Annotated in this window: 106 protein-coding genes, 2 tRNA genes and 3 pseudogenes (2 of these 111 cut by a window edge); 56 read left to right on the top strand and 55 right to left on the bottom strand. The window is 72.2% G+C overall.

Going from position 1 to position 113,240, the window contains the following annotated elements:
* The 13 genes from OIE12_RS14250 to OIE12_RS14190 form a co-directional block, all read right to left on the bottom strand.
* Positions 1-158: the start of a hypothetical protein gene (locus OIE12_RS14250; protein WP_329135324.1), read on the bottom strand. 202 nt of this gene lie to the left of the window's left edge; the window shows 158 of its 360 coding nt (coding positions 1-158); the start codon lies at positions 156-158; the stop codon falls past the left edge of the window.
* Between the two features lie 178 nt (positions 159-336).
* Positions 337-1,788, bottom strand: a complete 1,452-nt coding sequence (locus OIE12_RS14245) for an FG-GAP and VCBS repeat-containing protein (protein ID WP_329135322.1) — start codon at positions 1,786-1,788, stop codon at positions 337-339.
* Between the two features lie 226 nt (positions 1,789-2,014).
* Positions 2,015-3,367 (bottom strand): diacylglycerol/lipid kinase family protein, encoded by a 1,353-nt coding sequence (locus tag OIE12_RS14240; protein WP_329135320.1) that lies wholly within the window; start codon positions 3,365-3,367, stop codon positions 2,015-2,017.
* A 28-nt stretch (positions 3,368-3,395) separates the two neighbouring features.
* Entirely contained in the window at positions 3,396-3,860 is a 465-nt protein-coding gene (locus tag OIE12_RS14235; RefSeq protein WP_329135318.1) for a DUF7144 family membrane protein, read from the bottom strand.
* Between the two features lie 52 nt (positions 3,861-3,912).
* Positions 3,913-4,377: an SHOCT domain-containing protein gene (locus OIE12_RS14230; protein ID WP_329135315.1), complete on the bottom strand. Its 465-nt coding sequence runs from the start codon at positions 4,375-4,377 to the stop codon at positions 3,913-3,915.
* A 123-nt stretch (positions 4,378-4,500) separates the two neighbouring features.
* Positions 4,501-5,160 (bottom strand): HdeD family acid-resistance protein, encoded by a 660-nt coding sequence (locus OIE12_RS14225; protein WP_329135313.1) that lies wholly within the window; start codon positions 5,158-5,160, stop codon positions 4,501-4,503.
* A gap of 140 nt (positions 5,161-5,300) precedes the next feature.
* A complete protein-coding gene (locus OIE12_RS14220) occupies positions 5,301-5,834 on the bottom strand; it encodes a hypothetical protein (protein WP_443053822.1) in 534 nt (177 codons plus the stop codon).
* A gap of 18 nt (positions 5,835-5,852) precedes the next feature.
* Positions 5,853-7,475 (bottom strand): MFS transporter, encoded by a 1,623-nt coding sequence (locus tag OIE12_RS14215; protein WP_329135311.1) that lies wholly within the window; start codon positions 7,473-7,475, stop codon positions 5,853-5,855.
* Between the two features lie 35 nt (positions 7,476-7,510).
* Positions 7,511-10,231 carry a LuxR C-terminal-related transcriptional regulator gene (locus OIE12_RS14210; protein WP_443054044.1) on the bottom strand — a complete coding sequence of 907 codons (2,721 nt, stop codon included), beginning with the start codon at positions 10,229-10,231 and terminating at the stop codon, positions 7,511-7,513.
* 447 nt (positions 10,232-10,678) lie between these two features.
* Positions 10,679-10,876: a hypothetical protein gene (locus OIE12_RS14205; RefSeq protein WP_443053821.1), complete on the bottom strand. Its 198-nt coding sequence runs from the start codon at positions 10,874-10,876 to the stop codon at positions 10,679-10,681.
* Positions 10,877-10,964: 88 nt separating this feature from the next.
* The gene (locus OIE12_RS14200) at positions 10,965-11,438 is read right to left on the bottom strand and encodes an SHOCT domain-containing protein (protein WP_329135306.1); all 474 of its coding nucleotides are present in this window, start codon (positions 11,436-11,438) and stop codon (positions 10,965-10,967) included.
* A gap of 292 nt (positions 11,439-11,730) precedes the next feature.
* Entirely contained in the window at positions 11,731-11,928 is a 198-nt protein-coding gene (locus OIE12_RS14195; protein WP_329135304.1) for a hypothetical protein, read from the bottom strand.
* Positions 11,929-12,291: 363 nt separating this feature from the next.
* Complete coding sequence (locus tag OIE12_RS14190; protein ID WP_329141946.1) at positions 12,292-13,152, bottom strand: class II glutamine amidotransferase; 861 nt, start codon at positions 13,150-13,152, stop codon at positions 12,292-12,294.
* 258 nt (positions 13,153-13,410) lie between these two features.
* Between OIE12_RS14190 and OIE12_RS14185 the strand changes: the two are divergent.
* Positions 13,411-13,638: pseudogene (locus tag OIE12_RS14185) on the top strand (VapC toxin family PIN domain ribonuclease); the annotation flags it as partial.
* 258 nt (positions 13,639-13,896) lie between these two features.
* On the opposite strand, the gene OIE12_RS14180 reads toward OIE12_RS14185, so the two are convergent.
* Positions 13,897-14,157, bottom strand: coding sequence for a cold shock domain-containing protein (locus OIE12_RS14180; protein ID WP_329135302.1), 261 nt, complete (start codon positions 14,155-14,157; stop codon positions 13,897-13,899).
* A 27-nt stretch (positions 14,158-14,184) separates the two neighbouring features.
* Positions 14,185-14,940: a GntR family transcriptional regulator gene (locus tag OIE12_RS14175; protein WP_329135300.1), complete on the bottom strand. Its 756-nt coding sequence runs from the start codon at positions 14,938-14,940 to the stop codon at positions 14,185-14,187.
* Positions 14,941-15,018: 78 nt separating this feature from the next.
* On the opposite strand from OIE12_RS14175, the gene OIE12_RS14170 reads away from it, so the two are divergent.
* The 4 genes from OIE12_RS14170 to OIE12_RS14155 all read left to right on the top strand — a co-directional run bounded on the left by OIE12_RS14170 (position 15,019) and on the right by OIE12_RS14155 (position 17,090).
* Positions 15,019-15,297 carry a hypothetical protein gene (locus tag OIE12_RS14170; protein ID WP_329141944.1) on the top strand — a complete coding sequence of 93 codons (279 nt, stop codon included), beginning with the start codon at positions 15,019-15,021 and terminating at the stop codon, positions 15,295-15,297.
* Positions 15,298-15,826: 529 nt separating this feature from the next.
* Entirely contained in the window at positions 15,827-16,051 is a 225-nt protein-coding gene (locus tag OIE12_RS14165) for a hypothetical protein (RefSeq protein WP_329141942.1), read from the top strand.
* A gap of 8 nt (positions 16,052-16,059) precedes the next feature.
* Positions 16,060-16,791 (top strand): GntR family transcriptional regulator, encoded by a 732-nt coding sequence (locus OIE12_RS14160; protein ID WP_329141940.1) that lies wholly within the window; start codon positions 16,060-16,062, stop codon positions 16,789-16,791.
* Complete coding sequence (locus OIE12_RS14155; RefSeq protein WP_329135298.1) at positions 16,788-17,090, top strand: hypothetical protein; 303 nt, start codon at positions 16,788-16,790, stop codon at positions 17,088-17,090. Before OIE12_RS14160 ends, OIE12_RS14155 begins: the two co-directional genes overlap by 4 nt.
* Positions 17,091-17,557: 467 nt before the next feature.
* Here OIE12_RS14155 and OIE12_RS33485 read toward each other — a convergent pair.
* The 4 genes from OIE12_RS33485 to OIE12_RS14130 all read right to left on the bottom strand — a co-directional run bounded on the left by OIE12_RS33485 (position 17,558) and on the right by OIE12_RS14130 (position 22,109).
* Positions 17,558-18,624, bottom strand: a protein-coding gene (locus OIE12_RS33485; protein WP_443053820.1) for an IS630 family transposase whose coding sequence is annotated in 2 segments (ribosomal slippage) — positions 17,558-18,178 and positions 18,181-18,624 — 1,065 coding nt in all. Because the reading frame shifts where the segments join, the coding sequence is not laid out codon by codon here.
* Between the two features lie 107 nt (positions 18,625-18,731).
* Positions 18,732-19,913 (bottom strand): hypothetical protein, encoded by a 1,182-nt coding sequence (locus OIE12_RS14140; RefSeq protein ID WP_329135294.1) that lies wholly within the window; start codon positions 19,911-19,913, stop codon positions 18,732-18,734.
* A 46-nt stretch (positions 19,914-19,959) separates the two neighbouring features.
* The gene (locus tag OIE12_RS14135) at positions 19,960-21,246 is read right to left on the bottom strand and encodes a DNA cytosine methyltransferase (protein ID WP_329135292.1); all 1,287 of its coding nucleotides are present in this window, start codon (positions 21,244-21,246) and stop codon (positions 19,960-19,962) included.
* Positions 21,247-21,644: 398 nt separating this feature from the next.
* Positions 21,645-22,109 (bottom strand): NUDIX hydrolase, encoded by a 465-nt coding sequence (locus OIE12_RS14130; RefSeq protein ID WP_191854930.1) that lies wholly within the window; start codon positions 22,107-22,109, stop codon positions 21,645-21,647.
* Positions 22,110-22,169: 60 nt separating this feature from the next.
* Here OIE12_RS14130 and OIE12_RS14125 point away from each other — a divergent pair, with 60 nt between their 5' ends.
* From OIE12_RS14125 to OIE12_RS14070, 12 genes are all read left to right on the top strand, one after another.
* Positions 22,170-22,907 carry a GntR family transcriptional regulator gene (locus tag OIE12_RS14125; protein WP_329135290.1) on the top strand — a complete coding sequence of 246 codons (738 nt, stop codon included), beginning with the start codon at positions 22,170-22,172 and terminating at the stop codon, positions 22,905-22,907.
* 137 nt (positions 22,908-23,044) lie between these two features.
* Complete coding sequence (locus OIE12_RS14120) at positions 23,045-23,401, top strand: SCO3933 family regulatory protein (protein WP_329135288.1); 357 nt, start codon at positions 23,045-23,047, stop codon at positions 23,399-23,401.
* Between the two features lie 2 nt (positions 23,402-23,403).
* Positions 23,404-24,765, top strand: a complete 1,362-nt coding sequence (locus OIE12_RS14115) for an FtsK/SpoIIIE domain-containing protein (protein ID WP_329135286.1) — start codon at positions 23,404-23,406, stop codon at positions 24,763-24,765.
* 84 nt (positions 24,766-24,849) lie between these two features.
* Positions 24,850-25,041: a hypothetical protein gene (locus tag OIE12_RS14110; RefSeq protein ID WP_329135284.1), complete on the top strand. Its 192-nt coding sequence runs from the start codon at positions 24,850-24,852 to the stop codon at positions 25,039-25,041.
* Positions 25,041-25,721 carry a DUF2637 domain-containing protein gene (locus OIE12_RS14105; protein ID WP_329135282.1) on the top strand — a complete coding sequence of 227 codons (681 nt, stop codon included), beginning with the start codon at positions 25,041-25,043 and terminating at the stop codon, positions 25,719-25,721. The genes OIE12_RS14110 and OIE12_RS14105 overlap by 1 nt, the downstream gene beginning before the upstream one ends.
* Before the next feature lie 20 nt (positions 25,722-25,741).
* On the top strand, positions 25,742-25,936 hold the full coding sequence (locus OIE12_RS14100) for a hypothetical protein (protein WP_329135280.1): 195 nt from the start codon (positions 25,742-25,744) through the stop codon (positions 25,934-25,936).
* Position 25,937: 1 nt separating this feature from the next.
* Positions 25,938-26,129, top strand: a complete 192-nt coding sequence (locus OIE12_RS14095) for a mobile element transfer protein (protein WP_329135278.1) — start codon at positions 25,938-25,940, stop codon at positions 26,127-26,129.
* Between the two features lie 12 nt (positions 26,130-26,141).
* Positions 26,142-26,297, top strand: coding sequence for a hypothetical protein (locus OIE12_RS14090; RefSeq protein ID WP_329135276.1), 156 nt, complete (start codon positions 26,142-26,144; stop codon positions 26,295-26,297).
* Positions 26,298-26,321: 24 nt separating this feature from the next.
* Complete coding sequence (locus tag OIE12_RS14085; RefSeq protein WP_329135275.1) at positions 26,322-26,645, top strand: SpdD-like protein; 324 nt, start codon at positions 26,322-26,324, stop codon at positions 26,643-26,645.
* A 90-nt stretch (positions 26,646-26,735) separates the two neighbouring features.
* The gene (gene repSA, locus OIE12_RS14080) at positions 26,736-28,157 is read left to right on the top strand and encodes a replication initiator protein RepSA (RefSeq protein ID WP_329135272.1); all 1,422 of its coding nucleotides are present in this window, start codon (positions 26,736-26,738) and stop codon (positions 28,155-28,157) included.
* Entirely contained in the window at positions 28,154-28,354 is a 201-nt protein-coding gene (locus tag OIE12_RS14075) for a helix-turn-helix domain-containing protein (protein WP_329135270.1), read from the top strand. Before repSA ends, OIE12_RS14075 begins: the two co-directional genes overlap by 4 nt.
* Positions 28,354-29,508 carry a tyrosine-type recombinase/integrase gene (locus tag OIE12_RS14070; RefSeq protein ID WP_329135268.1) on the top strand — a complete coding sequence of 385 codons (1,155 nt, stop codon included), beginning with the start codon at positions 28,354-28,356 and terminating at the stop codon, positions 29,506-29,508. Before OIE12_RS14075 ends, OIE12_RS14070 begins: the two co-directional genes overlap by 1 nt.
* A 68-nt stretch (positions 29,509-29,576) precedes the next feature.
* Here the strand turns inward: OIE12_RS14070 and OIE12_RS14065 are convergent.
* The 3 genes from OIE12_RS14065 to OIE12_RS14055 all read right to left on the bottom strand — a co-directional run bounded on the left by OIE12_RS14065 (position 29,577) and on the right by OIE12_RS14055 (position 32,501).
* Positions 29,577-29,652, bottom strand: a tRNA-Arg gene (locus OIE12_RS14065).
* Positions 29,653-29,836: 184 nt separating this feature from the next.
* The gene (locus OIE12_RS14060; protein ID WP_329135266.1) at positions 29,837-30,877 is read right to left on the bottom strand and encodes an SAM-dependent methyltransferase; all 1,041 of its coding nucleotides are present in this window, start codon (positions 30,875-30,877) and stop codon (positions 29,837-29,839) included.
* A gap of 202 nt (positions 30,878-31,079) precedes the next feature.
* Positions 31,080-32,501, bottom strand: coding sequence for a cellulose binding domain-containing protein (locus OIE12_RS14055; protein ID WP_329135264.1), 1,422 nt, complete (start codon positions 32,499-32,501; stop codon positions 31,080-31,082).
* A gap of 491 nt (positions 32,502-32,992) precedes the next feature.
* Here OIE12_RS14055 and OIE12_RS14050 point away from each other — a divergent pair, with 491 nt between their 5' ends.
* Complete coding sequence (locus OIE12_RS14050) at positions 32,993-34,228, top strand: glycosyltransferase (RefSeq protein WP_329135261.1); 1,236 nt, start codon at positions 32,993-32,995, stop codon at positions 34,226-34,228.
* 108 nt (positions 34,229-34,336) lie between these two features.
* A complete protein-coding gene (locus tag OIE12_RS14045; protein ID WP_329135259.1) occupies positions 34,337-34,546 on the top strand; it encodes a hypothetical protein in 210 nt (69 codons plus the stop codon).
* Between the two features lie 47 nt (positions 34,547-34,593).
* On the opposite strand, the gene OIE12_RS14040 is transcribed toward OIE12_RS14045, so the two are convergent.
* Positions 34,594-36,699, bottom strand: coding sequence for an acyl-CoA dehydrogenase family protein (locus OIE12_RS14040; RefSeq protein WP_329135257.1), 2,106 nt, complete (start codon positions 36,697-36,699; stop codon positions 34,594-34,596).
* Positions 36,700-37,040: 341 nt separating this feature from the next.
* On the opposite strand from OIE12_RS14040, the gene OIE12_RS14035 reads away from it, so the two are divergent.
* The 3 genes from OIE12_RS14035 to OIE12_RS14025 all read left to right on the top strand — a co-directional run bounded on the left by OIE12_RS14035 (position 37,041) and on the right by OIE12_RS14025 (position 40,086).
* Positions 37,041-37,748 (top strand): ScbR family autoregulator-binding transcription factor, encoded by a 708-nt coding sequence (locus tag OIE12_RS14035; protein WP_329135255.1) that lies wholly within the window; start codon positions 37,041-37,043, stop codon positions 37,746-37,748.
* Between the two features lie 204 nt (positions 37,749-37,952).
* The gene (locus OIE12_RS14030) at positions 37,953-39,242 is read left to right on the top strand and encodes a cytochrome P450 family protein (protein WP_329135252.1); all 1,290 of its coding nucleotides are present in this window, start codon (positions 37,953-37,955) and stop codon (positions 39,240-39,242) included.
* A 154-nt stretch (positions 39,243-39,396) separates the two neighbouring features.
* Complete coding sequence (locus OIE12_RS14025; protein WP_329135250.1) at positions 39,397-40,086, top strand: ScbR family autoregulator-binding transcription factor; 690 nt, start codon at positions 39,397-39,399, stop codon at positions 40,084-40,086.
* Positions 40,087-40,195: 109 nt separating this feature from the next.
* On the opposite strand, the gene OIE12_RS14020 is transcribed toward OIE12_RS14025, so the two are convergent.
* Complete coding sequence (locus OIE12_RS14020) at positions 40,196-41,953, bottom strand: IclR family transcriptional regulator domain-containing protein (RefSeq protein ID WP_329135248.1); 1,758 nt, start codon at positions 41,951-41,953, stop codon at positions 40,196-40,198.
* A 148-nt stretch (positions 41,954-42,101) separates the two neighbouring features.
* The gene (locus OIE12_RS14015; protein WP_329141936.1) at positions 42,102-43,385 is read right to left on the bottom strand and encodes a M6 family metalloprotease domain-containing protein; all 1,284 of its coding nucleotides are present in this window, start codon (positions 43,383-43,385) and stop codon (positions 42,102-42,104) included.
* Positions 43,386-43,724: 339 nt separating this feature from the next.
* Between OIE12_RS14015 and OIE12_RS14010 the strand changes: the two genes are divergently transcribed.
* Together OIE12_RS14010 and OIE12_RS14005 are read left to right on the top strand one after the other, a co-directional pair.
* Positions 43,725-44,417 carry a TetR/AcrR family transcriptional regulator gene (locus tag OIE12_RS14010; protein ID WP_329135247.1) on the top strand — a complete coding sequence of 231 codons (693 nt, stop codon included), beginning with the start codon at positions 43,725-43,727 and terminating at the stop codon, positions 44,415-44,417.
* A 215-nt stretch (positions 44,418-44,632) separates the two neighbouring features.
* On the top strand, positions 44,633-46,192 hold the full coding sequence (locus OIE12_RS14005) for an MFS transporter (protein ID WP_329135245.1): 1,560 nt from the start codon (positions 44,633-44,635) through the stop codon (positions 46,190-46,192).
* 20 nt (positions 46,193-46,212) lie between these two features.
* Here OIE12_RS14005 and OIE12_RS14000 read toward each other — a convergent pair whose 3' ends face one another.
* A complete protein-coding gene (locus tag OIE12_RS14000) occupies positions 46,213-46,716 on the bottom strand; it encodes a MarR family winged helix-turn-helix transcriptional regulator (RefSeq protein WP_329135243.1) in 504 nt (167 codons plus the stop codon).
* A gap of 110 nt (positions 46,717-46,826) precedes the next feature.
* On the opposite strand from OIE12_RS14000, the gene OIE12_RS13995 reads away from it, so the two are divergent.
* Together OIE12_RS13995 and OIE12_RS13990 are read left to right on the top strand one after the other, a co-directional pair.
* Positions 46,827-47,594 carry a dioxygenase family protein gene (locus OIE12_RS13995; RefSeq protein WP_329141934.1) on the top strand — a complete coding sequence of 256 codons (768 nt, stop codon included), beginning with the start codon at positions 46,827-46,829 and terminating at the stop codon, positions 47,592-47,594.
* Positions 47,595-47,911: 317 nt separating this feature from the next.
* Complete coding sequence (locus OIE12_RS13990; RefSeq protein ID WP_329135241.1) at positions 47,912-48,910, top strand: sigma-70 family RNA polymerase sigma factor; 999 nt, start codon at positions 47,912-47,914, stop codon at positions 48,908-48,910.
* Between the two features lie 350 nt (positions 48,911-49,260).
* Here the strand turns inward: OIE12_RS13990 and OIE12_RS13985 are convergent, their stop codons facing one another.
* Positions 49,261-50,250 (bottom strand): helix-turn-helix transcriptional regulator, encoded by a 990-nt coding sequence (locus tag OIE12_RS13985; protein WP_329135240.1) that lies wholly within the window; start codon positions 50,248-50,250, stop codon positions 49,261-49,263.
* 237 nt (positions 50,251-50,487) lie between these two features.
* Here OIE12_RS13985 and OIE12_RS13980 point away from each other — a divergent pair, with 237 nt between their 5' ends.
* From OIE12_RS13980 to OIE12_RS13965, 4 genes are all read left to right on the top strand, one after another.
* Positions 50,488-51,249: a DeoR/GlpR family DNA-binding transcription regulator gene (locus OIE12_RS13980; RefSeq protein ID WP_329135238.1), complete on the top strand. Its 762-nt coding sequence runs from the start codon at positions 50,488-50,490 to the stop codon at positions 51,247-51,249.
* Positions 51,246-52,193: a 1-phosphofructokinase gene (gene pfkB, locus OIE12_RS13975; RefSeq protein WP_329135236.1), complete on the top strand. Its 948-nt coding sequence runs from the start codon at positions 51,246-51,248 to the stop codon at positions 52,191-52,193. Before OIE12_RS13980 ends, pfkB begins: the two co-directional genes overlap by 4 nt.
* A 106-nt stretch (positions 52,194-52,299) precedes the next feature.
* Positions 52,300-54,387: a PTS fructose transporter subunit IIABC gene (locus tag OIE12_RS13970; protein WP_329135234.1), complete on the top strand. Its 2,088-nt coding sequence runs from the start codon at positions 52,300-52,302 to the stop codon at positions 54,385-54,387.
* A 223-nt stretch (positions 54,388-54,610) separates the two neighbouring features.
* Positions 54,611-54,862 carry a hypothetical protein gene (locus OIE12_RS13965; RefSeq protein WP_329135232.1) on the top strand — a complete coding sequence of 84 codons (252 nt, stop codon included), beginning with the start codon at positions 54,611-54,613 and terminating at the stop codon, positions 54,860-54,862.
* Positions 54,863-54,901: 39 nt separating this feature from the next.
* On the opposite strand, the gene OIE12_RS13960 is transcribed toward OIE12_RS13965, so the two are convergent.
* From OIE12_RS13960 to OIE12_RS13950, 3 genes are all read right to left on the bottom strand, one after another.
* Complete coding sequence (locus OIE12_RS13960) at positions 54,902-55,681, bottom strand: DUF6227 family protein (RefSeq protein ID WP_329135230.1); 780 nt, start codon at positions 55,679-55,681, stop codon at positions 54,902-54,904.
* A gap of 169 nt (positions 55,682-55,850) precedes the next feature.
* Positions 55,851-57,068, bottom strand: coding sequence for a L,D-transpeptidase (locus OIE12_RS13955; RefSeq protein WP_329135228.1), 1,218 nt, complete (start codon positions 57,066-57,068; stop codon positions 55,851-55,853).
* Positions 57,069-57,269: 201 nt separating this feature from the next.
* Positions 57,270-58,307: a P1 family peptidase gene (locus OIE12_RS13950; RefSeq protein ID WP_329135226.1), complete on the bottom strand. Its 1,038-nt coding sequence runs from the start codon at positions 58,305-58,307 to the stop codon at positions 57,270-57,272.
* A 79-nt stretch (positions 58,308-58,386) separates the two neighbouring features.
* On the opposite strand from OIE12_RS13950, the gene OIE12_RS13945 reads away from it, so the two are divergent.
* Positions 58,387-58,572 (top strand): hypothetical protein, encoded by a 186-nt coding sequence (locus tag OIE12_RS13945; protein WP_329135224.1) that lies wholly within the window; start codon positions 58,387-58,389, stop codon positions 58,570-58,572.
* A gap of 68 nt (positions 58,573-58,640) precedes the next feature.
* Here the strand turns inward: OIE12_RS13945 and mscL are convergent, their stop codons facing one another.
* The 6 genes from mscL to OIE12_RS13915 all read right to left on the bottom strand — a co-directional run bounded on the left by mscL (position 58,641) and on the right by OIE12_RS13915 (position 64,820).
* Complete coding sequence (mscL, locus tag OIE12_RS13940) at positions 58,641-59,132, bottom strand: large conductance mechanosensitive channel protein MscL (protein ID WP_329135222.1); 492 nt, start codon at positions 59,130-59,132, stop codon at positions 58,641-58,643.
* Between the two features lie 119 nt (positions 59,133-59,251).
* Positions 59,252-59,992, bottom strand: a complete 741-nt coding sequence (locus OIE12_RS13935) for an RcpC/CpaB family pilus assembly protein (protein WP_329135220.1) — start codon at positions 59,990-59,992, stop codon at positions 59,252-59,254.
* 264 nt (positions 59,993-60,256) lie between these two features.
* Positions 60,257-61,156 (bottom strand): S-methyl-5'-thioadenosine phosphorylase, encoded by a 900-nt coding sequence (locus tag OIE12_RS13930; RefSeq protein WP_329135218.1) that lies wholly within the window; start codon positions 61,154-61,156, stop codon positions 60,257-60,259.
* 166 nt (positions 61,157-61,322) lie between these two features.
* Positions 61,323-61,655, bottom strand: a complete 333-nt coding sequence (locus tag OIE12_RS13925; protein WP_329135216.1) for an FmdB family zinc ribbon protein — start codon at positions 61,653-61,655, stop codon at positions 61,323-61,325.
* A 69-nt stretch (positions 61,656-61,724) separates the two neighbouring features.
* Positions 61,725-63,035, bottom strand: a complete 1,311-nt coding sequence (locus tag OIE12_RS13920) for an MFS transporter (protein WP_329135214.1) — start codon at positions 63,033-63,035, stop codon at positions 61,725-61,727.
* Positions 63,036-63,227: 192 nt separating this feature from the next.
* Entirely contained in the window at positions 63,228-64,820 is a 1,593-nt protein-coding gene (locus tag OIE12_RS13915; RefSeq protein ID WP_329141932.1) for a potassium/proton antiporter, read from the bottom strand.
* A gap of 284 nt (positions 64,821-65,104) precedes the next feature.
* Here OIE12_RS13915 and OIE12_RS13910 point away from each other — a divergent pair, with 284 nt between their 5' ends.
* Positions 65,105-68,002: a penicillin acylase family protein gene (locus tag OIE12_RS13910; protein WP_329135211.1), complete on the top strand. Its 2,898-nt coding sequence runs from the start codon at positions 65,105-65,107 to the stop codon at positions 68,000-68,002.
* Between the two features lie 129 nt (positions 68,003-68,131).
* Here OIE12_RS13910 and OIE12_RS13905 read toward each other — a convergent pair whose 3' ends face one another.
* Entirely contained in the window at positions 68,132-68,797 is a 666-nt protein-coding gene (locus OIE12_RS13905; protein ID WP_329135209.1) for a 5-formyltetrahydrofolate cyclo-ligase, read from the bottom strand.
* Positions 68,798-68,858: 61 nt separating this feature from the next.
* On the opposite strand from OIE12_RS13905, the gene galU reads away from it, so the two are divergent.
* From galU to OIE12_RS13870, 7 genes are all read left to right on the top strand, one after another.
* On the top strand, positions 68,859-69,770 hold the full coding sequence (galU, locus tag OIE12_RS13900; protein ID WP_329135208.1) for a UTP--glucose-1-phosphate uridylyltransferase GalU: 912 nt from the start codon (positions 68,859-68,861) through the stop codon (positions 69,768-69,770).
* Between the two features lie 4 nt (positions 69,771-69,774).
* Complete coding sequence (gene glp / locus OIE12_RS13895; RefSeq protein WP_329135206.1) at positions 69,775-71,121, top strand: molybdotransferase-like divisome protein Glp; 1,347 nt, start codon at positions 69,775-69,777, stop codon at positions 71,119-71,121.
* Positions 71,122-71,270: 149 nt separating this feature from the next.
* Positions 71,271-71,750, top strand: a complete 480-nt coding sequence (gene moaC / locus OIE12_RS13890; protein WP_329135204.1) for a cyclic pyranopterin monophosphate synthase MoaC — start codon at positions 71,271-71,273, stop codon at positions 71,748-71,750.
* The gene (locus OIE12_RS13885) at positions 71,747-72,274 is read left to right on the top strand and encodes a MogA/MoaB family molybdenum cofactor biosynthesis protein (protein WP_329135202.1); all 528 of its coding nucleotides are present in this window, start codon (positions 71,747-71,749) and stop codon (positions 72,272-72,274) included. The genes moaC and OIE12_RS13885 overlap by 4 nt, the downstream gene beginning before the upstream one ends.
* Positions 72,271-72,906: a GNAT family N-acetyltransferase gene (locus tag OIE12_RS13880; protein ID WP_329141930.1), complete on the top strand. Its 636-nt coding sequence runs from the start codon at positions 72,271-72,273 to the stop codon at positions 72,904-72,906. Before OIE12_RS13885 ends, OIE12_RS13880 begins: the two co-directional genes overlap by 4 nt.
* Before the next feature lie 154 nt (positions 72,907-73,060).
* Positions 73,061-74,362 (top strand): divisome protein SepX/GlpR, encoded by a 1,302-nt coding sequence (sepX, locus tag OIE12_RS13875; RefSeq protein ID WP_329135200.1) that lies wholly within the window; start codon positions 73,061-73,063, stop codon positions 74,360-74,362.
* Positions 74,363-74,445: 83 nt separating this feature from the next.
* Positions 74,446-74,519 (top strand) — tRNA-Ala (locus OIE12_RS13870).
* Between the two features lie 72 nt (positions 74,520-74,591).
* Here OIE12_RS13870 and OIE12_RS13865 read toward each other — a convergent pair.
* Entirely contained in the window at positions 74,592-75,209 is a 618-nt protein-coding gene (locus tag OIE12_RS13865; RefSeq protein WP_329135198.1) for a site-specific integrase, read from the bottom strand.
* 1,082 nt (positions 75,210-76,291) lie between these two features.
* On the opposite strand from OIE12_RS13865, the gene OIE12_RS13860 reads away from it, so the two are divergent.
* Entirely contained in the window at positions 76,292-76,525 is a 234-nt protein-coding gene (locus OIE12_RS13860) for a hypothetical protein (RefSeq protein WP_329135196.1), read from the top strand.
* A 59-nt stretch (positions 76,526-76,584) separates the two neighbouring features.
* Here the strand turns inward: OIE12_RS13860 and OIE12_RS13855 are convergent, their stop codons facing one another.
* Positions 76,585-77,019, bottom strand: coding sequence for a hypothetical protein (locus tag OIE12_RS13855; protein ID WP_443053819.1), 435 nt, complete (start codon positions 77,017-77,019; stop codon positions 76,585-76,587).
* A gap of 124 nt (positions 77,020-77,143) precedes the next feature.
* Between OIE12_RS13855 and OIE12_RS13850 the strand changes: the two are divergent.
* Positions 77,144-77,563: pseudogene (locus OIE12_RS13850) on the top strand (sensor histidine kinase); the annotation flags it as partial.
* Positions 77,554-78,090, top strand: a complete 537-nt coding sequence (locus tag OIE12_RS13845; RefSeq protein WP_329141927.1) for a response regulator — start codon at positions 77,554-77,556, stop codon at positions 78,088-78,090. The pseudogene OIE12_RS13850 and the gene OIE12_RS13845, both read left to right, overlap by 10 nt.
* Here the strand turns inward: OIE12_RS13845 and OIE12_RS13840 are convergent.
* A complete protein-coding gene (locus OIE12_RS13840; protein ID WP_329135194.1) occupies positions 78,072-78,548 on the bottom strand; it encodes a GNAT family N-acetyltransferase in 477 nt (158 codons plus the stop codon). The genes OIE12_RS13845 and OIE12_RS13840 overlap by 19 nt on opposite strands.
* A gap of 112 nt (positions 78,549-78,660) precedes the next feature.
* Here OIE12_RS13840 and OIE12_RS13835 point away from each other — a divergent pair, with 112 nt between their 5' ends.
* Positions 78,661-78,891, top strand: coding sequence for a hypothetical protein (locus OIE12_RS13835; protein WP_329135192.1), 231 nt, complete (start codon positions 78,661-78,663; stop codon positions 78,889-78,891).
* Positions 78,892-78,910: 19 nt separating this feature from the next.
* The gene (locus tag OIE12_RS13830; RefSeq protein ID WP_329135190.1) at positions 78,911-79,714 is read left to right on the top strand and encodes an exodeoxyribonuclease III; all 804 of its coding nucleotides are present in this window, start codon (positions 78,911-78,913) and stop codon (positions 79,712-79,714) included.
* Positions 79,715-79,857: 143 nt separating this feature from the next.
* On the opposite strand, the gene OIE12_RS13825 is transcribed toward OIE12_RS13830, so the two are convergent.
* The 4 genes from OIE12_RS13825 to OIE12_RS13810 form a co-directional block, all read right to left on the bottom strand.
* The gene (locus OIE12_RS13825) at positions 79,858-80,091 is read right to left on the bottom strand and encodes a hypothetical protein (RefSeq protein WP_329135188.1); all 234 of its coding nucleotides are present in this window, start codon (positions 80,089-80,091) and stop codon (positions 79,858-79,860) included.
* A 120-nt stretch (positions 80,092-80,211) separates the two neighbouring features.
* Positions 80,212-81,099, bottom strand: coding sequence for an SDR family oxidoreductase (locus OIE12_RS13820; RefSeq protein ID WP_329135186.1), 888 nt, complete (start codon positions 81,097-81,099; stop codon positions 80,212-80,214).
* Positions 81,096-82,025: an alpha/beta fold hydrolase gene (locus tag OIE12_RS13815; protein WP_329135184.1), complete on the bottom strand. Its 930-nt coding sequence runs from the start codon at positions 82,023-82,025 to the stop codon at positions 81,096-81,098. The genes OIE12_RS13820 and OIE12_RS13815 overlap by 4 nt, the downstream gene beginning before the upstream one ends.
* Positions 82,022-83,542, bottom strand: coding sequence for a flavin-containing monooxygenase (locus OIE12_RS13810; RefSeq protein WP_329135182.1), 1,521 nt, complete (start codon positions 83,540-83,542; stop codon positions 82,022-82,024). The genes OIE12_RS13815 and OIE12_RS13810 overlap by 4 nt, the downstream gene beginning before the upstream one ends.
* 156 nt (positions 83,543-83,698) lie before the next feature.
* Here OIE12_RS13810 and OIE12_RS13805 point away from each other — a divergent pair, with 156 nt between their 5' ends.
* On the top strand, positions 83,699-84,349 hold the full coding sequence (locus OIE12_RS13805; protein ID WP_329135180.1) for a MerR family transcriptional regulator: 651 nt from the start codon (positions 83,699-83,701) through the stop codon (positions 84,347-84,349).
* Positions 84,350-84,358: 9 nt separating this feature from the next.
* Here OIE12_RS13805 and OIE12_RS13800 read toward each other — a convergent pair whose 3' ends face one another.
* Positions 84,359-87,793: a S41 family peptidase gene (locus OIE12_RS13800; protein WP_443053818.1), complete on the bottom strand. Its 3,435-nt coding sequence runs from the start codon at positions 87,791-87,793 to the stop codon at positions 84,359-84,361.
* Positions 87,794-88,147: 354 nt separating this feature from the next.
* On the opposite strand from OIE12_RS13800, the gene OIE12_RS13795 reads away from it, so the two are divergent.
* Together OIE12_RS13795 and OIE12_RS13790 are read left to right on the top strand one after the other, a co-directional pair.
* Complete coding sequence (locus OIE12_RS13795) at positions 88,148-88,741, top strand: TetR/AcrR family transcriptional regulator (protein WP_329135174.1); 594 nt, start codon at positions 88,148-88,150, stop codon at positions 88,739-88,741.
* 184 nt (positions 88,742-88,925) lie between these two features.
* A complete protein-coding gene (locus tag OIE12_RS13790; RefSeq protein ID WP_329135172.1) occupies positions 88,926-91,169 on the top strand; it encodes an MMPL family transporter in 2,244 nt (747 codons plus the stop codon).
* Between the two features lie 75 nt (positions 91,170-91,244).
* On the opposite strand, the gene OIE12_RS13785 is transcribed toward OIE12_RS13790, so the two are convergent.
* The gene (locus OIE12_RS13785; protein WP_329135171.1) at positions 91,245-91,592 is read right to left on the bottom strand and encodes an SsgA family sporulation/cell division regulator; all 348 of its coding nucleotides are present in this window, start codon (positions 91,590-91,592) and stop codon (positions 91,245-91,247) included.
* Between the two features lie 292 nt (positions 91,593-91,884).
* Here OIE12_RS13785 and OIE12_RS13780 point away from each other — a divergent pair, with 292 nt between their 5' ends.
* The 4 genes from OIE12_RS13780 (at position 91,885) to OIE12_RS13765 (ending at position 94,867) form a co-directional block, all read left to right on the top strand.
* Positions 91,885-92,964 carry an energy-coupling factor ABC transporter permease gene (locus OIE12_RS13780; RefSeq protein WP_329135169.1) on the top strand — a complete coding sequence of 360 codons (1,080 nt, stop codon included), beginning with the start codon at positions 91,885-91,887 and terminating at the stop codon, positions 92,962-92,964.
* A gap of 32 nt (positions 92,965-92,996) precedes the next feature.
* Positions 92,997-93,758, top strand: a complete 762-nt coding sequence (gene cbiQ / locus OIE12_RS13775) for a cobalt ECF transporter T component CbiQ (protein WP_329135167.1) — start codon at positions 92,997-92,999, stop codon at positions 93,756-93,758.
* Complete coding sequence (locus OIE12_RS13770; protein WP_329135166.1) at positions 93,746-94,528, top strand: energy-coupling factor ABC transporter ATP-binding protein; 783 nt, start codon at positions 93,746-93,748, stop codon at positions 94,526-94,528. Before cbiQ ends, OIE12_RS13770 begins: the two co-directional genes overlap by 13 nt.
* A gap of 63 nt (positions 94,529-94,591) precedes the next feature.
* A complete protein-coding gene (locus OIE12_RS13765; protein WP_329135163.1) occupies positions 94,592-94,867 on the top strand; it encodes a DUF1876 domain-containing protein in 276 nt (91 codons plus the stop codon).
* 112 nt (positions 94,868-94,979) lie between these two features.
* Here OIE12_RS13765 and OIE12_RS13760 read toward each other — a convergent pair whose 3' ends face one another.
* The 5 genes from OIE12_RS13760 to OIE12_RS13740 all read right to left on the bottom strand — a co-directional run bounded on the left by OIE12_RS13760 (position 94,980) and on the right by OIE12_RS13740 (position 102,284).
* Positions 94,980-96,143: a serine hydrolase domain-containing protein gene (locus OIE12_RS13760; protein WP_329135161.1), complete on the bottom strand. Its 1,164-nt coding sequence runs from the start codon at positions 96,141-96,143 to the stop codon at positions 94,980-94,982.
* A 152-nt stretch (positions 96,144-96,295) separates the two neighbouring features.
* The gene (locus OIE12_RS13755; RefSeq protein WP_329135159.1) at positions 96,296-96,787 is read right to left on the bottom strand and encodes a YbaK/EbsC family protein; all 492 of its coding nucleotides are present in this window, start codon (positions 96,785-96,787) and stop codon (positions 96,296-96,298) included.
* A gap of 113 nt (positions 96,788-96,900) precedes the next feature.
* Positions 96,901-98,610: a penicillin-binding transpeptidase domain-containing protein gene (locus tag OIE12_RS13750; RefSeq protein WP_329135157.1), complete on the bottom strand. Its 1,710-nt coding sequence runs from the start codon at positions 98,608-98,610 to the stop codon at positions 96,901-96,903.
* A gap of 109 nt (positions 98,611-98,719) precedes the next feature.
* On the bottom strand, positions 98,720-100,336 hold the full coding sequence (locus tag OIE12_RS13745; RefSeq protein ID WP_329135155.1) for a penicillin-binding transpeptidase domain-containing protein: 1,617 nt from the start codon (positions 100,334-100,336) through the stop codon (positions 98,720-98,722).
* A gap of 178 nt (positions 100,337-100,514) precedes the next feature.
* Positions 100,515-102,284, bottom strand: a complete 1,770-nt coding sequence (locus tag OIE12_RS13740; RefSeq protein WP_329135153.1) for a dolichyl-phosphate-mannose--protein mannosyltransferase — start codon at positions 102,282-102,284, stop codon at positions 100,515-100,517.
* A 103-nt stretch (positions 102,285-102,387) separates the two neighbouring features.
* Here OIE12_RS13740 and rsmI point away from each other — a divergent pair, with 103 nt between their 5' ends.
* Positions 102,388-103,236: a 16S rRNA (cytidine(1402)-2'-O)-methyltransferase gene (gene rsmI, locus OIE12_RS13735; protein ID WP_329135151.1), complete on the top strand. Its 849-nt coding sequence runs from the start codon at positions 102,388-102,390 to the stop codon at positions 103,234-103,236.
* A gap of 564 nt (positions 103,237-103,800) precedes the next feature.
* On the opposite strand, the gene OIE12_RS13730 is transcribed toward rsmI, so the two are convergent.
* From OIE12_RS13730 to OIE12_RS13720, 3 genes are all read right to left on the bottom strand, one after another.
* Positions 103,801-105,012 carry a ubiquitin-like domain-containing protein gene (locus OIE12_RS13730; protein WP_443053817.1) on the bottom strand — a complete coding sequence of 404 codons (1,212 nt, stop codon included), beginning with the start codon at positions 105,010-105,012 and terminating at the stop codon, positions 103,801-103,803.
* A 145-nt stretch (positions 105,013-105,157) separates the two neighbouring features.
* Entirely contained in the window at positions 105,158-106,036 is an 879-nt protein-coding gene (locus tag OIE12_RS13725) for a TatD family hydrolase (RefSeq protein ID WP_329135147.1), read from the bottom strand.
* Positions 106,037-106,110: 74 nt separating this feature from the next.
* Positions 106,111-106,539, bottom strand: a complete 429-nt coding sequence (locus OIE12_RS13720) for a hypothetical protein (protein ID WP_329135145.1) — start codon at positions 106,537-106,539, stop codon at positions 106,111-106,113.
* 293 nt (positions 106,540-106,832) lie between these two features.
* On the opposite strand from OIE12_RS13720, the gene rsmA reads away from it, so the two are divergent.
* Positions 106,833-107,750, top strand: a complete 918-nt coding sequence (rsmA, locus tag OIE12_RS13715; protein WP_329135143.1) for a 16S rRNA (adenine(1518)-N(6)/adenine(1519)-N(6))-dimethyltransferase RsmA — start codon at positions 106,833-106,835, stop codon at positions 107,748-107,750.
* Complete coding sequence (locus tag OIE12_RS13710; protein ID WP_329135142.1) at positions 107,747-108,643, top strand: 4-(cytidine 5'-diphospho)-2-C-methyl-D-erythritol kinase; 897 nt, start codon at positions 107,747-107,749, stop codon at positions 108,641-108,643. The genes rsmA and OIE12_RS13710 overlap by 4 nt, the downstream gene beginning before the upstream one ends.
* Positions 108,644-108,653: 10 nt before the next feature.
* Here OIE12_RS13710 and OIE12_RS13705 read toward each other — a convergent pair.
* Positions 108,654-109,258: pseudogene (locus OIE12_RS13705) on the bottom strand (Uma2 family endonuclease).
* A 160-nt stretch (positions 109,259-109,418) separates the two neighbouring features.
* Here OIE12_RS13705 and OIE12_RS13700 point away from each other — a divergent pair.
* Entirely contained in the window at positions 109,419-111,242 is a 1,824-nt protein-coding gene (locus OIE12_RS13700) for an ABC-F family ATP-binding cassette domain-containing protein (protein ID WP_329135140.1), read from the top strand.
* Positions 111,243-111,535: 293 nt separating this feature from the next.
* Positions 111,536-113,240, top strand: the 5' portion of a protein-coding gene (locus OIE12_RS13695; protein WP_329135138.1) for an outer membrane protein assembly factor BamB family protein. Its footprint extends 149 nt past the window's final position; 1,705 of the gene's 1,854 nt are visible here — the first part of the coding sequence; its start codon is at positions 111,536-111,538; its stop codon lies beyond the right edge, outside the window.

Here is a 113,240-nt window from a genome sequence, read left to right as displayed (position 1 = left end):
GTCAGCACCTCCGACACCCGTTGTCTCCAGACGGCTTCGGGAGCCAGGCGCCCCGTGAGGACGGCACCGCCGGTGACCACGGTCAGGGACATCTGGCTGCTCTGCCCCGATTCCACGAGGGCGGCGATGCCAGTGATCAGCTCGTCAGGCTTCGGCATGAGACAGCATTCTAAGTACCGGCCCACCCGGAAGGCCCACGAGGTGGCCCCGCCGGCGGGCTCAGCGTGGTGACCGGGCCGCGGTCCCGCGGTGTGCCCGGCCGGTGTGCCGAACGGCCACCGCCTGGGCGGCGGCCATGGCCGCCGGAACGGGCCGGGCACCCGACCCGCCCGCTGCTCAGGCGCCCGACATGGTGTACCCGAACATGGGGTCGGCGCCCGATTCGCCGATGCCCACGGTCGGGGCGCTGAAGCTCACCGAGCCCGTGGCCGTGATGCCGTCGGCGGAGCCGGGCAGGGACCAGACCGCGCCGTCGTCGCTGTTCTCGCCGGCCGCGCCCACGGACAGGTCGGCGCGGTCGTCGTTGTTGTGGTCGGCGAGGTGGACGACGTCGCCGAACAGGTCCGAGGACTCGTTGGCGCCGGGGACGCCGGGGGTGCCCTGGTTGAGGGACACGGCACCGCTCGCCGTCAGCCCGGAGGGGCCGCCGCGCAGCACCCAGACGTTGCCGGCCTCCGCCGCGTCGCCGATGGTCTCGAAGTTCGCGCCCACCGCCAGGTCCGGGTAGTCGTCGCGGTCGACGTCGCCCGCGGCGAGCGCGCCGCCGAACGAGTCGTTGTACTCGTCCGCCCCGGGCACCCCCGGGGTGGCCTGGCTGAAGACGGCGCTGCGGGCGGTGTCGACGCCGGCGTCACCGCCGTAGACCACGGTGACGTAGCCGCCCTTCGCGGGCGCGCCGATCCCGCTCATGTCGTCGCCCACGACCAGGTCGTCGTGGCCGTCGAGGTCGAAGTCGGCCACGGTGAGCGCGGCGGCGAGCCCGGTGGCCGCCTTCGTCTGGAGCGTGGGCCCGGCCGAGCCGCCCAGGTAGACGAAGCTGCCCGCGAAGGACGACACGACCAGGTCGTCCGTCCGGTCGCCGTCGAAGTCGCCGGCGGCGAGCTGGACCGCACCGTCCGGGTACGAGCCGGCCTCGATGTCCGCGTCGAGGCGGAGCTTCCCGGCCGCACCGCCGGACTTGGTGAAGCCGCCCTTGAAGATCCACACGTCCTTGCCGGTGGAGCCGACCGCGAGGTCGTCCTTCCCGTCGCCGGTGAAGTCGCCGACCGTGAGGGACTGACCGAACCGGTCGTGGCCCGACGCGTTCGGGTCACCGATCGTCGTACCGCCGGACAGCCCGGACGAGCTGCCCCACAGGATCGTCACCGAACCGCCGTCGACGTCACCGCTGACGTCCTCCAGCGGGATGCCGACGACGAGGTCGCCGTAGCCGTCGTTGTTGAGGTCACCGTGCGCGAGCTCGGTGCCGAAGCGGTCGTCGGCCTCCGAGGCGCCGGGCACGCCGGAGGAACTCTGCGTGGTGATCTTGCGGTTCGCGGCGGTGATCCCGCGGGAGGAGCCGTAGTTGACGACGACGGCACCCGCCTTCGCCTTCCCGTTGGCGACGGCCCCCGGGGCGGCGGTGGCCAGGTCGTGGTACCCGTCACCGTTGAAGTCGTCACCGAACCCCGACGGCGCGGCACTCGCACTGCCGGGCACGGCGACGAGCAGCCCACCGGCCAGCGCGGCCACGACGGCGGCACCGAGAACGGCGGAACTCCGGGAACGCTTGCGAAGGGGCCGTGACATGGGTTCCTCTCCAGTCGTCCAGAACATGCGTACGAACTGAAGGGATGACCTCCGGTGGGGCGGAAGGGTTGTACGGGGAGAGGGGGCGGCGGGAGGGTGACGTGGAGGTCACGCACACACGGAACTCCGGCCCGGTCGGCAATGGAGCCGGCCCGGGAAGCCGCGGGGTGCCGTCCTCGGCCGGTCCGGCGGGCGTCGCCCGCTTCGCCGCGGCCGCCGGCGCGACTCACGACGGCCGGCCCAGCGCCAGCCGGGTCACGTGGGGCCAGTCGGCCGCCGCCCCACGGGACTTCGGTCTGCCGGGGCGGTGGCGTGGCACGCGGACCCGCAGGGCCCCGGGCGCGGTGCGGCACACCACGGGGCAGGGCAGGACGACGTGCTCCCCGTCGATGCCGGCCGGCATCGTGGCGGTGCCGGCCCCGACGGTGACCTCACCGGCGCTGAGCCGGACGAGGCCGCCGGAGCGCGGTCGGCTCGCCAGGCGTGCCGCTTCGGCAGCGCTGCCGACCCGGACGCACACCACGCCCAGGAGCCCCGTGTCCAGCCGCTCCCTGCGCCCCGGGCGTGCCGCGTCGAGGGTGCGTCCGTAGGGGTTGTTGCTGACGAGCAGGGCCTGGAGGCCGGTGACGTCCCGCCCGTCGGCCGTCATCCGCAGGGTGGGCGCGGTCTCGCCGGTGAGCAGTCCGGGGAGGTTGTGCAGGATCGTGCGGGCCTTCGCGTCGCGGTAGGCGGGGTCGTCGACGACGGACGCGTACGTGCCGAACGAGGCGTTGTTGACGAAGACGCGGTCCGCGGCGTACCCGAGGTCGACGCGGATCTCCACCCCTCCGGTCAGGGCTTCCAGCGCCGCCACCGGATCGTCGCGGTCGAGGCCGAGGTCGAGCGCGAAGTGGTTGCGCGTGCCGGCCGGGATCACCGCGAACGGCACGTCGTGGTGGGCGGCGACGTCGGCGACCAGTGCCTGGGTGCCGTCGCCGCCGGCCACCCCCAGCAGATCCGCTCCGTCGGCGACGGCCTGCCGGGCCAGCGCGGTGACGTCCTGGCCGGGGGCGAGTACATGGACCCGGCAGCCTGCGGCCCGTGCCCTGTCCACCAGGGCGAACCGCTCCACCTTGCCGCCGCCGGACCGGGGGTTCATGAGCACCCAGGGGCGCCGGGGCGCGGGAACGGCCTGTTCGCCGGGAGCGGGAGCGGGGGCGAGGGCCCAGCGTGCCGCGACGACGGCCAGGGCCAGGAGACCCGCCGACAGCAGGGCGGGGCCCAGCAGTCCGGCGGTGGCGCAGAGCGCGAGGACGGCGGCCGGCGCGGCCACCGACAGGACCGCTCCGGCGACGCGGACGGGACCGGTGTGCGCCAGAGCCCACCACACGCCGACGGCCGCGAGCGCGAGTCCCGCGATGCCGGTCAGGGCCCACAGCACACTGCGCAGACCGGCGGCGGTGAGGGGCACCAGGACGGCGCCCAGCAGGAGCAGCAGGGCGAGGCGGGCGCGCGCGGCACCGTGGTCGCCGGGTCCGCCCGACGCGCCCGACGTGCCCGACGCGCGCCGTGCGCGCGGCCCGTCACCTCGTGATCCCATCGGCCGGCCCCGCTCCCCGTCCCCGTCCTCACTCCTGTCGCGACGCGCGTTCCCCGCCCGGGCCGTACAGGGCGTCGCGCCCTCCCACGCACAGCGCCCAGACGATGAAGCCCGAGATGGTGATCATGACGACGGACCACACCGGGTAGTACGGCAGGGAGAGGAAGTTGGCGATGATCACCAGACCGGCGACGGCGACGCCGGTGACACGCGCCCACAGCGCCGCCCTGAACAGCCCCGCACTGATGACCATGGCGACTATGCCCAGGGCGAGATGGATCCAGCCCCAGCCGGTGAGGTCGAACTCGAAGACGTAGTGGGGCGTGGTGACGAAGACGTCGTCCTCGGCGATCGCCATGATGCCCCGGAAGAGACTGAGCAGACCGGCGAGGAAGAGCATCACGGCGGCGAAGACGGTCAGACCGGCCGCCCAGCCCTGCCGCATGGTGTGTGCCGGGCGCGGGGGCGCCGGACGGGAGTGTGTCGCGGTCATTCTCGGACCTCGTTTCCTGGATGCGGGTGATGTCGGCGGGGATGCGGTGATGTCAGCGGGCGGAGCCGCCGAAGCCTGCCGTGCCCGCGCGGTCCGCCGGGCCGTGGCCGGACAGGACCAGTTCCTTGGCGCGGCGGTACTCCTGGTCCGTGAGGGCGCCGCGGTCCCGGATCTCGGAGAGCCGGGCCAGCTCGTCGACGCTGCTGGACCCGCCGGCCGCGGTCTTCCTGATGTAGGAGTCGAACTCCTCCTGCTGCGCGCGGACCCGCGTCGTCTCGCGGCGGCCCATGTTCCTGCCACGGGCGATCACGTAGACGAACACGCCGAGGAAGGGCAGCACGCAGCAGAACACCAGCCAGCCGGCCTTCCCCCAGCCGCTCAGTCCGTCGTCCCGGAAGATGTCGGTGATCACGCGGAAGAGCAGGACGAACCACATGATCCACAGGAAGATCATCAGCATGGTCCAGAAGGCGCCCAGCAGCGGATAGTCGTACGCCAGGTAGGTCTGTGCGTTCATGTCCGTCCTCCGTCCCGGGCGTGGCCCGGCGGTCGTCGTTCACTACTGACGCCAGGGTGGACACGGGCCTCTCCGCCGGGCCTCACCCGATTCGGGTGAACGCGGGCGCCGGGCCCGTCGTGGTCAGGGCCGGGAAAGCGGTGTGTCCCCGGTGCGGGGGCGCGCCCCGCGGAGCGCGGACCGCAGGCCGAGAGCGACCACCGCCTCGCACAGACCGAGCAGGACCAGCCACAGGCCGAGAAGCCGGGTCAGGGCACGGGCCGATTCGGTGGGCAGCGCGAGGACGACGATCCCGGCGACGACGGCGAGCACCGCCAGCCCCATGACGAGGCCGCGGTGCGGCAGGTCCTTGGTGACCAGGGCCGTGTAGAGGGTGAGGACGCCGGACACCAGCCAGACCATGCCGACGATCAGCGAGAGCGCGGCGATGGTCTGGAGCGGGTTGCGCAGGCACAGCACTCCGGCCAGGACGTACAGCACGGCCAGCAGCAGGCCGGGCAGCCTCTCGTGTCCCTCGCGCGCGAAGACGGCCACGAACCGGAACACACCGGCCAGCAGCAGGTAGAGGCCGACGAGGACGGCCAGGACGTGCAGGGTCGCCTCCGGCCACACCAGGACCAGGACACCCGGCACCAGCGAGACGAGGGCCGATCCCATCAGCCAGGTCCAGGAACCACCGAGCCTGGTGAGGAGGTACGCGGGATCGCCCATCGCTCCGGGGACCGCCCCGCCGGGGCCTTCCGCCCGGCCGGTGGGTCCCGCCGCGTCGTGCGGAACGGACATGGCGCCTCCTCGTGGATCGGCCGGCCGCCGCCGGACCGCCCGACGGGCGGCCCGGCGGACGCCGGAGCACACGTGTGTGTCCGCTCCAGGGTCGGGACCGGCACCGCGGGCCGGCCTCACCCGGCAGGGGTGATCCCGGTTCAGTGCGTCAGCGCGATCTTGGCGGCGACGATCACCAGGCCGAGCAGTACGTTGACCGCCGCGGTGGCGGCCACCAGCCGCCGTGACGCACCCGCGCGGCGTGCCGCGGCGACGGACCAGCCCACCTGCCCGGCGACGGCGACGGACAGCGCCAGCCACAGGGCGCCCTGGAAGTCCAGCGGCAGCAGCGGACTGACGGCGACGGCCGCGGCCGGCGGTACGGCGGCCTTGGCGATCGGCCCCTCGTCACGGCACACGTCGAGGATCACCCGGCGGTCCGGGGGATGCCGGGCCAGGCGTGCGCCGAACAGCTCGGCGTGGACGTGGGCGATCCAGAACACCAGGCCGGTGAGCAGCAGCAGAAGGACCAGCTCGGCCCGGGGGAAGGAGCCCAGCGAGCCGGCGCCGACGACGACGGAGGCCGCGAGCATGGAGCCGTAGACCCCGCCGGCGCAGTCCGCGTGCGCCCGGTGGCCGGCCCGGCGCTCCCGCCGGTCCGTGGCCCGCACGACTCTGCTCGCGCCTTTGGACACGTGGTCTTCCCTCCGGGCTCAGCCCGTCCGTCCGGTCGTCCCCGCCGGTGCCCGTCCGGCCGTCCCCGCCGGAGCCCGTGCGGTCGGCAGGTGCGTGGTGACCAGGAAACTGGCCAGCGCGACACCTCCCGCCGCGAGGATCGCCGCCCTCAGCCCGTCCAGCTGGGCGGCGGCGTAGGACTCGACGACGGCGTCGGTCTCGGCCGGTGGCAGTCCGGCCCGCTCGGCCGCGGCACGTACCTGCTCGGTGGAGACGAAGGTGACGCCCGCCTCCAGACGGACCCCGACCTGTTCCCGGGCGGCCGGGGACAGCCGGGGGTCGTCCGCGACATGCGTGGTGAAGGCGCCTGCCAGCGCGCCGACCAGCACCGAGCCGATGAGCGCGGTGCCCAGCGCCGAGCCCAGGTTCTGGGCCGTGAATTGAAGCCCTCCGGTCTCGCCGCGTTCCTCCTCGTCGACGCCGGACTGGACGATGTTGCCGAGCTGCGAGGCGAGGAGGCCGACGCCGACGCCCAGCACGGCCATCGCTCCGGCGAACTGCGCGTCGTCGATGACCGGGTCGACGGTGGCCAGCAGCCACACGACGGCCGCCACCAGAATCGCCAGGGCCAGCCGTACCACCCGGCGCGGCCCCATCGTGCGCCCCAGCGACGAGCCGCAGAGGGAGGTCGCCAGCATGGTGGCCGACACCGGCAGCAGCCGCAGCCCCGTCTCGAAGGCGTCGAAGCCCTGCACCACCTGGAGATACAGCGGGATGGCGAAGAACAGGCCCAGGAGGATGAGGTTCTGGCTCAGGAGCGTCGCCAGCCCGGCCCGGAGCACCGGCCTGCCCAGCAGGGACAGGTGCACGAGGGGGTCGGCTCCCCGGCTCTCGCGGTGCCGCTCCCAGGACCGGAACAGGGCCAGCACGGTCAGCCCGGCGCCGACGACGAACAGGGTCGGGGAGAAGCCGAGGACGGTGAAGGGAGGGTTGCGGGGCTCCAGCCAGCCCCAGGTGCTGCTCTGGAGCACCCCGAGCACGCCCAGCCCCAGTCCGCAGGCGGAGAGCACCACGCCCACCCCGTCCAGCCGGGGTCGGGGCCCGGTCGGGGCGGGCGTCGCGATCACCCGCCGGCACAACAGCACGGCCACGACCACCACGACCTCGCCCGCGAAGACCAGCCGCCAGGTGAGGTACGTGGTCATCCAGCCGCCGAGCAGCGGGCCGACCGCGATCCCGGCTCCGGCCAGGCCGCCGACGACCGCGTAGGCGACGGCGCGGTCCCGGCCGCGGTACGACTCCGCGACCAGGGCGGCCATGGCCGGCAGCACCATGGCCGCCCCGAGCCCCTCGACGACGGACCAGCCCAGCGTCAGCACCCACAGGGTGGGCGCCACGGCGGTCACGGCCGACCCGGCACCGTAGACGGCCAGCCCCGTGAGGAACATGCGCCGGCGCCCCAGGATGTCCCCGAATCTGCCCCCGACGAGCATGAAGGCGGCCATGACCAGGGCGTACAGGGTGATGACGGCCTGGATGGCGGTGACCTCCGTGTCGAAATCCTCGACCAACTGGCTGATCGACACGTTCATGACGGAGGTGTCCAGAACCATCAGGAACTGGGCCGTCCCGAGGACCACGAGGGCCCGCCAGTGCTTCACGTCGTCTCACCTCGCCCAGTCGGCTCGCCGGGTGCTCACAGCTGGCCGAGCTCGCGCGCCCGGTGCACGGCGTCGCCGCGGCGGTTCACCGCCAGCTTCCGGTACGTGCTCTTCAGGTGGGTCTTGACCGTGTTCACCGACACGTACAGATCGGCGGCGATCTCCTCCGTGGTCATCAGACGCGCCAGCCGCCGCAGGACGTCCCGTTCGCGTGCGCTCAGCTCCACCGGCGCCAGGGGCGCGGGCCCGGGTCCGGGGACGGCGCGCGGGGGCCGGCCGTTCCCCCGCGGCCGGCCGTCTTCCCGTGTCCGCCCGTTCCCCCGCGGCCGGCCGGACAGCAGCCAGTCCTCGGCGAGTTCGTGCACCGAGGGCGTGGCCAGCAGCGGTTCGATCCAGTCCCCCGCCCGGAGGAAAGGGCGCCGCAGCCGCTCGCGCCGGGCGTCGAGGAGCGCGTGTGCGACGCATCTGCGGGCGGTGGCCGTGTCTCCCGCGTCCTGGGCCGCGCGGGCCCGCACCAGCGCCGCCCCCACGCTCACGGCGGGGCCGGTGCGTCCCTCGGCGCGGACGGCGTCGAGCAGTTCGGCCGCCGCACGGGAGCGTCCCGCGGCGGCCTGGATCGCCGCCGCTTCCACGGCGCTCACCGGCTGGCTGCCGGAGACGCCGTGGAGAAGCCGCACGGCGTCGTCCGGCCGGTTGTCGGCGAGGCAGACGGCGGAGCGGACGACCGCCGTGTGGCTCTCGGCCCAGGGGGAGGCCACGGCCGCGGACACGGCAGGCTCCGCCGCCTCGGCTGCGGCGTCCGTCGTCCCCTCGTCGAGGAGCAGGCGCGAGGCGACGATCGCCCGCCCCGCCGTCGGCACCGGATCGTGTTCCTGCGCCGGGAGCCGGGCCGTCTCGTCCAGCAGGGCCCGGGCCCGGTCCAGTTCCTGGCGGTCCACGGCCACCGCGGCCAGGACCAGCCGGCCGAGGCCCGCGCCGGGAGGCTGGGGCAGGCCCGCCCGTTCCGCTTCGGACACGGCGGCCAGGGCCCTGCGTTCCGCCCGGCCGGGCCAGCCGCCCAAGTAGTCGATCAGCGCCAGGTGCCCCATCGACTCCGCCCGGGGCAGGACGGTCGCGGACCCGCCCCGGGCACCGGCCACCCGGAGCAGCACGGCCCGCGCGTCGTCGAAGCGTCCCTCCCACAGCCGGGCCGAACCCACGTGGGTCATCAGCAGGCCGGTCAGCTCAGGGTGCTCGTCCAGCAGCTGGTCCGGCAGCTCCCGGCGCAGTTCCTCGGCCGTCGCGGCGGCCCGCTCGGCCCTCGGAGGGCATCCCGTCAGCCGGGCGGCGAGCGCCTCCAGCAGCGTGCAGCTCAGCCGGGCCGCCGCCAGGTCCGGGGAGTCCTCGGCGTCGGACAGCCGGTCCTCGGCGCGCCGCAGCCGGTGCAGACCGTGATCGACCTCCCGGCGGGCCAGTGCCCCGGCCGCCCGTACGAGGTCGCTCGCCGGGCTCCTCGCCTCGGGCACCATGCCGGCGAAGAGCTGGGCCAGCGCGTCCGAGCGCAGGCCCGTGAAGAGCTGCCCGATCGCGAGATTGTCGACGAGCGCCCCGGCGGCCAGGTCGAAGTCGCCGCCCGCGGCGCCATGGGCGAGCGTCTCCGGCAGGAAGCCGGAACGGCGCAGCCACCACGCGGCCCGCAGGTGCAGCTCCTGTTCCACACCGGGCAGGCGTTCGCGCAGGCGGGCCCGGAGTATTTCCCGGAAGAGCGGGTGCAGCCGGTACCAGGAGTGCCCCAGCCGTTCGATGAACGCGTTCTCCCGGTGCAGCCCGGCCAGGAGGGGCCCGGCGTCGGTCCGCAGCGTCAGGGCGTCGGCCAGGTCGGGAGAGAAACGGTCCAGCACGCTGACCCGCAGCAGCAGGTCCTGTTCCTCCTCCGTCCTCCCCTTCAGGACCTCCGCCAGCAGGAAGTCCGCGACCGTACTGTGGTCCGCCTCGAACTCCTTCAGGTACTTCTCCGGGTCGGCGCTCTCCCGGGCCGCCAGGGCGGACAGCCGCAGCCCGGCCGCCCAGCCCCGGGTGCGGTCGACCAGAGCGGACGCGGCGTGCGGGGGAAGGCGCAGTCCGTGCAGCCGCAACAGCGCGCCGGCCTCCTCCGGGGTGAAGGACAGCTCGGCGCCGCGGATCTCGGTCAGCGTGTCGGTGGCCCGGTAGCGGTGCAGCGGGAGCAGCGGCTCGGTGCGGGTGACGAGGACGAGGCGCAGTCCCCGCCCGGCGTGGTGCAGGACGAACTCCAGCTGCTCCGCGACCTCGGCGGAGGCCATCCGCTCGAACTCGTCGAGCACGAGGACCACGGGACGGTCGCGGCCTTCCAGCTCGGCGGCGAGCGAGGACAGCAGCCCGCGCCCCACGCCGCCCGGATGCGCGGGCGCCCCGACGGCGGGTGCCCCGCACCTGCGCAGGGACTCGAAGACGTAGGCCCAGAAGACCCCGGGGCGCTGGTCCCCCGCCTCGATGGTCAGCCAGGCGAGCGGCAGCCGGAGGTGGGTGGCCCAGTCGGCCGTCAGAAGCGTCTTCCCGGCGCCGGCCGGGCCGTTGACCACCGTCAGCGGTGTGCGCAGGGCCTGATCCAGGCGCACGACGAGCCGCTGCCGGCGCAGGAAGGTGGGGGGCCGTGCGGGAAGGGCGAACCGGGTGCGCAGGTACGGATCGCCGAGCGGGTCGGTACCGGCGTCGGCCGGTACCCGGGCCGGGCCGCCGGAGATGTCCACGCCCCTCACCGCCACGCCCCCAGGCCGTCGGCACACGCGGCCCCGGACCCCTTGCCCAGCCCCTCGTCCGGCCCGCCGGACGGACCGCCCGGCGGGCCGAGGACGGCGGGGGCGAGCACGGGGGCGGAGGCGGAGGCAGGGAGAACGGATGTATCCGAGCAGGCGATCCAGCGGCTCATCGTGACGCCCCTTCCGGCGGCGGCGAAGGCACCACTGCGGTGACCGGTCGCGGCGAAGGCGCCACAGCGGTGGTCGGCGGCGGCGAAGGCGCTACCGCGGTGGCCGGCGGCGGCGAAGGCGCTACCGCGGTGGCCGGCCGCGGGACACCCCGGATCCGGCACACGGAAGGCTTCGTCCCACGGCTCACACCAGTATCGCTTCCGACGGCCGTCCGGGCACGCGGACGGGGGATGGGCGGTGCAAGAGGGACCCGGGGCACCGGAACGGGGCGTGGCGTCATCCCTGTCGTCGTGCGTGCCGGTTCGACCGGCGGTGCACGGTGAAGACGCAGGCGAGGATGCCGAGGGCCCAGGCGATCAGGAGGGCACCCCACAGCGGCATGGTCACCATGGGGATGAGCAGGCGGATCTCGACACTCGAACGGTTCTCGAAGATGAAGATGAGAGCGATCGCGGTGATCACGGTGAAGGGCATGACGCGGCGGACAGCGGGACGGGAACGAAACGACTTGTGCGCTTTATCGGTAGTTGCCTGAGTCATGGTGGTTTCTCCATGCGGATGGTCAGCGTGCGGAAGGGCTGGACGTGGTGGGAGCCTGACCCGCGTGTTCCGCCGGGCCGTGGCCGCTCAGGACCAGCTCCTTCGCCCTGCGGAACTCCTCGTCCGTGAGGGCACCCTCATCGCGGATCTCCGAGAGCCGGGCAAGTTCGTCGACGCTGGAGCGCTGTCCACCGCTCGCGGTCTTCCTGATGTACGCGTTGAACTCCTCCTGGCGGGCGCGGGCGTGCGCCGTCTCCCGGCGGCCCATGCCCTTCCCGCGTGCGATGACGTAGACGAATACGCCGAGGAAAGGCAGGAGGAGGCAGAACACCAGCCAGCCGGCCTTTGCCCAGCCGCTCAGCCCGTCGTCGCGGAGGACGTCACCGATGATCCGGAAGAGGAGGACGAACCACATGATCCACAGGAAGACCAGAAGTACGGTCCAGAACAGGTTGAGCAGTGGGTAGTCGTACGCCAGGTAGGTCTGCGCGTTCATGTCCGTCCTCCGCCCCGGGCGTGCCCGGCCGTCGTTGCGTACCGACCCCAGGGTGGTCATCGGGCTCAGTGCCCGGCATCACCCGGCACGGGTGAGTCGGCCGCCGGACCGGCGGCTGCCGCCAGGACCGCGATGACGACGCGTCGGGCGGCAGCGCCGCGGGCGGTAGCGCCGCGGGCGGCAGCGCCGCGGGCGGTAGCGGTCGCGCGTGCTGTGTTCGCGGATCACGGCCGCCCGGATGTGAGGCCGGCCGTGGAACGGCGAGCGAGCCGACGCACACCGTCCGGAACCGTCATTCCGGGAGCTGCCGCATCTCCATGACGCGCAGACCCAGTGACTGGCAGCGGGTGAGCAGCCCGTACAGGTGGGCCTCGTCGATCACCGTGCCGAACAGGACGGTCTGGCCGGACATGACGACGTGCTCCAGCTCCGGGAACGCTTTGGCCAGCGTCTCCGACAGGTGTCCCTCGACGCGGATCTCGTAGCGCACGAGCGGTCCCTCCACCGGATGGGCTCGGGACACCGTCCCTGGCTTTGGGGCGGACGGTGTTCTGTGCGACGATCCTGCGCCGCGTCGCCCGCCGGCGCCCTCACCCGGTACAGGTGACTCCGGCCGCAGAGCCGGTGCCTTTCAGTGCGTCACCGCGCTCTCGACGACGATCGCCGGACCGAGCAGTGCGCCGTCCGCCGCGGTGGTGGCCATCAGCGGCGCTGGGCCGGTGCGTTCCTCGTGTCCTGCCCGCCGCAGGCCGAACCGTTGACGAGCGTCAGCGGCGCACGCCGACCCCGGTCCAGCTGCGAGACGAGCCGTTTGCCGGTGCCCGGGCCCTGCCGTCGGCCGTGCACACACTCCTCACTCCCGCGACCCCGTCCCTTCGGCGTACCGGGGCCTGAAGCGGTGCAGCGCGCCCCCGCCCGGCTCGACGACGCCGTAGCTGCTCTCGGGCACCTCGTTCCACGCCCCCGGCAGGTTACCCAGGGGCTCCGACACGACGAGACGGGTCTCGTCGGACAGCTCATGCAGGAACGACACGTCCGGGTGGAGTGCGCGCAGGGTGCCCACCCTCGTGCTGACGTACAACGACCGCGAACGGCCTTCACTGGAATAACGGAAGGCCCACACGCGCTCGCCGTCGGTCACCGCGACGGTCATTTGCAGCGGGTGGGGGATTCCGTGCGACTGAGCGGTCGTCTCGACAAGACCCGCCATGCGCGCCACCGCCCCGGGCGGGTCGTCGGGCAGACCGAGGGTCAGGGCGAGGAAGAACATGACCTCGGAGTCGGTGGAGCCCTCGATGTCGGGGTACAGGGCCGGATCGACGGCCAGGGCGAGATCACGCCGAATCCGACGGAACCCACTGATCATCCCGTTGTGCATCCACAGCCACCGACCGCTCCGGAAGGGATGGCAGTTGCTCTGCTGCACCGCCGTCCCCGTCGATGCCCTGATGTGCCCGAAGAACAGCCCGGAGCGCGTGTGGTGGGCGACTTCCTGCAAGTTGCGGTCGTTCCAGGCCGGGCCCACGTCGCGCAGGACCGCCGGATCGGCGGTGCCCGTGTCCTGCGGGTACCAGCCGATACCGAAGCCGTCTCCATTGGTCGTCTCCACGCCCATGCGGGAGTGGAGACTCTGGTCGATCAGGGAGTGCTCCGGCTGGAACAGGACCTGGCTGAGGAGAACGGGTGTGCCCGAGTAGGCGATCCAGCGGCACATGGCGACGCCCCTTCCGGCGGCGGCGAGTGTGCCACCGCGGTGACCGGCCACGGGATACCCCTCACTCCCGGCGCACGGCAGGCGTCGTCCCGCGGCTGCTACCAGTATCGCTTCCGGCAGCCATCGAGGCATGCGGACGAGCAGTCCCGCCCAGGCCCCTTCAGCAGCCCGGCCAGACACGACACCGACGGCACCGCCCTCTCCTCCGCCTCCCGGCCGGGCACCGTCGCCCTCATGCCGGACCGGCTCGGGGCCCAGCCATCCCCCTTCGATGCCGAAGCGGCCCGCAGCTACGGCCGTATCTGCGCCGCAGTGATCAGCGCCGGCCGCAAGCCACGCCGCCGGGTGGCCGACCTGATGATCGCCACCATCGCTGTGGCTGAGAACCTTCCCCTCTTCACCACCAACCCCGACGACTTCGAAGGGCTGGACGACCTCCTCACCGTCGTGCCGGCCACCCGCCCGAGGGCGCCCCACGAAGGCTGACGGCGGGGCACTGGTGCGAGGAGAACACACCGTGGCACGGATGCGATCACGCGGCAGGGCCGGTTCGAGGGACAAACCCCGCGAACCGGCCCTGTGCCGTGTGCCCCCCGGCAGGATTCGAACCTGCGACACCCGCTTTAGGAGTTCGATCACCGTGCGGTGCGGCGTGCTGGAACGGAGCTGAACGGCTCGTCGGCGGTCCAGCCGCAGCCGCTTCGGTGTGTCGGCGTTCGGGGGCGTTGATGTCAGGTGTGGATGTCAGACGGGCCTGGGGACGATGTTCACCGCGCGGTAGTCGTACCCGTCCTGCTTGAAGCCGGGTGCTTCCCAGACGAGATCGACCTGTTGCCCTGGTGACAGCGTGCGAAAGCCGGGCGCCTGAATGTCGGCATAGTGTCCGAAGCATCCTCCGGGAGTCTCGGGTGAGTCGAGGACGCCCCAACCCTCCTCGTCCCTCCACTCACGCACAGTCGCGAGCACGACTGCGGCGACCTTACGGGTCCCTCTGCGGCGACTCATCTGCCTCTCCCCTTATGCGTGGCGCGATCACCGGTTGATCGGAATCTCGTAGACGATCTCGCAGTGAGCGGCGGGCACCACGATGTCCGCCGTCTCCACGGGTCGCCCCTGGTCGCTGTAGTACGTCCGCCGGATGTGCGTCACGAGCGCGGCTTTCTGGATGCCGAGTAGCGACGCCTCCTCGGCCGTGGCCTGCCGCGGCTCCAGCTGCTCCACGGCGTGGCTGACGGTGACTCCGATCGCCGCCATGCGGTTCACGACTCCCGCGCCCGCGTGGGGGCCGCCCTCCGGCAGCACGACGAGAGTGCCGGCCGTGAGGTCGTACGGCTCCCAACTCGTCGACAGCTGTACCGGCCTGCCGTCCGCCAGGAACTCGTACGAGGTCCGGACACACAGCTCGCCTTCGTCGATTCCGAGCCGCGCGGCGATGTCCGCCGGAGCCGGCACCTTGGCGTCCGTCCGGCTCTCCCAGTCGGCCTGCCTGCCGACTGCCTTCATGTCCGCCCGGAACGGCGATCCGTCGGGCCTTTCCCGCGCCGACGAACGAACCATCCGCATCCGTTGCCGGGGCTCGGCGACGTACGTGCCCGATCCGGGACGGCCCTCCAACACACCCTGGGAGATCAGCAGCTCCTGAGCCCGGCGGACCACGTTCTCGCCCACGCCGTACTCCTCGCCGATCTGGGCGCGGGAGGGCAGGCGGTCTCCCGGCTCCCACTCGTGCTCCGCGATGCGCCGCCGGAGCTCGTCGGCGACGCGGAGATAGGGCGGCTGCTGAGACATATGGAAAATCTAGTCCACTAGCTCTAATCTAGTTAACTAGCTTCACTCAAAGTGATCGTCGGTGACGGAGGCTGCCCTGTGCCCGCTTCGGGAGTTAGCGCGGCGGCCCTCGCCGCCCGACTGTCAGCCCTCGGGCTGCTCACGCGAGTGGAGGAACACCCCCGGCACACGTCGGTCGAAGCGGAAGTGACGGAACCGCTTCCCGCCGACTTATGGCGGGAGGTCCTGCAAGTGGTGGCCGAAGCCGATCGGTTCGGACTTCTCGCCACCAGCCTGAATGGCCGCACCCTCTGGGCGGTCGTACGCGAAACGGTCCCCACGACGGGCGATGTCGGGGGACCGGGCCCTCAGCGATAGGAGCTGAACAGCGTGTTCAACCGTATCCACCGTGCCCTCTCCCTCACCAGGGTGCGGAACTCTTCCAGAGGCAGGCACCGCCGCCCCGTGACGCCTGTCGATCCTTCGGCGACACCTTCCTCTCCGGCATCCGCTGATGCGTCGGCCCTCGTCCTGCGCCGAGCCTCCGTTGGCGCGGCGGCTCATCGACCAGCGCTCACGGGGGAGGACACCGCGCTCGTCCGCCCGTACGTGCTCGCTTGGGAAAGGCGAGTGCGGACCCGAGCGGTGATCGTTGCCCCTCATCTGCCGGCCGTCGCCTGGTCGGCCCTCGTGGGAGTCCGCTGATGCCACCTCGTCGACAGCGGCACCTCGCGGACACCTCGTCCGTCCCCTACCGCTCGACCGCCTGCCGGATCGGGACGCACTCCGTCTGTGCGGAGTCCTCCCCGGACCCGGCGCCGGACGACCTCCCGGTGATCTACGAAGCGTGCGACTGCTCGTGCCACTCGGCGCCCGGTTGCTCCACGCCTGAGGGGGAGACGCGGTGATCAACCGAGCCTTCGGCCGTCCCCCGCTGGTCGCCAACGTCGAGGTCACTGCGACCACCGTGCAGCGCGGTGACGTCATCCAACTCGGCAGCTGTGCCTGCCGAGTGAGAGACCTCTTCCAGCTCCCCCAGGGAGCGAAACAACTGATCTTCGAGTCGGGCGAGTTGCTGACCATGCACTCGCGCACCCGACTCGTCGCCGTGCGGACGATGAGAGGGCGGTGACCGCACCCATGCCTCCTCGCCACCGCGACATCGCAGACGACCTCCGGCAACAGATCGCTACCGGTCACCTTCAACCCGGCGAACGGCTGCCGTCCGAAACCGTCCTGGCCGAGAGATACGCGGTCAGCACGGTGACGCTGCGGCATGCCCTTGCGGCGCTGCAGGGCGAAGGCCTTGTCGAGAAGATCCACGGCAAGGGCAACTTCGTTCGCCGTCCCTTACGCAAGATCATGTACGTCGGCGGCTGGGGCATCCTGGACCCCTGGACCGCCGCCGAGCCGGCCTTACGCGTCACCGTTCGCAGCACCACGGTTCAGGCGCACGGCCACCTCGCGACCCTCCTGAAGGTGCCCGTGGGTAGTTCCCTCGCGGAGCTCTCCTGCCTCAACCTCGAAGGGGAGACGCCGCACGGCCTGGCCCGTACCTACATGCCGTGCGACCTGGTCCCGGCCGGACTGCTCGACGACGACTCGGCGTACCGAGCGGCGGCCACAAGGTTCGCCGTACTGAGCCTGACGCCGGCTGCCGTCCGAGAGTCGGTGTGCGCTCGTCCCCCGACACCGGATGAAGCGTCGGCTCTCCGGATCGGCCCCGCGTCGGCAGTCCTCTCCCTCACCCGCATCGCCACCGACTCCACCGACCGCGTCGTCGAAGCCGCCTTCCTGGCCTTCCCGGGAGATCGCGTCGACGCCGTCTTCACCACCCATCACGTGATCGACGAGAGGCAGACCCAAGGATGAAGGCACTGAACGAACTCCGGCTTCTCCCGTGGTCGGGTCCGGACGGCAAGCCCTGCTACCTGAGCAGCGATGACCGGGACGGCTATATGTCCCGCCTAGCGGACAACATCGAGGCGGTGCAACTCGGCACCGCGTCCGAGCTGCTGGAACAAGCCTCGGAAACCCTCGACGACCCGGGCGCAGACCCGGACGAGATGCGGCGCCTGGCGACCGCACTGCACGCGGCTCTGCGGGACGTCGTTCGCGTCGCAACCAGCCGCGGTCATCTCCTGGCGGTGAGCGAGCCGCAGGAGATCTGAGGAAACCGACGCGAATCGGCGCCGGCCGAGGACAGCTCACCCAAGCGGGGAGGGGAGCCCAAGGACCAACCTGGGTTCTCCTCCCCGCAGTGTTACGCCGGCCCGACCGAGACGCCGCCCGTCAACCCCAGCAAGGAATCTCGGTGCGCCCGTCTGTACCTCAGCCGACGACAGTCAGCCACGACGGCGAATGCGTCGACCGACCGGGCGCGCGTATGCATCGCTGCACCCCCACCTGTCTCAGCCACGCTGCCCTGTGACGTCCCCCAGAACAAGCCGCGACGGCGGAGGCGCGGCGACGAGACCGTGGCTCCTTCGCCCCGAAACGACTTGGGTGGGGGCGCCGTCTTGGCCCGATGCGGCTCTGAGCTGTGCAGATGGCCCGCTGACGTCCGCGGGCGTCAGCCGTTGTTCGTCGGCGTTGTGATTTAGTTACTGAGGTTGAACTGCTGATGTCGCTGGATTGCTCAGGCGGGTCGGATGGCCAGGCCGGTCTCGGCGAGGCAGCCGTCTATGAGGTCGCTGCGGTACTGGATGTGCCGTAGGCCGCGTCGGATGCGCTGGACGAGGTGTTCGGGAGTGCTGAACGCGACGTTGGAGAGCCAGCCGCGCCGCAGCAGTGACCAGATCCCTTCGACGGGGTTGAGGCCGGGTGCGTAGGGCGGTAGGTAGTAAATGGTCAGCCAGTCCCGGGCTGCCGCCCATTCCCGCAGGTCGGCGGCTTTGTGGACGTTCAGGTTGTCCCAGACGAGGACGATCGGGCCGCCGAGCTGCTGGTGGGCGGCGATCAGCAGGTCCCGGTAGTCGCGCCAGGAGAAGCTCTTGCGTCCGTCGCGCGGGCCGTCGTCCCGGCGCGGCCGGTAGATCAGCCGGGACCGGTGGCCTGGTTTGTAGCAGGTCAGCGCGGCGATCGATATCCGTCTGCGTGAACGGCCGCGTACCCGCACCACCGGGGTTCGGCCGCGCTGGGACCAGGTCTTCGCCTGCGGCGGCGTCATGGAGAATCCGGCCTCGTCCTCGAAGATCAGCCAGGCTCCACTCACCGCCGCGAGCCTTCCGCGCAGGGCCACACCTCCTTGACCCACCCGGCCACCGCATCGTCGTCCCGTTCCATGGCGCGTCGGGCCGGGACCTGGCAGGACCATCCGTTACGGACCAGCAGCTTGCGCACGCCCTGGACCGTGTAGGCCAGGTGGAAGCGCCGGCCGATCACCGTCTTCACGCGGCTCAGGGTCCACCGCTGGTCCTCCCAGCCGTGAGCGGCCGGGCCCTTGGCCAGCTCTGTCTCCAGCTGGGCGAACTGCTTTTGAGTCAGTCGCGGCAGCGACGCCGGCCCCTGCGACCGCAGAGCCCGCGGACCGCCCTCGTCCCACACCTGCCGCCACCGCTGCACCGAGCGGACGCTGACGCGCAGGTCCTTGGCGATCACCGAGCTCGCCTCACCCTGGGCGAACCTCTCAGCCGCCTTCAGCCGTAACTCCTCGCGGAACTGCTGCCGTTCGGCGGTCAGGCCGCCCCCTTGTGGATACCGCATGCCTTCGGTGATACCGCAGAGACGACGAGCCGTCAGCCCCTACGACACCACGAGTTCAACCTCAGTAGACACTCACTGTGTTCCGCGGCGTCACGAGTCACGGCCTTCTAGAGACGGTCAAGCCCAGGAAGATTGGCGCGTAGGCGCTTCAGGAGGGCAGCCTTGACTGCATCGTTGGCTCCTTGTCCTTCCACTGCTTTGCGCGGAGCGATTTCTAGCGCCGCCTTGCTCAGCGTGGCAGCATTGGTGCCGAGGACCATGTCTACAGCCAACGGAGCGGGGCCGCCAGCGGACGGATGCGCTCCTACATCAAACACATAAATCCAGTCGCTGGGATCGATCGTCTCATCATCCAATAGACGGTACGTCCCGTCCTGCATCAGGTTCACCGTTGGGGCGCCAAGGAAGGGTTGCCAGGAATCCCACACCGGTTTCGGTAGAACAAGGATGCAGCCCACAGAGGATGACCGCTTGGTCGCTTGAAACTTAAAAGCGACTTGATAGAATGTCCTTTTGAAGACGTTGGAAACATTAGGTCCTTCGACCTTGTTTCCAGCCCATTGAGGGTTATTTGCAAGCTGCGCGTGAAATTCGTTCGGGTGTAGACTCAGCGCGTTCGTGAGTCCGTTGACGGTCGCTTTATAACTTCCGTGGGTGTCGGTCGTTTGTAGCTCGATCACGCCATACTTGCCGAGTGCGATATTTTCGCCAGGGATCCCTGTCCCTATAAGCGACTGCTCGTCCGACTGGATGATTTCGGCGACAGTCACGTCGAATGATACGGCAGGCGAGCCGGAAGTTTTCGGCAGGCCGATCTCGCCACCCAACTTCCCTTGGAAATAGACGAAGGTTCTAACATTTGGGTCGCTCAGGCCGGCGAGTGTCTGATCCCTGACTTCGGGGTTTTCCAGGACCGGTGCGGCCTGGATGACGACCGTATGGTTGTCATCGACGGAAAAAAGGCGCCTAACCATCTCTTCTAGCAGGTTATCATCAAGAGCCCTGAATGGGCACACCAGCCAGTCCTGGCGAGGGCCGTTACTGACTGAGCTGATTGTGCAGACTCCGGCGGAATTCCTGCGGTCTTCCCTATCTTCGTCGCTTTTTACACAACGCTGTGAGGAGCCGAGTGCCTTCGTCAGGAATGGGCACCTATGGCTGACCTGATCGGACAATGCCTCGGATGACCCTGAAACGATGGGGAATACTCGATGCCCGAACCATTCTGAGACGTGGGGCCGGCTGGCGTTGGCGTAACTAGCGGAGACGTCGTGGATGGGATGCGTCATAGGAGCTGAGCCTAGGGCAATCGGCCCATCCGGTGCAGGGGGAAGATCAAAAATTGAGCATGGCCTGCTCAATCAGCTCCCCGTGACTGCCGATGAGGGGTACCGGTCGTCGGCTGAAGGGCTTGTCCAGCCGCTCGCCCAGCTCCCCGGACAAGCAGCGTCGCACCTCGGCTGCGATGGCTTCAGCCAACGGGACAGGCACGGCGTTACCGACCTGCTCATATTGGCTGGAGCGGGTTCCATGGAAAATGAAGTTGTCCGGGAAACCTTGAAGGCGTGCAGCTTCGCGAATGCTGATCGTTCGGTCCTGCTCAGGGTGTGTGTACTCGCCAGTCTTCGGGTCGCGGAACCTCGTCACAACGGAGCGCGGAATCCCATCCCAGGTCATGCGGCGGTACCGGCGTGTGTGATCTTTCCTCTTAGCTCGTTGCATACCAGGGGGGAGGAGATCGTAAGGTAGATCGCGCCAATCCTGGCCGGGCTTAAGCAGTGCCAACCGTTCAAGGTTTACCGCTGAGAGTGCAGCGGCGTAATGGTTGTATAGCTCGGTTGTAAGCCCTTGACGCATCGTCTTCTGGTATGCAGACTCCGGGTTTCCCCTGTAGACGTCTGATTGTCCTCCTGCTTCAATTGCTGGGAGGTCGCCAAGCGCTTCGCGGGCGGTCACGAAACCTCTGAGCTCTTCAGGGAGAATGCTGCAATTGGGAAGTAGGTGGCCGATTGGGCTGGAGCCATGTGTAGGTTGAGGGAATCCGTATCCATGCGGAATTCCGAGGTCTTCTCGCCACGCAACGATGATGAGCCGCCAGCGCATCTGGGGAGCGCCGTAAGCCGCTGCTAGAAGCTCGGCGCATGAAGCTTCATAACCAATCTTCTTGAGGCCTTCAAGGATGGCGCGAAGGTATGCGCCATTGGCGAGGGTGACGAGACCCGGAACGTTTTCGATAACGATCGCTTTCGGTCTAAGCGCTGCTCCGACCCTCAATACCTCTTTGAATAGATTATTCCGCTCATCCCATATCACTCGTGAACCAAGCATCGAGAATCCCTGGCATGGTGGTCCTGCGAAGAGCACGTCGAGTTCGTCAACTTTGATGGCCGCGGTATTCGCGATCTTTTCTGCGTCGAGCTCTTTGAGGTCCGCAGCCAAGAATTGACCTGGAAGGTTCGCGGCGTGAGTTTCTCCGTACATGGGGTGAAGATCAACCGACAGGCGGAGGTTGAAGCCAGCCCGAACGAGACCAAGTGAGGCCCCGCCAGCTCCGCTGAAGAGGTCGATTGCGGTGGGTTGCGGGTGCATCGCCTGCTGAGGGCCACCATCCGTCTTACTCATATGGTTCTTCCTTACCGCCAGGGAACCTGGGGCCGTCGCTATGGCCGTTCCCACCGTGGACTCAATGTCGTTGGTGACTGACGCACGGGCCGTAACGGTCCTTTGATCGCCAGTGCGACAGCATAAGTGAAGGCTGTGACATCCGAGGCTGGAAGCGGGTCAGACAGGGGTGTGCACGCGGGACGCTGTGTCTAAACGCACGTTCTGGCAGGGTGCGACGGGCACGTCGGCCGTACCCCAGACGGACTACTTCTCTGGCGTCAGGCGGCTGGTCGCTCTGAGCGCGGCACGGGCGCCGGCCGGGCTGGAGCGGGGCGGAGACAGGAGCGCAGGCCCGGCCGGGGGCCGTGCCGCGCGCGGGGAGCGGAGCGAGCCGCCTTGATGATGGAGAGAAGGTTTTATCCCGTTGGGATGAGGTGCTTGCCGTCGTGGCTTCGGATGTGGGGGCCATTGCCGTCCAAGGCGTCCAGGAGTCTGACTGAGTAGACCTCGGACATGCGGGCGCTGACCTCGTCCGGGGTGAGCCAGGAAACCGCGGTGGACTCGCTGGACGTGCGTTCTGTGCCGCCGGAGGGCTTGCAGCGGAAGACCAGGGCGATGACGCCTCGGGTCATGTTCTTGTAGACGCCGGTGAGCTCGTCGACCTCGACGTGGATGCCGGTCTCCTCGAGGACCTCGCGAGCTACGCCGGCCTCCGGGGTCTCGTCGAGTTCGAGGATGCCGCCGGGGAGTTCCCAGGTGCCGTTGTCGGCTCGGCGGATCGCCAGGAGGCGGCCGTCCTCGCGCACCACCGCGCCGGCTACGGACACGGAGTGCAGGGTAGGGGCGCTCGCTTCCTGTGGTTGACTCATGCAGAGGAGCATAGGAGGCGGGCAAGGACTGTGGGAACTGCGGCGGGAGGGGTCGGTTCCGGGCCTCGGTACGTGCAGATCGCGGATGAGATCGTGCAGCAGATCCGGGCGGGGGTCCTCAAGCCCGGTGACATGGTGCCGAGTGAGTCCGAGCTGGTGGAGCGCTATGGCGTGTCCGGTGGGACGATCCGTAAGGCCATGGTCGAGGTACGGGCGAGTGGGCTGGTCGAGACCCGGCACGGCAAGGGCTCGATCGTGAAGAACCGGCCCCCGGTGCGCCACCGCTCCTCCGACCGCTTCCGGCGCTCGCTCCGGCAGGGAGGGCAGGCGGCCTACCTTGCGGAGTCCGCGCAATCCGGGGCCGCGGCCAAGGTGAGCGTCCTCTACATCGGCCCCATGGAGGCGCCCGAGGATGCCGCCGAGCGGTTGGGTGTTTCCGCCGGGACACAAGTGCTGGCTCGTCGGCGCCTGTACTTCCGTAACGGCACACCGGTCGAGACCGCCACGTCCTACCTGCCCTGGGACGTCGTGAAGGACATCCCTGAGCTGTTCGCCGAGAACCCCGGTGGGGGTGGCATCTACGCTCGGCTCGAAGACCACGGGCACGAGTTCGCGGAGTTCGTCGAGACGCTGCAAGCGCGGCCGGCCTCCAAGGCGGAGGCGGTGGAGCTGGCGTTGAGCCCGGGTGCTCCGGTGGTCCACCTGATCCGGGAGGCCCGTACGACCGCGGGTCTGGTGGTCGAGGTGTGCGACACCCTCATGGCTGCTGACCAGTTCGTTTTCGAGTACCGGATCCCTGCGGACGACTGACGCCCGCTCAACTCCTCACGACCCGCCGCGCGTTCTTCTTCGTGGCGGGTTGACTCATGTACAGGAGTGATGCACTCTTCTTCCTGTCACTCATATACATGAGTGGCGGAGTTCGGCACCTATAGAGGAGTGATCCTGTGCGTCAGATTCCCGTCGACACCTCTGGCGCGGTCGTGATGGTCGCCAAGCCCCCGCAGGTCAAGGTGCGTGATCGCCGTACCGGCGAGATTGCCACCGACGCTGAGACCGGGGCGCGACTGATGACGGTGGACGTGATGTTCGCGGCGAACGAGGAGGTGGAGATTCTTTCCATCACGGTCCCGGAGCCGGGCATCTCCGGTGAGCTGGCCATGGGCACGCCTGTCGCGCTGACCGGTCTGATCGCCCGTCCGTGGGAGAACGACTTCAACGGCCAGAGGCGGCACGGCATCGCGTTCCGCGCGGTCGCGGTCACGTCGCTCGTCGGCGCCGCCGCTGGGTCCAAGGCGGCGTGATCGTGACCGGCCTTGCGGTCGCTTTGGTGCTGGTCGTCGCCGCCGTGGGTCTCCTGCGGTGGCGGCGCCCCGCCTGGTACTGGTTGACCTTCGGGGTCACGCTGGCCGTGGTGCGGGTCCTGGTCAGGTACGGCTCGGTCATGGACGCGTGCGGGCTGACCGTCCCGCCCGCCCGGTGGCGGCTCGCCCTCGCACGGGCGGCCAACCGGCCGGTGCCGGAGCCGCGTCCGCCGCGCATCCTGCGCCTGCGGCCGACCCGTACGGGTTTGGTGCTGCGGCTCAAGCTTCGACCCGGACAGGACGCCTTCGACATCGCCGCGGCCTCGGACCGGCTCCGGCATTCGTTCTCGATGTACGGCGTGACCTCGCGGGAACTGCGTTCCGGCGTCGTCGAGGTGCGGATGACCGGGTACGACGTGCTCAAGCGGGTGCAGATGCCGGCCGAGACCGAGCGGCGTCCCATGCGGGTCCCGGTCGCGCTGCGGGAGGACGGTTCGGTGCACTACCGCGACTACCGGGCGATACCCCATGCCCTCACCCTCGGCGCCACGGAGTCCGGGAAGTCCGTCTACCAGCGGAACCTGGTCGCCGGGCTCGCTCCGATGGACGTCGCCCTCGTCGGCATCGACTGCAAGCAGGGGGTGGAGCTGTTCCCGCTGGCCCGCCGGTTCTCCGCGCTGGCCGACAACCCGGATGACGCCGCCGAGGTGCTGGATGCGCTGGTATCCCGGATGGCGGACGTCTACCGACTCATCCGCGACCAACAGCGGATCACCTCCGACGTGCCCGATGCGGAGATCGCCGCCGACATCTGGGATCTGCCGGAGGAACTGCGCCCGACCCCGGTCGTTGTGCTGGTCGACGAGGTTGCCGAACTCGCCCTGTACGCAAGCAAGGAGGAGGAGAAGCGGCGGGACCGCATCGTCACCGCGCTGGTCCGTCTCGCCCAGCTCGGCCGCGCGGCCGGCATCTACCTGGAAATCTGCGGGCAGCGCTTCGGTTCCGAACTCGGCAAGGGCATCACGATGCTCCGTGCCCAGCTCACGGGCCGTACCGCCCACCGCGTCAACGACGAGTCCTCCGCGAACATGGCCTTCGGTGACATCTCGCCGGACGCCGTACTCGCCGCCATCCAGATCCCGGCCGAGATGCGGGGGCTCGCCGTCTCGGGCGACTCCTCCGGCGGGTGGCATCGCATCCGCGCCCCGCACACCTCGCTCCGCCAGGCCGTGAACATCTGCAATCGGCACGCCGACCGGACCCCGGACCTGCCCGAGCTGGCGCCGTTCCGGCCCGCGCTCCTCGACTCCGGCTCCGACGTGGCGCCTGTGCCGCTGGTCAAGGCTTCCTCGGCCACCGCCTGACCCCTTCGGCTCCTCCTCGGCCGGCGTGACCGTCTTCGCGCCACGTCCCTACCCCGCCATGCCTAGAGAAGGGAGAACCCCGCCATGTGCCCGAACTGCGAGGACTTCGCCCGGACCGTGCTCCTGCTCGGCCAACTCGCCCTGTACGGCGATATGACCGGCGCCGACCTGGACTTCGTGGACGCCGTGAGCCCGTCCCTCGCCGCGTCGCTGCCCGAGCCGCCGTTCGACATGTTCCCGGACGGCTACGGTCCCGACGCCCCGGACGACGTCTGATGGGCGCCCGTCACGGCCTCCGGGTCGACGCGGTCCTGATTCAGGCCGTGATCGCCGGTGCCCTGTCCTTCGCCCACCTGCACGACCTGGCCGCCGCTGCCGGACAGGACGGCTGGAAGGCGTGGGCCTACCCGGTCAGCGTCGACCTGCTCCTCGTCGCTGCGTGGCGGCGGCTGCGCAGTGAGGGGCCGTCCCGGCTGGCCTGGTGCTGGTTCGTCGTCGCGCTGTTCGCCTCGCTCGGCGCGAACGTCGCCACCGCCGGGTTCCTCGACCTGGCCGATCCGCCCGCCCTGCTCCGCCTCGGCATCGCCGGATGGCCCGCGCTCGCCTTCCTCGGCGGCACGCTCCTCGCCCACTCGCCGGAGCCGGAGCCGGAGCCGGAGCCGTCGACGCCCGTCGCGGACGTGGGGGAGGTCGTGCATCTGGTCGAGCAGTCGCTTCCGGATGCCGATCGCGTGTCGGCCACGGAAGACGCGCCCGAGCCCGGCACGGCCCCCGCCCCTCCCGCTCCTGCCCCCGCTCCCGCGCCTCCGGTCCCCGCCGTCCTCGTCGACCACGCCCGCAAGGTCGCCGACGAGTACCGCGCCCGTACCGGCGCCCCCATCGACTCCGACACCCTGCGCTCCCGCCTCGGCGTCCCGCCCCACCTCGCCGAAGCCATCGCCGCCCACCTCGCCTGACCAGCAAGAAAGGACGACCGATGACCCACGACCCGGCTGACCTCACCGCCGCCGAATACCTCGACGGCGCCCGTGAGATGACCGCCGCCGACCGGCCCTTCCTCGCTCACCTGCTCGCCGAGGAGGCCGCCCGGCTCACCGCTGACCCGGCCACCGCGGCCGGTATCCGCACCGCCTTTCCCGCCCCTGACACGGCCCGAGAGGAGACCGACTGACATGCCCGCCCGCGACCACTTCCACTCCGTGATGCGGATCGGCCCGGTGCAGATCGGCACGCACCGCGACCGCAACGGCCGGACCACCCATGCCGCCGTGTGCACAGCGGACGGCTGCGGCTGGTCCGCCGACTACTCCAGCCGTTCCGCCGCCCAGCTCGCCGCCCGCACCCACCGCTGCCGTATCCGCTAGGAGGCCACCGCCATGCAGGTCCCGCTCTGGCTCGCGCTGCTCGTCGTCGGCTACCTCGGCGTCAAGCTCTTCCGGCCGCCCGCCTGGCTGATCGCCGTCGTCCTGCTCGGCGGCTTCCTCCTCGCCGACAGCGTCCTCGCCCCGGCCATCAACGCCCTCGTCAAGTAACCCCTCCGCGAAAGGACGTCACCGATGCTCCGCCCGAAGATCCCCACCATGCCCACCCCGACCGGCTTCACCGCACCGCGCACCGCCGCCGTCGTCGAGCCGACCACCGCCGTCCCGAACGTGACGACCTCGCCGGCCGTCCCGACCACTCCGGCGCCGTCCCGTCCGGTCGTCCAGCTCACCCCTGGTACCGCCCTCGCCCTCGTCGGCGTCGGCACCGCCGTCGTCCTGGTCGTCGGCGCCGTCCTCGTCTCGATGCTCCTGGCCGTCGCCATCACCGGCGCATCCGTCGCCGTCTGCGCCGTCGTCCTGCGCTCCCTGGTCACCGCCGACGCCAAACGCCGCTGACCGGCCCCGGGCGGCCTCGATACCGCCAAGCATCCGCCGCCCGGGAGCCGTCCCCACCGATCGATCTCGCAACCGGAAGGAACCCTCAGCATGGCCCACCGGGCCGCATCCGCGACACCCAAGGCGACCACGTCCGCCCACCCGCTCGACCCGATCACCCTCGGCGACGTCCTCCGGGTGGCCTCGGCCTCCGACTACACCCGCTGGGAGGACCAGATTCGCCGTACCGGCGGCTGCTCCGACCCGATCCACCTGACCGGCTGGACGCTCACCAAGGACAAGACCACCGGTGAGACGCTGCACCACTACTCCACCGAGAACGAGCCGGGCGGACGCCTCCGCCTCGCCTGCGGCAACCGCCGGGCCTCCCGCTGCCCGTCCTGCGCCTGGACCTACGCGGGCGACACCTACCACCTGATCCGCGCCGGCCTCGCCGGGGACGACCGCCGCGACATCCCCGCCACCGTCCGCGATCACCCGCGCGTCTTCGCCACCCTCACCGCCCCGTCCTTCGGTCCGGTCCACAACCGCCCCGACCACGGCGGCCCCTGCCGTTGCGGCACCCTCCACACCCCCGACGCTCCCGAGCTGGGCACCGCCCTCGACCCGACGACGTACGACTACGCGGGTGCCGTCCTCTTCAACAACCACGCCGGACAGCTCTGGCAGCGCTTCACCACCAGGCTCCGCCGCGAACTCGCCGCCCGCGGCGGCCTGGCCCGCCGGGAGCTCGCCGACCACCTGCGCGTCTCGTACGGCAAGGTGGCCGAGTTCCAGAAGCGCGGCGCCCTGCACTTCCACGCCGTCGTACGCCTCGACGGCCCCGACGGGCCCGGTACTCCGCCGCCCGCCTGGGCAACGGCCGACGTGCTCACCGACGCGCTCCGAGCAGCCGCCGCGCACTCCTACACCTCGGTCTCCGTCCCGGCCGCCGCCGACCAACCCGCCCGGACGTTCCGCTGGGGCCGACAGCTCGACGTCCGCCCGGTCAAGGCCTTCGGGGACGGCTCCGACATCACCGAACAGGCCGTCGCCTCCTACGTCGCCAAGTACGCCACCAAAGCCGCCGAGAACACCGGCACCCTCGACCGCCGCATCGGCGAACTCTCCGAACTCGACCGCCACGGCGTCCCCGACCACACCCGGCGGCTCATCACCGCCTGCCGCGACCTCGACGCCCTGTACCCGGACCGGCGCCTCTGGGCCTGGGCACACATGCTCGGCTTCCGCGGGCACTTCTCGTCCAAGTCGCGCACCTACTCCACCACCCTCGGCGCCCTCCGTCAGGAACGCGCGGACTTCCGCGCCGCTCAAGAGGCGTCCGTCCTCGGCCTCGACGACCGCGAGCCGGACACCGTCCTCGTCCTGACCGACTGGCAGTACGCCGGCCACGGCTACACCCCGGGCGAAGCCGCCCTCGCCGCCACCATCGCCCGCGACCTCCAGACCAACCGCGAGACCGCCCGCGACGCCCTGCGTGACAACTTCACCGAGGAGGGAACCGCAGCATGACCACCGCCACCGCCACCGCTACCGCCGAACTCCTGACCGTGCCGGAGGTCATGGCCCGGCTCAAGCTCGGGCGTTCCAAGGTGTACGACCTCATCCGATCGCACCGCCTCGTCTCGATCAAAATCGACGGTGCTCGTCGCATCCCCGCTGATGCCGTCCGGGAGTTCGTCCTCGGCCAGTTGGAGGAGGCAGCCTGATGGCCACTCAGCGCAAGCGCAACCCGAACGGCGCCGGAACCATCACCAAGCGCAAGGACGGTCGCTTTCAGTGCGCGGTGTACGTCCTCCAGCCGGACGACACCCGGGCCCGGAAGTTCGCCTACGGCAAGACCTGGGCGGAGTGCGACGCCAAGCGCCGGGAGCTGCTCGACAAGGTGGACCAGGGCGTACCCGTGCCCACCAAGTCGGCCAAGCTCTCCGAGTGGCTGCCGTATTGGCTGGAGAACGTCATCAAGCCTCGGCGGAAGCTGAGCACGTACGACAAGTACGAAGCGCACGTCCGGCTCTACCTGGTGCCGCTGCTCGGCGCCAAGCGGCTTGAATCGCTGGGCGTCGCCGACGTGCGCCGTTTCCTCGTCCGCCTGGAGAACGAGACCACTGCGGCAACGGCGAAGGAGTCGCACCGGGTGCTGCGTTCGGCGCTGTCCTCGGCATGCCGCGAGGAACTGATCACGCGCAACGTGGCCAAGCTCGTCGAGCCGCCCCGGACGGATACGCCCGAGCTGCATCCGTGGACCCTCGACGAGACGCTCGACTTCCTCGCCGCGTCCCGGAAGGACCCGCTTTACGCGGCCTTCGTCCTTGCCATCGCCATGGGCCTGCGGCGCGGGGAGATCATCGGTCTTCGCTGGTCCGACGTCGACCTTGACGGGCGCGTCCTGTACGTCCGCCACCAAGTGCAGCGGCGCCGTGGTGTCCTCTACGACGACGATCCCAAGAGCCGTCGTCGCCGTGCCGTTCCGTTGCCCGCGCTCTGCATCGCGCCGCTGCGCTGGCACCGGTTGCGGCAGGTGGCTGCCCGCGCCAAGGCGGGGGAGAGGTGGCAGGAGTCGGATTACGTCTTCGCTACCTGCACCGGTCGGCCCGTCGAGCCGCGCAATCTGTACCGCTCCTTCACCCGGGTCGCCGAGTCGGCCGGCCTTCGGGTGATTCGGCTGCACGATGCTCGGCACGGGACGGCCACGCTCCTGACGGCCGCTGGGGTCGCGCCCCGCGTCGTCGTGGAAATCCTCGGGCACTCGCAGATCAGCATCACCATGGACGTGTACACGCACGTCGTGCAGGACACGCAGCGGGAGGCCATGAGCCACATGGACCGGCTGCTCAGGAAGCGGCGCCCTGGCACTCGGTAGTCGTGCCCGTTGATGTCAGAAGTGGATGTCAAAGGCCCCGGACCATGATCGGTCCGGGGCCTTTTGCCTGGTGCCCCCGGCAGGATTCGAACCTGCGACACCCGCTTTAGGAGAGCGGTGCTCTATCCCCTGAGCTACGAAGGCGGGGTATCCGTCGACGACTGTGTCCGTGGTGGGAGCGACGTGTCGTGGACAGATGGGTGAGCGGACGGTGGGGGTCTGCTCGCCGCGGCCAGTGTAGCGGGTGGCCCTGGTGGGTGTGGGGCGGGATGGTGCGGGGTGGGGTGAGGGTGGGGCTCGCCGCCACCGCCCCTACCGGCCCGCCGCCCTACCCCCCGTTGCGCGCGAGGACCAGGCGGCCGACCGGGGTCGGGGTCACCGTCACGTCGGTGAAGCCGGCGGTTCGGAGTTCTGCGGTCAGGGACTCCGCGCTCGCCACCGGCGGGATGTCGCGGCAGTCGGCGACGAGTGCGTCCAGGGTCGCGCCCAGGGGTGCGGGGGAGGAGGCGTCCGGGGGTGGGGTCAGTTCCTGTACGAGGAGGAGGCCGTCGGGGGTGAGGGCGCGCCGGAGGGCGGCCAGGGTGACCTCGCGGGTGCCGTGGGGGAAGAACGCCTGGGCCCAGTAGCAGACGGGGTAGACCGCTTCGTCGGTGAGGTGCTGGGCGTCGGCGTGGCGTACCTCCATGCGGGAGGCCACGGCGGCGGCCTTAGCCCGGTTCCGCAGTTCCTCGACGACGTCGCCGGCCCGTTCGACGCCGACCGCGCGCAGCGCCGGGTACGCCGTCACGGTGCTGAGCAGTGCTCCGCCGACCCCGCTGCCCACGTCGAGGAGCGGGCCGCCCGCGGCCAGCCGGGCGTGGTACTCCGGCAGCTCCGCGTAGGCCATGCCGAACAGGGCGCGTGAGGCGTCGGAGGGCAGCATGCCCCAGTCCCGGGCGACGACGAGCGCGTCCTCCTGCCAGTCGTACGGCGCGCTCGCCGTCAGCGCCGTACGGATGCGGGCGCGGGCCGCGTCGACGGCGTCGAGTGCGATGTCCGTGCGTATGCCGGACGGTCCGGCCTGGAGTGCGGCGAAGTCTTCGGCCAGGGTGAAGGCGGGCAGCGTTTCCGGGGTTCCGGCCGCCTCACGTACCACCCCGGCCGAGAGGAACACCTCGACGGCCCGGCGGGCGCGCTCGGCCGGGATGCCGCCGAGGCCGGCGAGGTCCTCGACGGTGACGGGCCGGGTCAGCGCCTCCAGCCACCCTTCCGACGCCGCCGCGTGCAGCAGGTCGAGCAGTTCGGCGCCCTCCGCCCACTGCCGGATACGGGCACGGGCACCGAGGGCCGCCTGCAGGGCCTCGAGTTCCGACTGCGGTTCATCCACCATGGCTCCGACGCCTCGATTCTTCCCTCGTCGACTGGGCTCGGGCAGTCACACTGCTGCGAGGGCGGCGCGGAGGCGACGCCGCCGCGCCGACGAGAATCGGTACCGGCCCCCTCGGGCAGTCCGGCCGTCGGTATCGGGCAGTCCGGCCGTCGACGGCAGGCAGTCCTGCCTTCACCAACAGGCAGTCCGGCCGTCCCCGACGTCAGGACCCCGGCAGCGTGTTCACGTACCGGACGCCCGCCGACGCGAACCCCGTTGCCGCGGTCTCCGCCGTCTTCGCGGGCACCGTGGTGCCGGAGGCGTAGTAGAGCCAGTCGACCCGCATGTCCCACGTGCGGGACGCCCCCTTGAAGGGGAGGTCGATGAACCAGGTGCTCATGTTGATCGTCATGCGTTCACGCGGGAAGTGGCGGCTGCCGCTGGTGAAGAGGGTCTCTCCGTCCACGGAATAGGTGGTCCTCCCCTTCACCGCGGTGATCGCCAGCGTGTGCCAGCCGCTGAGCTTCAGGGTGTGGGAGCTGGTGACGCGGTCGTTGCGGGTGCTGTCGCGCCAGCTGGTGGTGTCGAGACGGGGACCCAGGCTGCCCCAGCCGCCGTTCGGCATGTACTCGTAGTCGAGTTCGCTGTACTTGGACGAGGTGTGGTCGGGGGAGATGGTGAAGAGGGACTCGGCGATGTGGTCGCCGTCCTTGCCGCTCGTCGGGTCGTCGCCGAAGTACACCCGGGCGACGAGCGTGCCGGTGAAGAACGTGGGCCGGGCGGTGTGGAACTCCGCCTGCCGGGTGCCGCGCTTCGTTCCGTCCGTGCGGGCCACCAGCCGCAGGGCCTGGCCGTCCCCACGGTCCTCCTCGCCGCTCCCGTCGCCCCCGGTGCTCCCGTCGCCCGCGCCGCTCCCGCCCGCCGGGAAGCTGACGCCGGACGTCGACCACGTGTCCTCGATGCCCGGGCCGCCCTCGCCGCCGCGGACCTCCCAGCCGTTCGCCTTGAGCGCCGGGTCGTGCGGGCCCGCGTAGGCGAAGTCGTCGAAGAGGACGGACTTCGGGAGCGCGGCCGCGGCGGCCGCGGCCGCCGGCGGTGTCGTGCCGGCCGGTTCCTCGCCCCATACGCGGGTGCCGCCGAGGTAGGCGGTCACCAGCTTCGATGGTGAGTACGTGGTGTCCTCGGCGTTGAACGAGCGGTCGTTGGCCTGGTTCAGCTTCGCGTGGTCGACGCGGTAGAGCTGCAGTCCGATGCCCTGGCTGGTTCCGCCGGGCGCCAGGGTTCCCGTACCGGCCGTGAAGCCGATCTCGAGGTAGTGGTCGGCCTTCTCCGCGGGCTTGTCGAAGGCACCGGTGCGCTGGGTGACGTGCGAGCAACCGAGCGCCGTCTGCACGCAGTTGGAGCCGTACGCGGAGTCTCCGTCGGCCGTGTAGTAGTACCGCAGTGTCACGTCCGCCAGGTCCACCGTCTTCCCGGACGTGTTGATGATTTCCAGCCACGGCGCGGCCACCGTCGAGGTGGCCGGGGCGTCGGTCCGGTAACGGACCGTGAGTGCGGAGGGGTCGCCGTGCGAGGACCGCCACAGCGAGCGGAACAGCACACCCCCCGCCGCGACGACGCACACGCACAGTACGAGAACGAGCACGTTCCGTCCCCGCCTGGGGGCGCCGCGGCGGCGGCTCGGGCGGGTGTCGCGGCGGCTCACGCGGATATCCCGGCCGACCGCGGGCACGTGGCCTGGGACATCTGTCGCACAGCACGGGCGCGGCCGTTTCTCTGGCTGGTCACCGGCGCATCCTAGGCACACTCCGCCCAGTGCTTCACACTGCGGTCATCCCGGCGCCTGTGGTGTGGTTTTCGTCACTGTCGCTCAGTATCGCTCGCTGTGCCTTATCGACTCCCAGCATCCGAATTATCAGTCTTTTGAGTGGTAAGGCCGGGCGCATTCAGTTGGTTTGAGGTTCAACCATGCAGCCGTCGTGCGACGGACGGTCGCGTTCTCGCCCTGGGCTGTGCGATCACCATGAGGTAGTTTCCGGCCAGGGGTTTTCACTTCTCGAACACAACTGAACACAACGTAGGGGCGTTGTGTGACCGGGTGGGGGGCTGGCAGTGGCCGGTACAACGGCGCCGAGCGTGCACGTCGACACGCAGACGCAAACGGACTTCGACGACACGCGGACGCAGGCGGACACCGAGACGCGCGGCGCCGCCCGCAGCAGGCATCGCAGAGGGCGCGGCGCGCAGTCCGGGGCGGGGCGCGGTACGCGGCCCGGGGTGCCGGACGAGCTGGTCTACGAGACCGTCGTCCTCGTGCCGGCGCGCAACGAGGAGGTCGGCGTCCTCATGTCGCTGAACTCGCTCGCCGCGCAGACCCGGCGGCCCTCGCTCATCGTCGTCGTGGTCAACAACTCCACCGACCGCACCGAGGAGTACGCGCGCCGGTTCGCCGACGACGAGCGCACCCCGCCCACGGTCGTCCTCACCTTCGACAACAACCCGCACAAGAAGGCGGGCGCCCTCAACTTCGGCCTGCGCTGGCTGCGCGAGGCGGTCGGCGGCCGGCTGAACAACCGGGTGCGGCACGTCCTGGTCATGGACGCCGACACCGAACTGCACCCGCGGTTCGTCGAGCGGGCTGGCAACGTCATCGCCTCCGACCCGGAGCTCGGCGGCGTCAGCGCCGCCTGCCTCGGCCGTACCGACCTGTGGCGCAGCCCCTGGCAGCGGTTCCTGCTCGGCATGCAGATCATCGAGTACGGCCGCGCCGCCAACGCGCGCTACCGCCGCGACGTGCACACGATGTCCGGGGCCGGCTCCTTCTACCGGGCCGAGGCCCTGCAAGGACTGATCGACTGGCGCGGCGAGGTCTTCTGGGAGGACCACCGCAACCTCGTCGAGGACTACGAGACCACGCTCGCCCTCAAGGAGTCCGGCTGGAAGGTGACGGCCAACCAGCTCTGCATCGCCTACACCGACCTCATGCCCACCCTCCGTGAACTCATCCAGCAGCGCGAACGGTGGAGCCGCGGGACCGTGGACACCCTGCGTCGGCGCGGCTGGACGAAGTTCACCTGGCACTCCATCGCCACCATGATCATGGGGCTCATGGGCTTCGCCTACATCCTGGGGTGGGGCGCCAAGCAGCTCGTGCTGCTGGCCGTGCACGGCTTCTCCCACCAGCCGCTCCTGGTGGCGCTCTTCGCCTTCTGGGTCGTCTATCCCGCGCTGCGGGTGCGGAACCTGGGCTGGAAGGCGATGCTCGTCGAGGCGCTGCTGATCCCGGAGCTGGTGTACACCGTCGTCCGGGCGTACTGGCTGGTCGCGTCGATCCTGAAGTCGTACGTGACGCGCGTGTCCGCCTGGAAGTGACCGCGTGGAAGTGACCGCGTGGAAGTGACCCGGTGAGCCGGAGGAGCCGGGCCGGAGCGGTCCGGTGAGGCGTTCGAAGCAGCAGGTCGAGGAAGCAGGTCGTACGAGATGAACACCCTCAGGGGTCTGGGGGCGGTGGCGGTGCTCGCGGGCATCGCCTACGCGGTGACCAGGGCGACCACCGTGGACGCCCTGATCCTGGTCGTCACCGTCGGTACCGTCGCCGTGTCCGTCTTCACCTATCTCGCGTCCGCCAGGCGCCGCCGGCGGGACCGCCGCAGCGCCAACGGACGGATCAGGTCCCGCCGGGCCACCTGAGTACAGGGGGCCCGGGGCCCGGGGCCCGGGCGGGACCTGCGCTGCCGTCAGCCCTGATCCACCGGCGCTCGGACAGGGTCCGCCGCCGCTCGGACAGGGTCCGCCGTCGTCGGTTCCGGGGTTCCGGTGATCGACTCGCCGTTCGCGAGCGGGATCGTGGAGAGCAGGCCCGGTGGAAGGGCGAAGGCGTCGGCCAGTGTCGCCAGGTGGGGGGCCGACTCCGCCGTCGCCGCATCGACGGCGTGCGGCAGGGACCGTACCTGGTCGGGGGTGAGCAGGCCCTCCGCCAGCAGGTCGCCGGTGTGCGCGCGGAGGCGGCGCAGGAGGAAGAGCCGGCACAGCGCGCGCAGAACGGACCGGGCCGCCGGGTCCGCGGCGCGGTCGGCCGCCGCGAGGAACGCGTCGGCGGCCGTCCGGCAGGCGTGCGCCTCGACCATCTCCAGGGCCGGGGACGACGTGGCGTTCCAGCGGCCCATCGGGTCGCCCGACGGGCCCTCGCGCAGGGCGGTGCGGGCGCGGTTCTGCCAGATCGACTCGGCGTGGAGCAGCAGGTCGCGCAGGAAGGCCGGGTCGTCGAGGTCACCGGGGCTGCCGGGATCGTCGCCGGAGGTCGTGCGGGTGGGCGGGAGCGGGACCTGGTGGCCGAAGACCATCTCCGACGCCGCCTTCACCCAGATCACCAGGTTGTCGCCCTCGGCCGTGATGCCGCCCTCGATGCTGGCCGGCAGGTCGGAGATCCCGTTGGCCGGGAACAGGCCCTGGGCGCCGCAGCGTTCGCGGCACTCGATGGCGATGTCCCGGGCCTGCCAGGTGATCCAGCCCTTCGCGACCGCGGTGAGCCGCTCGACCTCCTCCCGGTCCCCCTCACCCCGGGCGGCGAACCGGTCCACCACCGCCCGGTGCAGGAACGTCATCGCGTACGCCGTCGCCAGCGCGTCGAGCAGCCGGCCGTGGTGGCTGCGGTGGGCGGCGACCGGGATGCGCTCGCCCGCGCGCGGCCCGGCGATCCGGCGGCTGTGCGCGTGCCGGACGGCGAGGGTGAGCGCGGCCCGGGCCATGCCCAGCGTGCCGGCGCTCATGCAGAGCTTGCCCATCGTGACCCGGCCTATCGAGCGCAGGAACCGCTTGCGCCGGTTGCCGAGCGTGCTGGTCAGCGTGGAGTCGGGGGCCAGCCGGCCGTGCTCGCCCTGGAGCAGCGCCTCGCGGGGCAGCCGGACGTGGTCGAAGGAGGTCAGACAGTGGTCGACGGGCGTGCCGGTGCGCTCGGGCAGACGGCGGACCGTGACGCCGGGCAGATGACCGCGCTCGTCGCTGAGCGGGGTGAGGAAGAGGAAGACGCCCTGGTCCTCGCCGTCGATGAGGAGCCGGGCGGCGACGACGGCCGTCTTCGGCCCGCCGGTCAGACTGGTGTTCGGCATGAACTTGGCCGCGCCCGGCGTCGGCGTGTGCAGGTCGAAGCCGCCGCTCGCGCGGTCCAGTACGGCGACGGTCTCCATCGCGGCGACGTCGTTGCCGTGCTCCAGCTCCGTGCAGAGGAACGTGCCGACGCGGCGCATGGCGGCGAAGGGGGACAGGTCCCGCGTCCCCGCCGCCCCGTCCTCATGCTCGCCCTCGTCGTCGCCCTCGTGGTCATGGTCGACGAGGCTGCCGAGGAACAGGTTGTAGTGGATGCTCGCCAGCGTCGTCAGACCGCCGTCCACCGGGCCGATCCACTCGTGCAGCGCCGCCAGCCGGTGCGGATCGGCCGCGAACGCCACGGGGGCGGCGGCGTCCTCGGCGGTCAGCGCGTCGTTGAGCAGGCGCAGGCGGTCGTACGACAGCGCGGCGCGCTCGGCGGGGGAGAGGCCGGGGCGGTGGGCGAAGGCCGGGCCGGCGACGAGTTCCCGCCAGGCGCCGTGGGTGCGGTCGGGGTCGGGGCCCGCGAAGAGCAGACGCGTCAGCTCCGCCCGGACGGCGGCCTCGGCATCGGCCGTGGCGTGGGTGGCTCCGGCGACGGCGCCCGTGTCCTGCGCACCGCCCCGCGCGTCGTCCCCTGCGCCGCCCCGCGCGTCGTCCGGCGCGGACGGCGTCCCGGGGACCGGTCTTCCCGACGGGAGCGGGGGGAGCCGGCGGGATGCTTCCGTCCGTAAGGCCTCGGACGTCGTGACGGTCATCGAGTTCCCCCCTGGGGTGGGTCGGTCTCCTGATGTGCGGCGGCCGGTGCGGAAAGTGGGACCGGAACGTTTCGATCCGGATACCCGGACGTCGAAGATAAGGACCGGCCGGTTTTCTTTTCAAGGGCCACATCCGGCATATGCCTCTCCGACTTCGTGAAGATCGTAGATGTGCAGGGGCCGGAAGGGTGCGGAGGGGTGCAGGATCGGGAAGAACCCGGGCATTGGGGACTGTTCCCGGCAGGGTTGAAAAAACCGTGCGGCTGGTTTTACTGTCCGGACATTCCTTGAGGACGTTCCGTGCGGACTTTCCTCGAACAGACGAACGGGGTGGGGTGCGAGTGGCGCGGCAGGAGCGGGCCATCCGGACGCGGCAGGCCATCCTGGTCGCCGCGGCCGAGGTGTTCGACGAGGTCGGATACGAGGCGGCGACCATCTCCGACGTGTTGCGCCGGTCGGGGGTCACCAAGGGCGCCCTCTACTTCCACTTCGCGTCCAAGGAGGCGCTGGCCCAGGAGGTGCTGGCCGCGCAGGTCTCCTCCCTGCCCCGGGTGCCCGAGCAGGACCTGAAGCTCCAGGAGTCCCTGGACGAGGCGCTGTTGCTCGCCCACCTGTTGCAGGGCGGCACCGGCGACCCCATCGTTCAGGGCAGCGTGCGCCTGACCGTGGACCAGGGCTCGGCCAAGGACAACCTCAACCGCCGGGTGCCGATGCGGGACTGGACCGAGCACAACCGCGCGCTGTTCGAGGAGGCCAGACGCCGGGGCGAGATCCTGGCGCACGTGGACGTCGCCAACCTCGCCCGTCTCTTCGTCGGCGCGTTCACCGGCGTGCAGGTGCTCTCGCGGATCATGACCGACCGCGCCGACCTGCCGGAACGCGTCGCCGATCTCTACCGCTACCTGATGCCGGCCGTCGCCGCGCCCGGCGTCCTGGTCCGCCTCGACTTCTCGGCCGAGCGGGGACCGAAGGTGTACGAGGCGGCGCTCCGCCGCCGCGAGGCGGAGGCGGAGGCGCGGACCGACACCGGGGCCGCCGCGCCCGGCTGACCCGAACAGGCCCCCACCGTCCGCCACTTGCCGCCGGCCACTCGTCACTCGTCACTCGCCACTCGTCACTCGCAGCTCGCCAGTCGTCGCTCGCCACTCCTCCCGACCCGCTCGCACTGCCCCGCTCGCCCCGCTCCCGCGCCGCCCCGCCCCGCGCCACCTCCCGGCGGCGCCGCCACCTGCCCGACCGAACGGAGTGCACGGATGGACCCCGACGTTTGCCCGTACGCCCTCGACGTCGCCGGACGCGACCCGGCCGGGGAGGCCGCGCGGCTGCGCGCCATGGGCCCCGCCGCGCGCGTCGAACTGCCCGGCGGGGTCACCGCCTGGGCGGTCGTGCGGCAGAAGTACCTCAAGCGGCTGCTCATGGACCCCCGCGTCTCCAAGGACGGCCGCCGGCACTGGCCGGCGTTCGCGGCCGGGGAGATCGGCCCGGACTGGCCGCTGTACCCGTGGGTGGCCAACGAGAACATGCTCTTCTCCTACGGGGAGCACCACGCGTGGCTGCGCCGCATGGTCGCCGCCGCGTTCACCGCCCGCCGTACGCAGGCGATGCGACCCCGGATCGAGGAGATCACCGAGGCGCTGCTCGACCGGCTGGAGGCGCTGCCGCCCGGCCAACAGGTGGACCTGCGCGCCGAGTTCGCCAACGTGCTGCCGATGCGGGTGATCTGCGAGCTGTTCGGGGTCGCGGAGGAGTCGCGCGAGCGGCTGTGCGGCCTGCTCGACCTGGTGTTCGGCACGGCGGTGCCCGGCGCGGAGATGGCGGCGGCGCAGCGGGAGGTGTTCGGGATGCTCGCCGAACTGGTCGCCGAGAAACGGGCCCACCCCGGCGACGACCTCACCTCCGCGCTCATCGCGGTCCGCGACGACGAGGAGGGCAACCCCGGATCGGGCGCCGCCCGCCTCACCGAGCCCGAACTGCTCGGCACGCTCTACCTGATGATCGCCGCCGGGCAGGAGACCACCTGCACGCTGCTCACCAACGCCGTCGCCGCGCTCTGCGCCGACCCGGAGCAGCGCGCGCACGTCCGGGCGGGGCGGGCGGGCTGGGCGGACGTGGTGGAGGAGACCCTGCGCGCGCACGGGCCCGCCGCCTACTCGCCGATGCGGTTCGCCGTCGAGGACATCGACCTGGACGGCGTACGCATCGCGCGCGGCGAGCCCCTCCTCGTCAACTTCGCCGCGGCGGCCGTCGATCCGGAGGCGTACGGGGAGAGCGGCGAGGCCGGCGAGGCCGGCGAGGGCGGCGACGACGTGTCGGCCTTCGACCTGCTGCGGCCGGGCCGCCGGGAGGACCTGGTCTTCGGGTACGGGGCCCACCGCTGTCTGGGCGCGCCGCTGGCCCGGCTGGAGGCGACGACCGCGCTCGCGGCGCTCTTCGCCCGCTTCCCCGATCTGGAGTCTGTTCTTCCGGTGGAGGAGCTGGGGCGGGTGCCGTCCTTCATCGTCAGCGGATACGCCCGACTCCCGGTCGTGCTGCGTACCGACTGAGCTGCGGCGAAGGGGCGTTCGCCCGGCGCGCGGCGGGCGCGCGCGGGGCGCCGCCGTGCGCGCCCGCCCGCGTCTCACGCCTCGTACGCCCGCTTGAAAACAGCGCAAACGGTTTGTTAGTTTCGCTCGACCCTCCAGCAGTCCGGAGCGACCGATGGCCAAGCAGGAACGTGCGGTACGTACGCGGAACGCGTTGATCGAGTCCGCCGCCGAACTGTTCACCCGGGACGGTTTCGAACTCGCCTCCCTCGCGGGGATCAGCTCCCGGGCCGGGGTGAGCAACGGGGCGTTGCACTTCCACTTCGCCAGCAAGGCGGCGCTCGCCGCGGCGGTGGGCCGGGCGGCGGCCGAGCGGTTCGACCGGATGACGGCGGCGGAGCGGCCGTCGCCGCAGTACGGGGGCTCGCTCCAGGCGCTCGTCGACGCCAGCCACGCCCTGCTGGACGGGCTCGCCCACGACGCCGTACTGCGCGCGGGGTTCGACCTCAGCGACGGTGCGGCGGTGGGGTCGGGGGAGCGGGAGGACCTGTACGCGCGCTGGCGGGAGTGGGTGGAGCGGGCCGCCGCCCGGGCCGGGCGCGAGGCGGTGCTGGCCGGGGACGTCCAGCCCCGGGACCTGGCGACCGCGGTCGTGGGCGCGACGGTCGGCTTCGTCGCGCTCGGCGGGCACGACGGGCGCTGGCTGGGTCGGCCCACCCTGACCCGGTTCTGGACGCTGCTGCTGCCTCGGGTGGCCGCGGGCCCGGTCCGGCGCGCGCTGGTGCCGGCCGGGCGACGGGCGGAGGCGCCCCGCGACCAGGCGGTGTACGGCCACGCACCCCGGCCGGCACCGGCGACGCCGTAGCGGCGCCTTCGCGCCGGCCTGCCAGCCCGCCGGCGCCCTTTGGGCCTCGGGGCCGGACGCCCGGCGCCCGGCGCCCGGCCGGGGTACACGTTCGCCGGCCGGCCGGGTCTCACACGCTCGGCACCCGTCGGAACCGGCCCGCCACGTGGAGGTCCGCCTCGATGCGGGCGGCCGTCTCGCGCAGTCGCGGGAGGATCTCCGTCTCGCAGGCCTCGGCGGTGCGGCGGCCGCTGTGCAGGGCGACGTTGACCGCGGCGACCACCCGTCCGTCGCGCTCCCGCACCGGTACGGCCACCGACCGCAGCCCCTCCTCCAGCTCGCCGTCGACCAGCGCGTACCCCTGCCGCCGTACGCCGTCCAGGATCGCCCGCAGCCGGTCCGGGTCGGTGACCGTGCGCCCGGTCGGTGCCGGCAGCCCGGCCGGGAGGTGCGGGTCGGGGCGGTCGGCCAGCAGGACCCGGCCCAGCGCGGTCGGGTGGGCGGGCAGCCGGGTGCCGACCGAGACGTGGACGCTCAGCACCCGGCCGGCCGAGGCCCGGGCGACGTACTGGATGTCGTCGTCGCCCGTGAGGACCGCGAGCGAGGACGACTCGTGCAGATTCCGCGAGAGCGCCGTCAGATGCGGTTCCGCGATCTCCGCGAGCGTCGTGCGGGACAGCGGCGGGAAGCCGAGGCCCAGGACGCGCGGGGTGAGCCGGAAGCCGCGGCCGTGCGCGGTGACGCAGCCGAGGTGGCGCAGGGTGATCAGCGCCCGGCGCGCGGTGGCCCGGGCGAGCCCGGTGGCCTCGGCGACCTCGCTCAGCGTCAGCTCGGCGCGGCCTTCGCCGAAGGCGGTGATCACCGTCAGCCCCCGGGCCAGCGACTCGACGAACTCCCGGCCCAGCTCCTGCTTGGACGCGCCGGTCCACAGGGCGAGCCCGGACGCCGGGACGGGGGAGGGCGTCGCGGGCGGGGCCGCGGCCAGCTCCCGCTCCATCGCGGCGACCGCCGTGCGCAGCCGGGGCAGCAGGCTCTCGCGCAGGTCGTCGGCGGTGTGCCGGCGGGTGTGGCTGACGATGCTGACGACGCAGGCGATACGGCGGGGGGCGGCCCGGGAGCCCGGGGTGTCCGGCGCGTCCGGTGCGTCCGGTGCGTCCGGCGCCGGTTCCCGTACCGGCATGGAGAGGGCGACCAGGCCGGGTTCGATGAGCTGGTCGTCCAACGCCCAGCCGTCGCGGGCGGCCGTGGCGGCGCGCTCCTCGAAGTCGTCGCCCGGGGCGTCGCCGGTGGCGCCGGCCGGGGGGCGGCTGCGGGCCGGGACCGCCGGGAAGCCGCGGTCCTCGGGGTCCGCCGCGCGGCGGGCGCGCCAGCGCGCCCAGTCCGCGTCGTGCCACTCGGTCGCGAACAGCGGTCCCGGGGCGGTGCGTTCGGCGGGCAGCAGGTCGCCGATGCGGAAGCTGAGCGACATCGCGCGGCGGCGGGTGGCCTGGTGGATGAAGCGGATGCCGTCCTGGTCGGGGACGGCGAGCGAGACGGACTCGTCGAGCTCGTCGGCGAGCGCGTCCGCGTGGCCGTCCAGGAGCCGGGGCAGGCGCAGGGCCGCGAGGTAGGCGTTGCCGAGCTCCGCCAGCCGGGGGGCGACGAGGACGTCGCGGTGCTCCAGGCGGACGTAGCCCATGCGGGCAAGGGTGGCGGTGATGCGGTCGACGGTGGAGCGGGCGAGGCCGCTGGAGCGTTCGAGGGCGCTGAGGGTGCAGGTGCCGTTCGCTTCTGTGAGGCGGCGGAGGACGGCGATGCCGCGGATCAGGGGGGCGACGGCCTCCGCGGGGATGCCGGGGGCGTCCTCGCGGAGGCCGTCGCCCCGGGCGGGGGCGGGGTTCGGGGGCATGGGGGTCACGGTAGTGCGGGGTCGGGCGGGGGGACTGTTGGGCGCCTCATAGCTCGGGGGTGTGTGTCGTTTCGCGGGTGCGGGTTGGTTGTGGTTGCTCGCGCAGTTCCCCGCGCCCCCTACGGGGCTGCCCCCTACGGATGCGCCCCTACCCCCTCGTCACCCGTATCCGGTAGTTGCCCCTGGGGTCCTTGGGGAGGACCGTCACCGTGAGATGGCGGGTGGGGTCGCGGAAGGTGTCGCCGGGGGTGAAGGTCGCGTCGGAGAGTTCGGCCTGGACGTTGGGGGTGCGGGTGCAGCCGCCGCTGTCGTGGTGGGCGTCGCGCACGGTGATCGGGCCGTCGCCGGTGTCGACGTCCGCGTCGACCCGGTAGACCAGCACCCCCGGCCGGCACACCGCCGCGTCGTTGCCCTCCTTGGTGCGCAGCTCCAGCGCGTACCCCGTGCGCCTGCTCAGCGGGACGACGACCAGCTTCACCCCGCCCGCCCGGGCCAGCGGCGTGAGCGTGTACTCCCGGCTGCCGCGGCCCGCCGCGCACCGCACCTGCGTGTCGTCGAGCCAGCCCAGCTTCCACTTGTGCCAGCCGAGCAGATCGTTGTCGGCACCCCAGTCCTCGCTCATGATGTCCCAGTGCCCGACGGCGCCGCCGCCGTCCTGGGTGTAGAGGTCGGGCAGTCCGAAGACGTGCCCGTTCTCGTGCGGCAGCACCCGGTAGCCGGTCCGCCCGTAGGAGCCGGAGCCGTCGTCCTGGCGGCTGTAGACGAAGGACGCGTTGGCCACCGGCACGCCGTCGGCCACCGGGGCCTCCGCGTTGCCCGCGAACGTCACCGACAGCACCGTGTCCAGCGCGGAGGGGCCCGCGTTGGGCGTGACCAGCACGTTGAGCAGGTCGTAGGCACGGAAGTCGACCTGGGCGTCGGCCTCGGCCACGATGTCCTGGACCAGGTCCCGGTACGCGGGCTCGAAGGGGGCGCCGCGCTCTATCCCGTACGCCTTGAACGGCTTCGGCATCCGCAGCCAGTGCGTGACCGGGGTCTCGGGGCGGTAGTCGAGGCGGCCGTAGGAGCTGGTGGCGAACCACTTCCGGGTCTGCGGGAAGAACTCGTGGAACCGGTCCATGGCCCCGCCCTCGCCGGGGGCGTCGGAGAAGTCGACCATCAGGGTGAGGGCGTGCACGGTGCCGGTGGAGCGGGCGTAGCCGGACGGGGTGGGCAGACCCTCCGACATCTGGACGCCGTCGTCGCCGTGGATCGTGCAGGAGCCGAGCGAGGCGGCGCGGGCGGGGGCGGCCGGCCCCGCCGTCGTGGGGCCCGCCCAGGGCTGACCGGCGCCGGCGGTGGAGACGGCCAGGGTCAGCGCGGTGACCGAGGCGAGGGCGGCGGCGCGGCGCGGGCGTATCCGGCGGCGCGGGCGTATCCGGCAGTGGACCATTGGCACAGGCGACCCCTCCGCTCCACGGCAGCCACCCGGCGTCACGGCTGCTCCCCTTTCGCTCACCCTCCGTGACCTGGGGCGGAGCCGCGCGTTGAAGGGGACCGATCGGGTTCGGGGGGCTGCGCGCGGAATTCCCGAGTGCGTGTGACGCAGGTCACGGCATGACTTCCCCGGGGTCGGAATTAACGGGGACCTCTTCCCCGTTTAGCTGGGTGTCCGGCTGAAGCGGGGAGGCGTTCCCCGGTTCGCACGGGGGCTCGGGGAAGAGCCCGCGGACTGCCGGACGTCGAAAGCCCCACAGCCCCACCGGGGACCGGAAAGGACAGGGAGGACGCCGTGGAGACCGCCACACCCGTGCAGCAGCGAGCGACCCGGCCGCCGCGCGCCGACGCCCTGCGCAACCGGGAACGCATCGTCACCGCCGCCCGGGAGATGTTCGTCGAGTTCGGCCCGTACGTGCCGCTCGACGAGATCGCCCGCCGCGCCGGTGTCGGCAACGCCACGGTGTACCGCAACTTCCCGGACCGCGAGGCGCTGGCGCTCGAGGTCGTCTGCTCCGTCATGGACCGGACGGCCGAGGCGGCCGAGGCGGCGCTCACCGAGAGCGGCGACGCCTTCGAGGCGCTCTCCCGGTTCGTGCACGCCTCCGTCGACGAACGGATCGGCGCGCTGTGCCCGATGCTTCAGGGGGCCTTCGACCAGCACCACCCCGATCTTGACGCCTCCCGCCAGCGCCTCGAGGACCTGGTGGAGTCGCTGATGGACCGGGCCCGCCGGGCGGGACAGCTCCGCCCCGACGTGGCCGTCGGCGATGTGATGGTCGCCGCGGCCCAGCTCAGCCGCCCGCTCGCGGGAGTGATGTGTCTGAGCATCGACCGATTCGTCCACCGTCATCTCCAGCTGTTCCTGGACGGACTGCGGGCCCCGGCCCGCTCCGAACTGCCGGGTACGGCCGTGACCATGGAGGCTCTCCGCACACCCTGCCCCGACACGCCGATGAGTTCCGAGCAGCCCGGCGGTCACCACTGAGACTTCCACGCCTCACCGCTTAGACCACTCGCACGCATCACTCGCCCGCATCACGGCATCACGCAGACCACAGGCACCACGCAGACCACAGGCATTACACAGACCACAGGCATTACACAGATCACAGCAGACGCCAGGCGCTGCGGCCGTCGACGACGACGGGCCGGTTCTGCCGTCGCGTTCCTTCCTCACCAAGTCCCGGAGTGGGTACACCCATGTCTGAAACAGCCCCGGCCGCCGCCGAGGCGGCGCCTCGAACCGACGGCACGCCAGGCCGCACGCACAATCCCTGGAGGGCGCTGATCTTCATCGCGCTCGCCCAGCTGATGGTGGTGCTCGACGCGACCATCGTGAACATCGCCCTGCCCTCCGCCCAGCAGGACCTGGGCATATCCGACGGCAACCGGCAGTGGGTCATCACGGCCTACGCGCTCGCCTTCGGCGGTCTGCTGCTCTTCGGCGGCCGCATCGCCGACCTGTGGGGCCGCAAGCGGACCTTCGTCGTCGGCCTGGCCGGCTTCGCCGCCGCCTCCGCGCTCGGCGGTGCCGCGCAGAGCGGCGCCATGATGTTCGGCGCCCGTGCGCTCCAGGGCGTCTTCGGCGCGCTCCTCGCGCCCGCCGCGCTCTCCCTGCTCGCGGTGATGTTCACCGACGCCAAGGAGCGCGCCAAGGCGTTCGGCATCTACGGCGCGATCGCCGGTGGCGGCGGCGCCGTCGGCCTGATCCTCGGCGGCTTCCTCACCGAGTACCTGGACTGGCGCTGGACGTTCTTCGTCAACATCCCGTTCGCGCTGGTCGCCGCGCTCGGCGCGTACTTCGTCATCCACGAGCCGGCCGGCGGCCGCAACCGCTCGCCGCTCGACATCCCCGGCGTGATCCTGTCCACCCTGGGCCTGGTCTCGCTGGTGTACGGCTTCACCCGCGCCGAGTCCGAGGGCTGGAGCGACGCGACGACCATCGGTCTCTTCGTCGCCGCCGGTGTGCTGCTCCTCGCGTTCGTCCTGACCGAGGCCAAGGTCAAGGCCCCGCTGCTGCCGCTGCGTGTCATCACCGAGCGCAACCGCGGCGGTGTCTACCTCTCCCTCGGCCTCGCGATCATCGCGATGTTCGGCCTGTTCCTCTTCCTGACCTACTACCTCCAGGCGGTGCAGGGCTACTCGCCGGTCAAGACCGGCTTCGCCTTCCTGCCGATGATCGCGGGCATGATCACGGGCTCCACGCAGATCGGCGCCCGGCTGATGACGCGGGTTCCGCCGCGGCTGCTGATGGGTCCGGGCTTCCTGCTCGCGGCCGCCGGCATGCTGGTGCTGACCCAGCTGGAGATCGGCAGCTCCTACGCCACCCTGCTGCTGCCCGGCCAGCTGCTGCTCGGCCTCGGCATGGGAACGGCCTTCATGCCGGCGATGTCCCTGGCCACGTACGGTGTCGAGCCCCGGGACTCCGGTGTCGCCTCCGCGATGGTCAACACCTCGCAGCAGGTGGGTGGCGCGATCGGCACCGCCCTGCTGAACACCATCGCCGCGTCGGCGACCACCTCGTACATCAAGGACCACCTCGCGGGGGCCGGTTCCAAGACGCAGGCGCAGCTGGTCCAGCTCCAGGGCCAGGTGCACGGCTACACCAGCGCGATCTGGTTCGCCGTCGGCATCCTCGTGGCGGCCGCGGCCATCGCGATGACGCTGATCAACACCGGCCGCCCCGGCGCCGGCGCGGGCGTCGGCCAGACGTCCGGCGAGGCGGAGGAGGAGTTCCAGATCCCGGTGGTCGCGCACTGACCGCGGGATGAGGGAGGCGGTCAGCGGAGCCAGGGCAGGTCCGCGCCCGCCTCCTTCGGCTGAAGTCCCTCGGCGACGATCGTCATGATCTCGCCGAGGGACTTCTGCTGTTCCGGGGTGAGCCGGTCGAAGACGGCCTGGCGGACGGCCTCCACATGGCCGGGCGCGGTCCGCCGCAGCACCTCGTACCCGGCGTCGGTGAGGACCGCGAACTGGCCCCGCTTGTCGGAGGGGCAGTCCTCGCGCCGGACCCATCCGCTCTTCTCCAGCCGGGCGACGGCGTGCGAGAGCCGGGAGCGCGTGATCTTGGCCTGCATCGCCAGCTCCGTCATCCGCAGCCGCCGCTCCGGTGCCTCGCCGAGCTGGACGAGCAGCCCGTAGTAGACGTGCGGCATGTTCGCGTCCCGTTGCAGCTGGCGGTCGAGATGGTCGTCCAGGAGCGTGACGGCGTGCCGGTAGGCGCGCCAGACGCGCTGCTCCTCGACGCTGAGCCAGCGGGTGTCGCGAGGGGATGCGGTGTCCATGGTCCTACTGTACGAGGCATCTCCTTGAAGGTTAAACAACACGGCCTTACGGTGAAGGGGTGAACTTGACATTTCAAGTAGATCCCGCCGCGCACCCCGCACCGGAGCGCATGCCCGCCCTCTACCTCAGCCATGGCGCGCCCCCGCTGGCCGACGACCCCGTCTGGCCCGGCGAACTGGCCGCCTGGTCCGCCGCGCTGCCGCGCCCCAAGGCGATCCTCATGGTCTCCGCCCACTGGGAGGACGCCCCGCTCGCACTCGGCTCGGTGGAGCCCGTTCCTCTCGTCCACGACTTCTGGGGCTTCCCCGAGCACTACTACCGCGTGCGGTACGACGCCCCGGGCGCCCCCGCGCTCGCCGACGCCGTCCGCAAGCTGCTGCGCACGCCCGGGACCCCGATCCAGGACGTGCCGGACCGTGGGCTGGACCACGGGGCGTACGTGCCGCTGGTGGAGATGTACCCGGAGGCGGACATCCCCGTCCTGCAGATCTCCATGCCCACGCTCGACCCCGTCCGGCTGATGGAGATCGGCCGCCGGCTCGCCCCGCTGCGGGACGAGGGCGTGCTGATCGTGGGCTCCGGCTTCTTCACCCACAACCTGGCCGCACTGCGGCACGGTGGTTCGGTGCCGGGATGGTCGGCGGAGTTCGACGACTGGGGGCAGCGGGCGCTGGCCGCGGGCGACGTCGACGCACTGCTCGACTTCACCCACACCTCCCCCGCGGGGCAACTGGCCCACCCCCGCACGGAACACTTCGCCCCCCTCTTCGTCACCCTCGGCGCAGCGCACGCGACCGGCGACCTGGACACGCAGCGATCGGTGATCGAGGGCTTCTGGCTGGGCCTGGCGAAGCGGTCGGTGCAGTTCGGGGGGTAGGGAGCGGCGGGGGCGAGAAAAATCCACGCGCACAAGCAACCGTCCCCTTCGCAACCTTCCGCCGACCGCCCCCGTCTACACAGACAGAGGCCCGGCTCACCCCTCTGACCTGGGCCTCACCCCTCCCACACCCCCCACCCTCCCCGCGCAGCCGTGCAGGATACTGCATGATCAGAAAAAAGGACGGCCGGGTTGGGAATTCTGTCCGGATTCCAGTCGTTGTTTCCATCAGATGCAGGGCACCCGACCACAGTGCCAAGCACCTGAACGAGACACCCGAGAACCACCCGCCAGCCCACCATCGCAAGGGAGCACGCATGGCAACCCGTGCCGTCGCCCGTCGTAAGTCCGCCACCGGCGAGACGGCCGACGCGGCAGGCAGTGTTCGCACCCACGCCGGCGAGATCGCCGACCGCGACCTGGTCGGCATGTACCTCGACGAGATCGCGCGCACACCGCTGCTCGACGCAGCAAAGGAAGTCGAGCTGTCCCAGGTCATCGAGGCGGGTGTGTTCGCGCGGCAGATCCTCGACGGCGAGGAGGAGTCCCGCGCGGACGCCTCCCGCGAGGAACTCGAGGCCCTGGTCGCCGCCGGCGAGCGTGCGAAGGACGTCTTCATCCGTTCCAACCTGCGGCTGGTCGTCGCCGTCGCCCGCCGCTACCCGCGCAGCGGACTCCCGCTGCTCGACCTCATCCAGGAGGGCAACGCCGGTCTGGTCCGCGCGGTGGAGAAGTTCGACTACCGCAAGGGCTTCAAGTTCTCGACGTACGCGACGTGGTGGATCCGCCAGGCGATCACCCGCTCGATAGCCGACCAGTCCCGCACCATCCGGCTCCCCGTCCACCTGGTGGAGGAGCTCGGCCGGATCCGCCGTGTGCAGCGCGAGTTCAACCGCGAGCACGGCCGGGACCCGGAGCCCGCGGAGATCGCCGCGGAGCTCGGCTCCAACCCCGAGCGCGTCACGGACGTACTGGACTGGGCCCGCGACCCGGTGTCGCTGAACATGTCGGTGGACGACGAGGGCGAGACCCAGTTCGGCGATCTGCTGGAGGACACCTCCGCGGTCTCCCCCGAGCAGTCGGTCCTGACCCTGCTGCGCAGCGAGGAGCTGGACGACCTGATCGGCCGGCTCGACCAGCGCACGGCGTCCATCATCAAGATGCGCTACGGCATCGACGACGGCCGGGAGCGTACGCTCACGGAGGTCGGCAAGGAGCACGGACTGACCCGCGAGCGCATCCGGCAGATCGAGAAGCACGCGCTGCTCGAACTGAAGAAGCTGGCCCGCAGCACCGGCTTCGACGCGGTGGCCTGACCCCGGCCACCGCCCGCACCGCGGTGCGACGTGGCGCACGGCGCACCGCCCGCGCCACCGCACCGCGCGGCGCACGACGTACCGTAGGACGTACGGGCGTCACACGGGGGCGCGCATCGGCCAGATGTGCGCACAACGGAGCGCGCCTCTGCTTCAAACCGCGGGGTTCGGGGCACAAGAGTTTCGAACCCCGGTACGTGCGTACTGCACGCGCCGTCCGCGGGGCGCGGCCACCAGGCCCGTCCCGCCCCCAGAACCACGTCCCGACGCACTACCCCCCCGGGCGCCGGGACCTTCCCAGAGCCGGGCTCCGGTGTCTCCCCCCGACGCCGGAGCCCGGCTCCTTTGCGTCAGTCGCGCGCGTCCCCGTCTCCGTCCCCACCCGCCGCTCGTAGCAGGCGGGCCCCCATCCTCCGTACGCGCTCGGCCAGTTCGGCCGGCTGCCGCACCGTGAACTCCACGTCGAGCGCGGCCAGCCGCATCGGCAGCCACTCCAGCGAGTCGGCCACCTGCGCCCGTATCAGACAGCCGCCGCCGTCGGCCGGCTCGGGGGTGCCCCACCAGTGCGGCAGCCGGTCCGCGAGCACGTCCGCCCCGGCGGCGAAACGCACCTCCAGCTCGTACGCCTCATTGCGTGCGTACATCGACTGCCGCAGGAACTCCGCCGCGCTCCCCGTCGGCAGCTCCCGGGGCGCGTACCGCGCGCCGGTGGCGAACGGCTCGGCGATCCGGTCCACGCGGAAGGTGCGCCAGTCCTCGCGGCCGAGGTCGTACGCGACGAGGTACCAGCGCCGTCCGGTCGACACCAGCCGGTACGGCTCGGTCAGGCGCCGTGACTCGGCCCCGTCGGCGGCGCGGTAGGCGAACCGCAGCCGCTCCCGTCCGGCGATCGCCGACGCGATCACGGTGAGCGTCTCCGGGGCGATCCGGGGGCCGTCGCCGCCGGTCAGCGGGGTGGTGGCGGTTTGCAGCGCGGCGACCCGGTGGCGCAGCCGGCTCGGCAGCACCTGTTCCAGCTTGGCGAGGGCCCGTACGGACGCCTCGTCCACGCCCTCCACCGCGTGTCCGGCCCCGGCGCGGAGGCCTACGGCGATCGCGACGGCCTCCTCGTCGTCGAGCACCAGCGGCGGCATGGCGGTCCCCGCCACCAGCCGGTACCCGCCGTCGGCCCCCCGGCTCGCCCGCACGGGATACCCCAGCTCCCGCAGCCGCTCGACATCCCGCCGCACGGTCCGCCGCGACACCCCCAGCCGCTCGGCGAGCTCCCCACCGGGCCACTCGCGTGGCGTCTGGAGGAGGGAGAGCAACGTGAGAATCCGAGCGGGGGTGTCGGTCGTCATCCCCAGAGAATGCCGCACGAGTAGGACGGCTTCTGTCCTAGCGGTGTCTTTCAGGGCGCGGGACTGTGTCGACATGCGGCTGCGCCCCTTGAAGGGACGGGAAGGGCAGGGGCGGCGGGGGCGAAGAAAACCCCACCCACCCCACCTCCGACCCCGCCCCCCGTTTACTTTCCCGGGAAACGGACGTAACCTCCCCCCAATCCCACACAATCGGACATCACCCGGAGACGAACAGACATGTACGCACCGGAGCGCCAGCAGGACATCCTGCGCCTCGCCCGCGACGCCGGCCGCGTCGACGTCGTCTCCCTCGCCGACCACTTCCAGGTCACCGCGGAAACCATCCGCCGCGACCTCAAGACCCTCGACCGCGCCGGCCTCGTCCGGCGCGTCCACGGCGGCGCCATCCCCGCCGGCCGCCTCGACTTCGAACCCGACCTCGCCGAACGCGAATCCACCGCCGCCGACGAGAAGGACCGCATCGCCAAGGCCGCCCTCGCCGAACTCCCGCCCGACGGCACCCTCATCCTCGACGCCGGCACCACCGTCGCCCGCCTCGCCGCCGCCCTCCCGCTGGATTCCGAGCTCACCGTCGTCACCCACAGCCTCCCCATCGCCGCCCGCCTCGCCGACCACCCCGGCCTCCAGCTCCACCTCGTCGGGGGGCGCGTGAGGCACCGTACGCGCGCCGCCGTGGACGCCTGGGCGCTGCGCGCGTACACCGAGATCCGCGCCGACGTCCTCTTCCTCGCCGCCAACGGCTTCTCCGCCGCGCACGGCCTGACCACCCCCGACCTCGCCGAGTCCGCCGTCAAGCGCGCCGCCGTCGCCGCCGCCCGGCGCGTGGTGCTGCTCGCCGACTCCGCCAAGCACGGCCAGGAGCACTTCGCCCGCTTCGGCGGCCTGGACGACGTCGACCTGCTGATCACCGACAGCGGGCTGAGCCCGGAGGACGCCGCCGCGATCGAACGCGCCGGCACGGAAGTGGTACGCGCATGATCCTCACCGTCACCCCCAACCCGTCCCTCGACCGCACCTACGAGGTGCCCTCGCTCGACCGCGGCGAGGTCGTCCGCGCCGTCGGCGAACGCGTCGACCCGGGCGGCAAGGGCGTCAACGTCTCCCGGGCGGTCACCGCGGCCGGCCGGCGCACGGTGGCCGTACTGCCCCTGGGCGGTGCGCCCGGCGCACTCGTCGCCGACCTGCTCGACGCGCAGGGCATCGAGGTCGCGCCCGTCCCCGTCGCCGGGGCCACCCGCTCCAACGTGGCGCTCGCCGAGGCCGACGGCGTCCTGACGAAGATCAACGCGCCGGGCCCGGAGCTGACCCCCGCCGAGCAGGAGGCGCTGCTCGACACCGTGCGGCGGCACGCGGCCGGCGCCGACTGGATCGCCTGCTGCGGCAGCCTCCCGCGCGGCCTCGCCCCCTCCTGGTACGCCGACCTGGTCGCCCGCGCCCACGCGGCCGGCGTCCGGATCGCCCTGGACACCTCCGGGCCCGCGCTCCTCCGGGCGCTGCGCGAGCGGCCGGACGTGGTCAAGCCCAACGCCGAGGAGCTCGCCGAGGCCGTCGGGCGTCCCCTGGCCACGGTCGGCGACGCCCTCAAGGCCGCCGAGGAACTGCGCGCCCTGGGCGCCGGCACGGTCCTGGCCAGCCTCGGCGCCGACGGGCAGTTGCTGGTGGAGGCCGACGGCGCCTGGTTCGGCAGCGCCCGTGTGGCCGCCGTGCGCAGCAACGTCGGCGCCGGCGACTCCTCGCTCGCCGGGTTCCTGCTCGCCGGCGGCCGGGGAGCGGCGGCGCTCGCCTCGGCAGTCGCCCACGGTGCCGCCGCCGTCCAGCTGCCGGGCAGCGTCATGCCGACCCCGGCCGACCTCGACCCCGGCGCGGTGACCGTGACCTCACGGATCCCCGTCGACCGGCCCCTGACGGAGCCGGCGCCATGAGCCGTGCCCTCGCCCCCGTCCTCTTCTCCCCTCTCTTCTCCGTCCCCGTCCCCACCCCCTCCGCCCACGAGCTGTCCCGGGCAATACGCGTGCGAAGGAGCTCGCGATGAGCGAGATGATCACCGCGGACCTGGTCGATCTGGACCTGTCCGCCGACACCAAGCAAGCGGCGGCCCGCGCCCTCGCCGAACGGATGGTGGCCCGCGGCCGGGTGACCGACCTGGAGGGCTTCCTCGCCGACGTCGCCGCCCGCGAGGCACAGATGCCGACCGGCCTCGACGGCGGCATCGGCATCCCGCACTGCCGCAGCGCCCATGTCACCGAGCCGACGCTCGCCTTCGGGCGCAGCGCCGCCGGGATCGACTTCGGGGCGGCGGACGGTCCGGCCGACCTGATCTTCCTGATCGCCGCCCCGGCCGGCGCGGACGACGCGCACCTGATCATCCTGTCGTCGCTGGCCCGGCAGCTGATGAACGACGAGTTCACGTCCGCGCTGCGGACGGTGGACGAGGCGGGGGCGGCAGCCGCGCTCATCCGGGGCGAGGAGGCACCGGGGGCCGAGGAGGAAGCCGGTGAGGCGTCCGCCGAGGGTGAGGCGTCCGGCGAGGCGTCCGCCGGGGGTGAGGCGTCCGGCGAGGGAAGCGATGCCTCCGACGAGGGCAGCGACGCCTCCAACGAGGGCGTCGCCCGCCCGTTCCGTATCGTCGCCGTCACCTCCTGCCCCACCGGCATCGCCCACACCTACATGGCCGCCGAGTCCCTGGAGAACGCGGGTCGTGCGGCCGGTGTCGAGGTGGTCGTCGAGACGCAGGGCTCGGCCGGCTTCACCCGGCTCGACCCCGCCGTCATCGCCGCCGCCGACGGCGTGGTCCTCGCGCACGACGTGCCCGTACGGGAGAAGGAACGCTTCGCCGGGAAGCCGACCGTCGACGTCGGCGTGAAGGCGGGCATCAACCGCCCCGCCGAACTGATCGCCGAGGTCCGCGAGAAGGCCGCCCGCGGCGAGGTCACCACCGCGACCGCCGGCACCGACGGCAGCCCCGTCGACCGGGCCGGTGAGTCCGGCGAGGGCTACGGCACCAAGCTGCGCACCTGGCTGATGTCCGGCGTCAGCTACATGGTCCCCTTCGTCGCCGCGGGCGGTCTGCTCATCGCCCTCGGCTTCGCGATCGGCGGCTACACGGTCAACAAGGCACCCTCGGTGATGGACCACTTCGTGTGGACCGAGGCCGACAGCTGGGGCGCCCTGCTCTTCCAGATCGGCGGCGTCGCCTTCGGCTTCCTCGTCCCGGTCCTCGCCGGTTACATCGCCTACGGCATGGCCGACCGCCCCGGTCTCGTCCCCGGTTTCGTCGGCGGGGCGATCTCGCTCACCATCAACGCCGGGTTCCTCGGCGGTCTGGCGGCCGGTCTGCTGGCCGGCGGGGTGGTGATGGCGATCCAACGGGCGCCGATACCGGCGGCGTTGCGCGGCATCATGCCGGTGGTGGTGATCCCGCTGGTGTCGTCGGCGGTCGTCGGGTTCCTGATGTTCGTCGTCATCGGCAAGCCCATCGCCTCCGCGCAGAAGGGCATGACCGACTGGCTGAACGGCCTCGGCGGCGCCAACGCCGTGCTGCTCGGCGCGCTGCTCGGCCTGATGATGTGCTTCGACCTCGGCGGTCCGGTCAACAAGGTCGCCTACGCCTTCGCCACGGCCGGGATCGCGGTCGCGGACCCGAGCGACAGCGCCATGAAGATCATGGCGGCGGTGATGGCGGCCGGGATGGTGCCGCCGCTGGCGATGGCCCTGGCCACCACGGTGCGGGGCAGGCTGTTCACCCGCACCGAGCGGGAGAACGGCAAGGCCGCCTGGGTGCTGGGCATCTCGTTCATCTCCGAGGGCGCGATCCCGTTCGCGGCGGCCGACCCGCTGCGGGTCATTCCGTCCTCGATGCTGGGCGGTGCGGTGACGGGGGCGCTGTCGATGGCCTTCGGCGCGACGCTGCGGGCGCCGCACGGCGGCATCTTCGTGGTCCCGCTGATCGGCAACCCGTTCCTGTACCTGGTGGCCATCGCGGCGGGGGTGTGCGTGACGGCGGCGACGGTGATCGTACTGAAGGGCCTACGCAAACGGGACACCCGAACCACGCCCGACACCCCGGCGGCAACCGAAGCCACCGGAACTCGGACGAACAGTCCGATCGCGGCGTGACGGGGCGGTACGGGGGGTGGGGCCGGAGGTGGGTGGTCGGGTGCGGGAGGAGTGTGGCTGGTCGCGCGGTTCCCCGCGCCCCTGAAAGCGGGCGGAGCCCCTTGACGGGATGACGGGGGAGGGCAAGGGCGGCGGGGGCGGGGGCGGGAAAGAGCCTGCGAGATGCGTCACGCTCCGCCACAGACACCCCCATAGTGGGGCGTCCGTGCGGTTCACTGGACGCATGCCGCACGCCCCGATACTCCAACTGCTGGGCGCCGTGTTCCTCGCCGCGGCAGCCGTCCTCTGGCTCTCCGGCCTCGCCCGCCTGCACCGCCACTACCGCACCCACCCCGCACCCCAGGGACGTACCGGCACACTGGGCGCGATGCCCCACCACCGTTCCGCCCCCCGCCTGGAGTCCGTCGAACTCACCCAGGCGGAACGCGACGCCTTCGCCGGCCTGATACGGCAGTTCGGCGACGGCCGGCCGTGAGCGTGCCCTCCGCCGGGGCACCGGCGGAGGAAGCCCCACTCAAGCGCGCCGCCGCTTCGGCCGCTCCCGCCCGCCCGGCGCCGTCGCCCGCGACTCCATCGCCGCCCGGGCCGCCCGCTCGCTGGCGTACACCTCGCACATGTGCCGCCCGTCCGGCGTCGCCGTGTGCTCGACCTCCCACAGGGAGATCTCCCGCCCGTCCCGCAGCAGGAACGCGTGCTCGTACAGCGAGAGGCTCAGCCCCGCGCGCCCGGTGCGGCCGGGCCGGCCGAAGGCCTGGGAGATCTGGTGGGCGGAGGCGGAGCTGAGCAGCAGGGCGGACAGCTCCGCGTCCGGGGAGTCGGAGTTCTCCGCGCGGCGCAGCAGCCGTCGTACGTGGTCGGCGGAGCCGTCGGGCACGTAGGAGTGCCGGGGTTCGGGAACGGAGGCCGGCCGCGCCGGTAAGGAGAGCTCGAACGCGGGGGCGTCCGGGGGCAGCGGCAGCCGGGCGGTGGCGGTGTGCAGCTCCTCCTCGTCGACGTACACCTCGTGCTGGAGGAGACCGCCGGGGGCGGTGTTGTGCACCAGCTCCCACAGCGTGAGGGCGGAGCCGTCGGCGAGCAGCCAGGTGTGCCGGTGGGTCTCCCGGTGCAGTCCGGCGCTGTGGTGCGCGGAGTGCAGCGAACTGGCGTGCGCGAGCGCGCAGTCGAGCAGCCGGATCGTCTCGTCGGGCAGCTCGAAGGAGTTCAGGGCGCGGCCGAGCAGCCGCTCGAGTTGCTCCTCCGGAGACTCGGGCGACTCGAAGGGCTCGTACGCTGCGGTCTCGTACGGAACGCTCAAGGTTGCTCCCGGCGTCGCTGCATGTCACCTGGTGGGTGCATACCGTAGCCCCTCGGTCGGACATCATGTCCGCGAACCGAGAAAACCTACGCACGGAAAACGGGCGGGCCGCGCGGAATGTTCCCGAGCGGCCCGCCCCGTTGCCTCAAACTTCCTCAGAAACCCCTCGTCAGACCGCACTTCCGGCGGTCCACTCGGCCCAGGACATGTTCCAGCCGTTGAGGCCGTTGTCCGGCGAGACGACCTTGTCGGGGGAGTTCTTCACGACCACGACGTCACCGATGAGCGAGCTGTCGTAGAACCACTTGGCGACCGTGTCGCCCTGCGCGCCCCGCACGTCCGCCAGGCCCACGCAGCCGTGGCTCGTGCCCTCCCGGCCGAAGGGCGGATTGCCCTGGTTGTACCAGTAGTTGCCGTGGATGAAGGTGCCCGAGGAGGTCAGCCGCATCGCGTGCGGGACGTCCGGGATGTCGTACTCGCCGCCGAAGCCGACCGTCGAGCCGTTCATCCGCGTCTGCTGGAACTTCTCGGAGATCACCATCTGGCCGTTGTACGTGGTGTGGTCCGGGCTGCCGGCGGAGATCGGCACCGTCTTGACGGTCTTCCCGTCACGGACGACCGTCATCGTCTGGGTGGCCGCGTCGACCGTGGAGACCTGGGAGCGGCCGACGGTGAAGGTGACCGTCTTCTTCTGCACGCCGTAGCTGTCGTTGGCGCCCTTCACGCCGTCCAGGTCGATCTTCATCGTGACCTTGGAGCCGGCGTCCCAGTACTTCTCGGGCCGGAAGTCCAGCCGCTGGCTGCCGAACCAGTGCCCGGCGACCTTCTGGCCGCTGCTGGAGGTGACGGTGATGTGCGACTGCACGGCCTTCTTGTCGCTGATCACCTTGTCGAAGTTGAACGACACCGGCATGCCCACACCGACCGTGGTGCCGCCGTCGGGGGTGTAGGTGCCGATGAAGCTGTGCGCGGAGGAGACCGTGGTGAAAACGGAGTTGGCGGCGGCCGGACGGCCGTCGGAGTCCTTGGCCATCGCCGATATGCGGTACTTCGTGCCGCGCTCCAGCTGCTCCTTCGGCTTCCAGGTCGCCCCGTCCGCCGACACGGTGCCCTCGACGGGCTTGTCGGAACCGGCCACCGTCATCTTCACCTCGGTCAGCTTGCCCTGGCTGACCTTCACACCGGTGGCGTTGATGGACGCGTGGTCCGAACCGTCCTCGGCGGAGATGGTGATGCGTGCGGCGGAGGCCTTGGTGTCGGACTTCTGGCCGCCCTTGCCGTTGTCCGCGCTGGCGTCCCCGCCGCAGGCGGTGAGGGTCAGGGCGCCGACCACGAGGGCGGCCGCGGCCCCGAGTACGCGCCGCGCTGTCATGTCCGGCGTTGTCACGAGTTTCTCCCAGTGGTCGGTGAGGTGCGCATATCCGCTGCGATACGTGAATCAAGAGCGCACACCGCGCCGACGGGTTCCCGCCCGGACCGCCCCGGCCCCCTCGCGTGACAGAACCGGGACAATGTCGCCCCGCCCGACCGCCGTTGGCCCCCGGCGACCTGGAGAAAAGCACAACCGGCCCCGTACGGCGACGAGCCGTCAGGGGGCGCCGTACAACTCCCCGTACGACGGCCAGTCGCCGCCCGGCCCCGCGTACGGCGTGGCCGCCCGCACCACCCGTACGAGCGCCCGGGTCACCAGGTCCGCGCCCGCCGCGAGCACCTCGTTGAGCACCAGGGGATCGCCGGCGGGAAGCGGCCGGGCACCGGTGGCGAGGGCGAAGACCGTGTCGCCGTCGTTCAGCAGATGCACCGGGCGCACCGCCCGCGCGATCCCGTCGTGCGCCGTGCCCGCCACCTTCTGCGCCTGCGCCTTCGACAGCACCGCGTCCGTGGCGACGACCGCCAGTGTCGTGTTCAGCGGCGGTGGCGTGTGCCGCGCCGCCGCCTCGGCCAGACGCCGCCGCGCCGCCTCGTGCACACCGGTCGCCGGATACCCGACCCGCCGCCCCTGCCAGAACTCCCCGTACAGCACCCCCGTTTCCGGATCCATCGCCGACCCCGCCGCGTTGGCCACCACCAGCGCGCCCACGGTGACCCCCGAGCCGAGCACCGTGCTCGCCGTGCCGACCCCGCCCTTGAGCGCCCCGACCACCGCCCCCGTGCCCGCCCCGACGCACCCCTGCGCCACCGCCGCACCGGCCGGACCCGCGGCGGCCGCCTCCACGGCCGCCCGGCCCATGGCCGCGTCCGGACGGGCCCGGAAGTCGCCGCCCCGCCCCAGGTCGAACACGCACGCCGCCGGCACCACCGGCACCACATGCTCCGGACCGGGCCCGACCCGCACCCCGCGCCCGTGCTCCTCCAGCCAGGCCATCACGCCGGAGGCGGAGTCCAGTCCGTAGGCACTGCCGCCGGTCAGCACCACCGCGTCCACGGTCCGCACCACGTTGCGCGGGTCCAGCGCGTCGGTCTCCTTCGTCCCGGGCCCGCCGCCGCGCACGTCCACGGCGGCCACCGCCCCGCCCTCGGGAGCGAGTACGACCGTCGTCCCGGTCAGCCATCCGTCCCCGGACCGGGTGGCATGCCCCACCCGCATCCCCGGGACGTCCGTCAGCGCATCGGTCTCAGCATCCATCCCCCCATCCTCGCGCCCGGCCGTACTGCCGGGCACCGGCTCCGGACCCGGCCGTCCTGCCGGGCCGTACGCTGGAGGCATGCACAGCGACTCCACGTCCCCCGAGCCGGCGGCACCGGCGGCTCTCGTCTTCGACGACCCGCTGGACCAGTACCGGCAGTCCTCGGACGACACCGACCGCGGCTGGGGCGAGCGGCCGGCCGGTGACACGAGCGCCGCCGACCTGAAGCGCTTCCTCGACGAGAAGCCCCCGCACCACATCTGAGCGAGCCGTCGGGTACAGCGAGCGGGCGGCTGCCCGGACGAGTTCAGCCGCGCCGGGTTCGGGCCGGCTCAGCCGCGCGGGGTCCGGGCGTCGTGGTCGCCGCCGCGCTGGGTGACGAGGGTGTCGCGGATCTGCTGGAGGACCTCCAGCTCCGTCACCTCCACCACCGACTCCTTCGTGCCCTCCCGCGCCTTGCGGCGGGCCTCGACCCGGGCCAGGTACTTCGACATCGGCAGCACCATCAGGAAGTACACGACGGTCGCCGTGATGAGGAACTGCAGCGTGGAGCCGAGGACCGAACCCCACGCGATCTGGATGCCGTGGGTGACCGTGCCGTCCTTGGCCACCTCGCAGTGCGAGGTCAGGCACGAGCTGTAGCTGTCCAGGTTCTTGGTGCCGATCGCCCCGACGAGCGGGTTGATGATGCCCTTCACCACCGAGTTCACGATGTTGGTGAACGCGGCTCCGATCACCACCGCGACGGCCAGATCGACGACGTTTCCACGCATCAGGAAGGCCTTGAAGCCCTCCCAGACGCCAGACCCCTTCTTCTCGCTCACTGATGAGCTCCTTCACTGCGGCACGTACTGCGGAACAAACGACTCCGCAACCTACGACAATCAGCAGGGTTCGTGCCCACCGGGTCCACGCGAACGAGGCGTTCCGGATCACCACGTCGTCACCACAGCGTCACCGCCAGCCGCCCTGCCGCGCCCGCCCCGGCCAGCCGGGCGGCGTCGGCGCGGGGCACGGAGAGCACGACCAGCGCGCCGGCCTCCGCCGCGGGCACGGGGCCGGCGCCGGCCCCGGCCCGGGTCGCGTCCACGCCCGGCACAGCGGGCGGTTCCGGTACCCCCGTCACCCGTGCCCCGGACGCCACGACCCGGGCGGCTCCGCCGCCGTCCGCCGCGATCACGTCGACCCGGTCGCCCGGCCGCAGCAGCCGTACCGTCGCCCCGTCGGCGATCCGCACCGGCGCCGTCACCGTCGCGGCCGGCGGACGCCGCCGGTGCGGCGGGGACGCGACCGGTCCGGCGGCCGGGGCGACCGCCGTCTCCGCCCGGGCTCGCGGAATGCCGTCCGGATGCTCGCGCGGGCGTCCCTCCGCGTGCGGTCCCGCCGCGACCAGCGCGGCGGCCGTCACCGCGAGTCCCGCCGCCACGGCCCGCCTGCGGTGCCGGACCAGCCGGCGCAGCCGGCCCGCCCCGCCCCGCACCCGCACGGGAGCGAAGTGCGGTACGGCGCAGGTGGGGGGAGTGTCCTGCGGGTCCGGCCGCCGGGGCGCGTCCGCGCCCGGCACGGCGCGCGAGGCGCCCGGCGAGCGGCCGGAGGTTTCGGGGAAGCGGTCGGAGGATGCGGGAAGGCGCGCGGAGGGTGAGGAGAAGGGGGTGGACGGCTCGGGAAAGTACGGGGACGTCATGGGTGTCACCACCTGGTTCGTGCGGTCGTGGTCGCGCTGTGCGTTTCCACGATGACGTCCCGCCGCCGACTCCGCCGGAGCCTGTGGACCACCGGCCGGTTGTGGATATCTCGCTCACCCGAACGAGAAATTCCGTCCCCGGCCCCACCTCAACCGGCCCCACCTCAACCGGCCCCACCTCAACCGGCCCCACCTCAACCGGCCCCGCCTCAACCGGCCCCGCCTCAACCGGCCCCGCCTCAACCGGCCCCGGCCCACTTCGCCCTACGGCAGCGCGAACCCCGGATCCATCCCGCCCAGCGCCGTCGCGCACAGGCAGTCCCGCGCACCGGCCGGCGGCAGCGCGGCCACCGCGTCGAACAGCACGCCCCGCAGCCGGTCCACGTTGGCCGCGAACACCCGCAGCACCTCCTCGTGCGAGACGCCCTCGCCGGTCTCGGCGCCCGCGTCCAGGTCCGTGACCAGGGTCAGCGAGGTGTAGCAGAGCTCCAGCTCACGGGCGAGCGCGGCCTCCGGGTGCCCGGTCATGCCGACCACGGACCAGCCCTGCGCCTGGTGCCACAGCGACTCGGCGCGGGTGGAGAACCGCGGCCCCTCGACCACGACCAGCGTGCCGCCGTCCACCGGCTCCCAGTCCCGCCCCCGCGCCGCCTTCAGCGCGACCCCGCGGCCCACGGGGCAGTACGGGTCGGCCAGCGAGACGTGGACGACGTTCGGCACCTCGCCGCCGGGCAGCGGGAACCCGTCGAAGTACGTCTGCTGCCGGGTCTTCGTACGGTCCACGAGCTGGTCGGGCACGAGCAGCGTGCCGGGGCCGTACTCGGGGCGCAGCCCGCCCACCGCGCACGGGCCGAGCACCTGCCGCACGCCGACCGAGCGCAGGGCCCACAGGTTGGCGCGGTAGTTGATCCGGTTCGGCGGCAGATGGTGGCCGCGGCCGTGGCGGGGCAGGAAGGCGACCCGGCGACCGGCGATCTCACCGAGGAACAGGGAGTCGCTGGGCTCCCCGTAGGGGGTGTCGACGCGGACCTCGGTCACGTCGTCGAGGAAGGAGTAGAACCCCGAGCCCCCGATGACCCCGATCTCCGCGGCCCCGCCCGGCACTCCGGTCTCCGCCGTCCCGCCCTGCTCCGGCCCCTGCGCGTTCTCCGTCTGCTCCACCATGCCCGCACCCTAGCCGCCCGCCTCCCGGCGCCGGCCGGCCGTACGTCTTTCGGAATCGGAACACCGGAGGACGGCGCGCGACGACGCCATGGGCGGGCGCGAACGCCAAGGACCCCGCCGTCCTACGACGACAGGGTCCCGCGGAAGTACGGCTGTGGCCGGGCCGTCAGGCCGCCGAGCTGGAAGAGGTGCTCGAAGAGCCCGAGGAGGAGGCGCTCGACGACGAAGACGACGAGGAAGAACCGGAAGAGCCGGACGACCCCGACGAGGACGACGAAGCCGACGACGACTTCGACGCCGCCGGCGAGCTGCTCGACGACGAGCCGCGGCTGTCGTTGCGGTAGAAGCCGGAGCCCTTGAAGACGATGCCGACCGCGGAGAACACCTTCTTCAGGCGACCACCGCAGTTGGGGCACTCGGTCAGGGCGTCGTCGGTGAACTTCTGCACCGCCTCGAGGCCCTCGCCGCACTCGGTGCACTGGTACTGGTACGTCGGCACTGTGTCTTCCTCCTGGCACTCTTGCTCAGTGAGTGCTAACGACGGTCCATAGTGACCTATTCCCTTCGTTCAGTCCACTGTCATCGGCGCGCGGTGACCGACGCCACGTGCGACCGGGTGCCCGGAGGGCCGCCCCGCCAACAGTGACCGCAGTGCCACGAGCACCGCCAGGGCCGCCACCGTGCCGCCCATCGGCACCAGGAACCCGGCGCCGTCCCACAGCCGGTCCTCCAGCTGTCCGGCGACGGTCACGGCGGCCGCCTGGCCGAGCGCGACCGCCCCGGTGAGCCAGGTGAACGCCTCGGTGCGGGAGCCCGCCGGGACCAGGCTCTCGACCAGCGTGTAGCCGGTGATCAGCGCGGGGGCGATGCACATGCCGACCAGCAGGCCGATCACCGCCAGGGCGGCCACCGAGTGGCCGGTCCACAGCACGGAGGCGGCCACCGCCAGGGCCGTGTACGCCACGAGCAGCCGACGCCGGGGCGCCGCCTTCCAGGCGATCGCGCCGCAGACGACACCGGAGAGCATGTTGCCCGCGGCGAAGACGCCGTAGAGGACGCCGTTGAGTCCGGGCTCGCCGATCGACTCGGTGAACGCGGCGAGCGCGACCTGCATGCCGCCGAAGACGCAGCCGATGCCCAGGAAGGCGACGACCAGCACACGCACCCCGGGGACGCCCAGCGCGGAAACGTGCCCCACGCGCGCGTGCCCGTCGCCGGCGTCCGCGTCGTCCGCGCGCGCGGACACGACCTTGCCAGCCACCGGCTGGGTCCCCTTCTGCGCGGCGAACAGCACGCCTCCGACCAGGGTCAGCCCCGCCTCCGCGAGCAGTCCGGCCGCCGGGTGCACGGCGGTGCACAGGGCGGTCGCCAGCAGGGGGCCGAGGACGAAGGTCAGCTCGTCGGTGACGGACTCGAAGGCGGTGGCCGTCACCATCAGGGGCGAGCCCTGGAGCTTCACGCCCCAGCGGGCGCGCACCATCGGGCCGACCTGCGGCACCGAGGCACCGGTCGGGACGGCAAGCGCGAACAGCGCCCACAGGGGCGCGTCGGCGAGGGCGAGCACCGTGAGGGCGAGGGCCGCGGCGGCGTGCACCAGGACGCCGGGCAGCAGCACCGCGCGCTGCCCGTGCCGGTCGGCCAGACGGCCCCCGTAGGGGGCGAACAGCGCCATGGAGACGCCGGTGACCGCGGCGACGGCGCCCGCGGCCCCGTAGGAGCCGGTGGTGTGCTGCACGAGCAGCACGAGGGAGAGGGTGAGCATCGCGAACGGCTGGCGTGCCGCGAAGCCGGGGAGCAGGAACGTCCAGGCGCCGCGGGTGCGCAGCAGCTGCCCGTAGCCGGGACGGGACGACGACGTCGAGGTGACCGTGGATGCCACGGCCCGTGCCTTTCTGCCGCCTGGTAGCGCCGCCCCGGCACGGCTCACGCGCGCGTGGGGGCGACGCCGAGAGCTGTCCTCTTGCGCGGACTGCGGTAGATGCCGGGGCTCACTGCGGAGCCGCCCGGCCGCCATACGGTCGCGCCAGCTCTGCGTCAGGCAGAGTTGGTTCGATCAAGTACGCCGTTCATGCTACAGCGAGCCCGCTTTCCGGGCGCCCCGTCGCCGCAGCGCCCGGCCCTTCAGCGGTCCGTCGCCGCCGGGTCCGCCCCGGTCACCCGCCACCTTGGGGCCGTCGTCGGGCGTGCCCAGCCAGTCGGCGAGCTTGCCGCCCTGGCCGACGGCGCGCAGCCGGCGCTCCGCCGCGTCGCGCACCGGGTCGGTGGCGACGACGAGGAGTTCGTCGCCGCGCGCCAGGACCGTCGTCGGCTGCGGCACGAAGGACTTCCCCTCGCGCACGACGAGCGTGACCGCCGCCCCGGCCGGCAGCCGCAGCTCGCGGATCTCGACGCCGTTCATCCGGGACCCCTCGGGGATCGCCATGGAGAGCAGATGGCCGCGCAGCCGCTCCAGGGGCGCCGATTCGATGCCGAGGTCGGAGGCCTCGTCGCCGCGGCCCAGCCCGAGCCTGCGGGCCAGCCAGGGCAGTGTCGGCCCCTGGACGAGGGTGTAGACGACGACAAGAACGAAGACGATGTTGAAGATGCGACGACTGTTCTCGACGCCGTTCACCATGGGGATCGTCGCCAGGATGATGGGCACCGCCCCGCGCAGCCCCGCCCACGACATCAGTGCCTGTTCCTGCCACGGCACCCGGAACGGGGTCAGGCACAGCACCACGCCGAGCGGCCGCGCCACCATGGTCAGCACGAGCCCTATGACGAGCGCGGGCACCACGTCGTCGCCCATCTCGTGCGGGGCGACCAGCAGGCCGAGCAGGACGAACATGCCGATCTGGGCGATCCAGCCGAGCCCGTCGGCGAAGCCGCGGGTGGCCGGCGCGTGCGGCAGCCGGGCGTTGCCGAGCAGCAGGGAGGCCAGGTAGACGGCGAGGAAGCCACTGCCGTGGGCGAGGGCGCCGGCCGCGTACGCGGCGACGGAGATCGCCATGACGGCGATGGGGTACAGGCCGGAGGCGGGCAGCGCCACGTGCCGCAGGCCCCAGGCGCCGAGCCAGCCCACCGCGAGGCCGATGGCGGCGCCGATCGCCAGTTCCAGCGCGATCTCGCCCACCAGGACGTACCAGTGCTCGACGGGCCCGGCGGTGGAGAAGGCGACGACGAGGATGACCACCGGGGCGTCGTTGAAGCCGGACTCGGCCTCCAGGACGCCCGTCACGCGCGCGGGGAGGGGGATCTTCCGCAGCACCGAGAAGACCGCCGCCGCGTCCGTGGAGGACACCACCGCCCCGATGATGAACGCCTGCCGCCACTCCAGTCCGATCAGCCAGTGCGCGCCCGCCGCCGTGACGCCGACGCTCACCGCGACCCCGCCGAGCGCGAGCGCGGACGCGGCGGGCAGCGCCGGTCTGATCTGCTTCCACTTGGTGCCCAGACCGCCCTCGGCGAGGATCACGACGAGGGCCGCGTAGCCGATGACCTGGGTGAGTTCGGCGTTGCTGAAGTTGATGTGGCCGATGCCGTCCTGGCCCATGGCCATGCCGATGCCCAGGTACACGAGCAGGCTGGGGAGCCCGCTGCGCGAGGAGACGCGCACCGCCGCCACCGCGACGAGCAGGACGAGCGAGCAGACGAGCAGGAGCTGGTTGAGGTGGTGGACAGTCAGCGGCTGGTCCTTTCTCGGGGGCCGGCAGCCGGGGCGGTGGGCGGGGCGGTGAGCGTGGCTGGTGAACGGGGCCGGTAGTTCGTTACCTTACCTAACTCTTGACGTTTCCTTGACGCGCCGGAGCGGCTTCGTCGAACTCCCGTCCGGCCGGTTCCCGACTCCGCGTCAAGGCCGCGCGGGCCCTGCGCCTATGGTTGCTCCAGCGCTGAGCGAAAGCGGCGCCGACAAGCCCAGCCGAAAAAGCAAGCACTGCCCGTCTGCCGTGTAAGGACGCAAGGACAGCGATGCCCCCCAACACCACCGCCTCTTCCGGTCAGGAGCCCGGCAAGTCCGGCAGGAAGAAGGGGCGCAGAGGCCGTCTCTTCGTCATCGTCCTCATCCTGGCGATCGTGGGAGGCGTGGCGTACGGCGCCTTCTGGTCGGTCAGCACCGTGCGCGCCTCGTTCCCGCAGACCAAGGGGTCGCTCACGCTCGAGGGCCTGTCCGGCCCCGTCGACGTGAAGCGGGACGGCTACGGCATCCCGCAGATCTACGCCTCCTCCGACGAGGACCTGTTCATGGCCCAGGGCTACGTCCAGGCCCAGGACCGGTTCTACGAGATGGACGTGCGCCGCCACATGACCTCGGGGCGCCTGTCGGAGATGTTCGGCAAGGGCCAGGTCGACAACGACGAGTTCCTGCGCACCCTGGGCTGGGACCGGGTGGCGAAGAAGGAGTACGACACCAAGCTGTCGGCCGCCACCAAGAAGTACCTCCAGGCCTACGCCAAGGGCGTCAACGCCTACCTGGAGGGCAAGGACGGCAAGGACATCTCCCTGGAGTACGCGGCGCTGGGCTTCACCAACGACTACAAGCCGCAGAAGTGGACGCCCGTCGACTCGATCTCCTGGCTCAAGGCGATGGCCTGGGACCTGCGCGGCAACATGCAGGACGAGATCGACCGCGCCCTGATGACGAGCCGGCTCGGCCCGAAGCAGATCGCCGACCTCTACCCGGAGTACCCCTACGGCCGCAACAAGCCGATCGTCCAGGAGGGCGCGTACAACGAGCTGTCGGAGGCCTTCGAGCAGGACGCCTCCTCGACGGGCTCCACGGGCACGAGCGGCACGACCGGCGGCACCGGCACGGGCGGCACCACGGGCACGACGGGCACCGGCGGGACGACGACCGGCACGACGGGCTCCACGGGCACGACGAGCGGAACGACGACGGGAACGACCACAGGCGCCACCACGGGCTCCTCCGGCTCCTCGACGGGCACGACCTCCGGGAGCACCGGATCGGGCCTCCAGAGCCAGCTCGCGGGCCTCTACAACGTCCTGGACGACGTCCCCACGGCCGTCGGCGTGAACGGCAACGGCATCGGCTCCAACTCGTGGGTCGTCTCCGGCTCCCACACGATCACCGGCAAGCCGCTGCTCGCCAACGACCCCCACCTGACGGCCTCGCTGCCGTCGGTCTGGTACCAGATGGGCCTGCACTGCCGCACGGTCTCCAGCAAGTGCCAGTACGACGTCGCCGGCTACACCTTCGCGGGCATGCCCGGCGTCATCATCGGCCACAACCAGGACATCGCCTGGGGCATGACCAACTCCGGGGTCGACGTCACCGACCTGTACCTGGAGAAGCTCAGCGGCGACGGCTACCTGTACGACAACAAGACCGTGCCGTTCACCACCCGCAAGGAGACCATCGAGGTCGCCGGCGGCAAGAGCAAGACGATCGTCGTCCGCGAGACCAACAACGGCCCCCTGCTCTCCGACCGCGACGACGAGCTCGTCAAGGTCGGCAAGAAGGCCACCGTCGACACCGCCGCGCCCGACCGCGGCGACGGCTACGGGCTCGCGCTGCGCTGGACCGCGCTGGACCCGGGCAACTCCATGGACGCCGTCTTCGAGATCGACAAGGCGTCCGACTGGACGAGCTTCCGCAAGGCTTCGGCCGACTTCGAGGTCCCCTCGCAGAACCTCGTCTACGCCGACACCAAGGGCAACATCGGCTACCAGCTCCCCGGGAAGATCCCCACGCGCGCCAAGGGCGACGACGGCTCGGTCCCGGCGCCGGGCTGGAACTCGAAGTACAAGTGGACCGGCTACCTCGAGCAGTCCGAACTGCCCTACGAGTACAACCCCAAGCGCGGCTACATCGTCACCGCCAACCAGGCCGTGGTCGCCAAGACCACGTACCCGTACACGCTGACCACCGACTGGGGCTACGGCAGCCGCAGCCAGCGGATCACGGACCTGATCAAGTCCAAGATCGACGACGGCGGCAAGATCTCCACCGACGACATGCGCCAGATGCAGCTCGACAACAGCAGCGAGATCGCCAAGCTGCTCGTGCCCAAGCTGCTGAAGATCGACGTCTCGAACAAGTACGTGCGCCAGGCGCAGAAGCTCCTGGAGGGCTGGGACTACACCCAGGACGCCGATTCGGGGGCGGCCGCCTACTTCAACTCCGTGTGGCGCAACATCCTCCAGCTCGCGTTCGGCGACAAGCTCCCCAAGGAGCTGCGCGTCAAGGGCGAGTGCCTCTACGTCGAGCCGGCCGACAACACCGGCCCGGCGGACGAGGACCGCAAGGTGCGCGAGTGCGGTCAGCGCGACGCCTCCCAGGCGCAGCCGGACGGCGGCGACCGCTGGTTCGAGGTGGTGCGCAATCTCCTCGACGACCAGGACAACGCCTGGTGGCAGTCGCCCGGGACGCGCACCGACAAGGCGACCAAGACCCGCGACGAGCTGTTCGCCCGCGCCATGCGGGACGCGCGCTGGGAGCTGACCGCCAAGATGGGCAAGGACGTCGACTCCTGGAGCTGGGGCCGGCTGCACCAGCTCAACCTGAAGAACCAGACCCTGGGCACCGAGGGTCCCTCGTTCCTCAAGTACATGCTCAACCGGGGCCCCTGGAAGCTCAGCGGCGGCGAGGCGACGGTCAACGCCACCGGGTGGAACGCGGCGGGCGGCTACGAGGCCCTGTGGGTGCCCTCGATGCGGATGGTCGTCAACCTCGGGGATCTCGACAAGTCCAGGTGGATCAACCTCACCGGGGCCTCGGGGCACGCCTACAGCGCGCACTACACCGACCAGACGGGCAAGTGGGTCGAGGGCGAACTGCTGCCCTGGAGCTTCTCCGACAAGGCGGTCGACGCGAGCACGGGCGACACGCTGGTACTGAAGCCGTGAGCGCGCCGGCGCCCTGAGGACACCGGGTGCCGGAAGAACGCGAAAGGGCCCTCCACGCGCGTGTGGAGGGCCCTTTCGCTGCACTCGGGAGACCGAGGCGAGGGGGTGCTCAGGAGTCCGAGGGGGTGCTCAGGAGTCCGAGACGCCCCCGCCGAAGCGCCGTACCCCCGACGGCGTCACCACCGCGTGCACCGGGCGGTCGTGCGGCTCGGCCGGCACCTCGGCCACCACCTCCGTGTCGTACAGCAGGACCACCAGCGCCGGTGCGGCGCCCGCGCGCGCCAGCCGGGCCAGTACGCGGTCGTAGGAGCCCCCGCCGCGCCCCAGCCGCATCCCGCGCCCGTCGACGGCCAGTCCGGGCAGCAGGACGGCGTCGGCGGCCAGCACAGCCTGGGGACCCAGCCGTTCCCCGGCGGGCTCCCGCAGCGTCATCCGACCGCCCCGCTCGACGGCGACCAGCGAGCCGGGTCCGGCGTACCGGCCCCAGTCGAGGTCGTCGTCCGGCAGCAGGACCGGCAGCAGGACGCGCACCCCGCGCGCGTGCAGGCCGTCCAGGAGCGCGCGGGTGCCCGGCTCGCGCCCCACGGAGACGTACGCCGCCACCGTGCGCGCCCCCGCCAGCTCCGGCAGCCCGAGCGCGCGCCGCGCGAGCGCCCCCGCCGACTCCCGCACGTCATCCGCCGTCAACCCGCGCCTCACCGCGAGGAGTTCCCGCCGCAATGTTCGCTTGGCAGGCTCTGATCCGGATCCCAGGTGACTCACAGCCGTCTTCCGTATCCTTTCCAATGTGCTCATATGAGAGCGGATCAATCAGTTCCACAGATTCCGCACATATCGACCGGATATGGTGACGGACATGACTGAGTCGAACCCAACGATCAGCAGGATCACCAAGGCCGTCATTCCCGCCGCGGGCCTCGGTACACGGTTCCTGCCGGCGACCAAGGCCACTCCCAAGGAGATGCTGCCGGTCGTGGACAAGCCGGCGATCCAGTACGTGGTCGAAGAGGCCGTGTCCGCGGGGCTCGACGACGTCCTCATGATCACGGGCCGCAACAAGCGCCCTCTGGAGGACCACTTCGACCGCAACTACGAACTGGAGTCGGCCCTCCAGCGCAAGGGCGACGCCGGACGGCTCGCCAAGGTGCAGGAGTCCAGCGACCTCGCCACCATCCACTACGTCCGCCAGGGCGACCCCCGGGGCCTCGGCCACGCCGTCCTGTGCGCCGCCCCGCACGTCGGCGACGAGCCCTTCGCCGTCCTCCTCGGCGACGACCTGATCGACCCGCGCGACCCCCTCCTCGCCCGCATGGTCCAGGTCCAGGAACGGTGCGGCGGCAGCGTCGTCGCCCTCATGGAGGTCGCCCCCGAGCAGATCCACCTCTACGGCTGCGCCGCCGTCGAGCCCACCGAGGACGGCGACGTCGTCAAGGTGACCGGCCTGGTCGAGAAGCCCGAACCGGCCGACGCCCCCTCGAACTACGCCATCATCGGCCGCTACGTCCTCAACCCGCACATCTTCGACATACTGCGCAAGACCGAGCCCGGCCGCGGCGGCGAGATCCAGCTCACCGACGCCCTCCAGCAGTTGGCCGAGGACGAAAAGGTCGGCGGGCCCGTGCACGGCGTCGTGTTCGACGGCCGGCGCTATGACACCGGTGACCGCGGCGACTACTTGCGTGCCATTGTCAGACTCGCGTGCGAACGTGAAGACCTGGGCCCCGACTTCCGGGCCTGGCTTCGCCGTTACGTGACCGAGGAGATGTAGCGACTTGAGCGCCGCCGCGACCCGCCCCGACGACCCGGACCGCCTGTGGTCGGTGGACGAGCACCTCTCGGACGTCCTCTCCACCGTCCGCCCCCTGGACCCCATCGAACTGCAACTCCTCGACGCCCAGGGCTGCGTCCTGGTCGAGGACGTGATGGTGCCGGTGTCGCTGCCGCCCTTCGACAACAGCTCCATGGACGGGTACGCGGTACGGGTCGCGGACGTCGCGGGCGCGAGCGAGGAGTTCCCGGCCGCCCTGACGGTCGTCGGCGACGTCGCGGCGGGCGCCGCCGAACCGCTCCACGTCGGCCCCGGGCAGGCCGCCCGCATCATGACCGGCGCCCCGCTGCCGCCCGGCGCCGAGACCGTCGTCCCCGTGGAGTGGACCGACGGCGGCCTCGGCGGCGGCCCCGTCACCAAGATGACCGCCCGCAGCGCCGCCCCCGAGGGCGCCACCGGCCAGGTCCAGGTCCACCGCCCCGCCGAGGCACGCGCGCACGTGCGCGCGAAGGGCAGCGACACCACCGCCGGGGAGCGCGCCCTGGAGGCCGGCACCGTCCTCGGCCCCTCCCAGATCGCCCTGCTCGCCGCCGTCGGCCACGGCTCGGTACGCGTGCGCCCGCGCCCGCGCGTGGTGGTCATCTCCACCGGCAGCGAACTGGTCCAGCCCGGCGAGGAGCTGCGCGGCGGCCAGATCTACGACTCCAACAGCTTCGCCCTCACCGCCGCCGCCCGGGACGCCGGGGCGATCGCCTACCGGGTCGGCGCCGTCACCGACGACGCCGACGTCCTGCGCTCCACCATCGAGGACCAGCTCGTCCGCGCCGACCTGGTGGTCACCACCGGCGGGGTCAGCGTCGGGGCGTACGACGTCGTCAAGGAGGCGCTGTCCGCCGTCGGCGACGAGAGCGCCACCGAGGGCGACGAAGAGGCGCCGGCCGGGCCCGGCGTCGACTTCCGCAAGCTGGCCATGCAGCCAGGCAAGCCCCAGGGCTTCGGCGCCGTCGGCCCCGACCACACCCCGCTGCTCGCCCTCCCGGGCAACCCCGTCTCCTCGTACGTCTCCTTCGAGCTGTTCGTCCGGCCCGCGATCCGTGCCCTGATGGGCCTGGGGGACGTGCACCGGCCCACCGTCCGGGCCGTCCTGGAGTCCGGCAAGGCGCTGACCTCGCCCGCGGGCCGCCGCCAGTTCCTGCGCGGCCGGTACGCCGACGGCACCGTGACCCCGGTCGGCGGCGCCTCCTCCCACCTGGTGGCGGCGCTCGCCCATGCCGACGCGCTGATCGTGGTCCCGGAGGACGTGGAGTCGGTGGAGCCCGGCACGGAGGTCGAGGTCGTCCTGCTCGGCTGACCCGCGGGAGGCACGGCGGCGGCCCCGCGGCCAGGGATGCGGAGGCTCCCGTTCGGCCGCCGGGCGCCGGTTGGCGGTAGCGTGTCGCTGCACACAGGCCCGGGCGCCCGACCGTCCGGGCCCGGGCCGTGACCGGGAGCGCACACCACATGAGCACGCAGGACCGACTGACGCACCTCGACGACGCGGGAGCCGCCCGCATGGTCGACGTCTCGGGCAAGGCCGTCACCGAGCGCACCGCCCGCGCCAGCGGCCGCGTACTGGTCTCACCGCGCGTGGTCGAACTCCTGCGCGGTGAGGGGATGCCCAAGGGCGACGCGCTCGCCACCGCCCGCATCGCCGGGATCATGGGCGCCAAGCGCACCCCCGACCTCATCCCGCTGTGCCACCCGTTGTCGGTGGCGGGTGTCAAGCTGGATCTGTCGGTCGCGGACGACGCCGTGGAGATCCGGGCCGCGGTACGCACCACGGACCGCACGGGCGTCGAGATGGAGGCGCTCACCGCGGTCTCCGTCGCCGCGCTCACCGTGATCGACATGGTCAAGGCGGTCGACAAGGGGGCGGTCATCACGGACGTACGGGTGGAGGAGAAGACGGGCGGCGCGTCGGGCGACTGGAGCCGGGCATGACAGGCGACGCGACGGCGGGGAGCGCGTCCTACCGTGCGCTGGTCGTGACCGCCTCCAACCGGGCCGCCGCCGGGGTCTACGCGGACCGGGGCGGCCCGCTGATCGCCGAGGGCCTGCGTGGCCTCGGCTTCGCCGTCGACGGCCCCCAGGTCGTCCCCGACGGCGACCCCGTCGAGGCCGCCCTGCGCGCGGGCGCCGAGGCGGGCTACGACGTCATCCTCACCACCGGCGGCACGGGCATCTCGCCCACCGACCGCACCCCCGAGGCGACCCGCGCGGTGCTCGACCGCGAGATCCCCGGCATCGCCGAGGCGATCCGCGCGTACGGCCGCGACAAGGTGCCCACGGCAGCCCTCTCCCGGGGCCTGGCCGGGATCGCGGGCGGCACCCTGATCGTCAACCTGCCCGGCTCCACCGGTGGCGTGAAGGACGGCCTGGCGGTGCTGGAACCGCTACTGAAGCACGCGGTCGACCAACTCCGCGGCGGCGACCACGCCGGGCCGAGCACCGGGGGTGCGCGCTGAACACCCCCTCCTGGCCCGTCGAACTGGCGGACGGCGACGTTCTGCTGAGGCCCATAAAGATGCGCGACCAGCGGGTCTGGCGCGAGGTCAACCGGCGCAACCGCGACTGGCTGCGGCCCTGGGAGGCGACGATCCCGCCGCCCACGCCCAGCGGCCCGATCGTCCACCGCCCGACCTACCGGCAGATGGTCAGGCACCTGCGCTCCGAGGCGGGCGCCGGCCGGATGCTGCCCTTCGTGATCGAGTACCAGGGGCGCCTGGTCGGCCAGTTGACGGTGGCCGGAATCACCTGGGGCTCGATGTGCTCGGGGCACGTCGGCTACTGGGTGGACGAGGCGGTCGCCGGCCGCGGGGTGATGCCGACGGCGGTCGCCCTCGCCGTCGACCACTGCTTCCGCACGGTCGGACTGCACCGGGTCGAGGTCTGCATTCGCCCCGAGAACCGGCCCAGTCGGCGGGTGGTGGAGAAACTCGGATTCCGCGAGGAGGGACTGCGCCCGCGTTATCTCCACATCGACGGCGCCTGGCGGGACCATCTCGTCTTCGCGCTGACCGCCGACGAGGTTCCCGAGGGACTCCTCGCACGCTGGCGCCGCCGGCGGGCCGAACGGGCGGGCGGAACCAGCAAATAAAAAATGCGTTCGAAATGGTGTTCGAAATACAGCACGGAGCGATCGGGCTCGTGACCGCATCGATCACAAAAAATGCTCGAAATATCAGCCAGATCGTGCGACACACCGGCCCAATTGGCGGATGGCCTCATGCAAACCCCTCTACCGTGTGAGCGTGAGCAGCAGCGGCCTCATCTACGCAGTCATTGTCGGGGCCTGGGCCGCCTACTTGGTGCCGATGTGGCTCCGTAGGCAGGACGAGCTGAACGAGGCCCGTCCGACGGAACGCTTCAGCACCGCCATCCGGCTGCTTTCCGGACGGGCGGGCATGGAGCGCCGGTACGCCAGGGACCTGCGCGCCCGCTCCGCCGACGAGTCGGAGCGCGACGCCGACCCGGACGACGTCACCGCCTCGGTGGACGTCCGGGCCTTCGCCATGCCCCCGGCCGGACAGCGCGCGCACACCAGGATCGGCCCGGCGCCGCAGCGGTCCGCGCCGGTGCCGCCGCAGCAGGGCGCGCGGCCGGAGCCGTCCGCCCGGCCGGACCGGCCCGCCCCGGTGCCGCAGCAGGAGGCCCCCGAGCGGGAGTCGGCGGCTCCCGAGCGGCAGCAGACGGCGAAGGCGGCGTCCCGGTCCGTTCCGGCGGCGCGTCGGGCGCAGTCGGCGGAGGCCCTCGCGCGCGCCCGGCGCTCCAAGGTGCTCGCGCGCCGGCGGCGTACGACCGTGATGCTGTTCCTCGCCTTCACCCTGGGCGCGGTCGTCGCCGCGGTGGGCGGGCTCGCCTTCCTGTGGGCGCCCGCCGTCCCGGCCGTGCTGCTCAGCGGGTACATCGCCTATCTGCGGGCGCAGGAGCGCAAGCGGTTCGCCTACCAGATGGACCGGCAGCGCGCCGAGGTCGCCGCACAGCGGCTGCGCGAGCGCCGGCCCCGGCAGCGCCCCGCGGCCCTCGACGCCGACACCGACGAACCGGAGGACGGACCCGAGCCGGCCACCGACCCGGGCCTGTCCGCGCTCGCCGCCGACCGCCGCGCGCTCGTCGAGCAGACCGACCACGCCGAGTGGGTCGACCAGCAGCGCGAGCGGCAGCGCCGGCCCGGCCACGGCGACAGCTGGGACCCGGTCCCGGTGCCCCTGCCGACGTACGTCACCGCGCCGGTCGCCCCCCGCGCCACCCCGCACGTCGACCTGTCCGCGCCGGACACCTGGAGCGCGGCCCGCTCCAGCGCGGCCGACCCGGACACCGGCACGGGCGCGCACCGCGACGGCGGCGGCAGGCCGCGCGAGGCCCGCGACCGCGCCGCCCGCCCGGAGTCCGCCGCGGACGCCGGCCAGGCGGAGGAGAAGCCGGACGGCGCCTCCTCCGACCGCAGCGACGCCCGCCGCGCCGCCTCGGCCCGCCGCTCCCGCGGCCGCGGCCGCACCCCGCTCTTCGACCAGTACGAGGACACCGACCGGCCCCGCGCCGCCAACGAGTGACGCCCCCACCACCCCTCGGCTGACCTGCCGGGAACGGATTACCAAGCACCCGGACGGGGATGCTAGAGTTTCACTCGTTGCAAGGGCCTGTGGCGCAGTCCGGTAGCGCACCTCGTTCGCATCGAGGGGGCCAGGGGTTCAAATCCCCTCAGGTCCACGCAGCTCAAAGCCCCGGTAGGGATCTCCCGACCGGGGCTTTGACATGTCGTACAGCAGCGAAGTACAGCAACTACTTCGGATCTTGCTTCCCGAGATGCTTGCCCAGCTTCCGCAGCGCCCGCCGGGTCGACTCCGACGGGACGTGTGTGTGGAACTCCATCGTCACCGCGATCTTGCTGTGTCGAAGGATCTGCATCGCGACGCGAGGGTGGACGTCGAGCGCGGCGAGCAGTGAGCCGCACGTGTGGCGAGTGTCGTGCAAGCGGATCTGCCGACCGCCAGCCCTGGCCGACCGGTCAACGAACCGGCGGTTGAAGTGGCGCGGCTCGAACGGTGTCCCGTAGCGCGTCGTGAACACGAAGTCGGAGTCCGACCACAGTTCGCCGGCCGCTTGCTTCGCAGCCTCCTGCTCCTTCTTCCGGAGTTGGAGCGCCGCAATGCAGATCTGTGGCAGTGGGAGCGTGGCTGCGGATGCCTCGGTCTTGGTCTCGTCATGGATCAGGCGCCGGTTGATCCGCTGTAGCTGCATCTGCACGGTGATCTCTCCAGCGTCCAGGTTCACGCTGTCCCACGTGAGGCCCAGCACCTCGCCACGTCGGAAGCCCGAGACCAGGATGAGCACGTACGCCGCGTAGAGCGGGTCACGAGCAGTGCTGGCCGCTTCGAGGAACTTCCGGGCCTCTTCCACCGACCAGGGGTGCCGCTTCGTCTTCCGAGCCGATCGCACCTAACCAGGCCCGCGACGTTCTTGGAGATCAGCTCCTCAGAGGTCGTTCCCTTTCCGAACCTCGTGTGACGTTTTCGCTGGTCAGGCATGAAGTAACGGCTGCCGCGGCAGCCTGGGCTTGTTGCCGGACGAGATGTCGTGGAGGTGGCGGATGCCGTCGATGCGGGCGGTTCTACAGGCGCGGCAGAAGGCCGCGGCCGCGCAGGTGAAGGACCTTGAAGCCGAGCTGGACCGGGTGCGGGCGGCTCTGGCGGAGGCGGAAGAAGGGCACCGGCGCCGGGTGATCGGCCTGGAGCAGTATCTGGAGGCACTGGCCGAGGAGAACGCTTCCGCCGCCCGTCCCGGCCCGCCGGCCATCCCGGAACCGGCAGCAGATCCCGCACTGTCGCCCACTCGGCATCGCTCAGGTCCGAGCCGTACCGGGGCCGACGCCCCGGACGGTCGGCCGCATTCCCGAACCTGTGGGCGAGACAGTCACACCCAGGAGTGGCCGGACTGGACCCGGCCACCACGACCACGCGGCCTCTTGCTCCTCGCTGGACTCGACAACCGCGAGCTGCCAAGAGGCCTTCCTTCATGCCCGCGCACCCGACAACTCACCCGATCCAGCACCCTGTTCGAGACCCGACCGACCACCCGCACGGATAGAGAACAGCCAGTCAGGCAGCCACTTTGGGGCGAGCCTCTAAGGTCTTGGCCCCAACGTCGTGCTTTACCGGGCAGGTCCACAGACTGCCCGACGCGCCGGAAGCTTACGGGTCCATGACTACTCGCCCCAAAGCAGCTCCAGCCCAAAGCCGCTCCGCCGACCGCATGCGGCACCTGCGGGCCCGCGGAGACTCCGGCATACCTGGGGAAGTTGGCAGCCAACTTCATGCACTTGTCCCCACTTGGTTGTCGCCTCTAAACAACTGCCACACAACTCCTCCGGTCGGCTTCGGTGTTGCATCATGCGTAGGCAGGCAACGAGAAAGCCCACCTTGCCGCGCAGGCTTCCCGGCGAGGCGGCAGAGGTGGGCGGTGAACCCTTTGGAGGCTCAGTGATGAGTGTGGCTCTTCCCCTGCAGGTGCTGTCAAACCACAGCCCGAAATTCTGGGTGATCGCAGTACTTGTGATCATCGTTGTCACGTGGCGTGAGGCCAGCGACGTCATCGGCGCGTACGTGGCGGTATTGGAGGCGGTCACCGCAGCCTCCGCTGGAGTTGCTGTACAGCAGAGGAGTACAGCAACCGCGCTGACTGCCATCGGCCGTCATGGCCCCTCGCGGACCATCTGACCAGCCCTAGAGACCTCAACGGCCCCCTTGCCTATAGTTCGCATCGAGGGGCCAGGGGTTCAAATCACCTCAGGTCCACGCACACGAGATCCCACCCGATCTGATTGATCGGGTGGGATTTCTGCGTTTGCGACCGGACGCGGAGTGCTTCGGCGGAGGGTGAGGGCCGTGGGGAGCAGGGTCTCCGCCGTGGCCAGGCGCAGGAGTTGGGCGCGGGTCGCGCCGGTCAGGCGCAGGGAGCGCAGGTCGCGGGTGCGGGCCGCGGTGGCCATGGCCAGGGTGCCGGCGAGGGAGATGCCCGTGTAGAGCAGGGCGATGCCCAGGACCAGGGCGTAGCCGAGACGGGTGGTGCGGGTGGTGTGCGGGGCGTGCGCCGACACCCACTGCGCCCTCGTGGAGACCCGTGCGCCGGTCGCCTCCGCCGCCGTGCGCAGGGAGCGCGCCACCGCCGCCGCGTCCGCGCCCTTCGCCACCCCCACGTCGACCCGGTCCACCGGGGCGCCGGGCGCGTTGGCCGGGGTACGTACACGCCGTTGTTCCCGGTGCCGGTGGCCAGGACCGCCGCACGGCGTCGGGGCGCGCCGGTGGCTTGCGCCGGGCGCCCCGCCGCGGGGCGCCCTCACGGCCGACGCCGCCGACGCCCTCGACCGCTCCCCGGTCCCCGTCGACGTCGCCCTCGACCTCCCCGGCCGGCTGCCCCCGCCCGTCGAGGCCGCCGCGTACTTCGTCGTCTGCGAGGCGCTGGCCAACGTGGCCCGGCACAGCGGGGCCGGGCGGGCGCGGGTCGAGGGCGGGCACCGCGGCGGACGGCTCGTCCTCACCGTCTCCGACGACGGCGACGGCGGCGCCGATCCGGCCGCCGGGAGCGGGCTGACCGGGCTCGCCGACCGGGTGTCGGTGCTCGATGGCAGACTCTCCCTGTCCAGCCCGCGGGGCGGACCGACCCTGCTGCGTGTGGAGATCCGTTGCGAGCCGAGCCAGCCCCCGACGACGCTCCCGCCGACAGTGCTCCCGGCGGGCCCCGGCGCCTGCGCGTAGTCCTCGCCGAGGACAGTGTGCTGCTGCGGGACGGGCTCGTCGGGCTGCTCACCCGGTTCGGGCACGAGGTCGTGGCGGCGGTCGGGGACGCGCCCGCGCTGCTCGCCGCCGTCGCCGCGCACGCCCCCGACGTCGTCGTCACCGACGTCCGCATGCCGCCCGGCCTGAAGGACGAGGGTCTGCGCGCGGCCGTGCGGCTGCGTGCGGAGCGGCCCGGGCTGCCGGTCCTCGTCCTCAGCCAGTATGTGCAGCGCGCCTACGCCGCCGAGCTGCTCGACTCCGGGGACGGCACCGGCGTCGGCTATCTGCTCAAGGACCGCATCGGGCAGGTCGAGCAGTTCGTGGCCGCGCTCGGCGAGGTCGCGGCCGGCGGCACGGTCGTCGATCCCGAGGTCGTACGGCAGCTGCTGCGCCGGCGGCGGGACCCGCTGGAGCGGCTGACCCCGCGCGAGCGGGAGGTGCTGGCGCTGGTCGCCGAGGGCCGCCCTGCGGGCCTGACGACAGGACCCTACAGCGGCTTGGCGTAGCAGCGGCTGTCCGGGTAGTCGCGGTACAGGCCGAACTTGGCGCAGGGCTCGTAGCCGCTGGAGGTGTACAGGCCGATGGCCTCCGGCTGCTTGGTGCCGGTCTCCAGCACCATCCGGGTGCGCCCCGCCGCGCGGGCGTCGTCCTCCAGCTGCGACAGGACCCGGCGGGCCAGCCCCCGGCCGCGTACCTCCTCGACCACGAACATCCGCTTGAGCTCGGCGTCCCCGTCCGCGTAGCCCTCGTCGCCTGCGTTCTGGGTGCGCCAGCCGCCGGTCGCCACGGGCCGGTCGCGCTCGTCGTACGCGATCAGATACAGACCGGTGGGCGGGGCGAACATCGCCGGGTCCAGCGGGGTGATGTCACCGCCGTCGCCGTAGCGGAGGTCGTACTCGGCCTGCACCAGGTCGTTGAGCTTGACGGCGTCGGGGTGGTCGAAGGAGACAGGGCGTATAAACATGCGGGATATCGTACTTCTATGCGGATGAGGTGATGTGTCCGAGGTGGTGTGCGCCTCCGTAGCGTACGTGGGGCGTGTGGTGATTTCCCGTGGCTTTCGGCGGTGACGGGCCTTGAGAGGTGTGGCACGGGCCACCAACGGCGGACGCGGGGGTGGCGGTGCCGCCGCCGGTGCCGCCGTGGCCGGGCTGTCGCCGCGTGCCCTCGGCGTCCTCGGCCGGCTCCGGCTGCTGCGCGACCGGGCCGTGCACGGGGCCGGTGACGTCACCGCCGTCGCCGCGCGCGACTTCGTCGACAGCTGCCGGACGGTCGCCCGGGAGGTGGCCGCGCTGCGGCGTCCGTGAGCCCGGGTATCGTGCCGGGGTGCTGACCGTTACCTCCGTGAATGTCAATGGCCTGCGTGCCGCCGCGCGCAAGGGCTTCGTCGAGTGGCTCGCCGGGACCTCGGCGGACGTGCTCTGCCTCCAGGAGGTCCGGGCCGAGCCGCAGCAGTTGCCCGAGGCCGTGCGGGCGCCGGAGGGGTGGCATGTGGTGCATGCGCCGGCGGCGGCGAAGGGGCGAGCGGGGGTGTCCCTCTACACCCGGCGCGAGCCCGACCGGGTGCGCGTCGGGTTCGGGTCCGAGGAGTTCGACGGCAGCGGGCGGTACGTCGAGGCGGATCTGCCGGGGGTGACCGTGGCGAGCCTGTATCTGCCCTCGGGGGAGGTCGGGACCGAGCGGCAGGACGAGAAGTTCCGCTTCATGGACGAGTTCCTGGTGTACCTCAAGGAACTGCGGGTACGGGCGGCGGCGGACGGGCGGGAGGTCGTGGTGTGCGGGGACTGGAACATCGCGCACCAGGAGGCCGACCTGAAGAACTGGCGGGGGAACGTCAGGAACTCCGGGTTCCTGCCGGAGGAGAGGGCGTGGTTGGGGAGGGTGCTCGACGCGTCGGACGGGGGGTATGTGGATGTGATGCGGGCGTTGCATCCGGGGGTGGCGGGGCCGTACACGTGGTGGTCGTACCGGGGGCGCGCGTTCGACAACGACTCGGGGTGGCGGATCGATCTCGCCGTGGCCACGGCGGGGCTTGCGGGGCGGGCGGTGAAGGGGGTCGTGGAGCGGGCGGCGTCGCATGCGGAGCGGTGGTCCGACCATGCGCCGGTCACTGTCGTGTACGACGTGTAGGGGGTGGGGGTGGGTGGGGGTTCGCCCGGATTTTTCGCCCTCGCCCGCAGCCGCAAACGAAGAGGTGGGGCACCGGTGGCCGGGAAGGGCGCCGGATACCCCACCTCTCGTGGGTGAAGCCGTAACGCTTGACTGCGCGTCGGTCAGACGTCGTAGTCGGAGTCGAACCGGTCCCGCTCCTCGTGGGCCATGTCGTCCATCTCGCGGCGGCCCCGCTCCTGCGGGGACCCGCCCGGCCGCTGGCGCTCCTGCCCGCCGGGGCGGCCCTGTCGCTCGGGGCGGTCCTGGCGGTCGGGGCGGCCCTGGCCGCCCTGGCCCATGCGCTCCTGCGCACGCTCACGCAGCTGCTCGGACTTCTCCTGGAACTGGTCCTTCATGCCCATGTGTGTTCACTCCCAAGGGGGGTTGAGGGGATCGGGCCCGATTAGCGTGACACGCCCGGTCACGCACCGCTCGTCGATCACTCACCCTCCGTGATGAGCCAAGAAAGCACCAGGTCAGCGCCCTGTCACAGGGCCTCGGGACGCCTCGTCGGCCGCTCCGCCCGCCCCCACGAGCCCCGTCCGCACCCGCTCAAGCCGCGGTGCGAACCGCCGCATCTCGCGCTGCCCCACGGTCGCTATCAGCCCCGGCAGATACCCCCGCACGCCCTGCATCCCGCGCAGCCACCACTGCCCATACACATGCGGCGCCCGCCGCTCGATCCCGGCGACGATGCGGTCCACGGCCGGGCCCAGCGGATACGTCTTGTTGGACGGCCACGGCAGCCGCTGCCGCAGCTCCCGCATCACGTCGTCCTGATCGGCCCCGCGCACCATGTCCGTGTCCGTCCAGGACAGATACGCGACCCCGACACCCACCCCCTCGTGCGCGACCTCGGCGCGCAGACTGTGCGCGTACGCCTCCACGCCCGACTTGGACGCGCAGTACGCCGACATCATCGGCGCCGGAGTGAGCGCGGCGAGCGAGGCGACCTGGAGCAGATAGCCGCGCCGCTCCCGCAGCGCGGGCAGGAACGCGCGCGCGGTGACGGTGGAGCCGATGAGGTTGACCTCGATGACGCGGCGCCAGGAGTCCGGGTCGGAGACGGCGAACGGACCGCCCAGCGCGACACCGGCGTTGGCGACGACGACGTCCACCCGCCCGAACCGCTCGCGCACCTCGGCGGCGACCCGGGACATCGCCTCGTGGTCGGTGACGTCGGCGTGCCAGTACGCGCCCTCGGTGTGCAGCCGCTCGGCGACCTCCTTCAGCGCCTCCGGCTCCAGTCCGACGAGGGCCACCTTCATCCCGCGCGCGGACAGCTTGCGGGCGAGGAGTTCGCCCACGCCCCGGGCCGCGCCGGTGATCACCGCGACGCGCCCCTCCAGCTTCGTCCTGCTCATGCGCCCTCCTTCAATTCGACGTAGCCACGGACCAGTTCACGGATCTTCCCGGTGACGAGGTCCGGTGCCTCCACCGGTGTCATGTGCCCGACCCCGGGCAGTTCGGTCAGCGAGACGCAGTCCGGCAGCGCGGCGGCCAGCGCCCGGGCGTGCACGGGCGGGGTCAGCCGGTCCGCCGTCCCGGCGACCACCGCCGTCGGCACCCGCAGCGCGCGTACCCCGTGGTCGAGATCGAGCGCGTCGAGAACTTGCGACCACGCGTACCGGGCCCGGCGCGGGCAGGCGTGCACGATCCGCGCGCACGCCCTGACCATCGCCGGGGACGCACCCGGGCCCATCGTGGCGTACTTGAGGACGCGCAGGGCGAGCGGCGTGACCGGGCCGAGCGGGGCGCGGGAGCCGAGGACGCGCCCGGTGAGCCAGGTGCGCAGCCGGCCCGCGCCCAGCAGCGGCACCACCAGCGACTCGGCGACCAGCCGCGAACTGCCCGTGCTGCACAGCAGGACGGCCGCCGCGTGCGCGCGGAACCCGGGCCGGGAGGCGGCGGCCATGATCGTCATGCCGCCCATCGAGTGCCCGGCGATCACGGCCGGTTCGCCGGGTGCCAGGGTGGCGGCGAGCACGGCCTCCAGGTCGTCGGCGAGCGCGTCGGTGCCGCACGCCTCGCTCGCCGGGGAGCGGCCGTGGCCGCGCTGGTCGTAGGCGATCACGCGGTGGTCGACGGAGAGTTCGCGGATCTGTGCCGCCCAGAAGGCGGTCGAACAGGTCCAGCCGTGCGCGAGGACGACGGCGGGCGCTGCCGGGTTGTCGACGGGTCCGTGCACCTCGACGTGGAGCACGGCCCCGTCGGCCGAGGTCACGGTCAGGACGCGCCCCGGCTCGACGGGGGCGTACGGGTCGGTGGGCGCGGGTGTCGTACGGCTCATGCGCCCGCCTCCACCGTGTGCTCCGCGCCGCCGTGTTCCCGCGCGGGGGCGCGCAGGACGTCGTACTCGGCGAGGTCGACGTGCCGGGTGGCGCGGCGGAACTCGCCCGTCGTGCCCGGCCAGATGGTGGTGTTGCGGCCGCTCGCGTCCAGGTACCAGCTGGTGCAGCCGCCGGTGTTCCACACCGTGCGCTTCATGCGTTCCTGCACCCGGTGGTTCCAGGCGTCGACGGCGGCGGGGCGGGCGTCGAGCGCGGCCCGGCCGGAGCCGCCGAGCAGCTCCAGCTGCCGCACGTAGTCGGCGAGGTAGTTCAGCTGGGACTCGATCATCAGGATCATCGAGGTGTTGGCGAGGCCGGTGTTGGGCCCGATGATCGTCATCCAGTTGGGGAACCCGGCGGCGGAGGCGCCGCGCAGTGCCGCCATGCCGCCCTGCCAGGACTCGGCGAGGGTGCGGCCGTCGGCGCCGACGACCCGTTCGGCGATCGGCATGTCCGTGACGTGGAAGCCGGTGCCGAAGACGATGGCGTCCACCTCGGCCTCGCTGCCGTCGGCCGAGACCAGCGTGGAGCCGCGCACCTCGGCGAGGGCGCCGACGACGTCCGTGTTGGCCCGCGCGAGCGCCGGATAGTAGGTGTTGGACAGCAGGATGCGCTTGCAGCCGATGCGGTAGTCCGGGGTGAGCCGGGCGCGCAGCGCCGGGTCCTTGACGGCCCGGGCCATGTTCCGCTTCGCCAGCCGCTCCACCACGTCCAGTTCGCTCGGCCACTTGGTGAACGCCTGGACCTGCAACTCCCGGATGCCCCACAGCAGTCCGCGCCGCGCCTTGGCGGTGACCGGGAGCGCCCGGTGCAGTCCGCGCTCCAGGGGGCCGATGGCCCGGTCGGCGCGCGGCATGACCCAGGGCGGGGTGCGCTGGAAGAGGGTGAGGCGGGAGACCCGCGGCTGGATCTCGGGCACGATCTGGATGGCGGAGGCGCCGGTGCCGATCATCGCGACCCGCTTGCCGCGCAGGTCGTAGTCGTGGTCCCAGCGGGCCGAGTGGAAGACCTTGCCGGGGAAGCCGGCGAGCCCCGGGATGTCGGGGATCTTCGGGTCGGAGAGCGGCCCGGTCGCGGAGACGACGAGGTCGGCGGTGAGTGTGCCCCGGGTCGTCTCGATCTCCCAGCGCAGCCGCTCGCCGTCCCAGCGCATCAGCTTCACCTCGGTGCCGAGGCGCAGGTGCGGGCGGAGCCCGAAGGTGTCGGCGACGTGCTCCAGGTAGGCGCGGATGTGCGGCTGCCCGGAGAAGGTGCGCGGCCACTCGGGGTTGGGCGCGAAGGAGAAGGAGTACAGGTGCGAGGGCACGTCGCACGCGCACCCCGGGTAGCTGTTGTCCCGCCAGGTGCCGCCGACGGAGTCCGCCCGTTCCAGGACGACGAAGTCGGTGACCCCCTCGCGGCGCAGCCGCACGGCCGCCCCGAGCCCGCCGAACCCCGACCCGACCACCGCCACGCGTACATGCTCGTGCTCGGCCATGCCACCGCCTCCACGCGTCCTCGCGTACTCGTCCCGTTACCGGCCGTACGACCGTGCCAGTGAACACTGGCACAGTGGGACTGTAGGGCAGCGCTCTACTGATGGGTAGGGGTTGTGGCGAGGAAAGTTACCGCGGGTACGACATAGGCTGCGGGGGTGACGGACGAAGGGGAGCGGCGCGAGTACCGCATGGCGGAGCTGGCCGAGGCGGCCGGCATCACGGTGCGCACGCTGCGCTTCTACCGCGAGCGCAAGCTGATCCGGCCACCGCGCCGCGAGGGCCGTATCGCCTGGTACGACGACACGCACCTGGCCCGGCTGCGCACGATCTCCGGGCTCCTGGAGCGCGGCCACACGCTCACCGGGATAGCGGAGCTGGCCGAGGCCTTCGACCACGGCCGCGACGTCGGCGACCTCCTCGGCGTCGGCGGCCCGAGCGAGGAGACCCCGGTCCGCCTCACCCCCGAGGCGCTGGCCGACGTCTTCGGCTCCGAGGCCACCGCGGAGAACCTGGCCGCCGCGCTGGAGCTGGGGTATCTCGGCACGGACGGCGCCGAGATCGTGCACGTCAGCCGCCGCCTGCTGGACGTCTCGGCGGCCCTGGTCCGCGAGGGCATCCCGCTGGCCGACGTCCTGACGGCCGCCCGCCGGGTCCGCACCCACACCGAGGCCCTGGCGGACCTCTTCACCACCCTGATCCTCACCCACCACACCCCCGAGGCCCTGACCCGCCTGCGCCCCCTGGCGAAGAGCGTGGTGGAGGCGGAACTGTCCCTGGCGCTGGACAGGCGAGCGGCGTCCTCGTAGCGCGTGTACTCAGTCCTGTCCGTTCCGGGGCGGCAGCTTCGGCCGCGTTCGGTCGGGGATGTCCGTGTGCGCCGGCGGCGCGGCCGCCGGACGCTCCGCCAGCAGCGTCAGCGCCAGATGCACCGCGTCGTCCAGCTGCGCATGCCGTCCCTCCGCCCAGTCCAGCGGCGTCCGCAGCGCCTCCAGGTCCGGGTCGACGCCCCGGTTCTCCACCGACCACCCGTACGCGGCGAACCACGCCGCGTTCATCGGCACCGTGATCACCGTGCCGTCCCCCAGCCGGTGCCGCCCGGTCATGCCGACGACGCCGCCCCAGGTCCGCTGGCCCACCACGGGGCCGAGCCCCAGCAGTTTGAACGCCGCCGTGATCATGTCGCCGTCGGACGCGGTCGCCTCGTCGGCGAGGGCGACGACCGGGCCGCGCGGGGCGTCGGAGGCGTACGACACCGGCTGGGCGTCGCGGGTGACGTCCCAGCCCAGGATCGTGCGGGTCAGCTTCTCGACGACCAGTTCGCTGATGTGCCCGCCCGCGTTGCCACGCACGTCGACGATGAGCGCGGGCCGGAAGACCTCCCCGCGCAGGTCGCGGTTGAACTGGGCCCAGCCGGAGCCGCCCATGTCGGGGATGTGGAGGTAGCCGCACTTGCCGCCGCTCAGCTCGCGCACGACCTCGCGGCGCCTGGCGACCCAGTGCTGGTAGCGCAGCGGCCGGTCGTCGACGAGCGGGACGACGGCGACCCGGCGGGCGGCACCGCCGCCGGACTCCCCGGCCGGGGCGAAGGTCAGCTCCACCGTCGTACCGCCGGCCCCGGCCAGCAGCGGGTACGGGCCGGTCAGCGGGTCGACGGCGCGGCCGTCCACATGGGTGAGGACCGCGCCCTCGCGGATGCCGGAGCCGGCCAGCGGGGAGCGGGCGCGGGAGTCGGAGGAGTCGCCGGGCAGGATGCGGCGGACCACCCACTGCCCTTCCCGGCACACCAGGTCCGCGCCGAGCAGGCCCTGCGGGCGCTGGTAGTGCGGCGGGCCCTCGTTGCGGCGGGCGGCGGCGACGTACGCGTGCGAGGTGCCGAGTTCACCGAGGACCTCGCGCAGCAGGTCGGCGAACTCGTCGGGGGAGGCGACGCGTTCGACCAGCGGACGGTACTGGGCGAGGATCGCGTCCCAGTCGATGCCGCACATGCCCGGGTCCCAGAAGTGGGCGCGGATGATCCGGCCCGCCTCGTCGAAGGACTGCCGCCACTCCGCCGCCGGGTCCACCTGGTGCAGGATGCGCCGCAGATCGATCCAGACGGTGCTGTCGCCGTCGCCGGCCTCGGTGGCGGGCACCGCGCGCAGGTCGCCCTCGTCCATGACGACCAGCCGGGTGCCGTCGCCGCTCACCGCGAACCAGTCGAGGTCGCCGACGAGTTCGGACTTCTTCGCCCGGCCGACGTTGAAGTGTTCGAGGGTGGGCCGGCCGGAGAGGTCGTCGGGGTTGGCGAAGGTCTCGCCGAGGGCACCGGAGATCGGCCAGCGCAGCCAGACCAGTCCGCCGCCGGCGACGGGGTGCAGCGCCGAATATTTGGACGCGGTGACCGGGAACGGCGTCACCCGGCTGGCGAGGCCCTCCACCTCGACGGTGACCGTGCCGTCCCCGGCCTCGTCCTCGTATCCGACGGGATCCAGGCCCCCGGCGGCCGGGCGGCCCTCGGGGTTGAGGGCGAAGGGGGACGGGGTGGCCGAGGAGAGGGTGACGAGGTAGGGGCGGCAGCCGAGCGGGAAGGACAGGTCGCCGGTGTGCACGTCGTAGACGGGGTCGAAGCCGCGCCAGGAGAGGAAGGCGAGGTAGCGGCCGTCGCGGGTGAAGACGGGGTTCTCGTCCTCGAAGCGGCCGTCGGTGACGTCGAGGACGGGGCCGGTGTCCGGTCCCGCGATGCGGGCCATCCTGATCTGGCGCAGGGAGCGGCCGATGCCGGGGTGGGACCAGGTCAGCCAGGCCCCGTCCGGGGAGAAGGCGAGGTCGCGCACGGGCCCGTTGACGGACCGGATCAACTCGGTGACGTCGCATGCGACGGACTGCCCCTCCTGCCCCTCCTGCCCCTCCTGCCCCTCCTGCCCCTCCTGCCCCTCCTGCTCCTCCTGGCCCTCCTGGCCCTCCTGCCCCTCCTGCCCCGCCTGCTCCTCCTGGCCCTCCTGCCCCTCTGTCTCCCCGACCCGGACGAGGAGCAGCCGGCCGTCGTGGGAGGCGAGGGCGAGGCGTTCGCCCGCGGGGTCGGCGACCATCTCCAGCACCCGGCCCAGCCGCCCCGCGGCCAGCCGGCGCGGGGGCCGGGCGCCGGACGCCCGGGGCAGATGGGCGATCTCGACGGCGTCCTCGCCCTCGGCGTCGGTGACGTACGCGACCTGGCCGCTCTCCCCGAGCATCTCCGGCAGCCGGACCCGTACGCCCGGGGTGTCGGTGAGGGTGCGGGCGGGGCCGTCGCGGTGGGTGAGCCAGTGCAGGCTGCCGCGGACGACGACCGCGCTGGCCCGGCCGGTCTCGTCCACACAGACGCCGTCCACGTGCTGGGCGGCCGGGACCTGGTACGTACGGCGGCCGGCGCGCGGGCCGCACAGGTGTACGTCGAGGCGGTGGGGCACGGCGCCGGGGGAGAGGTCGTCGACGAGCCACAGTTCGCCCGCGCACTGGTACACGATCCGGGTGCCGTCGCCGGCGGCGTGGCGGGCGTAGAACTCGGCGTGGTCGGTGTGGCGGCGCAGGTCGGAGCCGTCGTGGGCGCAGGAGTAGAGGTTGCCGACGCCCTCGTGGTCGGAGAGGAAGGCGATGCGGTCGCCGACGAACATCGGGGCGTCGAGGTGGCCGTCGAGGTCGGCGAGGAGGCGCCGGCCGTGCAGCCAGAGCCTGCCGGTGGCGCCGCCCCGGTAGCGCTTCCAGGAGGCGGGTTCGTGGGGCGGGGTGCCGGTGAGGAGGAGGGTGCGGCGTTCGCCGTCGAGGTCGGCGACCTGGATGTCGGTGACGGGGCCCCAGGGGAGCTTGCGGCCGGGACGGCCGTCGGTGGCGACCTTGTGGGCCCAGGTGAGGTACGAGAAGGGCTCGGCGTGGGAGGTGACGGCGAGGACGGCGCTGTGGCCGTCGGCGTCGGGGGGTGTCCAGCCGCGCACCCTGGTGTCGGTGCTGCCCCAGTAGGTGAGGCGCCTGGCGGGGCCGCCGGTGACGGGGACGAGGTGGATCTCGGGGTCGAGGCTGCGCCAGGTGGTGTACGCGATGTGCCGGCCGTCGGGGGAGAAGCGGGGGTGGCCGGTTCTGGTGCGGTCCACTGTGAGGCGGCGGGGGTGGGTGGAGCCGTCGAGGGGGGCGAGCCAGAGGTCGTCCTCCGCGACGAAGCAGAGGAGGTTCTCGTGAAGATGCGGGAACCGGAGATAGCCGGGGGTCTCGACTGCCGTCGTGTGCCTCACCGTGTCCATGGTTGGCCCGGCCTCCGGCCGGGGCAACCTGGCGGGGGCCTGGCGGGGGCCTGGCGGGGGCCTGGCGGGGGCCGGGCGGGGGCCTGGCGGGGGAGCTCGGGGGGTTCGAGTGCGTCGGCGTGTGCGGGTGCGTCGTGCTTGTTCGCGCAGTTCCCCGCGCCCCTGGTTGGCTTGGGTTGGCGGGGTCGGAAAAGGGGGACGCTGGTTTGTCGCGCCCGTGCGGTGGAGCCGTATGTCGACACAGTCCCGCGCCGCGCCCCTGAAACCTGGGGCGCCCCCTGCTTCTAGGGACGTGACCCAGAACACGAACGAAACCGTTTCGTTTCGTTGGCTCGGCGCGGTACAGTCGATGTCATGACCGAGGTCGCCACGACGACGCGCCGCAGCCGGATCACACCCGAGCGCGAGGCAGAGCTGTACACCGCCGTCCTCGACCTCCTCCGCGAGGTCGGCTACGACGCCCTCACCATGGACGCCGTCGCCACCCGCACCCACTCCAGCAAGGCCACCCTCTACCGCCAGTGGGGCGGCAAGGCCCAGCTCGTCGCCAAGGCACTGCGCCACACCAAGCCCGGCGGCACCGCCGACATCGACACCGGCACGCTCCGCGGAGACCTGCACGCCCTCGTCGTACGCGAGGACGACTGCACCATGGAGCAGAACAACGCCCTGATGCGCGGCGTCGCCATGGCCGTGCACACCAACCCCGATCTGCACCAGGCCCTGCGCGAGGTCGTCGTCGAACCCGAACTCGTCGGCTTCCAGCGGATCCTGGACCGCGCCATCGCCCGCGGCGAGGTCCGCCCGGACAACCCGGCGCTGAAGTACATGGTCCACATGATGCTCGGCGCCTTCGTCACCAGAGCGCTGATCGAGGACCTGCCACCGACGCAGGCGTTCCTGCGCTCGTACATCGACGCCGTCGTCGTCCCAGCCCTGGGCGTCTGAACCACATAACCCCTCTCCACCCCCGCACCACCCCCCCCGCACCAAACCCTCCCCACCACCCGTTCCTGACGCACGACCGCTCTCGTCGTCGGGCCGGTCGGTCCTGCCCCGGCACACCCCAGCGCCGGTCACCGGACCGATCACCCTGCCAGCACAACCACGACCTGACCGGGAGTACGTCCGCGTGGCCACATTCCTGTACCGACTGGGCCGACTCGCCTTCCGGCGACGGCACTTCGTCGCCCTGATCTGGGTGGCGCTGCTCACCCTCGCCGGTGTCGGCGCCGCCAACGCGCCCGCCGCCGGCGACAGTTCCTTCTCGATACCCGGCACGGAGGCGCAGAAGGCCTTCGACCTGCTGGAACAGCGCTTCCCCGGCTCCAGCGCCGACGGGGCCACCGCCCGTATCGTCTTCAAGGCCCCCTCCGGCGAGAAGATCACGGACGCCGACGCCAAGGCGGCGGTGCACAAGACCATCGACGCGCTCGGCGACGGCTCCGAGGTCGCCGCCGTCTCCGACCCGTACGTCACCAAGACGTTCAGCGAGAACGGCACGATCGCGTACAGCTCGGTGTCGTACAAGGTCGGCCCCGGCGAGCTCGCCGACGCCTCCAAGGACGGCCTGGAGCAGGCCGCCCAGGACGCGCGGGACGCCGGGCTGACCGTCGACGTCGGCGGTGACGCGCTCTCCGCCGAGCCCGAGGGCGGTGCCACGGAGGCCATCGGCATCGTGGTCGCCGCGGTGGTCCTCGTCATCACCTTCGGCTCGCTGCTCGCGGCCGGACTGCCGCTGCTCACCGCGATCATCGGCGTCGGCATCGGGGTGGGTACCATCACCGCCCTGGCCAGCGCGCTGGACCTCGGCTCCACCACGTCCATCCTGGCCGCGATGCTGGGCCTCGCGGTCGGCATCGACTACGCGCTGTTCATCGTCTCCCGCTACCGGTCCGAACTGGCCGAGGGCCGCAGCCGCGAGGAGGCGGCGGGCCGGGCGACCGGCACCGCGGGCTCCGCGGTGGTCTTCGCCGGGCTGACCGTCGTGATCGCGCTGGCCGGCCTGTCGGTGGTCAACGTGCCGATGCTGACCAAGATGGGCCTCGCCGCGGCCGGCACGGTCGTCGTCGCCGTCCTCATCGCGCTCACCATGATCCCGGCGATGCTCGGCTACGCGGGCCGGCGGATCAAGCCGGCCGGCGAGAAGGCCCGCTTCCTCGGCGGCAACCGGCCGCAGAAGACCGACGCCTCCGGCGAACCGAAGCCCAACATGGGCACCCGCTGGGCCCGCTTCGTCCTGCGCCGCCCCGTCGCCGTCCTGATCGTCGGCGTGCTGGGCCTCGGCGCGTTCGCGGCCCCGGTCGCCTCGCTGGAGCTGGGCCTGCCCGACGACGGCTCGCAGCCCACCTCCACCACTCAGCGCCGCGCCTACGACCTGCTCTCCGAGGGCTTCGGCCCCGGCTTCAACGGTCCGCTGATGATCGTCGTCGACGGCAGGTCGAGCGAGGACCCCAAGGCGGCGGCGACGGACGTGGCCGACGGCATCAAGAAGCTGGACGACGTGGTCTCGGTGACCCCGGCGACCTTCAACAAGGCCGGCGACACCGCCACCATCACGGTGATCCCCGACTCCAAGCCGTCCTCCACCAGGACCGAGGACCTGGTCCACGCGATCCGCGCGGGCGACGGCCCGGTGAAGTCGGCCACCGACGCCGACGTCCTGGTCACCGGCACCACGGCGATGAACATCGACTTCTCGCAGAAGCTCAACGACGCCCTGGTGCCCTACCTCGCGCTGGTCGTCGGCCTCGCCTTCCTGCTGCTGATCGCGGTGTTCCGCTCGGTCCTGGTCCCGCTGAAGGCGGCGCTCGGCTTCCTGCTCTCGGTGCTCGCCGCGCTCGGCGCGGTGGTCGCGGTCTTCCAGTGGGGCTGGCTGGGGTCCCTGATCGGGGTCGAGGAGACCGGCCCGATCATGTCGATGATGCCGATCTTCATGGTGGGCGTCGTCTTCGGCCTGGCGATGGACTACGAGGTCTTCCTCGTGACCCGGATGCGCGAGGCGTACGTCCACGGCGAGCGCCCCGGCCAGGCGGTGGTCACCGGCTTCAAGTACGGCGCCCGGGTGGTCGTGGCCGCGGCGGTCATCATGATCGCGGTCTTCTCCGGCTTCATCGGCTCCAGTGAGTCGATGGTCAAGATGATCGGCTTCGGCCTGGCGATCGCCGTCGCGTTCGACGCGTTCGTGGTCCGTATGACCCTGGTCCCGGCGGTGCTCGCCCTGCTCGGCGACAAGGCCTGGTGGGTCCCGAAGTGGCTGGACCGCGCCCTGCCCAACGTCGACGTCGAGGGCGAGGGCCTGCGCGCGGTGGACGGTGACGGCCCGCACGACCCGGACGCCGATCCGGACGGCCGGCGGGAACTGGTCGGCGTCTGACGCCGGCTCCCGAGAAATGAGAAGGGGTGCTCCCGCAGCCGCGGGGGCACCCCTTTCTCGTCCCGTCCGGGACCGTCAGCCCGCCACCGGCGCCGCCGTCGCCACGTACGTGCGGCGCAGGAAGCGAAGAAGCGTCTTCGCCTCGAACTGGATCACCGAGACGCCCTGTGCGGTGTGCAGCTCCATGACGGCCTGGACCCGCCCGCAGGGCCAGATGCTGACGTCGGCCGTGGTGGCCGGGGTGTGCAGGCCCCGTTCCAGGAGCTCCCGGGAGAAGCTCCACTCGTGCGGACCCGGCAGGCCGACGCGCACCTCGCGCGGGTCTGCCTCGGGGTCGTAGCGCAGCACGACGGGGACGGTGTCCTGGGCGTCCGGGGCATCCGTGACCACGTGGGCTCGTGCGTACTGTTCGACGACGGACATCGGACGACTCCTCACGCTGCGTAATCCAAGCAGAGGCTGTGAATCCGCTACCTCACCTCCCACTGTCGCACGGTTGAGCGAGACGGGCCCGGCGTCAGGGGGCGACTCTTCGTGTTCGTGGGGAGTCTCACAGTACGGGACGAACGGGTTTGACCTGCTCCGGGAGGGGTTGCGGGCCGGCTCCCCCGAAGGGAACGCCGGGCGTCCGGCGGGCGGCCGTCAGATGATCGTCGGGCAATGGCACCGCACGCGCTCTTGCAAGAGGTTCGCAACAAGCATCTATCATCTAACGGTGCATGTGCCTGACGGATTCATCAACGCCCCCACCTCCGCCGCCGCCGGGGTCATAGCCGCCGGCGCCGTCGCAGTGAGCCTGCGCGGTGCCCGGCGCGAGCTGGACGAGCGCACCGCGCCGCTCGCCGGTCTCGTGGCCGCCTTCATCTTCGCCGTACAGATGCTGAACTTCCCCGTGGCCGCCGGCACCAGCGGCCATCTACTCGGGGGCGCGCTCGCCGCGATCCTCGTCGGGCCGTACACGGGTGTGCTGTGCGTGTCCGTCGTCCTTCTGATGCAGGGCATCCTCTTCGCCGACGGCGGTCTGACCGCCCTCGGCGTCAACGTCACCGACATGGCCCTCACCACCACCGTCGTCGCCTACGCCGTCTTCCGCGGCCTGGTGAAGGTGCTGCCGCGCACCCGGCGCTCGGTCACCGTCGCCTCCTTCGTCGCCGCGGTGCTGTCCGTACCGGCCGCCGCCTGCGTCTTCACGCTGATCTACGCGATCGGCGGCACCACGGACGTGTCCCTCGGCAAGGTCGCCACCGCCATGATCGGCGTCCATGTGCTCATCGGCATCGGCGAGGCGGTCATCACCGCCCTCACCGTCGGCGCCGTCATCGCCGTACGCCCCGACCTCGTGTACGGGGCGCGCGGGTTGCAGCAGAAGCTCAAGCTGCGGGTGGGCGGCGAGCTCGTCGACGCCCCGGACGCGGCACCGGCACCGGTTCCCGCCGCCGCCCGCACCGGCGGGGTCTCCCGCCGCACGGTGTGGGCCACCGGGCTCGTCGCCTCCCTCGTGCTCGCCGGGTTCGTCAGCTTCTACGCCTCGGCCAGCCCCGACGGCCTGGAGAAGGTCGCCCACGACAAGGGCATCGACGCCAAGGAGAAGGAGCACGCCTCCGCCGACTCCCCGCTCGCCGACTACGGCGTCAAGGACATCACCGACGCCCGGCTCTCCGGCGGCCTCGCCGGGGTGATCGGCGTCGGCGTCACGATCGTCGCGGGCACCGGCGTCTTCTGGGCCGTCCGCAGGCGGCGTACGGACGACGCCTCCCCGGCCTCGCTCGACACCTCCGCCGCCGAGAACGTCTGACATGACCGTGCCCGAGACGAGGGGCGCCTGACATGGGCGCCGGACACGCGCACCGGCTCTACCGGCACGGGCACTCGCCCGTGCACGCCCTGCCGCCGCACACCAAGCTCGCCGCCGCCTTCGCCTTCGTGGTCGTCGTCGTCTCGACGCCGCGCGAGGCGATGTGGGCGTTCGCGCTCTACGCCGCCCTGCTCGCCACGGTCGCGTACGCGGCCCGCGTGCCCGCCGCCTTCCTGCTCAAGCGGCTGCTGATCGAGGTGCCGTTCGTCGCCTTCGCCGTGCTGATGCCGTTCGTCGCGGAGGGCGACCGGGTCGACGTCCTCGGGCTCTCGCTCAGCGTCAACGGGCTGTGGGGCGCCTGGAACGTGCTGGCCAAGGGCACCCTCGGCGTCGCCGCCTCCGTGCTGCTCGCCTCCACCACCGAACTGCGCGAACTCCTCCTCGGGCTGCAACGGCTCAAGCTGCCGCCGCTGCTCGTGCAGATCGCCTCCTTCATGATCCGCTACGGCGACGTCATCACCGACGAGATGCGGCGCATGCGCATCGCCCGCGAGTCCCGCGGCTTCGAGGCGCGCGGCGTGCGGCACTGGGGGGTGCTCGCCAAGTCGGCCGGGGCGCTGTTCATCCGCTCCTACGAGCGCGGCGAGCGCGTGCACCTGGCGATGGTGAGCCGGGGGTACGCCGGGTCGATGCCGGTGATCGACGAGGTGACCGCCTCCCGGGCGCAGTGGTCGTACGCACTGGCCCTCCCCGTGGCCGCGCTCGCGGTGTGTCTGCTGGGATGGTTCCTGTGACAGCTCCTTCCCCTTCCCCCGCCCCGGCCTCCCTGGAGGTCTCCGGGCTCGCGTTCGCCTATCCCGACGGGCACCAGGCGCTCTTCGGCGTCGACTTCCGCGTCGAGCGCGGCGAACGGGTGGCGCTGCTCGGGCCGAACGGCGCCGGCAAGACCACGCTCGTCCTCCACCTCAACGGCATCCTGAGCGGGGGCACCGGCACGGTGACCGTCGCCGGGATGCCCGTCGGCAAACGGCACATGGCCGAGATCCGGCGACAGGTCGGCATCGTCTTCCAGGACCCCGACGACCAGCTGTTCATGCCGACGGTCCGCGAGGACGTCGCCTTCGGCCCGGCCGCCGCCGGGCTCAAGGGGGCGGAGCTGGAGGCGCGGGTCGACCGGGCGCTGGAGCGGGTCGGCATGGCGGAGTTCAAGGACCGGCCGCCGCACCACCTCTCCTTCGGGCAGCGGCGCCGGGTGGCGGTGGCGACCGTACTCGCGATGGAACCGGAGATCCTCGTCCTGGACGAGCCCTCCTCCAACCTCGACCCGGCCTCGCGGCGCGAACTCGCCGACATCCTGCGGTCGCTGGACGTGACCGTGCTCATGGTCACGCACGACCTGCCGTACGCGCTGGAGCTGTGCCCGCGCGCGCTGATCCTCAGCGACGGGGTCATCGCGGCGGACGGCAAGACCGGCGAACTCCTCGGCGACGAGGCGCTGATGCGGGCGCACCGGCTTGAACTGCCGTTCGGCTTCGACCCGCGGGCGGTGGCGTCGGGCTCCTAGGACGTGCGGCCGCCGCGGGCGGGGCGCACCCTGGAAGTGGCGGTATTTTGGAGGTGAATCGTCATGGCGCACACCGTCGTGGGCTGGCACGTGGAGCTGGAGTTCGAGGAGGACGAGCACCGTACGCGGGCGATCGCGCTGGTGCGCCTGCCGGACGGCAGCGAGGTCCGGGCCAACGGATACGCGAACCGGCACCGGTCCGACGGCAATCAGCCGCGGGTCGGGGAGGAGATCGCGGGGGCGCGGGCGCTGAACGAGCTGGCGATGCGGATGCTGACGAAGGCGCACGGGGAGATCGACGAGGCGGCGGGGCGAACGTCCCGGCCGCTCGCCGTCTGATTCCGGGGGCCTCGGGGGCTGCGTCCCCTGGGCCCGCCGCGGGGGCCCGTTGTCGGCTGTCCGCCGGTGGAGGCGTCCCGCGCCCCGCGGCGGAGCCGCACAGGGAGACGGCCTAGAGCGCCCGCATCGCCCGTATCAAAGCCTGCGCACGTGGGTCCGCTGTGACGGACTTACGGAAGCCGTTGGTCACGTACGCGAAGGCCAGGCCCGATTCCGGGTCGGCGAAGGCCAGGGCGCCGCCGCGGCCGGGGTGGCCGAAGGAGTGCGGGGTCAGGAGAGGGGACGCGGGGCCGTGGAGCATGTAGCCGAGGCCGAAGCGGGTGGGGACGACGAGGGTGCGGTCGGGGCCGGCGGACGCCTCGGCGCGGGCGAGGCCCACCGTTTCCGGGCGCCAGAGCCGTACGCCGTCGACCTCGCCGATGAGCGCGGCGTAGAAGCGGGCCAGCGACGGGGCCGTCGCGATGCCGTTGGACGCGGGGAGGACGGCCGCGCGGTACGCCGGATCGTTCTCGTCGGGCATCGGCGTGATCGCGCCGAACGCGCGCCGGGTCAGTGACCCGGGGTCCGCGTACGCCTCGGACACCGCACGCTTGGGGCGCAGACGCGGACCGGAGGCGTCGGCGGAAGGCCCGGGTTCCGGGAGCGGTCCGACGCGGCCGACCCGGCCGGCCTCCGCCTGCGGCAGTCCGACCCACAGGTCGAGCCCCAGCGGACCGGCGACCTCGGCCGCCAGCCACTCGCCGAGGGAACGCCCCGTGACCCGTCGCACCAGCTCGCCGGTGAGCCAGCTGTACGTCTGCGCGTGGTAGCCGTGGTCCGTGCCCGGCTCCCAGGCGGGGGCCTGCGCGGCGACCGCCGCCGCGGCGAGGTCGGGGTCCAGCGCCTCGGCGGGGGTGAGCGGCCGGTCGAGCACCGGCACGCCGACGCGGTGCGCGAGGACGTGGCGGACGAGTGCGTGCTCCTTGCCGCGCGCCTTGAACTCGGGCCAGTAGTGGCCGACCGGCGCGTCCAGGTCCAGTTCGCCGCGCTCGGCCAGCATCAGCAGGACGGCGGCGGCGACACCCTTCGTCGCGGACCGGACGATCTGCGCGGTGCCGTGCTCCCAGGGCGCGGCACCGTTGACATCCCTGGTGCCCGCCCACAGGTCGACGACCTTGCGCCCGTCCCGGTACACGGCGACCGCCGCGCCCCGCTCGCCCAGCGCCTCGAAGTTCCGCGCGAACGCGTCCCTCACCGGCTCGAACCCCTCGTCCACCGTGCCCCGCACGCCGTCCACGCCCACGTTCCCTTCCTGCCTACGACAGTGGGTGCAACGTCCGCGTACGGCCTTGGATTCCTCGGATCCTACGGACGGTCCCCGGCGGCCTTCCCGGGACTCTCCGGGAGCAGGGCGAGGAGGGCGGCGGCGGGGCTCGGCCGGTTCCTGACTCAGTCCGTGGGCTCGCGGACGTCCACGAGTGTGCCGCCCGCGTGCGTGACCAGGGTCTTCGGGTCCATCGGGAAGACGGTGTGCGGGGTGCCGGCGGCGGCCCAGACGACCTCGTGTGCCAGCAGGCCGCGGTCCGCGAGGACACGGGTGCGGGTGCGGTGGCCGAAGGGCGGGACGCCGCCGATGGCGTAGCCGGTGGTCTCGCGCACGACGTCGGCCCGGGGGCGGGTGACCTTCTCGGCGCCGAGTTCCCGGCGGAGCCGTTCGACGTCGACGCGGGAGGAGCCGTCCAGCAGGACGAGGACCGGTACCCCGTCCGCCGCGAAGATCAGGGACTTGCAGATCTGGCCCAGCTCGCAGCCGACCGCCGCGGCGGCCTCGGCGGCCGTGCGGGCGCCCTCGGGGAAGTGGCGGACGTGGCCGGTCAGTTCGCCGAGCCCCAGGTCACGCAGGGCTTCCGCGAAGCGGGGATGGACTTCGGTGGCGGTCATGCGGGGCACGCCAGCGGGCGGGGACGGGGCCGCGCGAGCGGCTTTCCCCCCGGCACGAGCGGCCTTCCGTCTTCGTCGGCCGGGGCCCCGGCCCCCGGCCTCAGTTCCCGGCCTCAGCTCCCCGCCTTCAGCAGCGCCGCCACGAGCGGGCCCGCCGTGTCGCCGCCGTGGCCGCCGGCCTGGACGACGCCGGCGCCAGCCAGGTCGCCCTTCCACGCCGTGAACCAGCCGTTGGGCTTCTCCTGGTTGTCGACCTCCGCCGAGCCCGTCTTGGCGCCGTCGTCCGGGCCGAGGCCCGCCATCGCCTCGGCGGCCGTGCCCGCCGCCGCCGTGTATCGCAGGACCTCCTTGAGCTGGGCCTGCACCGACGCGGACATCGTGCGGCCCGCCTTCGCCAGCGTGCGGTGGTCCACCGACGGGGCGACCAGGTACGGCTGGTGGAAGACGCCCGTCTTCGCCGTCGCCACCACCGACGCCATGTTGAGCGGGTTCATCCGCACCCCGCCCTGCCCGATCAGCGACGCCGCCATCTGCGCCCCGCTCTGCACCGGCACCGAGCCGTCGAGCGAGGGCACGCCGATCGCCCAGTTGTTCCGGCCCAGGCCGTAGACCTGCTGGGCGACCTCGGTCAGGTCGTCGTTGTCCAGCTTCTTCGCCTGGCTGATGAAGGCCGTGTTGCAGGAGCGGGCGAAGCTCGCCTTGAACGTGCCGCCGGTGATCGAGAACTTGTCGTCGTTCTGGAACTTCCAGCCGCCGTACGAGGAGTACTTCGGGCACGGGTGCGGCTTGTCGGCCGAGGCGAGGCCCTTCTCGAACAGCAGCGTGGAGGTGATGATCTTCATCGTGGAGCCGGGGGCGAGGCTGCCCTGGAGGGCCACGTTGAAGCCGTGACCCTGGTTGGCGACCGCCAGGATCTCGCCGGTCGAGGCCCGCGTCAGCACCACCGACGACTTCGCCTCGGTCAGCACCTCCTGCTCCGCCCTGGCCTGCAACGCCGGGTCGAGCGTGGTGCGCACGGTGCCGGGCGTGCCCTCGGTCAGCGTCACCAGCGTCTTGTCGGGGGTCTTGTCGGAGGTCTTGGACCCGCCCGACTCCCCGCCCGATTCCCCACTCGCCTTCTCGTCCTTCGCCGCCTTGCGGACGATGCGGAGCTCGACGCCCGCCTTGCCGCCCGCCGTCTTGCCGTACTTCTCGCGCAGTCCGTCGAGGACCGTGCCGAGCGAGGGGTATTTCTCGGTGGTCAGTTCGCCGCCCGCGCGGTCCACCGCCTTGATCGGCGGGGTGCCGGCCGGGCCGGTGACCAGGCGGTCGCCGTCCTCCAGGTCCGGGTGGAGCACCGAGGGCCGCCAGCCGACCACCGGCTCGCCGTCCTCCGCGCGCCGGACGACGGTCAGCTTCGAGGAGTACGACAGCGGCTTGGCCGTGCCCTTGTACGACACGGTGGCCTTCACCGTGAACGGCACCGTCGCGCCCGACCGCTTGCCGCGGGTGAGCGTCAGATCCGTGAGGCGGGCGTCCTTGTGATAGCCCGTCAGCGCGGTCCTCGCCGCCTCGGGGTCGTCCGTCGCGGCGGCGGCCCGCCCGTCCTTGCCGCCCTGCCAGGCGGTCAGGAAGGCGGTGGCCGCCGTCCGTACCTCGGCCGCGGAGAGCGGACCCTTCTTCACGGCCCTGTGCTCGGCCGCCGCCGCCGTACGGTCGCCCGACGCCCCGCCGTACACGCTGTACGCGGCCAGCGTCCCGCCGACGACGGCCACGGCCGCCACGGCACCGACGACCAGCGGACCGCGCCCCTTGCGCTCGACGGCGCGCCTTCTCTTGCCCACGGCTTCCCGCAACCCTTCGCTGTTCCCCACCCCTGCCTCGTACGTTCCGTGCTCCCCCGAGAACGCAACGAGGCCAACAGCCTAAGGGCGCGGTGTGACAGGGGTGGCCTCAGCCGGCGCTTCGTAGCACAGCTGCGACGATCGGGCCGGCCGCGTCGCCGCCGTGGCCGCCCTCCTGGGTCATCGCCGCGGCCGCCACGTCGTTGCGGAACCCGGTGAACCAGCTGTTGGACTTGGCCTGCCCGTCGACCTCCGCCGATCCGGTCTTGGCGCCGATGTCCCCGCCGAGCCCGGACATCGCCTGCGTGGCGGTGCCCTGGGTCGCCGTCAGCCTCATCATCTGCTTCAGCTGGCTCGAGGTGTTGGCCGGCAGCCCCTTGGCGGTGGCGAACTTGCGATCGTCCAGCTTCTGCGAGACCAGGTAGGGCTGCCGGAACGCGCCCGTGATCGCCGTCGCCGTCACCGAGGCCATGTTCAGCGGGCTCATCTGCACCTTGCCCTGGCCGATCGCGTTGGCCGCCCGGTCCGGTCCGCTGGAGGCCGGGACGCTGCCGTCGAACGAGGTGATCCCCGTGCTCCAGTTGTTCCGGCCGAGCCCGAACCGGTCCTGCGCCTCGTTCATCAGCGAGGCGTCGGTGAGCGGCTTCTCGTCGATCAGCTTGATGAACGCGGTGTTGCAGGACCGCAGGAAGCTGTTGGCGAGCGTGGCCGACTTGTTGGCGGTCATGCCGGCGAGGTTGTGGAAGGTCTGCCCCTGCCACACCGCGGTGTCCGTGCAGGGCGCCGGGCCGTTCATCGACGTGACCCCGTTGTCGATCAGCATCGCGGCGGTGACGATCTTCATGGTGGAGCCGGGGGCGAGCTGGCCCTCGAAGGCCGCGTTGAACTGGTCCTCGCGGTGGTTGGCGACCGCGAGCACCTCACCCGTACTGGGCTTGACCGCGACGACGGAGGACTCGGCGTACTTGCTCACCGCCTTCTCGGCCGCCGCCTGCGCGCTCGCGCTGAGCGTGGTGTGCAGCTTGCCGGGGGTGCCCTCGGTCAGCGTGGCCAGCGTCTCGTCGGCCGCCGAGCGGTCGCCGCGCCGGATCTGCAGCTCGATCCCGGGCTTGCCGCCCGCCTTGTCGCCGTACCGCTTGCGCAGGGTGGCGAGGACGGGGGCGAGCGAGGGGTACTTCTCGCCGGTGAGCACCTTGCCGTCGCGGCCGACCGCCTCGATGGGCGGGGTGGTCGCCTCGCCGGTCACCAGGGTGTCGTCGGCCCGCAGGTCCGGGTGGATCACGGACGGCTTCCAGTCGACCAGCGGGTTCCCCGTGGTCTTGCCGCGCACCACGGTCAGGGTGCTCTTGTACGACAGCGGCTTGGTCTCGCCCTGGTAGGTCACCTTCGCCTTCACGGAGAACGGCACCGTGGTGCCCTTCGCGGTGCCGGGGGTGATGTGCACGTCGGAGATGTGGGCGTTGCTCTTGTAGGCGGTCAGCAGGTCGGCGGCCGCTCCGGACATGTCGTCGGTGGTGTCGGCCGCCTTGGTGGCGTCGCCCTTCTCCCAGGCCGTGAAGAACGTACTGCTCGCGTCCTTCACCTCGTCCGCCGAGAGCGGCCCGGTCTTCACCTCCGTGCCGGTGTCGCTGACGGCGGTCACGAAGCTGTACGCCCCGTACCCGGCGCCTCCCACCAACACCACGCACACCGACGTGATGATCGCGGCCTTGGCCCCCTTGCGCATGCCCTTCAGCCCCTCCCGGCTCTACCGTGCACCCTCGACTGTAGGGGGCGCGTGCGGCACCTGTGGCAGATGTGACCCTAAGTTGTCCTAAGAGTCATCAGATCGCTGACCCCGTGTCCAGCCCGCTGAACTCTGCTACAGACCATGCCCTTTCGGGACTTCCCGGCCGGATCCACGGTCAGATCCACGTGTCCAGCCACATCCGTGAGCGCCAGTCCTCGATGGGGATGGCGTTCCCGGTGAACAGGGGCCAGAAGTAGATGAAGTTCCACGCGATCAGCAGCACCAGCGCGCCCGCCCCCGCCGCGCCCGCCACCCGGCGGCGCTCCGAGGCGCCGGGCGGCCCCAGGATGCCGCCGATCATCATGGCCACCGCCAGGCACAGGAACGGCAGGAAGACCACCGCGTAGAAGAGGAAGATCGTGCGGTCCTGGTAGAGGAACCACGGCAGGTACCCGGCCGCGATGCCGCAGGCGATCGCGCCCGCCCGCCAGTCGCGGCGGAACGCCCAGCGCCACAGCACGTAGAGGATCGCCAGGCAGGCCGCCCACCACAGCAGCGGGGTGCCGATCGCGAGCACCTCGCGGGCGCACTTCTCGGTCGCGTCGGCGGGGCAGCCGTCCTGGCCGGGGGAGGGCGACTCGTAGAAGTACGAGACCGGGCGCCCGAGGACGAGCCAGCTCCAGGGGTTGGACTGGTACGTGTGCGGCGAGTGCAGGTTGACGTGGAACTCGTAGACCTCGTGCTCGTAGTGCCACAGGCTGCGCAGCCACTCCGGCAGCCAGGTCCAGCCGCTGTTCCTGCCCGCGCCGGTCGCCCAGTCGCGGAAGTAGCCGCCGTGGCCGTTGTCCGGGGAGAGGATCCAGCCGAGCCAGGAGAGCAGGTACGTGACCAGGGCGACCGGGACGGTGGCGAGGAACGCCAGGCCGGTGTCGCGCTTGAGGACGGTGAGGTAGGGCCGCTCGGCGCCCGCGACGCGGCGGGTGCCGACGTCCCACAGCACGGTCATCACGCAGAACGCGACCATGACGTACAGGCCGTTCCACTTCGTGCCGATCGCCAGGCCCAGCATCAGCCCGGCCGCCCAGCGCCAGGGCCGCCACCCCAGGCGGGTGGTCTCGGCGATGTACGCGTCCGGGCGGACCCTGCCGTCCGGATCCGCGGGCAGCGCGGCGGCCAGCCGTTCCCGTGTCCGGTCCCGGTCGAGGACCAGACAGCCGAACGCGGCCAGCACGAAGAACATCAGCACGCCGTCGAGCAGCGAGGTACGGGCCATCACGAAGGCGAGGCCGTCCACCGCCATCAGGGCGCCCGCCAGGCAGCCGAGGAAGGTGGAGCGGAACAGCCGGCGGCCGATGCGGCACAGCAGCAGCACCGCGAGGGTGCCGAGCAGCGCGGTCATGAACCGCCAGCCGAACGGATTGAACCCGAACAGCAGCTCGCCCAGGCCGATGACGTACTTGCCGACCGGCGGATGCACCACGTACGCCGGGTCCGTGGGGATCGCCACATGGCCGTCGTGCTGGAGGATCAGGTCGTTGGCGTTCTTCGCCCAGTTGGCCTCGTAGCCGTTGTGGACCAGCGCCCAGGCGTCCTTGGCGTAGTACGTCTCGTCGAATATCACCGCCCGGGGGCTGCCCAGGTTCCAGAACCGGATCACCCCGGCGAACAGCGTCACCAGCAGCGGGCCGCCCCAGCCGGACCAGCGCCGGATCCGGTCGGCGAGCCCGGGAGCCAGCCCGAGCGTGGCCCACAGCCGCGGGCCGGGCTCGGCGAACGGCGGCACGAGCCGGGTCCGTACGTCGGTGCCGACGGCGGCGGCCGGGGCGGCGGCACCGCCCGGTGGGGCCGCGTAGCCGAAACGGCGCAGCCGCTGCTGCCACGCGTGCTGCCGGTCCTGGGCGGCCGGGCTCTGCCGGGTGTCCGTGGAGGACGCGGTACTGGTCACCGCGCCATCGTAGGGAACGGCGCTGTGTGAGTCCCGTGCAACCACGGATCGACGGCGTGCGGGGGCGGCCCGCGCGGCCCCGGGGCCCTGGGAGGATGGGGGAGTGACTGGAACTCTCGTACTCGCCGGCACGCCCATCGGTGACGTGGCCGACGCCCCGCCCCGGCTCGCCCAGGAACTGGCCTCGGCCGACGTCGTCGCCGCGGAGGACACCCGGCGGCTGCGCCGGCTCACGCAGGCCCTCGGGGTGCAGCCGGCGGGGCGTGTCGTGTCGTACTTCGAGGGCAACGAGAGCGCCCGGACGCCGGAGCTGGTGGAGGCGCTGGTGGGCGGCGCCCGGGTGCTGCTGGTCACCGACGCGGGCATGCCGTCGGTCTCCGACCCCGGGTACCGGCTGGTGGCGGCGGCCGTGGAGCGGGACGTGCGGGTGACGGCGGTGCCGGGGCCGTCGGCGGTGCTCACCGCGCTCGCCCTGTCCGGGCTGCCGGTGGACCGGTTCTGCTTCGAGGGGTTCCCGCCGCGCAAGGCGGGCGAGCGGCTCGCCCGGCTGCGGGAGGTCGCGGACGAGCGCCGCACCCTCGTCTACTTCGAGGCGCCGCACCGCCTCGACGACACGCTCGCCGCGATGGCGGAGGTCTTCGGCGCGGAGCGGCGGGCGGCGGTCTGCCGCGAGTTGACCAAGACGTACGAGGAGGTCAGGCGCGGCGGCCTGGGCGAACTGGCGGCGTGGGCGGCGGAGGGGGTGCGCGGGGAGATCACGGTGGTGGTCGAGGGCGCGCCCGAGCGGGCGGCGGAGGCGCTGGACGCGGCGGAACTGGTGCGGCGGGTGCGCGTCCGCGAGGACGCGGGCGAACGCCGGAAGGAGGCGATCGCGGCGGTCGCCTCCGCGGCGGGCGTCCCGAAGAGGGAGGTCTTCGACGCGGTGGTCGCGGCGAAGCACGCGGCTGGTTAGGGGGCGTGCGGCTCCGCCGCGGGGGTGCGCGCCTGCGAGCTCGGGCGTGCGGGTGTGTGGGCGGGTGCGGCTACGTCGTGGCCGGTCGCGCAGTTCCCCGCGCCCCTGAAGGTTCGGGGTGCGGCCTGTCGCGGATGCTCGCGCCCACGCGGCGGAGCCGTACATGTCACAGCCCCGCGCCCCTGAAAAGCTCGGGGTGCGGTCCGTCGCGGATGCTCGCGCCCACGCGGCGGAGCCGTAGATGTCACAGCCCCGCGCCCCTGAAAAGCTCGGGGTGCGGTCTGTCGCGGATGCTCGCGCCCACGCGGCGGAGCCGTAGATGTCACAGCCCCGCGCCCCTGAAAAGCTCGGGGTGCGGTCCGTCGCGGATGCTCGCGCCCACGCGGCGGAGCCGTACATGTCACAGCCTCGCGCCCCTGAAAACTCGGGGGCGCCCCCCGTTTTTAAGGGGCGCGGGGAACTGCGCGAACAACCACGACGCACCCGCACCCGCCCACGCACCCGCACCCCCCGAGCTCATAGGCGCTCCACGCCCACCCCGACCCCCCCCAACCCCCGGAGGGATCACGCGCCCAACCGCGAACCACAGTGGGGCCACGGCGCCGAACCCCGGTGGACGTACAGCCTCTTCGCCCGGTACGTCTGTTCGTCCGCCGGCGCGGACTCCGGGCGGCCCTGGCCGCCGAGGTCGTGCCAGGTGCGGACGTCGAACTGGTAGAGCCCCCCGTACGTCCCGGACGGATCCACCGCGTCCGCACGGCCCCCCGACTCGCACTGCGCCAGCGCGCCCCAGTCCAGCCCCTCCGCCCCCGCCACGGACGCCGGCAGCGGCCGGGTCCCCACCCGCACCACCCTCGGCTCCGGCTGCCGCACCACCTCCGTACGCAGATGCCGCGGGGTCTGCCGGACCCCGTTGACCGTGCGGACGCCGTACGTCACTCGGCGCACGCCCGCGCGCCCCGCGCTGTCCACGACCTCCGTGCCCCGGAACAGCGTCGGATCGTCCGTGCGCCGTTCCTCGAACGGGATCGGCTCCTCGCGCACCTCCCGGTGCCCCCGCACCCGCAGCACGGTCACCGTCTGCCCGTCCCGGGGGAAGCTGTCCGGCGCGACCGACGTCGTGTCCTCCCCGTGCAGGGCGACCCCGGCCTGCGCCACCGCCTCCCGCACGGTCGCCGCGTTCGTGCGCACGTGCCGCTCGCGGCCGTCCGCCATGACCGTCACCGTCCGCTCGGTGCGCACGTCCAGCGCGAGCCCCTCGCGCCCGATGCGCCGGGAGCGCGCGACCGACAGGTACGCGCCCTCCACCCGCACCCCCAGCTCCCGCAGCGCCCCCTCGACCGTGCGCGCCGTCGTCCACACCCGGTGGTGCCGCCCGTCGAGCGTGAGCCGCAGGGGCCGCCCGTGCCGTACGTCGATCTCGTCACCGCTGCTCAGCGCGGTGCCGGGGGCGGGGACGACCAGGTCGTGGGCGCCGGTGTCGAGGCCCTGCTCGGCGAGGAGCCCGGTGACGTCGTCGGCGAAGGTGTGCAGGGTGCGCCGCTCGCCGTCGACGTTCAGCTCGACCGCCTTGTCCTTGGCCACGAACGCCGTCGTACCGCCCGCGAGGAACGCGACGACCAGCGCCTGCGGCACCAGCCGGCGCACGGCGTCGGGACGCGCCGGGGGCTTGCGCCGGGCGCCCCGCCGCGGGGCGGGAACGTACAGGGGGGCGTACGGGGAGGTGTTCACGACGACGCGCTCCGAGGTGTGCTGGTCCGGACCGGGCCAGCGCAACCTAACGGGAGCGGTCGTCGCTCTCCCGCACGACACGAACACGGAGCGTGGCGACGGGTGTTCGTGTCGTGACCCTCCGCAGTCAGTACGTACTGTTATCGCCGCCGAGCGGCCGACGACCGCCCCAGCAACCGACAGCCCGCGCTCAGTAGCCGAACGCCCGCGCCGTGTTCGCCGCGATCGCCCCGGCCAGCGCGTCCTCGTCCGTCCCCCGCACCTCGGCCATCGCGCGCAGCGTGACCGGCACGAGGTAGGGGGCGTTGGGACGGCCCCGGTAGGGCGCCGGGGTCAGGAAGGGGGCGTCGGTCTCGACGAGGACCAGCTCCAGCGGGGCCACGGCGAGCGCGTCCCGCAGGTTCTGGGCGTTCTTGAACGTGACGTTGCCCGCGAACGACATGTAATACCCGTGCCGGGCGCACTCCTCGGCCATCGCCGCGTCCCCGGAGTAGCAGTGGAAGACCGTGCGCTCGGGGGCGCCCTCCTCCTTCAGCAGGCGCAGCACGTCCGCGTGGGCGTCGCGGTCGTGGATGACGAGCGCCTTGCCGTGCCGCTTGGCGATCTCGATGTGCGCGCGGAAGGACCGCTCCTGCGCGTCCTTGCCCTCCGGGCCGGTGCGGAAGTAGTCGAGCCCGGTCTCGCCGACGCCCTTGACCTGCGGAAGGGCGGCGAGACGGTCGATCTCGGCGAGCGCGTCGTCGAGGGCGGCGTCCCCGCCGGGCTCGCGGGCGGCCTGCCGGGACCAGCCATCGGGGTCACCGTGGACGATGCGGGGCGCCTCGTTCGGGTGCAGGGCGACGGCGGCGTGGACGGCGTCGTACGCGGCGGCGGTCTCGGCGGCCCAGCGGGAGCCGTTCAGATCGCAGCCCACCTGCACGACCGTGGTCACACCCACCGACGCGGCCCGGGCGAGGCCCTCCTCCACCGTGCCGGACTGCATGTCGAGATGGGTGTGGGAGTCCGCGACCGGCACCCGGAGGGGCTCCGGGAGCGGCGGCGCGGCGTTCTTGTCGGTGTGCGAAGGCATGCACCGATCCTACGAACCGGACTTCCGGGTCCGTCCCGGGTCCGTCCCGAGTCCGTTCGAGTCCGTTCGCTTCCTCAGCTCGTCCGGTGCTGGAAGAGATGCAGGAGGTCGGAGAGGTGCCAGTGGTGGCGCTTCCCGGCAGCGCCGCCGGTGGCCGGCACGTCGGGGACCCCCGTCTCCTGGCGGGGGACGGCCGCGCGGGCGGGCCGGTGCCGCTGTCCGTACATCGGCCGCTGCGCCGACGAGACCCGGCCGGGACGCATGATCCGCAGCACCTGGCCGCCGCAGTTCTGGCAGCTGGGGTGGGACAGCGGCGACGGCACGACGGTGCCGTCGGCCACATAGGTCACGAACATGGTGCCCTCGGCGTCGAGGTGGTGCTCTATCTCGTACGACTGCTCCCAGCCGTGCCCGCAGCGCATGCAGGCGAACGAGTACGACTCGTGGACGACGTCGGTGGCGCGGGCGCCCGTGCCGCCGGTGCGCCCTGCGAACTCTGTCATGCCGGCTCCTCTTGCCTTGTCCGGGGACAAGCGCCCGGCGGATGGCGGCCGCCGTGGGCGTGGGACGGGGTGCCGTCCCTCGTTCCAGTGGATGCCCGGGGACCGTGCCGGGGCACGGAACCTGTCGAAGGTTGGCCCCGTTTTGACCGCTTCGTTGCCGGGTGCGCCCGGCGGTCACCTGGCCCTTTGCACGACCGCGTGGTCGCTTTGCCCCCGCATGGGGCGCCACCGGTCGCACCCGCCCACCCGGCGCGCGCCCCTCACGCGCGTGCCCGCCCCGTACCCTTGTCGCCGTGAGCAACCCCTCCCCCTCCGACCCCCTCCTCGGGCCCGCCGACGTCCGCGAACTCGCGGGCGCGCTCGGCGTGCGGCCCACCAAGCAGCGCGGGCAGAACTTCGTCATCGACGCCAACACCGTGCGGCGCATCGTCCGGACCGCCGAGGTGCGGCCGGCGGACGTCGTCGTGGAGGTGGGACCCGGGCTCGGCTCGCTCACCCTCGCCCTGCTGGAGGTGGCCGACCGCGTCACCGCCGTCGAGATCGACGACGTGCTCGCCGCCGCGCTGCCCGCCACCGTCGCCGCCCGGATGCCGGAGCGCGCCGACCGCTTCACGCTCGTGCACTCCGACGCCCTGCGGGTCACCGCACTGCCGGGGCCCGCCCCGACCGCGCTCGTCGCCAATCTGCCGTACAACGTGGCCGTGCCCGTGCTGCTGCACATGCTCGACACGTTCCCGAGCATCGAGCGCACGCTCGTGATGGTGCAGTCCGAGGTCGCCGACCGGCTCGCCGCCGGGCCCGGCTCCAAGGTGTACGGCGTGCCGTCGGTCAAGGCCAACTGGTACGCGGAGGTCAGGCGGGCGGGCGCGATCGGGCGCAACGTCTTCTGGCCCGCGCCGAACGTCGACTCCGGGCTCGTCTCCCTCACCCGCCGCACCGAGCCGGTCAGGACGACCGCCGCCAGGGCCGACGTCTTCGCCGTCGTCGACGCGGCCTTCGCCCAGCGCCGCAAGACGCTGCGCGCCGCCCTCGCCGGCTGGGCCGGGTCCGCGGCGAACGCGGAGGCCGCGCTGGTCGCCGCCGGTGTCTCGCCGCAGGCGCGCGGCGAGTCCCTGACGGTGGAGGAGTTCGCGCGCATCGCGGAGAACGCGCCGCACGCCCCCCAGACCCCGAAGGATCACGCCCCGCACAAGGAGCCCGGCACCCCGTGAGCGTCACCGTCCGCGTCCCCGCCAAGGTCAACGTCCAGCTCGCGGTGGGCGCCGCCCGCCCCGACGGGTTCCACGACCTCGCCAACGTCTTCCTCGCCGTCGGCCTCCACGACGAGGTCACCGCGACCCCCGCCCCGTCGCTGCGCCTGACCTGCGCGGGCCCGGACGCCGACCAGGTGCCCCTGGACGGCACGAACCTGGCCGCCCGCGCCGCCCTCGCCCTCGCGGAGCGGTACGGCGTCGAGCCCGCCGTCCACCTGCATATCGCCAAGGACATCCCGGTCGCCGGCGGCATGGCGGGCGGCAGCGCGGACGCGGCCGGCGCGCTCGTGGCCTGCGACGCGCTCTGGGGCACCCGGGCCCCCCAGGAGGAACTCCTCGCCCTCTGCGCCGAGCTGGGCAGCGACGTGCCGTTCAGTCTGGTCGGCGGGGCGGCGCTCGGCACCGGACGCGGGGAGAAGCTGCGACCGCTGGAGGTGGGCGGCACGTTCCACTGGGTCTTCGCGGTCGCCGACGGCGGACTCTCCACCCCGGCGGTCTACCGCGAGTTCGACCGGCTGACGGAGGGCACGGACGTCCCGGAACCGGCGGCCTCCGAGGCCCTGCTGTCCGCCCTGGCCAAGGGCGACGCCACGGCCCTGGCCGCCACCCTCACCAACGACCTCCAGCCCGCCGCCCTCTCGCTGCGCCCGTCCCTCGCCGACACCCTGCGCACCGGCCGGGCGGCCGGCGCCCTGGCGGCCCTGGTCTCCGGCTCGGGCCCGACCACCGCCTTCCTCGCCCCGGACCCGGACACGGCCACGACGGTCGCCCACGCCCTGACCGCCTCCGGCACCTGCCGCACGGCCCGCACGACGACAGCACCGGCGCCGGGGGCGACGGTGCTGTCGTGACGGGAGGGGCTCAGAGTTCGTCGATGGCGGTCAGGTCGATGTCGATGTCGTAGGGCGCGGTGAGCTTGACGTGTTCGTGGTGGATGCCCGTCAGCGCGTAGGTCCCGGTGGCCCCACCGCGTTCGTAGACCTGGACGGCGGGGTGGTCCCGCTCACCCGCCATCTCCACCAGCCAGAAGTGCGGAATGCCCGCGGTGGCGTACTTGAGCGGCTTGGTGTCCCTGTCGCGGGCCTCGGAGTCCGGCGAGACGACCTCCACGGCGAGCAGCACATCGGCGGCCTCGAAACGGGTCTGGCGCCTGCTCTTCACGGCGTCGGCCCGCAGCACACAGATGTCCGGCTCGTGGCCGTTGCGCCTGTCGAGTACGACGGTCATCTCGCGGCGGACCCTCAAGTCCGGCGGCGAAGTGCGGCGCAGCCCGTTCACCAGCAGATCGATGGCGAAGGTATGGAAAATTCGCTGCGGACTCACGAAAACCAGGCTCCCGTCGATCAGCTCTGTGTGCGGCGGGAGATCAGGCAGCGTGAACAGGTCGTCCACGGTGTAGCCCCCTGCGGGGGCATCGGCCAGCGGCGACGCTGCTCTACGGACTCGGCGATCATGGTTCCTCCCATGGGCGGGATCCTGCTGCCTGTTTTCCACCGGTAGCGGGCCGTTCGCGCTCACGTCATCACAAAGGGTGACCCGAACCGCACGACCCGTCGCCGCCCCCGCAGGGCCTACGCTTGAAGGCTGGTCGAGTCACCTTCGATCATGTCCCCGTTCAGGAGTGAAATGGCCGTCAACCTCGTCAATGTCGAGTCCGTCAGCAAGGTGTACGGCACGCGTGCGCTGCTCGACGAGGTTTCCCTCGGGGTGTCCGAGGGGGACCGGATCGGGGTCGTCGGGCGCAACGGCGACGGCAAGACCACCCTGATCCGGATGCTCGCCAAGCTGGAGGAGGCCGACACCGGGCGGGTCACGCACTCCGGCGGGCTGCGGCTCGGCGTGCTCACCCAGCACGACTCGCTCGACCCCGCCGCCACCGTCCGGCACGAGGTCATCGGCGACCTGGCCGACCACGAGTGGGCGGGCAACGCCAAGGTCCGTGACGTTCTCACCGGGCTGTTCGGCGGGCTCGACCTGCCGGGCTTCCCGCAGGGCCTGGACACCGTCATCGGCCCGCTCTCCGGCGGCGAGCGCCGCCGCATCGCGCTCGCCAAGCTGCTCATCGAGGAGCAGGACCTGCTCGTCCTGGACGAGCCCACCAACCACCTCGACGTCGAGGGCATCGCCTGGCTCGCCCGCCACCTCCAGGCCCGCCGCTCCGCGCTCGTCTGCGTCACCCACGACCGCTGGTTCCTGGACCAGGTCTGCACCCGCATGTGGGACGTGCAGAAGGGCACGGTCTACGAGTACGAGGGCGGCTACTCCGACTACGTCTTCGCCCGCGCCGAACGCGAGCGCATCGCCGCCACCGAGGAGACCAAGCGGCAGAACCTCGTCCGCAAGGAACTGGCCTGGCTGCGGCGCGGGGCGCCCGCGCGGACGTCGAAGCCGCGGTTCCGTATCGAGGCCGCCAACGAGCTGATCGAGGACGTGCCGCCGCCCCGCGACACCTCCGAGCTGATGCGGTTCGCCTCCTCCCGGCTCGGCAAGACCGTCGTCGACCTCGAGGACGTCACCGTGCAGGCCGGGCCGAAGGTGCTGCTCAAGCACGTCACCTGGCAGCTCGGCCCCGGCGACCGCATCGGCCTCGTCGGCGTCAACGGCGCCGGCAAGACCTCCCTGCTGCGCGCCATGGCCGACGCCGCCGTGACGGAGGGCGAGACACAGCCGGCCGGCGGGCACATCCGCGTCGGCAAGACGGTGAAGCTGGCCTACCTCTCCCAGGAGGTCGCCGAACTCCGCCCCGATCTGCGGGTCCTGGAGGCCGTGCAGCAGGTGCGCGAGCGCGTCGAGCTGGGCAAGGGCCGCGAGATGACCGCCGGTCAGCTCTGCGAGACCTTCGGCTTCAACAAGGAGAAGCAGTGGACGCCGGTCGGCGACCTGTCCGGCGGTGAGCGGCGCCGGCTGCAACTGCTGCGGCTGCTGATGGACGAGCCCAACGTGCTGTTCCTCGACGAGCCCACCAACGACCTCGACATCGAGACCCTCACGCAGCTGGAGGACGTGCTCGACGGGTGGCCCGGCTCGATGGTCGTCATCTCCCACGACCGGTTCTTCGTCGAGCGCACCACCGACCGGGTGTTCGCCCTCCTCGGCGACGGCGCGCTGCGGATGCTGCCGCGCGGGATCGACGAGTACCTGGAGCGGCGCGAGCGGATGGAGAAGGCGGCGGAGGCGGCCGCGGCTTCCGCGTCGGCGGCCACCTCCCCGGCGGAGGGCGCGGGCAGGACCGTCTCCGCGGCCGACGTCCGGGCGGCGAAGAAGGAGTTGCAGAAGATCGAGCGGCAGCTCGACCGGGTCTCCGACAAGGAGAAGGCGCTGCACGCGGCGATCGCCGAGCATGCGACGGACTTCGCGAAGGTCGCCGAACTCGACGCGGAGTTGCGTGACCTCGGCGGTCAGCGCGAGGAGCTCGAGATGCGGTGGCTGGAGTTGGCCGAAGAGGTGTGAGGGGGGGTTCGTTTTCGGCTGCGGGCCCGTTGTGGCCCGTCGGGCAGCCGGCCGTGCCCCTCGGGGCACCGGGGCCGAAGACGTGCACCCTCTGTGTTCGCCCGGTGAAGGCGCGTAACGACACCATCACGGACCGGTCCTCCTCCGGGAACAGGGGGTGACCGGGACGTCGCGTTGTCGTAGGGCGGTGATAGAAAGGGCCGGAGTGAGAATCGTCTGAGAAGCACTGCTGTGGCGGGAAACGATCGCTGTCGGGCTCGGCGTCACGCGGTGAAACAGGGGGGAAGGCGCTGATGACTCAGCCGACGGATCCGCCGCCGCAGGGCGGCAACGGCACACCGCGGGGGCAGCAACCGCAGCCCCCGCAGGGCGGCTTCGGCGCCCCGCAGGACCCGCGCGCGACCCCCGCACCCCCGCCCCAGCCCCCGCAGGCACCGCCCACCCCGCCGCAGACGCCGCCGCAGCCGGGGTACGGCTACCCGCAGCAGCCGGCCGGACCCTACGCGCCCCAGCCCCAGCCGGGGCCGTACGGCGGCGCCACCCCGCCCCAGCAGCCGGGACCGTACGCCCAACCCGGGCCGTACGCGCAGCCGGGACCGTACAACGCCCCCGCCCAGCCGGGCCCCTACGGCACCGCGCCGCAGCCCGGCTACGGCTACCCGCAGCAGCCGCCGAACTTCCCCGGCGCGTCCACGCCGCCGCCCGGTGGTGGCCGGAACCCGTTCAAGGGGAAGCCCGCGATGATCGTCGGCGCCGCCGTGGCGGTGCTGCTGCTCGTCGGCGGCACGGTCTGGGCCGTCACCAGTGGCGGCGGCGGAGACGACGACAAGAAGCCCGTCGCCCGCAAGAGCGGCGGGGCGACGGCCACCGCGAGCGACGCCCCCGTCGACAAGGGCGACGGCAGCGGCGCCGGCGGCGAGGACCCGGAGAACCTCAACGAGGGCCGCAAGGACGGCGAGGCGAAGGTCCTCTGGTACAAGTCGGCCCCCAAGGCGCCGGGCGACGGCGCGGACGCCCCCGGCATGTGGATCACCGACAAGACGGCCGTCAAGGCGGTCTACAAGGAACTGGTGGCCTACGACGTCGGCACCGGCGACGCCTCCTGGGACCCGATCACCTTCCCGCAGAAGATCTGCGCGGTGACGCACCAGAAGACCGACGACAACAAGGTCGTCGTCGCCTACATGAACGGCGTCAGCGACAACGCCACGTGCAACCAGCTCCAGCAGGTGGACCTCACCACCGGCAAGAAGGGCTGGAGCACGAAGGTCGCCGAGGGCGACCTGTTCGACAGCACGCTCTCGCTCGAACTGGCCCTCACCGGGGACACGCTGATGGTCGGCCGCTCGCAGTCCGGCACGGCGTACGACGTCAACTCCGGCAAGAAGCTGTGGGACAAGAAGAAGTACGGCTCCGCCTGCTTCCCCTCGGCGTTCGCGGGCGGCTCGAAGCTGATCGCCGTGTCCTCCTGCGGCGCCACCACCTCCGACGAGCACGACGAGGTGCAGCGGCTCGACCCGAAGACCGGCAAGGCCGAGTGGACGAAGAAGATTCCCAAGGGCTGGTCGGTGGCGCGGACGTACTCCGTCGACCCGTTGGTGCTGTACCTGACCGACGAGGACCACAAGAAGTGGAACATCTCCACCCTCAAGGACGACGGCTCGGTGCGCTCCCAGGTGGACGTGGACGAGTCCTTCGCCCCCGAGTGCGGCTGGGCCATCCTCGAACGTGACCTCCAGGGCTGCACCGGCGTCGCGGCCGACGACGACACCCTCTATCTGCCGACCGAGGCCAAGACCGGCGCCAACGAGATCGTCGCGATCAACCTGGACTCCGGCAAGGAGAAGTGGCGGGTGAAGTCCCCGGCCGAGGCCTCCATGCTGCCGATGCGCACGGAGGGCGGAAAGCTGCTCGCCTACGTCGAGCCGACGTACGAGGCCGGCGGCCGGGTGGTGTCCGTGGCGACGGGCGGCGGCAGCCACAAGCCGAGCACGCTGC

The organism is Streptomyces sp. NBC_00670 (assembly GCF_036226765.1).
GTDB lineage: Bacteria > Actinomycetota > Actinomycetes > Streptomycetales > Streptomycetaceae > Streptomyces.
The sequence above is the reverse complement of the archived record's forward strand: the minus strand, read 5'-3'. Positions and strand labels throughout refer to the sequence as shown.

Bases quoted from the DNA above. Each gene is read 5' to 3' on its own strand.
- OIE12_RS14040 (WP_329135257.1), bottom strand. From the start codon at position 36,699: ATGACCGTCACGACGTCCGAGGCCTTACGGACGGAAGCATCCCGCCGG.
- OIE12_RS14240 (WP_329135320.1), bottom strand. From the start codon at position 3,367: ATGGGATCACGAGGTGACGGGCCGCGCGCACGGCGCGCGTCGGGCACG.
- OIE12_RS13990 (WP_329135241.1), top strand. From the start codon at position 47,912: ATGGCAACCCGTGCCGTCGCCCGTCGTAAGTCCGCCACCGGCGAGACG.
- OIE12_RS14180 (WP_329135302.1), bottom strand. From the start codon at position 14,157: ATGAGTCGCCGCAGAGGGACCCGTAAGGTCGCCGCAGTCGTGCTCGCG.
- OIE12_RS13950 (WP_329135226.1), bottom strand. From the start codon at position 58,307: ATGGATGCTGAGACCGATGCGCTGACGGACGTCCCGGGGATGCGGGTG.
- OIE12_RS13720 (WP_329135145.1), bottom strand. From the start codon at position 106,539: ATGACAGAGTTCGCAGGGCGCACCGGCGGCACGGGCGCCCGCGCCACC.
- OIE12_RS14030 (WP_329135252.1), top strand. From the start codon at position 37,953: ATGGACCCCGACGTTTGCCCGTACGCCCTCGACGTCGCCGGACGCGAC.
- repSA (WP_329135272.1), top strand. From the start codon at position 26,736: ATGGCCCACCGGGCCGCATCCGCGACACCCAAGGCGACCACGTCCGCC.
- OIE12_RS14020 (WP_329135248.1), bottom strand. From the start codon at position 41,953: ATGCCCCCGAACCCCGCCCCCGCCCGGGGCGACGGCCTCCGCGAGGAC.
- OIE12_RS14205 (WP_443053821.1), bottom strand. From the start codon at position 10,876: ATGCCCTTCACCGTGATCACCGCGATCGCTCTCATCTTCATCTTCGAG.
- OIE12_RS14100 (WP_329135280.1), top strand. From the start codon at position 25,742: ATGACCCACGACCCGGCTGACCTCACCGCCGCCGAATACCTCGACGGC.
- OIE12_RS14095 (WP_329135278.1), top strand. From the start codon at position 25,938: ATGCCCGCCCGCGACCACTTCCACTCCGTGATGCGGATCGGCCCGGTG.
- OIE12_RS14105 (WP_329135282.1), top strand. From the start codon at position 25,041: ATGGGCGCCCGTCACGGCCTCCGGGTCGACGCGGTCCTGATTCAGGCC.
- OIE12_RS14075 (WP_329135270.1), top strand. From the start codon at position 28,154: ATGACCACCGCCACCGCCACCGCTACCGCCGAACTCCTGACCGTGCCG.
- OIE12_RS13725 (WP_329135147.1), bottom strand. From the start codon at position 106,036: ATGCCTTCGCACACCGACAAGAACGCCGCGCCGCCGCTCCCGGAGCCC.
- pfkB (WP_329135236.1), top strand. From the start codon at position 51,246: ATGATCCTCACCGTCACCCCCAACCCGTCCCTCGACCGCACCTACGAG.
- OIE12_RS14045 (WP_329135259.1), top strand. From the start codon at position 34,337: ATGAACACCCTCAGGGGTCTGGGGGCGGTGGCGGTGCTCGCGGGCATC.
- OIE12_RS13810 (WP_329135182.1), bottom strand. From the start codon at position 83,542: ATGGCCGAGCACGAGCATGTACGCGTGGCGGTGGTCGGGTCGGGGTTC.
- OIE12_RS13995 (WP_329141934.1), top strand. From the start codon at position 46,827: ATGCCCGCCCTCTACCTCAGCCATGGCGCGCCCCCGCTGGCCGACGAC.
- OIE12_RS13755 (WP_329135159.1), bottom strand. From the start codon at position 96,787: ATGACCGCCACCGAAGTCCATCCCCGCTTCGCGGAAGCCCTGCGTGAC.
- galU (WP_329135208.1), top strand. From the start codon at position 68,859: ATGACTGAGTCGAACCCAACGATCAGCAGGATCACCAAGGCCGTCATT.
- OIE12_RS14060 (WP_329135266.1), bottom strand. From the start codon at position 30,877: ATGGTGGATGAACCGCAGTCGGAACTCGAGGCCCTGCAGGCGGCCCTC.
- OIE12_RS13745 (WP_329135155.1), bottom strand. From the start codon at position 100,336: ATGCGCAAGGGGGCCAAGGCCGCGATCATCACGTCGGTGTGCGTGGTG.
- OIE12_RS14085 (WP_329135275.1), top strand. From the start codon at position 26,322: ATGCTCCGCCCGAAGATCCCCACCATGCCCACCCCGACCGGCTTCACC.
- OIE12_RS13815 (WP_329135184.1), bottom strand. From the start codon at position 82,025: ATGAGCCGTACGACACCCGCGCCCACCGACCCGTACGCCCCCGTCGAG.
- OIE12_RS14015 (WP_329141936.1), bottom strand. From the start codon at position 43,385: ATGGTCCACTGCCGGATACGCCCGCGCCGCCGGATACGCCCGCGCCGC.
- OIE12_RS14000 (WP_329135243.1), bottom strand. From the start codon at position 46,716: ATGGACACCGCATCCCCTCGCGACACCCGCTGGCTCAGCGTCGAGGAG.
- moaC (WP_329135204.1), top strand. From the start codon at position 71,271: ATGAGCACGCAGGACCGACTGACGCACCTCGACGACGCGGGAGCCGCC.
- cbiQ (WP_329135167.1), top strand. From the start codon at position 92,997: ATGGGCGCCGGACACGCGCACCGGCTCTACCGGCACGGGCACTCGCCC.
- OIE12_RS13765 (WP_329135163.1), top strand. From the start codon at position 94,592: ATGGCGCACACCGTCGTGGGCTGGCACGTGGAGCTGGAGTTCGAGGAG.
- OIE12_RS14025 (WP_329135250.1), top strand. From the start codon at position 39,397: ATGGCCAAGCAGGAACGTGCGGTACGTACGCGGAACGCGTTGATCGAG.
- OIE12_RS13985 (WP_329135240.1), bottom strand. From the start codon at position 50,250: ATGACGACCGACACCCCCGCTCGGATTCTCACGTTGCTCTCCCTCCTC.
- OIE12_RS14135 (WP_329135292.1), bottom strand. From the start codon at position 21,246: ATGAGTAAGACGGATGGTGGCCCTCAGCAGGCGATGCACCCGCAACCC.
- OIE12_RS14235 (WP_329135318.1), bottom strand. From the start codon at position 3,860: ATGACCGCGACACACTCCCGTCCGGCGCCCCCGCGCCCGGCACACACC.
- OIE12_RS14110 (WP_329135284.1), top strand. From the start codon at position 24,850: ATGTGCCCGAACTGCGAGGACTTCGCCCGGACCGTGCTCCTGCTCGGC.
- OIE12_RS14155 (WP_329135298.1), top strand. From the start codon at position 16,788: ATGAAGGCACTGAACGAACTCCGGCTTCTCCCGTGGTCGGGTCCGGAC.
- OIE12_RS14200 (WP_329135306.1), bottom strand. From the start codon at position 11,438: ATGAACGCGCAGACCTACCTGGCGTACGACTACCCACTGCTCAACCTG.
- OIE12_RS14130 (WP_191854930.1), bottom strand. From the start codon at position 22,109: ATGCTCCTCTGCATGAGTCAACCACAGGAAGCGAGCGCCCCTACCCTG.
- OIE12_RS13825 (WP_329135188.1), bottom strand. From the start codon at position 80,091: ATGAAGGACCAGTTCCAGGAGAAGTCCGAGCAGCTGCGTGAGCGTGCG.
- OIE12_RS14140 (WP_329135294.1), bottom strand. From the start codon at position 19,913: ATGACGCATCCCATCCACGACGTCTCCGCTAGTTACGCCAACGCCAGC.
- OIE12_RS13980 (WP_329135238.1), top strand. From the start codon at position 50,488: ATGTACGCACCGGAGCGCCAGCAGGACATCCTGCGCCTCGCCCGCGAC.
- OIE12_RS14225 (WP_329135313.1), bottom strand. From the start codon at position 5,160: ATGTCCGTTCCGCACGACGCGGCGGGACCCACCGGCCGGGCGGAAGGC.
- OIE12_RS13910 (WP_329135211.1), top strand. From the start codon at position 65,105: ATGCCCCCCAACACCACCGCCTCTTCCGGTCAGGAGCCCGGCAAGTCC.
- OIE12_RS13930 (WP_329135218.1), bottom strand. From the start codon at position 61,156: ATGGTGGAGCAGACGGAGAACGCGCAGGGGCCGGAGCAGGGCGGGACG.
- OIE12_RS13945 (WP_329135224.1), top strand. From the start codon at position 58,387: ATGCACAGCGACTCCACGTCCCCCGAGCCGGCGGCACCGGCGGCTCTC.
- OIE12_RS13770 (WP_329135166.1), top strand. From the start codon at position 93,746: ATGGTTCCTGTGACAGCTCCTTCCCCTTCCCCCGCCCCGGCCTCCCTG.
- OIE12_RS13840 (WP_329135194.1), bottom strand. From the start codon at position 78,548: ATGTTTATACGCCCTGTCTCCTTCGACCACCCCGACGCCGTCAAGCTC.
- OIE12_RS13795 (WP_329135174.1), top strand. From the start codon at position 88,148: ATGACCGAGGTCGCCACGACGACGCGCCGCAGCCGGATCACACCCGAG.
- OIE12_RS14190 (WP_329141946.1), bottom strand. From the start codon at position 13,152: ATGTGCCGCTGGATCGCCTACTCGGGCACACCCGTTCTCCTCAGCCAG.
- OIE12_RS13935 (WP_329135220.1), bottom strand. From the start codon at position 59,992: ATGACGTCCCCGTACTTTCCCGAGCCGTCCACCCCCTTCTCCTCACCC.
- OIE12_RS14245 (WP_329135322.1), bottom strand. From the start codon at position 1,788: ATGTCACGGCCCCTTCGCAAGCGTTCCCGGAGTTCCGCCGTTCTCGGT.
- OIE12_RS13970 (WP_329135234.1), top strand. From the start codon at position 52,300: ATGAGCGAGATGATCACCGCGGACCTGGTCGATCTGGACCTGTCCGCC.
- OIE12_RS14090 (WP_329135276.1), top strand. From the start codon at position 26,142: ATGCAGGTCCCGCTCTGGCTCGCGCTGCTCGTCGTCGGCTACCTCGGC.
- OIE12_RS13885 (WP_329135202.1), top strand. From the start codon at position 71,747: ATGACAGGCGACGCGACGGCGGGGAGCGCGTCCTACCGTGCGCTGGTC.
- OIE12_RS13700 (WP_329135140.1), top strand. From the start codon at position 109,419: ATGGCCGTCAACCTCGTCAATGTCGAGTCCGTCAGCAAGGTGTACGGC.
- OIE12_RS13860 (WP_329135196.1), top strand. From the start codon at position 76,292: ATGAGTGTGGCTCTTCCCCTGCAGGTGCTGTCAAACCACAGCCCGAAA.
- OIE12_RS13800 (WP_443053818.1), bottom strand. From the start codon at position 87,793: ATGGACACGGTGAGGCACACGACGGCAGTCGAGACCCCCGGCTATCTC.
- OIE12_RS13905 (WP_329135209.1), bottom strand. From the start codon at position 68,797: ATGAGCACATTGGAAAGGATACGGAAGACGGCTGTGAGTCACCTGGGA.
- OIE12_RS13785 (WP_329135171.1), bottom strand. From the start codon at position 91,592: ATGTCCGTCGTCGAACAGTACGCACGAGCCCACGTGGTCACGGATGCC.
- OIE12_RS14070 (WP_329135268.1), top strand. From the start codon at position 28,354: ATGGCCACTCAGCGCAAGCGCAACCCGAACGGCGCCGGAACCATCACC.
- OIE12_RS13965 (WP_329135232.1), top strand. From the start codon at position 54,611: ATGCCGCACGCCCCGATACTCCAACTGCTGGGCGCCGTGTTCCTCGCC.
- OIE12_RS13820 (WP_329135186.1), bottom strand. From the start codon at position 81,099: ATGAGCAGGACGAAGCTGGAGGGGCGCGTCGCGGTGATCACCGGCGCG.
- OIE12_RS14005 (WP_329135245.1), top strand. From the start codon at position 44,633: ATGTCTGAAACAGCCCCGGCCGCCGCCGAGGCGGCGCCTCGAACCGAC.
- OIE12_RS14230 (WP_329135315.1), bottom strand. From the start codon at position 4,377: ATGAACGCACAGACCTACCTGGCGTACGACTATCCGCTGCTGGGCGCC.
- OIE12_RS14160 (WP_329141940.1), top strand. From the start codon at position 16,060: ATGCCTCCTCGCCACCGCGACATCGCAGACGACCTCCGGCAACAGATC.
- OIE12_RS14175 (WP_329135300.1), bottom strand. From the start codon at position 14,940: ATGTCTCAGCAGCCGCCCTATCTCCGCGTCGCCGACGAGCTCCGGCGG.